The sequence below is a fragment of the Actinoplanes sp. L3-i22 genome, assembly GCF_019704555.1.
GTDB lineage: Bacteria > Actinomycetota > Actinomycetes > Mycobacteriales > Micromonosporaceae > Actinoplanes.
Map to the genome: position 1 here is coordinate 1,646,009 of NZ_AP024745.1, position 114,980 is coordinate 1,760,988.

General features: G+C 72.4%; 100 protein-coding genes (2 of these 100 running past the window's edge). 57 read left to right on the forward strand and 43 right to left on the reverse strand.

From position 1 onward, the window contains the following. The 5 genes in view from L3i22_RS07660 to L3i22_RS07680 are tightly spaced (at most 57 nt apart) and all read left to right on the forward strand, a layout consistent with a single transcriptional unit that may run on beyond the window. Positions 1–4,088, forward strand: partial view of a glycosyltransferase gene (locus tag L3i22_RS07660; RefSeq protein ID WP_221326278.1) — the 3' end only. 9,019 nt of this gene lie to the left of the window's left edge; only the last 4,088 of its 13,107 coding nucleotides appear in the window; its start codon lies beyond the left edge, outside the window; the stop codon is at positions 4,086–4,088. After that, positions 4,075–4,965, forward strand: a complete 891-nt coding sequence (locus L3i22_RS07665; protein ID WP_221326279.1) for a hypothetical protein — start codon at positions 4,075–4,077, stop codon at positions 4,963–4,965. The genes L3i22_RS07660 and L3i22_RS07665 overlap by 14 nt, the downstream gene beginning before the upstream one ends. Next, positions 4,962–6,029: a hypothetical protein gene (locus L3i22_RS07670; protein WP_221326280.1), complete on the forward strand. Its 1,068-nt coding sequence runs from the start codon at positions 4,962–4,964 to the stop codon at positions 6,027–6,029. The genes L3i22_RS07665 and L3i22_RS07670 overlap by 4 nt, the downstream gene beginning before the upstream one ends. Before the next feature lie 19 nt (positions 6,030–6,048). Then, entirely contained in the window at positions 6,049–6,576 is a 528-nt protein-coding gene (locus tag L3i22_RS07675; RefSeq protein ID WP_221326281.1) for a hypothetical protein, read from the forward strand. A gap of 57 nt (positions 6,577–6,633) precedes the next feature. Continuing rightward, on the forward strand, positions 6,634–7,518 hold the full coding sequence (locus tag L3i22_RS07680) for a hypothetical protein (RefSeq protein ID WP_221326282.1): 885 nt from the start codon (positions 6,634–6,636) through the stop codon (positions 7,516–7,518). 19 nt (positions 7,519–7,537) lie between these two features. On the opposite strand, the gene L3i22_RS07685 is transcribed toward L3i22_RS07680, so the two are convergent. Beyond that, complete coding sequence (locus tag L3i22_RS07685; RefSeq protein WP_221326283.1) at positions 7,538–7,891, reverse strand: hypothetical protein; 354 nt, start codon at positions 7,889–7,891, stop codon at positions 7,538–7,540. 14 nt (positions 7,892–7,905) lie between these two features. Continuing rightward, entirely contained in the window at positions 7,906–8,262 is a 357-nt protein-coding gene (locus tag L3i22_RS07690) for a hypothetical protein (protein WP_221326284.1), read from the reverse strand. 64 nt (positions 8,263–8,326) lie between these two features. Here L3i22_RS07690 and L3i22_RS07695 point away from each other — a divergent pair, with 64 nt between their 5' ends. Genes L3i22_RS07695 through L3i22_RS07705 form a run of 3 tightly spaced genes read left to right on the forward strand, consistent with a single transcriptional unit; the run spans position 8,327 to position 11,240 of the window. After that, complete coding sequence (locus tag L3i22_RS07695; RefSeq protein ID WP_221326285.1) at positions 8,327–9,364, forward strand: hypothetical protein; 1,038 nt, start codon at positions 8,327–8,329, stop codon at positions 9,362–9,364. Positions 9,365–9,408: 44 nt separating this feature from the next. Beyond that, positions 9,409–10,377: an SMI1/KNR4 family protein gene (locus tag L3i22_RS07700; RefSeq protein ID WP_221326286.1), complete on the forward strand. Its 969-nt coding sequence runs from the start codon at positions 9,409–9,411 to the stop codon at positions 10,375–10,377. After that, entirely contained in the window at positions 10,374–11,240 is an 867-nt protein-coding gene (locus L3i22_RS07705) for an SseB family protein (RefSeq protein WP_221326287.1), read from the forward strand. The genes L3i22_RS07700 and L3i22_RS07705 overlap by 4 nt, the downstream gene beginning before the upstream one ends. A 49-nt stretch (positions 11,241–11,289) precedes the next feature. Here the strand turns inward: L3i22_RS07705 and L3i22_RS07710 are convergent, their stop codons facing one another. Next, positions 11,290–12,126, reverse strand: coding sequence for a hypothetical protein (locus tag L3i22_RS07710; RefSeq protein WP_221326288.1), 837 nt, complete (start codon positions 12,124–12,126; stop codon positions 11,290–11,292). Between the two features lie 258 nt (positions 12,127–12,384). Between L3i22_RS07710 and L3i22_RS07715 the strand changes: the two genes are divergently transcribed. After that, on the forward strand, positions 12,385–13,635 hold the full coding sequence (locus L3i22_RS07715) for a S8 family serine peptidase (protein WP_221326289.1): 1,251 nt from the start codon (positions 12,385–12,387) through the stop codon (positions 13,633–13,635). 594 nt (positions 13,636–14,229) lie between these two features. On the opposite strand, the gene eccB is transcribed toward L3i22_RS07715, so the two are convergent. Both eccB and eccD read right to left on the reverse strand, forming a co-directional pair. After that, entirely contained in the window at positions 14,230–15,588 is a 1,359-nt protein-coding gene (eccB, locus tag L3i22_RS07720) for a type VII secretion protein EccB (RefSeq protein ID WP_221326290.1), read from the reverse strand. A gap of 7 nt (positions 15,589–15,595) precedes the next feature. Continuing rightward, the gene (gene eccD / locus L3i22_RS07725; RefSeq protein WP_221326291.1) at positions 15,596–16,999 is read right to left on the reverse strand and encodes a type VII secretion integral membrane protein EccD; all 1,404 of its coding nucleotides are present in this window, start codon (positions 16,997–16,999) and stop codon (positions 15,596–15,598) included. Positions 17,000–17,094: 95 nt separating this feature from the next. Here eccD and eccCa point away from each other — a divergent pair, with 95 nt between their 5' ends. Then, a complete protein-coding gene (gene eccCa, locus L3i22_RS07730) occupies positions 17,095–21,051 on the forward strand; it encodes a type VII secretion protein EccCa (protein WP_221326292.1) in 3,957 nt (1,318 codons plus the stop codon). A gap of 261 nt (positions 21,052–21,312) precedes the next feature. On the opposite strand, the gene L3i22_RS07735 is transcribed toward eccCa, so the two are convergent. The 5 genes from L3i22_RS07735 to L3i22_RS07755 all read right to left on the reverse strand — a co-directional run bounded on the left by L3i22_RS07735 (position 21,313) and on the right by L3i22_RS07755 (position 27,756). Further along, on the reverse strand, positions 21,313–22,455 hold the full coding sequence (locus L3i22_RS07735) for a hypothetical protein (protein WP_221326293.1): 1,143 nt from the start codon (positions 22,453–22,455) through the stop codon (positions 21,313–21,315). Then, positions 22,452–23,903 carry a type VII secretion protein EccE gene (locus L3i22_RS07740; RefSeq protein WP_221326294.1) on the reverse strand — a complete coding sequence of 484 codons (1,452 nt, stop codon included), beginning with the start codon at positions 23,901–23,903 and terminating at the stop codon, positions 22,452–22,454. Before L3i22_RS07740 ends, L3i22_RS07735 begins: the two co-directional genes overlap by 4 nt. A 37-nt stretch (positions 23,904–23,940) precedes the next feature. Next, positions 23,941–25,599, reverse strand: coding sequence for a right-handed parallel beta-helix repeat-containing protein (locus L3i22_RS07745; protein WP_221326295.1), 1,659 nt, complete (start codon positions 25,597–25,599; stop codon positions 23,941–23,943). Between the two features lie 12 nt (positions 25,600–25,611). Then, positions 25,612–26,997 carry a hypothetical protein gene (locus tag L3i22_RS07750; protein ID WP_221326296.1) on the reverse strand — a complete coding sequence of 462 codons (1,386 nt, stop codon included), beginning with the start codon at positions 26,995–26,997 and terminating at the stop codon, positions 25,612–25,614. A gap of 69 nt (positions 26,998–27,066) precedes the next feature. After that, positions 27,067–27,756, reverse strand: a complete 690-nt coding sequence (locus L3i22_RS07755; RefSeq protein ID WP_221326297.1) for a DUF4191 domain-containing protein — start codon at positions 27,754–27,756, stop codon at positions 27,067–27,069. Positions 27,757–27,932: 176 nt separating this feature from the next. Here L3i22_RS07755 and L3i22_RS07760 point away from each other — a divergent pair, with 176 nt between their 5' ends. The 3 genes from L3i22_RS07760 to L3i22_RS07770 all read left to right on the forward strand — a co-directional run bounded on the left by L3i22_RS07760 (position 27,933) and on the right by L3i22_RS07770 (position 32,406). After that, the gene (locus L3i22_RS07760) at positions 27,933–28,100 is read left to right on the forward strand and encodes a hypothetical protein (protein ID WP_221326298.1); all 168 of its coding nucleotides are present in this window, start codon (positions 27,933–27,935) and stop codon (positions 28,098–28,100) included. A 44-nt stretch (positions 28,101–28,144) separates the two neighbouring features. Next, positions 28,145–31,465 carry a helix-turn-helix transcriptional regulator gene (locus L3i22_RS54290; protein ID WP_304523456.1) on the forward strand — a complete coding sequence of 1,107 codons (3,321 nt, stop codon included), beginning with the start codon at positions 28,145–28,147 and terminating at the stop codon, positions 31,463–31,465. Positions 31,466–32,136: 671 nt separating this feature from the next. Next, on the forward strand, positions 32,137–32,406 hold the full coding sequence (locus tag L3i22_RS07770) for a hypothetical protein (RefSeq protein WP_221326300.1): 270 nt from the start codon (positions 32,137–32,139) through the stop codon (positions 32,404–32,406). Positions 32,407–32,666: 260 nt separating this feature from the next. Here the strand turns inward: L3i22_RS07770 and lipA are convergent, their stop codons facing one another. Next, positions 32,667–33,563, reverse strand: coding sequence for a lipoyl synthase (gene lipA / locus L3i22_RS07775; RefSeq protein WP_221329840.1), 897 nt, complete (start codon positions 33,561–33,563; stop codon positions 32,667–32,669). Positions 33,564–33,965: 402 nt separating this feature from the next. Between lipA and aspS the strand changes: the two genes are divergently transcribed. Continuing rightward, positions 33,966–35,213 (forward strand): aspartate--tRNA(Asn) ligase, encoded by a 1,248-nt coding sequence (gene aspS / locus L3i22_RS07780; protein WP_221326301.1) that lies wholly within the window; start codon positions 33,966–33,968, stop codon positions 35,211–35,213. 15 nt (positions 35,214–35,228) lie between these two features. Further along, positions 35,229–36,398 (forward strand): PQQ-binding-like beta-propeller repeat protein, encoded by a 1,170-nt coding sequence (locus tag L3i22_RS07785; protein WP_221326302.1) that lies wholly within the window; start codon positions 35,229–35,231, stop codon positions 36,396–36,398. On the opposite strand, the gene lipB is transcribed toward L3i22_RS07785, so the two are convergent. From lipB to lpdA, 5 genes are all read right to left on the reverse strand, one after another. Continuing rightward, positions 36,382–37,011, reverse strand: coding sequence for a lipoyl(octanoyl) transferase LipB (gene lipB, locus L3i22_RS07790; RefSeq protein ID WP_221326303.1), 630 nt, complete (start codon positions 37,009–37,011; stop codon positions 36,382–36,384). The two genes, L3i22_RS07785 and lipB, sit on opposite strands and share 17 nt — an antisense overlap. Positions 37,012–37,043: 32 nt before the next feature. Next, positions 37,044–38,945, reverse strand: a complete 1,902-nt coding sequence (locus tag L3i22_RS07795; protein WP_221326304.1) for a DUF2079 domain-containing protein — start codon at positions 38,943–38,945, stop codon at positions 37,044–37,046. A gap of 30 nt (positions 38,946–38,975) precedes the next feature. Next, positions 38,976–39,890: a TIGR01777 family oxidoreductase gene (locus tag L3i22_RS07800; protein ID WP_221326305.1), complete on the reverse strand. Its 915-nt coding sequence runs from the start codon at positions 39,888–39,890 to the stop codon at positions 38,976–38,978. Positions 39,891–39,980: 90 nt separating this feature from the next. Then, a complete protein-coding gene (gene sucB / locus L3i22_RS07805) occupies positions 39,981–41,738 on the reverse strand; it encodes a 2-oxoglutarate dehydrogenase, E2 component, dihydrolipoamide succinyltransferase (protein WP_221326306.1) in 1,758 nt (585 codons plus the stop codon). A 37-nt stretch (positions 41,739–41,775) separates the two neighbouring features. Then, positions 41,776–43,167, reverse strand: a complete 1,392-nt coding sequence (lpdA, locus tag L3i22_RS07810; protein ID WP_221326307.1) for a dihydrolipoyl dehydrogenase — start codon at positions 43,165–43,167, stop codon at positions 41,776–41,778. A gap of 163 nt (positions 43,168–43,330) precedes the next feature. Here lpdA and L3i22_RS07815 point away from each other — a divergent pair, with 163 nt between their 5' ends. After that, complete coding sequence (locus L3i22_RS07815; RefSeq protein ID WP_221326308.1) at positions 43,331–43,651, forward strand: hypothetical protein; 321 nt, start codon at positions 43,331–43,333, stop codon at positions 43,649–43,651. Positions 43,652–43,675: 24 nt separating this feature from the next. Here the strand turns inward: L3i22_RS07815 and L3i22_RS07820 are convergent, their stop codons facing one another. Then, the gene (locus L3i22_RS07820; protein WP_221326309.1) at positions 43,676–45,208 is read right to left on the reverse strand and encodes a leucyl aminopeptidase; all 1,533 of its coding nucleotides are present in this window, start codon (positions 45,206–45,208) and stop codon (positions 43,676–43,678) included. A gap of 119 nt (positions 45,209–45,327) precedes the next feature. Between L3i22_RS07820 and gcvT the strand changes: the two genes are divergently transcribed. Next, the gene (gene gcvT, locus L3i22_RS07825) at positions 45,328–46,419 is read left to right on the forward strand and encodes a glycine cleavage system aminomethyltransferase GcvT (protein WP_221326310.1); all 1,092 of its coding nucleotides are present in this window, start codon (positions 45,328–45,330) and stop codon (positions 46,417–46,419) included. 250 nt (positions 46,420–46,669) lie between these two features. On the opposite strand, the gene L3i22_RS07830 is transcribed toward gcvT, so the two are convergent. Beyond that, complete coding sequence (locus tag L3i22_RS07830) at positions 46,670–47,413, reverse strand: adenosylcobinamide-GDP ribazoletransferase (protein ID WP_221329841.1); 744 nt, start codon at positions 47,411–47,413, stop codon at positions 46,670–46,672. Further along, positions 47,413–49,455: a bifunctional adenosylcobinamide kinase/adenosylcobinamide-phosphate guanylyltransferase gene (locus L3i22_RS07835; RefSeq protein WP_255658030.1), complete on the reverse strand. Its 2,043-nt coding sequence runs from the start codon at positions 49,453–49,455 to the stop codon at positions 47,413–47,415. Before L3i22_RS07835 ends, L3i22_RS07830 begins: the two co-directional genes overlap by 1 nt. 82 nt (positions 49,456–49,537) lie before the next feature. On the opposite strand from L3i22_RS07835, the gene L3i22_RS07840 reads away from it, so the two are divergent. Next, entirely contained in the window at positions 49,538–49,735 is a 198-nt protein-coding gene (locus tag L3i22_RS07840) for a hypothetical protein (RefSeq protein WP_221326311.1), read from the forward strand. Position 49,736: 1 nt separating this feature from the next. Beyond that, the gene (locus L3i22_RS07845; protein ID WP_221326312.1) at positions 49,737–50,552 is read left to right on the forward strand and encodes a site-2 protease family protein; all 816 of its coding nucleotides are present in this window, start codon (positions 49,737–49,739) and stop codon (positions 50,550–50,552) included. Positions 50,553–50,613: 61 nt separating this feature from the next. Here the strand turns inward: L3i22_RS07845 and L3i22_RS07850 are convergent, their stop codons facing one another. Together L3i22_RS07850 and L3i22_RS07855 are read right to left on the reverse strand one after the other, a co-directional pair. Beyond that, positions 50,614–51,612 carry an aldo/keto reductase family protein gene (locus L3i22_RS07850; protein WP_221326313.1) on the reverse strand — a complete coding sequence of 333 codons (999 nt, stop codon included), beginning with the start codon at positions 51,610–51,612 and terminating at the stop codon, positions 50,614–50,616. A gap of 21 nt (positions 51,613–51,633) precedes the next feature. Further along, entirely contained in the window at positions 51,634–53,532 is a 1,899-nt protein-coding gene (locus tag L3i22_RS07855) for a tetratricopeptide repeat protein (RefSeq protein ID WP_221326314.1), read from the reverse strand. 178 nt (positions 53,533–53,710) lie between these two features. Here L3i22_RS07855 and L3i22_RS07860 point away from each other — a divergent pair, with 178 nt between their 5' ends. The 5 genes from L3i22_RS07860 (at position 53,711) to L3i22_RS07880 (ending at position 60,081) form a co-directional block, all read left to right on the forward strand. After that, positions 53,711–54,088 carry a pentapeptide repeat-containing protein gene (locus tag L3i22_RS07860; protein WP_221326315.1) on the forward strand — a complete coding sequence of 126 codons (378 nt, stop codon included), beginning with the start codon at positions 53,711–53,713 and terminating at the stop codon, positions 54,086–54,088. A gap of 1,632 nt (positions 54,089–55,720) precedes the next feature. Further along, on the forward strand, positions 55,721–56,107 hold the full coding sequence (locus L3i22_RS07865) for a hypothetical protein (RefSeq protein WP_221326316.1): 387 nt from the start codon (positions 55,721–55,723) through the stop codon (positions 56,105–56,107). A gap of 1,550 nt (positions 56,108–57,657) precedes the next feature. Then, the gene (locus tag L3i22_RS07870; RefSeq protein ID WP_255658031.1) at positions 57,658–58,332 is read left to right on the forward strand and encodes an ABC-2 family transporter protein; all 675 of its coding nucleotides are present in this window, start codon (positions 57,658–57,660) and stop codon (positions 58,330–58,332) included. Beyond that, entirely contained in the window at positions 58,325–59,125 is an 801-nt protein-coding gene (locus L3i22_RS07875) for an ABC transporter permease (RefSeq protein ID WP_221326317.1), read from the forward strand. Before L3i22_RS07870 ends, L3i22_RS07875 begins: the two co-directional genes overlap by 8 nt. Next, complete coding sequence (locus tag L3i22_RS07880; RefSeq protein ID WP_221326318.1) at positions 59,122–60,081, forward strand: ATP-binding cassette domain-containing protein; 960 nt, start codon at positions 59,122–59,124, stop codon at positions 60,079–60,081. The genes L3i22_RS07875 and L3i22_RS07880 overlap by 4 nt, the downstream gene beginning before the upstream one ends. Here L3i22_RS07880 and L3i22_RS07885 read toward each other — a convergent pair. After that, positions 60,065–60,622: a helix-turn-helix domain-containing protein gene (locus L3i22_RS07885; RefSeq protein WP_221326319.1), complete on the reverse strand. Its 558-nt coding sequence runs from the start codon at positions 60,620–60,622 to the stop codon at positions 60,065–60,067. The genes L3i22_RS07880 and L3i22_RS07885 overlap by 17 nt on opposite strands. Positions 60,623–60,691: 69 nt before the next feature. Here L3i22_RS07885 and L3i22_RS07890 point away from each other — a divergent pair, with 69 nt between their 5' ends. The 3 genes from L3i22_RS07890 to L3i22_RS07900 all read left to right on the forward strand — a co-directional run bounded on the left by L3i22_RS07890 (position 60,692) and on the right by L3i22_RS07900 (position 62,927). Then, positions 60,692–61,390 carry an AzlC family ABC transporter permease gene (locus tag L3i22_RS07890; RefSeq protein WP_221326320.1) on the forward strand — a complete coding sequence of 233 codons (699 nt, stop codon included), beginning with the start codon at positions 60,692–60,694 and terminating at the stop codon, positions 61,388–61,390. Beyond that, the gene (locus L3i22_RS07895; RefSeq protein ID WP_221326321.1) at positions 61,384–61,692 is read left to right on the forward strand and encodes an AzlD domain-containing protein; all 309 of its coding nucleotides are present in this window, start codon (positions 61,384–61,386) and stop codon (positions 61,690–61,692) included. Before L3i22_RS07890 ends, L3i22_RS07895 begins: the two co-directional genes overlap by 7 nt. A 62-nt stretch (positions 61,693–61,754) precedes the next feature. Beyond that, entirely contained in the window at positions 61,755–62,927 is a 1,173-nt protein-coding gene (locus L3i22_RS07900; RefSeq protein WP_221326322.1) for a hypothetical protein, read from the forward strand. A 613-nt stretch (positions 62,928–63,540) separates the two neighbouring features. Here L3i22_RS07900 and L3i22_RS07905 read toward each other — a convergent pair. The 3 genes from L3i22_RS07905 to nadA all read right to left on the reverse strand — a co-directional run bounded on the left by L3i22_RS07905 (position 63,541) and on the right by nadA (position 66,951). After that, positions 63,541–64,161: a DUF3043 domain-containing protein gene (locus L3i22_RS07905; protein ID WP_221326323.1), complete on the reverse strand. Its 621-nt coding sequence runs from the start codon at positions 64,159–64,161 to the stop codon at positions 63,541–63,543. 67 nt (positions 64,162–64,228) lie between these two features. Beyond that, positions 64,229–65,584: a UDP-N-acetylglucosamine 1-carboxyvinyltransferase gene (gene murA / locus L3i22_RS07910; RefSeq protein ID WP_221326324.1), complete on the reverse strand. Its 1,356-nt coding sequence runs from the start codon at positions 65,582–65,584 to the stop codon at positions 64,229–64,231. Between the two features lie 188 nt (positions 65,585–65,772). Next, on the reverse strand, positions 65,773–66,951 hold the full coding sequence (gene nadA, locus L3i22_RS07915; protein ID WP_221326325.1) for a quinolinate synthase NadA: 1,179 nt from the start codon (positions 66,949–66,951) through the stop codon (positions 65,773–65,775). A gap of 48 nt (positions 66,952–66,999) precedes the next feature. On the opposite strand from nadA, the gene L3i22_RS07920 reads away from it, so the two are divergent. The 4 genes from L3i22_RS07920 to L3i22_RS07935 all read left to right on the forward strand — a co-directional run bounded on the left by L3i22_RS07920 (position 67,000) and on the right by L3i22_RS07935 (position 70,171). Next, on the forward strand, positions 67,000–68,106 hold the full coding sequence (locus tag L3i22_RS07920) for a glycerate kinase (RefSeq protein ID WP_221326326.1): 1,107 nt from the start codon (positions 67,000–67,002) through the stop codon (positions 68,104–68,106). Positions 68,107–68,196: 90 nt separating this feature from the next. Beyond that, complete coding sequence (erpA, locus tag L3i22_RS07925) at positions 68,197–68,565, forward strand: iron-sulfur cluster insertion protein ErpA (protein WP_067704718.1); 369 nt, start codon at positions 68,197–68,199, stop codon at positions 68,563–68,565. A 110-nt stretch (positions 68,566–68,675) separates the two neighbouring features. Then, positions 68,676–69,653, forward strand: a complete 978-nt coding sequence (locus L3i22_RS07930; RefSeq protein ID WP_221326327.1) for a carbohydrate kinase family protein — start codon at positions 68,676–68,678, stop codon at positions 69,651–69,653. A 17-nt stretch (positions 69,654–69,670) separates the two neighbouring features. Further along, entirely contained in the window at positions 69,671–70,171 is a 501-nt protein-coding gene (locus L3i22_RS07935; protein WP_221326328.1) for an ATP-binding protein, read from the forward strand. Here the strand turns inward: L3i22_RS07935 and L3i22_RS07940 are convergent. After that, positions 70,168–70,377: a sulfurtransferase TusA family protein gene (locus L3i22_RS07940; RefSeq protein ID WP_221326329.1), complete on the reverse strand. Its 210-nt coding sequence runs from the start codon at positions 70,375–70,377 to the stop codon at positions 70,168–70,170. The genes L3i22_RS07935 and L3i22_RS07940 overlap by 4 nt on opposite strands. Continuing rightward, on the reverse strand, positions 70,374–71,510 hold the full coding sequence (locus tag L3i22_RS07945; RefSeq protein WP_221326330.1) for a cysteine desulfurase family protein: 1,137 nt from the start codon (positions 71,508–71,510) through the stop codon (positions 70,374–70,376). The genes L3i22_RS07940 and L3i22_RS07945 overlap by 4 nt, the downstream gene beginning before the upstream one ends. A gap of 169 nt (positions 71,511–71,679) precedes the next feature. Between L3i22_RS07945 and coxB the strand changes: the two genes are divergently transcribed. Together coxB and L3i22_RS07955 are read left to right on the forward strand one after the other, a co-directional pair. After that, entirely contained in the window at positions 71,680–72,609 is a 930-nt protein-coding gene (coxB, locus tag L3i22_RS07950; RefSeq protein WP_221326331.1) for a cytochrome c oxidase subunit II, read from the forward strand. Between the two features lie 9 nt (positions 72,610–72,618). Then, a complete protein-coding gene (locus L3i22_RS07955) occupies positions 72,619–73,044 on the forward strand; it encodes a cytochrome c oxidase subunit 4 (protein ID WP_221326332.1) in 426 nt (141 codons plus the stop codon). An 874-nt stretch (positions 73,045–73,918) separates the two neighbouring features. On the opposite strand, the gene L3i22_RS07960 is transcribed toward L3i22_RS07955, so the two are convergent. The 4 genes from L3i22_RS07960 to L3i22_RS07975 form a co-directional block, all read right to left on the reverse strand. Further along, a complete protein-coding gene (locus L3i22_RS07960) occupies positions 73,919–74,131 on the reverse strand; it encodes a hypothetical protein (protein ID WP_221326333.1) in 213 nt (70 codons plus the stop codon). Between the two features lie 304 nt (positions 74,132–74,435). Next, positions 74,436–75,494 (reverse strand): anthranilate phosphoribosyltransferase, encoded by a 1,059-nt coding sequence (gene trpD, locus L3i22_RS07965; protein ID WP_221326334.1) that lies wholly within the window; start codon positions 75,492–75,494, stop codon positions 74,436–74,438. Positions 75,495–75,530: 36 nt separating this feature from the next. Further along, positions 75,531–75,965: a hypothetical protein gene (locus L3i22_RS07970; RefSeq protein ID WP_221326335.1), complete on the reverse strand. Its 435-nt coding sequence runs from the start codon at positions 75,963–75,965 to the stop codon at positions 75,531–75,533. 49 nt (positions 75,966–76,014) lie between these two features. Further along, positions 76,015–77,043 carry a cytochrome c oxidase assembly protein gene (locus tag L3i22_RS07975; RefSeq protein WP_221329843.1) on the reverse strand — a complete coding sequence of 343 codons (1,029 nt, stop codon included), beginning with the start codon at positions 77,041–77,043 and terminating at the stop codon, positions 76,015–76,017. A 124-nt stretch (positions 77,044–77,167) separates the two neighbouring features. Here L3i22_RS07975 and L3i22_RS07980 point away from each other — a divergent pair, with 124 nt between their 5' ends. The 6 genes from L3i22_RS07980 to L3i22_RS08005 all read left to right on the forward strand — a co-directional run bounded on the left by L3i22_RS07980 (position 77,168) and on the right by L3i22_RS08005 (position 83,021). Continuing rightward, positions 77,168–77,764, forward strand: a complete 597-nt coding sequence (locus L3i22_RS07980) for a heme-copper oxidase subunit III (protein ID WP_221326336.1) — start codon at positions 77,168–77,170, stop codon at positions 77,762–77,764. 53 nt (positions 77,765–77,817) lie between these two features. After that, entirely contained in the window at positions 77,818–78,666 is an 849-nt protein-coding gene (locus L3i22_RS07985) for a c-type cytochrome (protein WP_221326337.1), read from the forward strand. Next, positions 78,663–79,763 (forward strand): ubiquinol-cytochrome c reductase iron-sulfur subunit, encoded by a 1,101-nt coding sequence (locus tag L3i22_RS07990; RefSeq protein WP_221326338.1) that lies wholly within the window; start codon positions 78,663–78,665, stop codon positions 79,761–79,763. The genes L3i22_RS07985 and L3i22_RS07990 overlap by 4 nt, the downstream gene beginning before the upstream one ends. Next, positions 79,760–81,361 carry a ubiquinol-cytochrome c reductase cytochrome b subunit gene (locus L3i22_RS07995; protein ID WP_221326339.1) on the forward strand — a complete coding sequence of 534 codons (1,602 nt, stop codon included), beginning with the start codon at positions 79,760–79,762 and terminating at the stop codon, positions 81,359–81,361. Before L3i22_RS07990 ends, L3i22_RS07995 begins: the two co-directional genes overlap by 4 nt. Positions 81,362–81,536: 175 nt before the next feature. Further along, positions 81,537–81,824 (forward strand): Lrp/AsnC family transcriptional regulator, encoded by a 288-nt coding sequence (locus L3i22_RS08000; RefSeq protein WP_221326340.1) that lies wholly within the window; start codon positions 81,537–81,539, stop codon positions 81,822–81,824. Between the two features lie 90 nt (positions 81,825–81,914). Further along, a complete protein-coding gene (locus L3i22_RS08005; protein ID WP_221326341.1) occupies positions 81,915–83,021 on the forward strand; it encodes a barstar family protein in 1,107 nt (368 codons plus the stop codon). On the opposite strand, the gene L3i22_RS08010 is transcribed toward L3i22_RS08005, so the two are convergent. The 4 genes from L3i22_RS08010 to L3i22_RS08025 all read right to left on the reverse strand — a co-directional run bounded on the left by L3i22_RS08010 (position 83,011) and on the right by L3i22_RS08025 (position 88,130). Beyond that, entirely contained in the window at positions 83,011–83,853 is an 843-nt protein-coding gene (locus L3i22_RS08010) for a sugar phosphate nucleotidyltransferase (protein WP_221326342.1), read from the reverse strand. The genes L3i22_RS08005 and L3i22_RS08010 overlap by 11 nt on opposite strands. Further along, positions 83,850–84,413 carry an NUDIX domain-containing protein gene (locus L3i22_RS08015; protein ID WP_221326343.1) on the reverse strand — a complete coding sequence of 188 codons (564 nt, stop codon included), beginning with the start codon at positions 84,411–84,413 and terminating at the stop codon, positions 83,850–83,852. The genes L3i22_RS08010 and L3i22_RS08015 overlap by 4 nt, the downstream gene beginning before the upstream one ends. A 32-nt stretch (positions 84,414–84,445) precedes the next feature. After that, the gene (locus L3i22_RS08020) at positions 84,446–86,236 is read right to left on the reverse strand and encodes a bifunctional (p)ppGpp synthetase/guanosine-3',5'-bis(diphosphate) 3'-pyrophosphohydrolase (RefSeq protein ID WP_221326344.1); all 1,791 of its coding nucleotides are present in this window, start codon (positions 86,234–86,236) and stop codon (positions 84,446–84,448) included. Between the two features lie 91 nt (positions 86,237–86,327). Further along, entirely contained in the window at positions 86,328–88,130 is a 1,803-nt protein-coding gene (locus L3i22_RS08025; protein WP_221326345.1) for a DEDD exonuclease domain-containing protein, read from the reverse strand. A 104-nt stretch (positions 88,131–88,234) separates the two neighbouring features. Here L3i22_RS08025 and L3i22_RS08030 point away from each other — a divergent pair, with 104 nt between their 5' ends. From L3i22_RS08030 to L3i22_RS08045, 4 genes are all read left to right on the forward strand, one after another. Next, the gene (locus L3i22_RS08030; RefSeq protein WP_221326346.1) at positions 88,235–89,617 is read left to right on the forward strand and encodes an NYN domain-containing protein; all 1,383 of its coding nucleotides are present in this window, start codon (positions 88,235–88,237) and stop codon (positions 89,615–89,617) included. A gap of 258 nt (positions 89,618–89,875) precedes the next feature. After that, positions 89,876–90,088 carry a hypothetical protein gene (locus L3i22_RS08035; RefSeq protein ID WP_221326347.1) on the forward strand — a complete coding sequence of 71 codons (213 nt, stop codon included), beginning with the start codon at positions 89,876–89,878 and terminating at the stop codon, positions 90,086–90,088. 28 nt (positions 90,089–90,116) lie between these two features. Then, positions 90,117–91,373: a M48 family metallopeptidase gene (locus tag L3i22_RS08040; RefSeq protein ID WP_221326348.1), complete on the forward strand. Its 1,257-nt coding sequence runs from the start codon at positions 90,117–90,119 to the stop codon at positions 91,371–91,373. Further along, a complete protein-coding gene (locus L3i22_RS08045; RefSeq protein ID WP_221326349.1) occupies positions 91,373–92,503 on the forward strand; it encodes a glycosyltransferase family 4 protein in 1,131 nt (376 codons plus the stop codon). Before L3i22_RS08040 ends, L3i22_RS08045 begins: the two co-directional genes overlap by 1 nt. 117 nt (positions 92,504–92,620) lie before the next feature. On the opposite strand, the gene L3i22_RS08050 is transcribed toward L3i22_RS08045, so the two are convergent. Further along, positions 92,621–93,133, reverse strand: a complete 513-nt coding sequence (locus tag L3i22_RS08050) for a DUF4240 domain-containing protein (RefSeq protein WP_221326350.1) — start codon at positions 93,131–93,133, stop codon at positions 92,621–92,623. A gap of 107 nt (positions 93,134–93,240) precedes the next feature. On the opposite strand from L3i22_RS08050, the gene L3i22_RS08055 reads away from it, so the two are divergent. Both L3i22_RS08055 and L3i22_RS53380 read left to right on the forward strand, forming a co-directional pair. Then, positions 93,241–95,184 (forward strand): ABC transporter ATP-binding protein, encoded by a 1,944-nt coding sequence (locus tag L3i22_RS08055; protein ID WP_221326351.1) that lies wholly within the window; start codon positions 93,241–93,243, stop codon positions 95,182–95,184. 20 nt (positions 95,185–95,204) lie between these two features. Then, entirely contained in the window at positions 95,205–95,762 is a 558-nt protein-coding gene (locus L3i22_RS53380) for a thioredoxin family protein (protein WP_255658034.1), read from the forward strand. A 1,817-nt stretch (positions 95,763–97,579) separates the two neighbouring features. On the opposite strand, the gene L3i22_RS08065 is transcribed toward L3i22_RS53380, so the two are convergent. After that, on the reverse strand, positions 97,580–98,815 hold the full coding sequence (locus tag L3i22_RS08065; protein WP_221326352.1) for an MFS transporter: 1,236 nt from the start codon (positions 98,813–98,815) through the stop codon (positions 97,580–97,582). A 67-nt stretch (positions 98,816–98,882) separates the two neighbouring features. Between L3i22_RS08065 and L3i22_RS08070 the strand changes: the two genes are divergently transcribed. Together L3i22_RS08070 and L3i22_RS08075 are read left to right on the forward strand one after the other, a co-directional pair. Further along, the gene (locus L3i22_RS08070; RefSeq protein ID WP_221326353.1) at positions 98,883–99,386 is read left to right on the forward strand and encodes a MarR family winged helix-turn-helix transcriptional regulator; all 504 of its coding nucleotides are present in this window, start codon (positions 98,883–98,885) and stop codon (positions 99,384–99,386) included. A gap of 7 nt (positions 99,387–99,393) precedes the next feature. Beyond that, complete coding sequence (locus L3i22_RS08075; protein ID WP_221326354.1) at positions 99,394–99,813, forward strand: DUF4395 domain-containing protein; 420 nt, start codon at positions 99,394–99,396, stop codon at positions 99,811–99,813. Here L3i22_RS08075 and L3i22_RS08080 read toward each other — a convergent pair. After that, complete coding sequence (locus L3i22_RS08080) at positions 99,810–100,478, reverse strand: response regulator (protein WP_221326355.1); 669 nt, start codon at positions 100,476–100,478, stop codon at positions 99,810–99,812. The genes L3i22_RS08075 and L3i22_RS08080 overlap by 4 nt on opposite strands. 7 nt (positions 100,479–100,485) lie before the next feature. Further along, positions 100,486–102,165: a GAF domain-containing sensor histidine kinase gene (locus tag L3i22_RS08085; protein ID WP_221326356.1), complete on the reverse strand. Its 1,680-nt coding sequence runs from the start codon at positions 102,163–102,165 to the stop codon at positions 100,486–100,488. A gap of 91 nt (positions 102,166–102,256) precedes the next feature. On the opposite strand from L3i22_RS08085, the gene L3i22_RS08090 reads away from it, so the two are divergent. The 6 genes from L3i22_RS08090 (at position 102,257) to L3i22_RS08115 (ending at position 107,919) form a co-directional block, all read left to right on the forward strand. Then, entirely contained in the window at positions 102,257–102,709 is a 453-nt protein-coding gene (locus tag L3i22_RS08090) for an SRPBCC family protein (protein ID WP_221326357.1), read from the forward strand. Between the two features lie 182 nt (positions 102,710–102,891). Beyond that, positions 102,892–104,133, forward strand: a complete 1,242-nt coding sequence (locus L3i22_RS08095) for a hypothetical protein (protein WP_221326358.1) — start codon at positions 102,892–102,894, stop codon at positions 104,131–104,133. 16 nt (positions 104,134–104,149) lie between these two features. Further along, complete coding sequence (locus tag L3i22_RS08100; protein ID WP_221326359.1) at positions 104,150–105,097, forward strand: ROK family glucokinase; 948 nt, start codon at positions 104,150–104,152, stop codon at positions 105,095–105,097. A 5-nt stretch (positions 105,098–105,102) separates the two neighbouring features. Then, positions 105,103–105,780, forward strand: coding sequence for an endonuclease/exonuclease/phosphatase family protein (locus L3i22_RS08105; RefSeq protein WP_221326360.1), 678 nt, complete (start codon positions 105,103–105,105; stop codon positions 105,778–105,780). A 25-nt stretch (positions 105,781–105,805) separates the two neighbouring features. Next, complete coding sequence (locus L3i22_RS08110) at positions 105,806–107,149, forward strand: NAD(P)/FAD-dependent oxidoreductase (protein ID WP_221326361.1); 1,344 nt, start codon at positions 105,806–105,808, stop codon at positions 107,147–107,149. Beyond that, entirely contained in the window at positions 107,146–107,919 is a 774-nt protein-coding gene (locus L3i22_RS08115; protein WP_221326362.1) for an alpha/beta hydrolase, read from the forward strand. Before L3i22_RS08110 ends, L3i22_RS08115 begins: the two co-directional genes overlap by 4 nt. Before the next feature lie 408 nt (positions 107,920–108,327). Here L3i22_RS08115 and L3i22_RS08120 read toward each other — a convergent pair whose 3' ends face one another. Both L3i22_RS08120 and L3i22_RS08125 read right to left on the reverse strand, forming a co-directional pair. Further along, positions 108,328–109,743 (reverse strand): trehalose-6-phosphate synthase, encoded by a 1,416-nt coding sequence (locus L3i22_RS08120; protein ID WP_221326363.1) that lies wholly within the window; start codon positions 109,741–109,743, stop codon positions 108,328–108,330. A gap of 83 nt (positions 109,744–109,826) precedes the next feature. Beyond that, a complete protein-coding gene (locus L3i22_RS08125; RefSeq protein WP_221326364.1) occupies positions 109,827–110,612 on the reverse strand; it encodes a DUF308 domain-containing protein in 786 nt (261 codons plus the stop codon). A gap of 142 nt (positions 110,613–110,754) precedes the next feature. Between L3i22_RS08125 and L3i22_RS08130 the strand changes: the two genes are divergently transcribed. After that, positions 110,755–111,435, forward strand: a complete 681-nt coding sequence (locus tag L3i22_RS08130; protein WP_221326365.1) for a 1-acyl-sn-glycerol-3-phosphate acyltransferase — start codon at positions 110,755–110,757, stop codon at positions 111,433–111,435. Positions 111,436–111,492: 57 nt separating this feature from the next. On the opposite strand, the gene L3i22_RS08135 is transcribed toward L3i22_RS08130, so the two are convergent. After that, positions 111,493–112,179, reverse strand: a complete 687-nt coding sequence (locus L3i22_RS08135; RefSeq protein WP_014441566.1) for a Crp/Fnr family transcriptional regulator — start codon at positions 112,177–112,179, stop codon at positions 111,493–111,495. A 254-nt stretch (positions 112,180–112,433) separates the two neighbouring features. Here L3i22_RS08135 and L3i22_RS08140 point away from each other — a divergent pair, with 254 nt between their 5' ends. Beyond that, the gene (locus L3i22_RS08140; RefSeq protein ID WP_255658036.1) at positions 112,434–113,270 is read left to right on the forward strand and encodes a phosphotransferase enzyme family protein; all 837 of its coding nucleotides are present in this window, start codon (positions 112,434–112,436) and stop codon (positions 113,268–113,270) included. A gap of 22 nt (positions 113,271–113,292) precedes the next feature. Then, positions 113,293–113,793, forward strand: coding sequence for a polyadenylate-specific 3'-exoribonuclease AS (locus L3i22_RS08145; protein ID WP_221326367.1), 501 nt, complete (start codon positions 113,293–113,295; stop codon positions 113,791–113,793). Positions 113,794–113,845: 52 nt separating this feature from the next. Here L3i22_RS08145 and L3i22_RS08150 read toward each other — a convergent pair whose 3' ends face one another. After that, positions 113,846–114,517 carry a TetR/AcrR family transcriptional regulator gene (locus L3i22_RS08150; protein ID WP_221326368.1) on the reverse strand — a complete coding sequence of 224 codons (672 nt, stop codon included), beginning with the start codon at positions 114,515–114,517 and terminating at the stop codon, positions 113,846–113,848. Positions 114,518–114,612: 95 nt separating this feature from the next. Between L3i22_RS08150 and L3i22_RS08155 the strand changes: the two genes are divergently transcribed. Then, positions 114,613–114,980 carry the 5' end (the start) of a DHA2 family efflux MFS transporter permease subunit gene (locus L3i22_RS08155; protein ID WP_221326369.1) on the forward strand. It continues 1,135 nt past the right edge of the window, so the window shows 368 of its 1,503 coding nt (coding positions 1–368); it begins with the start codon at positions 114,613–114,615; the stop codon falls past the right edge of the window.

Consider the following 114,980-nt stretch of genomic DNA (forward strand, 5'->3'; position numbering starts at 1 on the left):
TTGACGAGGGTGACTTCGCGCTGACCCGGACGGAGACCCCGGAGGGCATCCATGTCCGGGGTGTCACCGAGGTCTGGGGCGTCACCGACCACAAGGGCGGCCCGGACACCCGCGCCATGTCGATGCTGCTGGAGAACCTGCCGCCGGATGTCGACGTGCTGGTCGGCAACTCCCGGTTCGGTGGCGGCGCGGCCCGGATCCTGCAGCAGCACGTCTACCCGGATGCCAAGTACGTCCACGTGCTGCACACCTCGCCCGAGGTGCTGGACGCGGTCCGCGGCAACCCGGCCGAGGGCCGGGGGCACGCCGACACCGAGCGGGCCCTGATGGCCGGCGCCGACCTGGTCACCGGCATCGGCCCGCTGCTCGGCGACGAGGCGGCGCGGCTGGCCGGTTCCGGTCAGCCCGGCCACCCACCGGCGCACACCATCATCTCCGACATGCCCCGCGTGCCGGGCGATCCGCCGGTCCGCGGCGACCGGGACGGATACACGCTCTACGTGCAGGGCCGGGCCGGCGATCCGATCAAGGGGGTCGACTTCGCCGCCGGGGTGGTCCACGACCTGCGGGCGGAGGGCCACGACGTACGGCTCGTGGTGCGCGGCGCCAAGCCGAACGAGCTGGCCGGCATGACCGACCGCCTGTCCCGGATCGCCGGGCACCCGGTCGAGGTGCGGCCGTTCGTCAAGTCCGGCACGCCCGAGGGCCGGGCCGAGCTGCTCAACGACCTGCACAACTCGGACCTGGTGCTGATGCCGTCCATCCAGGACGGTTTCGGCCTGGTGGCCAGCGAGGCGGCGCGGGCCGGGATCCCGGTCATCGCGGGCGAGGGCACCGGCGCCGGCATGTTCTTCGGCGATTCCCGGTACGTTCCCACCGATCTGGGCGGCATCGCCACGGTCCGCGACCACAACACCGTCCAGTCGCTGCTCGACGCGGTCCACGCCGAGGTCGGCGACGCCGACCGGATCGCCCCCGAGCAGGTCGGCAAGGTCCTGCGCGGGGTCGACGCGGCTCGCCGGGACGCCTGGATGGAGCACGTGCGCACGGTGCTCGGCGACATCGATCACCAGCACGAGCGGGCCGCGGAGCTGCGCGATCACCTGCACGAGCGCTACGAGGTCGGCAGCGCCGCCCGTGGTGTGCTGCGGATCCTGCGCGGCGAGGCCGCCCCGGAGGCCCCGGTGGGCCGCACACTGCACGGCCCCGAGATCGCCAGGTCCGCGGTGGACGAGGCCGCGGCGCCGGTCCGGGTGGCTGCCGAGGGCACCACCCTTCCGGTACGGCCGCAGGACCCGCCCGTCGCCAGGCCGGACCCACCGCATCCGCCCTCGGACGGGCCGGACGGGCCACGGCACAACGCGAGCCCGATCGACCGCACCGGTTTCGTGCCGGACGGGCGACCCGAGGGCGTGCCCGACCTGACCCTGGGCGAGCTGCACACCGCGGCTCACGACGTGCTGCCGCAGGACTTCGCCGGCGACGGCGTGTCGTTCGTGGCCACCGACGGCCACCTGATGCACGTCACCCTGGGCGACGGCGGTGAGGTGCGGCATTTCCGGGCCGAGATCGGGTCCGGGATGCGCGATCTCGCCGAGACGACGGTACGGGCCGGCACCGCCGAGGACCCGCACATCGTCCGGGTCAACGACCGGGTGGCCGGCGATCAGCTGAGCCGGGTCTGGGTGCACGAGATCACCGAGACGCTGGCGATGCAGCACGCCGAGACCCGGCCGGAGCCGCACGGCATCGTGCGCCGGGCGATCGCGGCGCTCGGCCGGATCTTCGGCGGCGGCGACGCGGAGGCACCGGCCCGGCCGGCCGTGGATCCGCACGTGGCGGCGCGACTCAACGAGCGGGTGCATCTGCAGCGCCAGTTCGACCGGGCGGTGATGCGGCCGGAGGAGCAGTCCCGGCTGCGGCACGAGATCGTCGGGGTGGAGCGGGACCTGCGGTCGCTGGGCCATCCGGTCGACCCGGTGTTCGTGCATCGGCAGGCGGAGCTGCTGTCCCGGACCGGGGTCCTCGGCCGTCACCATGATCCGGCGCCGGACCACGGCGCGCGCGACCTCACCCCGCCGGACCGATCTCCCGCGGCCGGGCACGTCACCGACCGGCCCGCCGACCCGGCTCACCAGGCCGCCGAGACCGGTCCGCGGCCGGCGGAGGCCGGACACGACTTCGGACCGGCCCCGGAGCACGACCCCGGCCGGGACACGCACTGGAACGAGCGTCGCTGGGAGCAGGAGGGCCGCCGCCCGTCGTTCGACGAGCTCATCCCCGAGACCGACGCGGAGGCCGGCCGGTGGGAGGGCGCCATCCGGGACGAGGTCGCCCGGCACATCGAGGGCCGCGAGTTCGCCGGCCTGCGGGTGAAGTTCGACGACTGGGGCACGCCGATCAGCGCGTACCGCAACGAGGTGGTCGTCCGGCTGCGCGTGCATGACGCGGACGGCACCTCGGTCGGCACCGCGACCCGGCAGTTCATCCGGGACAGCGACGGCCGGCTGGTGGTCCGGCACGCCTCGCTGAAACTCAACGCCGAGATGCAGGGCCGCGGTTTCGCGTCCGAGTTCAACCGCTACATGGAGGGCTGGTACCGCGAGTCGGGCGTCAGCCACATCGAGGTGCGCGCGGTCAACCGGGGCGCCTACGTCTGGGCCCGGGCCGGCTTCGACTGGGCACCCAACAACGAGGGACGTAGCGCCGAGCCGATCCTCCACGAGCTGCAACGCGGCGTCCGGAGGATCGACGAGGGGCTGCGGCAGATCGGCGACGGCACCGCCGACCTCGGTGCGCTGGGCGCTCGTTTCGGGGGTCGCGGCCCGCACGAGATCGCGGACGCCATGCGACACGAGCGCGACGCCGGTCAGGCGATCCTGAACCGGGCCGCCGCGCACGCCTTCGGCACCGAGGGATATCCGACGCCGCACGACATCGCCATGGCCGGCGCCCGGGACCAGCACGGTCCGGACGCGATCTGGCTGGGCAAGGAGACGATGCTCGGGCAGGACTGGAACGGCGTCAAACCGATCACCGACGGGACCGTCCAGCACGCCCGCGGCGAGGCCGGAGTCGCTCCGGAGCCGATCCACCCGCCCGAACCCGGTGAGTTGTCGTCCCTGCACCTGGCGCAGGGCCTGCGCGACGCGCTGCGGGCCGACGGGGTGGCTCCCCGCAGCGCCGGTTTCCAGGCGCACCGGCTGCTGGGCGGTCACGACGTCGTGGTGACCTCGGACCACATGCTCGATCGGGCCCGTGCCGCCTGGAACCCGGACCGGTACGCCGGACCGTTCATGAACGAGCACGGCGAGATCAACCCGCAGCTGGTCAAGCACGAGTTCCCGAACGTGCACGCCTGGGTGCGGAGCCTCGGCGAGGAGACCGGGCAGGACGCCGCCTGGAGTCTGGTCGACCCGGAGCGGGCGCCGATCGGCGAGCAGCATCACCTGTCGGCGTACCCGGATGCCCCGGGCGACGCTCCGGGCCGGCCCACCGGATCGCACGGCTTCGTCCGGGACCCGGAGACGCCGGAGGCCGCCGAGCTCTATCTGCGCATGCGGGAGAGCGGCGAGGCGGTTCCCCGGATCGCCGAGAGCATCAATGTGGACCCACGGGTGGTCGAGGCGGCCCGGCAGCACCTTTTCGCCACCGAGCACGACGTGGAGTTCGGCCCGGACGAGGTCGGCCACGGGTACTTCACGCCGTACGCGTCGACGGCCGAGCAGGTGAGCGCGGCGATCCGCGGCGACATCAGCCCGGACGGCATCGCGAATCTCCGCCGGGTCATCGCGCACGAGTACGTCGAGAGCCGGCTGATGGAGATGGGCCTGCCGTACACCTCTCGCGACCCCGCGGCCTGGGACGACGGATATTATTTCGGCTACCTGGCCGAGCGGCCGGCTGCTCACGATCTCAGTCCGCTGGCGGGGACCGGACGCCCGCTCTTCGCCCACTGGAAGAGTTGGGGTCGGGAGGAGCCGGCGACCGTCCTGGCCGAGGACTTCTCCAACATCGACGACTTGGTCGGCGAGATAGCGGAAGCATGGCGACCGGAGATCGAGGCGTGGCGCGATGAAGGCAACTGAGGACGTCCGGGCCCGGGCTGAGCGGATCCGGTCGATCTCCTGGACGCAGTCGATGGATCACATCTACTCCCGGGTGCTGCTGATGCGGGAGTACCTGCGCCGGGCCGCCCTCGTGGTCGGTGACGAGCAGCCCGCGGGGTGGCCGTTCGCCGATCTCGCGGCGGTCGTCACGCCGGCGGTGCGCGCCGATCCGGTGCTGGTAGCGGAGGTCGCCCGGGTGGTGCGGGACGCCGGGCAGTTCACCCCGATCCCGGACACGTGTGTCGCGGCGCTGCACTGGGCGCGGCTGGCGGCGGATCGTGAGCTCCCGTGGCCGGATCCGTTCGAGCCGCTGTTGCTGATGTACGAGCGGGGCGGCGGGTTCACCTTCAACGACGCCGGGATGATCGAGGTCGACCTGGTCGGTGTCCCGCGCCGGAAACCGGTGGACTACCTGTCGGCCACCCCGATCGGATCGCTGGACGCGGCCTTCCTCGCCGAGGCGGACGCGGAGTTCGAGCGGAAGCTGCGGGCCAAGCGCGCGCCGGCGGCGCCGGCGGCTCCGGCGTTCACCCGGACCGACGGCCGTCTGGTGGTGGAGCTCCGCGGTGTTCTCGACCAGAGCGGTCTGGACACCGTCCGGTCCGTGCTGCGGCTGTCGCCCCGGGGGGACCTGGCGCGCGTGCGGGCCGCGGAGTTCGGCGACCGGGTGCTCGCGGACGGCGCCGGCGAGTTGACGTTCTGGCGCAACAGCGCCGAGCTGTGGAGCATCACCCTGGACTATCGGGCCGGGCTCGCGGAGTCCGAGCTGGCGGCGATCGACAGCGACATCGAGCGCGCGACCGCGGCGACCGGCCTCGCCGTGGTCTCCCAGCGCAGATTCACGCCGCAGTCATGACGGATTCGGCTCCCTTCGCGCGGACCCGGCGAGAGGCGCGGCTGTACCTCGATCTGATCCCGTGCGAGTGCGGGCATCTCGGTCTGGAGGCGCGGGGTGAGCCGGTGCGGCTCGAGGACGGCACACCCGGTCGCCGGTACGTCGGCCGGTGCGTGGGCTGTCAACGGGAGCGGGAGCACGTCTTCCGGATCCCGGAGATCTCCCAGGACGTGTCGACCCTGGACGAGGTGGTCTACGGACTCGGCGGCCGGACGTCGGAACTGCTGGACCCGGCGCAGTGGCTGTGGGCGGCACAGCGCTACGCCGCCGCCGTACCCCCGGATGCGGACCGCCTGCCGGAAGCGGATCGGGCTGCCTCGCGCGCCTGGTTGATGGCGGCCGTGGCCGCCGTCGGCGAGGTCGAGAAATTCGTGCCGGAGGACGCGGACGGCGTCCCGCCGACGGCGTTCTGGAACGCGGCCGGCCGGGCGTGGTACGACCGCGAGCCCTACGCCTTCCAGGTCGACCGGCTGGCCGACCTGCGGATGGGCTACGAGCGGCGGCTGCGGGCGATGCGGGACGAGGCGCCGGCGCGGATGAGTGGCGCGCGGGCCGCCCGGGTGGCCACCGAGAACCGGATGCGGCAGGAGTGGGCGGCCCACCATCACATCGACGACGAGGACTGGGTGGAAGGCGGCGCGTCCGGTGGGAACCGGCGGTCGCCGACCGCGGAGCAGCGGGCCGAGCTGACCGGGACGCTGCGCGCGGCCGCCGGTCAGGACCCGGAGACCGGGTTGCCGTTGGACGACCCGCTGGCCGGACTGGCCGCGTTCCGCCAGCTGATCGGTGCGATCGAGAGCCGCTGGGCGGGGGACGTGCCGCAGCGGGACCTGCGGATCGCGATGGCCCTCTCCGCCTACCAGGGCTGGCTGGCCGCGGACGGCATCTCCGACGACGTGTGGCGCGGCCCGCTCTGGAACGACCAGGTGTGGCAGGTCCCGAGCGACGCGGTCCCGCCGGCCGGCGGGATCTGGGCGATGGTCCGGGCCGCCCGGGCCGCGGTGGCCGGCGTCGACTCGTACTAGTCCGGCATATCATCGCTGCGTGCTACCGGTTGCCAGGACCCGCGACGAAGCCCATCTCTACATGGACCTGCACGGGTGCTCCCGATGTGGGAGCTCGGACATCGCCTGGGCCGAGTCCCTGGCCGACGTGGGCGGCGTGCCGGCCCGGCGGTATTCCGGTGCGTGCCGGCAGTGCGGTCTCGATCGTGAGTTCCTTTTCGAGCTTCCCGAGCGCCCGACCCCGCCGGCGCCGGGCCGGGCCGTGACGTTCGGCGCGGACGGGGATCGCTCCCGGCTGTTCGACGCGGGGCAGTGGATCGCGATCGCCGACATGACCGCGCTCGCCTCGGGGCTGGAGGACGTTCCGGAGTCGGAGGCCCGGGAGTCCCGCGCGATCGCTGTCGCCTGCTACGACGAGGCGCTCAAGTTCCTGCCGCCCGGCGCCGCCCGGTTGTCCGAGGAGGCGTTCTGGAGCGTGGCGGGCCGGGATTTCCGGCGGCGTTCCCCGGAGCGCTTCCGCCGGGACGACCTGGCCGCCCGGCGTGCCGAACTCATCGACCGGGGCTGATCGACTCGGCCCGGGCGCGCGGTCCGGGCGCCGCGGGCGGCCGGTAGGCTCTGCGTCATGGAGCTCTCGCCCGGTGTCGACGCGGTCTACTTCGGGCGGCTGCGGGCCGGGGACGAGGTCGTCGATCCGTCCTGGGTCCTGCGCCGGGTGACCGCCGACGGGCATGCCGTCGACGAGCTCCTCGGGCCGGACGCGGAGTGGCACCCGTCCGACATGCTGGTCCGCACCGAGCGGGGCGAGCTGCCCGGCACCCTGGAGCCGCTCGGCCCGGTGCTGCCGGGTGTCCTGGTGAAGGCGGCGCGGCTGCGGGTCCGGGCGGTGCGGCGGGCTCTGGAGCGCCAGCGGGCGGGTGAGTTCCCGCTGCGGCTGGCCGTGCCGGGGACCGGTTCCGCCTATCCGCGGCTCGACACCGAGGCCCGGGCCGAGACCGCGGCCTTTCTCACCGGTGCGCCGTCGGTCGAGGCCACGGGCGAGGGCGATTTCCGTACGGACGGAATGTGGGTGTGGCCCGCGTCGATCGCGCAGCAGGTGCTGATCTCGGGCGACCCGCCGGAGGACGAGTTCTTCTACCACGTCCGGGCGCGCGCCTTCCGGTTCCCGGCCGAGGTGGAGCCCGGCGTGCTCGAGCGGGCTCGGGCGTTGCTCGAGACGGCCGCGACCGGCACCCGGGCCGGGCGGGTGCGGGAGGCGAACGTGCCGGGTCAGGCGCCGCCGCCGACCCGGGAGGAGCGGCTGCGGGCGCTGAGCGCCTGGCACGCCGAGTGGGCGGCGAAACACGCCGCCGACACGCCGTTCCGCCCCGAGCGCCACCCCGGCGACTCGGATTACAGCGTGCACTACGTCGACGTCGAGGCATCTCCGGAGGCCGACCAGGAGTACACGATCCGGGCCCGCGAGATCATGGGCCTCGATCCGGAGACCGGCGAGCGCGTCGACCTCTGACCGCCGGGCCGCGGACCGCTCAGGCGGCGCGGCGCAGCATGTCGTCGGCGAGCTCCTTGGCGAGCCGGCTGAGCGAGCCGTCCGAATGGACCGGGCGGACCTCGATGCCCGGCGTGAGGCGCAGCGCCAGCTCGTCCAGCAGGTCGGCGATCGCCGCCGCGCGCTCGGCGGAGATCACCACGAGGTCCCGGTCGCCGAGGGCGGGCCGGTTGTCGATCGCGGTGCCAGCGGCGGCCGGCCGGAGGCGGGCGGCGGCCTCGTCCAGCGGGATCGGCCGGAACCGGTCCGGATCCCGCTCGGCGGCGGCGTAGGCCAGCCAGTGCCGGGCCGGGTCCAGCTCGGGCTGCGGCAGGGTGAGGTCGGGCGGTGTCACAGCGGCTCCTCAGCTCAGTATCCGGTGCCGCCGCGCAGGTGGCGGGCGATGGCCGCGGCCAACTCGCTCATCGAGCCGTCGCTCCGGACGGCGCCGGCGCCCTGGCCGGGCGCGAGCCGCAGGGACAGCTCGGCCAGCAGGGTGGCGATCACCCGCCCGCGGTTGCGGGAGAACGCGACCGCGTCGTCCGGGTCCTCCGGATCGAGACGCAACTCGGCCGTGCGGCCCGCCTCGATCATCGCGGCGAACTGGGCCGCGGCGGCGTCCAACGGGATCGGTGTGTGCCGCTGGGTGCCGTCCGGCTGCCGTCGGATGTCCGCCCACAGCATCAGGTGCTGGGCCGGATCGCGGTCTGCCGCAGGCTCGGTCACCAGGCGATCCTATCAATGTGAGCGGTGTCGACGAGGTTCGCGGCGGTGTGGCAGGGTTATCGGAATGACCGCCCCGCTCGCGCGTACCAGCCTGGAGGCACATCTCTTCATCGATCTCACGCCGTGTGAGTGCGGGGAGACGACGCTGTCCCGGTCCAGCGTGGTGATCACGCTGCCGGACGGGTCGCTGGGCAGCCGCTACACGGGTGTCTGCCCGTCCTGCGGCCGGTCCCGGGTGTTCGAGTTCCGCCTGCCGGTGCGGGAGCGGGAGCAGCCGCCGGACCGGGTGGTCTACGGCGGGCCGGAGCTGTCCGAGCTGCTCGACGCGGGGGAGTGGGTCGCGGTGGCGGCCCGGTACGCGGCGCTGGTCCCGGACGAGCCCGGCGAGCTGACCGGTGACGCGCGGCGGATCGCGCGGACCCGGCTGTCCGCGGCGATCGCGGCGGTGCTCGAGGCCGAGCGGTTCCTGGCCGACGAGTCGGACGAGATGCCGGACTCGGCGTTCTGGTCGGCGCGGGGCCGGGAGATGGTCACCGCCGATCGGGGCCGATTCCACCGTTACGCCCTGGCCGACCTGCGCGGCCGGTACGAGGACCGGTTCCGGGACACCGGGCCGCGGTCCGGTGAAGCCGTGAGCCAGGAAACGCCGGCGGACCGGGCGCATCGGCAGAGCCTGGCCCGCCTGCGTCAGGAGTGGGCGGAGCGGCACGGGATCACGGACCCGCACGACGATCGGCAGTCGACCGAGGCTCAGCGGCTGGAACTGCGGCGGGCCGAGTGGGAGCTGGCCGGCTACGACGTGGCGACCGGTGGGCCGCTGAAGATCGCGCAGAGCGCGCTGTCGGCGTACGACATGGTGGGCATCGCGATTCGCCGCCGGTTCCCCGCCGGGTCGGCCGAGCGGGACCGGCGGACCGCGGCGGCCGAGGAGGTCCGGGCGCGGTGGTCCGCCGAGACCGGGTTCGCGGTCTGGGGCGTCGACGACGAGGTGTACGCCATCCCGGCCGACGAGCTGCCCTCGGCGGAGTCGGCCTGGGCGATGGTCCGCGCCGCCCGCGCGGCCGCCGGCCAGGATCCGGTGACCGGCGACTTCGTCGGCTGACCAGCGATGGCCCGGGGTGTCGCGACGTCGGTAGAGTGGCCGGCGTGAGCGAGCGCATAGCCGGGGCCCGATACGCCTTCCGCGCCGCGTTTCCGGCGAGTCCGATGCTGCGGGTGCGATACCGGCACGGCGTGCCGGTCGACCCCTGGGGCTTTCCGGACTGGACGCCGTACGCGCGGATCCTCGTCGCCCTGCCCCCGGCGATCGCGGACCTGTCGGTCGAGGAGGCCCGGGTCGTCGACGTGCGCGCCGCCGACCGGGTGGCGCGGGGCTCCGGCGACCCGCTCTGGACCGGCACGGTGGGTACGCCGGTCGGCTGGACCTGGGCACATGCCGCGCAGACCCGGCACCTCGCGTTGGTCCCGGCCGAGCTGCACGCCAGCTTCCGGCACCTGGGCGGGGTCAGTGTCGGTGCGCGGTCGCTGGCCGGGCACGGTCTCACGGCGCCGGCCGGTGAGCCGCCGGGAATCCTGGTCGCCGACCGGCTCACCGAGGCGGCGCAGGACGCGGCCGACGAACGATTCGGGGTGCGCCTGCCGCCGCACTACCGCGACTTCCTGGGGCGTACGAACGGTGGCGCCCCGAGCGTGCCGGCGGTCCACCCGGGCCACGGGTTCGTGCTGGACCAGCCGCTGTTCGGCTTCCGCGAGGACCGGTCCCAGGACCTGGGCTATCTGAACGCGTTCTTCGGCGACCGGCTGACCGGCGACTGGCTGGCCATCGGCCTGGTCCAGGGCGGGCTGCTCGCGCTGCGGGTCCGCGGCGAGGGCGCCGGCACGGTCGGCTACCTGGACGACGACGACCCGCGCGACCGCGACCACTTCACCGCCGACGACGTGTGCGCCCGTCTCATGCACCGGCTGGCCGGCGACTTCGGGTCGTTCTGGCTGGCGCTCCGGGCCGTACCGTCCGATCTGGAGGATTTGGCGGAGAGCGCGGCCGCGCGAGCCGAGCCGGTGGAACCGGACGGCCTCGGCACTCTCCTGCCCGGATCGCATCGGAGGACTTCGTGAGCGAGCAACCGGCCGCGTGGACCCCGGCCAACGAGATCGAGCACGCGATGGCCCTGGCCGCCGTCGCCGACGAACGACACACGTACTTCCAGCTGGTGGCGGTCGCCGACCTGTACCTGCCGCAGCTCACCGGCGACCCGTCGGAGCGGCAGCGGTTCGTGACCGTGCACGCCTTCGACTACGTCTACCTGCCGGTGTTCACCTCGGTGGAGGCGCTGGCCCGGCAGTACGGGCAGGTGATCGACGGCTACACCGTGACCAACTACGCCGAGCTGCGGCGCAAGTGGCCGGACCCGGAGTGGCGGCTCGCGATCAACCCGGGCACGCCGATCGACGCGTACCTGCCGGTGGAGGTGCTGGCCGACGCCGCGGTCGGTGATGTGACCATCCCCACCCTGGACGAGATGGTCACCGAAGGCACCGCGGACGAGGCGATGGAGGCGGAGCTGCGGACCCTGCAGGCCGCGGGGGACTACCCGGACGAGGACCCGGTGGCCGCGCTGCACGCCGCGGCCGAGGCCGGTGACGTGTACGGCTTCATGGAGCGCCTGCTCGACGCCACCGTGCTGGTGCCCACCACCCGCACCGCCGCGATCGAGGAGCTGGCCGAGCCCGGGTTCCCGTGGCGGTACGCGCCGGAGCGGACCGTCGAAGTGTTCACCAGCCCCGAGTCCCTCGCTGCCAGTTACCCGGAGCCCACGCCGTACCTCGAAGCGAATTTCTCTCTGTTGGTCGCCTGCTGGCCCGAAGGCCATGCGATGTCGATCGACCCGGACGGCACCAACCCGATGGAGTTCGGTCCGGATCAGCTGCCCTGGCTGTTCAGCTTCAGCCCGGAGGATGCGTCCGACCCGGACCGGTGACGCCGATCAGGACTTCAGCGGGACGGACTGCTGCCCCGTGTCTCCGGCTTCAGCTCTTCGGCGACACCCGGTCGGAACCGGTGACCGTGCCGGGATCCGGCGCCTGCACCTCGACCTTCTCGCCGAACTTGCTCAGCTTGAAGCTGGCCACCAGGTGATAGGCGGTTCGCGGGTGCAGTGCCACATCGCCCGGGGACCCGCCGCCGGCCGGCTCGGCGTAGGTGAGAACGCACTCGACGTCGAGCTTCTTCAGCCAGCCGTCGCCGTCCAGCTCGGCGGTCAGAATCGGCGGGGACGTCTGATTGAAGTGATCGTCCAGTTTGGTGCCGAACGGTGGCGGACAGACGCTGCGGCCGGACATGCACTCCAGCCGGTACTTGTGGTCGCCGATCTTCGCCGCGTCGGCGGTGGCCACGTCGAGGTCGCCGAAGAACGGCAGCCAGGTGGTGATGTCGGCGACGTTCAGCTGGGGGTTGGAGAGCGGGTCACCCCAGTTCAGCACGGTCTTGCTCGGTTCGTACCAGGGGCGCTGGTCGGCCGCGACCAGGTCGGGCGAGGAGTAGTAGTCGGCGCCGGCGACGTGCAGCCGGCGGGCCGTGATGGTCGGGGTTTTCGCGCCGCTGCCGTTCATCTTCGTATACGTGGTGTCCCAGTTCGGCCCCGCGAACCGGACCAGGCTGGAGCCTTCCCACGCACCGAACGGCTCGCCGCCGCGCAGCGACGCGACGAACTCGACCCGGGCCGTGCCGGCCTTCTCCAACTTCGTGGTGACCTGGGAGAGCTCCTTGTAGGCGGCCCGGGGATCCGAGGACTCGGCGTTACGTGCCGTGTACCAGAGCAGGCCGGCAAGCACGACCGCGACGGCACCGAAGATCCATTTTCGCATCTGTCATTCCTGGCGTCGGTTTGAGCAAGGGCACCGACTTTAGTCGATGTGCCGGTCGCGTCGCCGTTCCGTCACTTGCCGTGGATCGGCCCGCACGTTCCGGGGACGGGCGGCAGAGCACCACAGGGTAACGCCCGGCGGGATCGACCGGCATATCATCGGCGGGTGCTACCGGTTGCCAGGACTCGTGACGAAAACCCGCTCGCCGTGGACCAGCCTGTCGGTCCGGTGCGGGTTCGCTTCGGGTTCAAAATCCGCTTGGGTACGGGCGGAGCCCGCCGGACGGCGTCCCTGGTGCTCGCCACCGCGCTGCTCGGCGTGGTGGCCCCGATCGGGGTCACGCCGGCCCTCGCCGCCGACTGCGTCACCGGCACCCAGGTCAGCGGGAACGCCTGGCCGCGCACGATGATGGCGGTCGACTCGGTCAGCCAGCTCGCCCGGGGCGGCGGGGTGAAGGTCGCGGTCCTGTCCAGCGGGGTCCAGGCCGACAACCGGCAGTTCGCCGGCCGGGTGCTGGCCGGCGGCGACGCCGTCGACACCCGCGGCACCGCGGACACCGACTGCCGGGGCAGCGGCACCCAGGTGGCCGGCGTGATCGCCGCGGAGCTGACCAACGACAGCCCGGCCGCCGGGCTGGCCAGCTGGGCCACGATCCTGCCGGTCCGGGTCCTGCCCGACGATCCGTCCGCGCAGGAGACGTTCGCCGAGCCGAAGGTGCTGGCCCGAGCGATCAGCTTCGCCGTGGACAAGGGCGCCGACGTGATCGTCGTGGCCGTCCCGGCCTACCAGGACAGCGATCAGCTCCGCGCGGCGGTCGACGCGGCGATCGCCAAGGACGTGCCGGTCATCGCGGCGGCCGGTGATCTCGGCTCGGCGCAGGACAAGAACCCGACGCCGTTCCCGGCCTCCTATCCGGACGTGATCGCCGTCGGCGCGATCGATGAGACCGGAAAGATCTACAGCAAATCCCAGCACGGGGCGTACGTCGATCTGGTCGCGCCCGGTGTCGCGGTGCCCACCCTGCAGGCCGACGGCCTGGTCGAGGCGGACGGGACCGGGCTGGCCGCGGGGTACGTCGGCGCGGCCGCCGCCCTGATCCGTGGCCGATACGGGCGCATGCCGGTCGCGAACGTCACCCGCCTCCTCGCCGTGTCGGCCAGCCCCACCGTGTCGGGCGACTCGTTCGGGGCCGGCGTGGTCAACCCGTACGGCGCGGTCACCGGTAAAGCCTCGGCCAAGCGGGAACGCGCGCTGCCCGCGCTGTCGGCCGCCCCGGCCGCCCGGGGCGACGCGGACAACCGTCGCCGGGCGACCGCCTTCATCGGCGCGACCCTGGCCGCCGTCGCCGTGGTCGCCGTGCTGATGATCACCGCCGCCATTCGCCGGAGCCGCCGCCAGCACTGGCGCCCGGCCATCGCCCCGCCGCTGCCGGAGTACGACGAGCCGGTGGAGCCCGGCCCCCCGGTGATGCTCCTCGACCAACCCGCCGACCCGGCCCGCCAGTCCTAGCCCCAACCGAGAACCACGACCCGCGCCCGCGCTCGCGACCCGCGCTCGCGACCCGCGCTCGCGACCCGCGCTCGCGACCCGCGCTCGCGACCCGCGCTCGCGACCCGCGCTCGCGACCCGCGCTCGCGACCCGCGCTCGCGACCCGCGCTCGCGACCCGCGCCCGCGCTCGCGACCCGCGCCCGCCTGTCGCGCCCCCTGCCGCGCCCCCTGCCGCGCCCGCGGCCTTGGCCGGACGTCAGGGGTCTCTGGGGTCCCTCACGCCAGCGTGGGCGGGAGGCGCTCAGCTGTGGGCGGGAAGCGTGCTGCTTGGGGGAAGCGTGCTGTTTGGGGGGAGGCGCGCTGCTTGGGGGAGGCGCGGCTGGGCTTGACCCGGCAGTCGGGTCGCGTGGGTTCTTTTAAACCGCAACCACCCACGGACATCGCCCTGTAGGGCCTCGCGTTCTGGGCGCCCCGCGCCCTGCGAGGCCCGGAAGGGTCCCCGCGGGAGCGACGATCTGTACCCCGGCGGACCGAGGCAAAAAAGATCTTGATCTGGGTTGAGAAGTACCGGAGAAGACCGGGCCCGCGGAGAAATCCACCGCGGGCCGGGACGTCAGTTCGTGCCGGCCACCGGCCTGATCGCCGCCGCCGGGTCGAGTGTGACCCCCGCTGGAATCGCGTTGACCAGCGCGGTAGGCACCTCGGTCGCCGAATCTGCGGCGTAGCCGAGGCGGCCGAGGGCGTCCGCGTCCGGCACCGCGTGGCGGACGCCGAGGTCGGTGATCACCTGGTAGCTGCCCGAGCCCGGAACCCGGACCAGGGCGAACTTCCCGGCCGGGACGCCGACCGCGTCGGCCAGGGCGCGACCGCCGGCGGCACCGGCGGTCGGGACGGCCGAGGAGAGACTGGCGGACGGGCCGCCGACCGTGATCGTCGGGGGCTTGCCCGCTGTCCGGGTGGTCGCGCAGGCGGTCGTGCCGGCGGCGACCGTGGCCAGCGTGGGCGGGGTTTCCGGGGGCTGGGCCTCGGTCGAGCCGGACGGCTTGAGCTGCGGGACGCTCGGGATGAACGTGGCCGGGACGTTGGTCGGCTCGGCCGGGAAGCTGGCGTTCAGCACCACCCGTTGCAGGGCGGTGATCGGCAGCAGGCCGTTGTCCAGGACCAGGTAGAACTGCTTGCTGCTGACGCCGACGTCGTTCGCCAGGACCTGGCCGTTGACGAAATTCTTGACCCGCTGGGACTGGGCGCCGCGGTTCTCCACCTGGACGGCGGCGATGTCGGTGCCGGCCGGCAGGGCGTTCATCCAGGCGGTGCTGACCGTGGTCGGGTCGACCGCGCCGAACAGGGCCGGCAGGGTGGTCTGGGAGTCCTGGATCTGGTGTTTGAGGCCGTGCCAGACCAGCTCGGTGTCGCCGGCGCCGTCGCTGACCAGCAGGCCGCGGTCGCCGAGGTCGGCGCCGGCCGGGCCGGCCGAGCCGATCAGCAGGGCGGCGGCCGGGTTCTCCCCCGGGACCAGGCACATCGACCAGGGCAGGCCGACCTGCTGGGTGGCCTCGGGCAGGGAGGACGGCGCGTTCGGGATGCCGATCGTGATGCCGCGCGGGACGCCGGCGAGCGCCTTGGCCGCGATCCGGTAGACGGTCGGGTTGGGGCGGCCGGCGGCGAGCTTGGCGGAGGTGAAGTTGAGCGCCGGGTTGAGCCGGCCGCGCAGGTAGACGAAGCTCGCGCCGGACTCCCGCTCGACCACCACCGAGCCGTCGGTCTTCCACTGGTCGGTGCCGACCTTGGTGAGGATGCCGTAGATGCCGAAACCGGCCCCGATCAGGATCGCGATCATCATGCCGCCGAACAGCGCGCCGATGCCGCGCCGCAGCGGGGACTGCGCCGGGTCGGTCTCGCGCATCACGAACGCGGAGATCACCCGCTGGTTCAGGAACTGGTACGACTGGAGCTGATCGCGACGGGAGGCCATGCCCGGGTCACCCGCCGATCGAGGAGAACAGCCCGCGGATGTCGTCGAAGACACCCAGCACGGCACACGCCAGCGGGATCAGCGCCATGATCGCGATGACGTCCAGGATGTCGGCGGCCCGGCCCAGGTAGGGCGAGGGCTGCCGCTGGCTGTAGATCACCGCGGCGGCCAGCGCGACCGCGCCCGCGAGCACCGCGCCGGCCAGCACCAGCAGGCCCGGGACCGTGCCGGTGGCGACCGCGCCGATGCCCAGGACGGCCAGCCCGGCGACGCCGGCGACCAGCAGCGGGCCGCGCTGCTGCGGCGTGGCCAGCAGCCGGGACCGCAGCAGCAGGGCGGTGACCGCCGCGATGATCAGCAGCACCGCCGCCGTGCCGGGGCCGGACCAGGCCAGGTAGAGGATCGCCACGATGCTGCTGAACGCGGCCGCGAGCAGCAGGCCGGAGAGCACCTCGTCGGCCCGGACCACGGCGGCGAACACGTCCGCCCGGCGCGGCATCGGCTTGTCCTTGAGGATCTCCTCGGCGCGGCTGGGCAGCTCCGGGAACGGCAGCCGGCCGATCCAGCTGGCCAGCACCGGGTAGCCGGGGAGCAGCCCGATCGCGGCGGTCAGCGCCACCGCGGCGCCGCCGCTGGCCGGCGCCCCGGCGAGGGTGAGCAGCGAGGCGAGCAGGCCGGTCAGCGCGATCGCGATGCCGGCCACGAAGAGCCGGGGCAGGCCGGCCACCGCGGCGTGGCCGAGCACGCTGAGCACCAGCAGCACCGCCGAGCCGAGCAGCAGCGCCGGGGCGCCGATGCCGAAGAAACGGGAGCCGGACTCGGCGATCAGCCAGGCGCCGCCGAGGAACGCGTAGGGCAGGCCGGTCGCGGCGACCACCGCCCCGGCGCCCGCGTCGGTGAACGCGCGGGAGAGCAGGATGCCGACCACGGCCAGGCCGACCGCGACGGCCAGCGCGACGAACGCCGAGCTCTGCCGGGACGGGCCGCCGACGGCCAGGGCGAAGAGGCCGACCAGCAGGGCCACGGCGAAGATCGTCAGGCCACCGCGGCGGGTCGCGGCGGCGCCCCAGGAGCGGCCGGCGCGGCGGGCGCCACTGGCGATCACCTCGACGACGTCGTCGTACGCCAGCTCGGGCCAGTCCTCCCGGGCCGGCTTCAGGTGCAGCAGCTCGCCGTCGCGCACGCCCTGCGCGGCCAGGTTGCGCCCGGCCTCGAGCGCGCTGCCGGTCGCCCGGCGCAGCACCCACCCGCCGTGCCTCTCGGCCGGCTCGCCCAGCGCACCCTCGGCGTGCCGCAACAGGTGCGGCAGGAGCTCCCCGACGAGCATGTTGTCCGGCAGGGCGATGTCCATCCGGCGGGTCGGCGCGGCGATCGTCACCCGGGCCAGACTCGGGCCACCCGGTGCGGTCACGCGGTCACCTCCAGCTGTGCCTTATGTGCCCCACAAACTAGCAGGCGGACTCCGGGTTGATTCGCCCCGGCGAATGGCTGGATAGGATGCCAGGCGTGACCGTCAGTATCGTCAAGCGCCCCCCACGCCGGCCCGCGCCGGTGATGCCTTCGGGTGAGGTCATGCTCGACCCGCCGCCGGAGGTTCCGCCCCCGGCCGGCAAGGGCTGGACCCGGATGCTGATGGTGCTGCCCATGGGCGCCGGCGCCGCGGCGATGGGCCTGATGATGGGCGCCCAGCGCGGCGGCCCGCTGACCTACGTCGCCGGCGGGATGTACGGGGTCTCCATCCTCGGCATGATCGCGATGATGGTCGGCCAGACCGGCGGCCCCGGCAAGAAAGAGATGATCGAGTCCCGCCGGCAGTACCTGCGCCACCTCTCCCAGCTGCGCGCCCAGCTGCGCAACACGATCCGCCAGCAGCGGGAGGCGCTCTACTACCGCAACCCCGACCCGGCCACCCTGTGGACCTTCGCGGACAGTGGCCGCCTGTGGGAGCGGCGCCGCAACGACGCCGACTTCACCGTGGTCCGGATCGCGGTCGGCGCGCAGGAGGTGGCGACCCGCCTGATCCCGCCGCAGACCAAGCCGGTCGACGAGCTGGAGCCGCTCTGCGCGATGGCGCTGCGCAAGTTCGTCAACACCTACTCGGTCGTGCCCGACCTGCCGGTCTCGGTCGCCCTGCGGGACTTCTCGCACATCTACGTGCGTGGCGCGGACGACGCGGTGCAGGGCTTCTGCCGTGCGCTGACCGCCCAGATCGCCACCTTCCACGCGCCCGACGACCTGCGCCTCGGCGTCTGTGTGCCGGACCACCAGCGCGTCCGGTGGGAGTGGGCGAAGTGGCTGCCGCACGCCCAGCACCCGGACAAGACCGACGCGGTCGGCCCGCTCCGGCTGGTCGCGCCGAGCGTGCCCGCGCTCGAGGCGATGCTCGACGACGTGCTGGTCAACCGGCCCCGGTTCGACCCGGGCGCGCCGCCGCCCGGCGGCCCGCACGTGGTCGTGATCATCGACGGCGGTTCGACGGCCGGCTCCGACCACCTGATGACCGAGGGCGGGGTGGCCGGCGTCACCATCCTCGACCTGTCGGTGCCGCCGCCGCGGCTGCTCGACGACAGCTCGGTGGTCCTGGAGATCGCCGCCGACGGGACCATCACCGGCACCACGATGGACGGTTCCACCGAGGTGGGCCAGGCCGACGTGCTCGGGCAGGCGGACATCGAGGTGCTGGCGCGTGAGCTGGCGCCGCTGCGGCTGTCCGCCGCGACCTACGGCGACCAGCCGGCGATCTCCCAGGACATGGGGCTGGCCGAGCTGCTGGAGGTGGACGATCCGTACCAGATCGAGCTGGCCGACCTCTGGGCGAACCGGCCGAACCGGGACCGGCTGCGCGTGCCGATCGGCATCGGTGTCGACGGCCGCCCGGTCGAGCTGGACCTGAAGGAGTCCGCGCAGGACGGCATGGGCCCGCACGGCCTGCTGATCGGCGCGACCGGTTCCGGCAAGTCGGAGCTGCTCCGCACCCTGGTGGTCGGGCTGGCGCTGACCCACGACCCGGAGATCCTGAACTTCGTGCTGGTCGACTACAAGGGTGGCGCGACGTTCGCGTCCCTGGACCGGTTGCCGCACACCGCCGCGATGATCACCAACCTGCAGGACGAGCAGTCGCTGGTCGACCGGATGCTCGGCGCCATCTCCGGCGAGCTGACCCGCCGGCAGGAGCTGCTGCGCAAGGCCGGCAACTACGCCTCGGCGCGGGACTACGAGCGGGCCCGCGCGGCCGGGGTGCCGCTGGCCCCGCTGCCCAGCCTGATCGTGATCGTCGACGAGTTCTCCGAGCTGCTGGCCGACCGGCCGGACTTCATCGACATGTTCGTCCAGATCGGCCGGGTCGGCCGGTCCCTCGGCATCCACCTGCTGCTGGCGTCGCAGAAGCTGGAGGAGGGGCGGCTGCGCGGGCTGGAGTCGCACCTGTCGTACCGGCTCGGCCTGCGCACCTTCTCGTCGATGGAGAGCCGGGCCGTCCTCGGCGTGCCGGACGCCTACGAGCTGCCGCACCACCCCGGCCACGGCTACCTGCGCGCCGGCACCGACGGCCTGGTGCGGCTCAAGGCGGCGTACGTGTCCGGCGCCGTCCGCCGCGAGGGCGTCATCGCCGCCGGCAACACCCGCGCCGGCAGCCCGATCCGCGAGTTCAGCACGTATTATTCGGCCCCCCTCCAGGAGGAGCGGCCGGAACCGGAGACCACCGGCCAGGAGGTCGAGGAGAAGGTTCAGGGCGACACCCTGATGGACGTGCTGGCCCGGCAGATGGAGGGCCGCGGCACGCCCGCGCACGAGGTGTGGCTGCCCCCGCTGGACAAGGCGCCCACGCTCGGCCAGATGCTCCCGCCGGTGATCTCGATGCCGGACCGCGGTCTGCAGGTGGACGCGGCGGAGCGGTTCGCCGGCCTGCACGCCCTGCTCGGCATCATCGACAAGCCGTTCGACCAGCGTCGCGATCCGATGTGGCTGGACCTGGCCGGCGCGGCCGGCAACCTGCTCGTGGTCGGCGGATCACAATCCGGAAAATCCAACCTCCTGCGTACGCTGGTGACCAGCCTCGCCCTCACCCACACGCCCCGTGAGGTGCAGTTCTACGGTCTCGACTTCGGTGGCGGCCCGCTCAGCGGCCTCACCGACCTGCCGCACGTCGGCGGCATGGCGACCCGCCGTGACGTGGACCGGGTGCGCCGGACGATCGCCGAGGTGTACGGCCTGATGCGGGGCCGGGAGGACCTGTTCGCCCAGCAGAACGTGGAGGGCATGGCGGCGTACCGGCGGGCCAAGCAGCAGGGCCGCTACGCGGAGGACCCGTTCGGCGACGTCTTCCTGATCATCGACGGCTGGTCGACGCTGCGCGCCGAGTTCGAGGACCTCGAGCCCACCGTCAACGAGCTGGCCAACCGCGGTCTCGGCTTCGGCGTCCACGTGATCGCCGCGACGAACCGGTGGATGGACGTCCGCCCGCAGATCCGCGACGTCTTCGGCACCCGCGTCGAGCTGCGGCTCGGCGAGCCCGCCGACTCGCTGATCAACCGGCGCGAGGCGGTCAACGTGCCGGACCAGTCGCCCGGCCACGGCCTCACCCCGGAGGGGCACCACTTCCTCGCCGCGCTGCCCCGGATCGACCGCGAGCAGCGCGCCGACGACCTCGCCGAGGCCGTCGCCGAGCTGGTCAAGCACGCCACCGAGCACTGGACCGGGCCGCCCGCGCCGCGGGTCCGCCTGCTGCCGGCCGAGCTGCCGTTCGACGCGCTGCCCGCGGGCAACGGCCCGGTCGTCCCGATCGGCATCGCCGAGTCCGACCTGCAGCCGGTCTTCCTCGACTTCGACGCCGAGCCGCACGCGCTGCTCTTCGGCGACATCGAGAGCGGCAAGAGCTCGTTCCTGCGCAGCCTGGCGAAGTCGATCGTGGCCGGCAACAGCCCGTCCGAGGCCCGGGTGCTCCTGGTCGACCTGCGGCGCAGCCTGCTCGGCATCATCCCGAAGGAGAACACCATCGGGTACGGCACGTCCCACCAGGTCACCGCGGATCTGATCAACCAGGTCGCGATGGCCATGCGGGAACGCCTCCCCGGCCCGGACGTCACCCCGGAGATGCTGAACAACCGCAGCTGGTGGAAGGGCCCCCAGCTGTACGTCCTGGTCGACGACTACGACCTGGTCGCCGCCGCCGCGCAGAACCCGCTGCTGCCCCTGCTGGAGTTCCTCCCGCAGGCCCGCGACATCGGCCTGCACCTGGTCATCACCCGCCGCATCGGCGGCGCCGCCCGCGCCATGTTCGATCCGGTCATCGGCCGGATCCGCGAGCTCGCCTCGCCGGGCATCATGATGTCCGGCCCGCGCGAGGAGGGCCCGCTCTTCGGCACGATCAAACCGCAGATCCTGCCGCCGGGCCGCGCCTGGATGATCACCCGCAAACACGGCGCCCGTCTGGTCCAGCTCGCCTGGACCCCACCGATCCGCTGATCACGATCGGTCAACCATAAGTTCACATTCTTCATTGCCCCGGTCCGCCGGGGTACAGATCGCCGCTCCCGCGGGGACCCTTCCGGTCCTCGCAGGGCGCGGGGCGCCCAAGAACGCGAGGCCCTACAGGGCGACGTCCGCGGGTGGGCACGGTTTAAAAGGACCCACGCGACCCGCTGCCCGGTCCAGCCCCAGCCGCGCCTCCCGGCCCCGGCGGGCTGTTCCAGGGGCGCCGTCGACCCGGCCGGAACCCCACCGAGCTCAGCGGCGGGGGAGACCGACGAACTGCTGCTCGGTCTGGGTCTGGGCGAGGAACAGATAGCGATCCGTCCCCTCCCCGATCAGGGCGAGCATGTCATCCGCCATGAACTGCAGGAACTGGCTGCTGTGCGGCCGCAATTTCAACGCCGACGCGGCCAGCGAGGCCTCGTCCCCACCGAGCCGCTGCAGCAGCGCCAGCTGGGACTCCTGGAGCGCGGCCAGCCCGGGCCGGTCCAGCTGCCGCAGGATGGTCAGCTGGGTGCGCCACGGACCGAGCGGCGGCGTGCTGGCCGGCCCGGTCATGCCCAGGTCGTAGACGGCCAGGGTGGGCATCTGCGCGCTGCCGGTCAGCGCCACCCCCTGGTCGCTGCTGTGCACGGTGAGCCGGTTGTACTGCCCGGTGGCGCGCTCGCCGAACCCGGCCCAGGCCCGTGGCTCGGTCGTCACCACGACCACCCGGGCGCCGAGCGCGAACGCCCGGAAGATCAGCAACTGGGCCGCCCACACCCCGCCGACCAGGGCGATCCGCACCGGCTCGGGCGCGAACAGGTGCAGCGGGACGGGTGCGTGCTGCCGGTCCCGGCCGAGCACCAGCCCGGCGCCGGCGGACGGCGCGACGGTCACCCGGCGCAGCGTCTTGCGGGAGATCGCGTGCCAGCCGATGTGCAGCGGCGACGTCTTCCCGGACGGGCCGGTGCGGGCGTCCTCGTCCTCGCCGGCCGGCCCGTCCGGCGGGTTCTCGTCCTCCGCCGCCTGGGCGGCCTGGGCGGCGGCCAGGGCCCGGCCCTGCGCCCCGGCCAGCGGCGCCGAGGTGAGCTGCGGCGCGGCCAGCCGGCGGCCGGTCGCGTCGCCGGCGCCCTGCTGGTCGGCCTGCTGCAGCGGCGCCACGCTCGGGATCGGCACGATCTGCGGGGCCGGCTGCGGTGCGACCGGCGCGATCGGGGCCGGCAGCGCCTGCATGTCCTGCGCCTGCGGCGGCGGGGGAAGTTGCTGGGCCTGCGGCGGGCGCACCTGGGCGCGGGCGACCGCGGGCGGCGGGAAGATCGGCGGCGGCGCGGGCAGCTTCGGTTGCTGCTGCTCCTCGCCGGTGGCGTCCTGCGACGGGTACGGACGCCAGGCGCCCTCCCGATCCGGCTGGGTCATCCCGCGCCACCTCCCGTCGGTGCCGTCGCGTAGGCGGCCGGCCCGTGTTCCCCGTCCAGCGGCTGCAGCTCCGCGCCGACCCGCCGGACCCCTTCGATCAGCACCCGGTCCAGCGCGTCCAGGTCGGCGTCCGGGCGGGTGGCGAGCCGGATGAAGGCCCGCACCGCCACGTCGTCCCCGTCGGCCGCCGCGTTCAGCACCAGCGCCACGTTGGTCTGCGCGGCGGGGGCGGTGGCCGCCCAGGCGAACAGCGAGCCGATCTCCCCGGCCGAGGTCGGCCAGGTCTTCAACCAGTACGTCCGGTGGACCAGGCGGGCCGACCGCCAGTGCGTCCACTCCTCGTCGACCTGGGAGCCCTCGGCGAGCGACCCGGACTCGACGTCACAGGAGCGGGCCAGCACCGCGAGCAGCTCCTCCGCGTCCAGCACCCGGCAGGCGATGCCGATCCGGCGGAGGCTGGTCGCCACCTTGCGGCCCAGGCCGGCCACCAGCGCGGCGGCGGCCTCCAGATCGGCGGTGTGGTCGTGCAGCGCCTCGGCGAGCACCCGGGCGTCGACCCGGACGCTGATCGTGGACTCCCGGTGCGCGGGGACCGGCTCCGGGCTGAGCGACTCGACCAGCTGACGGTAGGACGAGCCGGCCGGCGACGACGCGTGCACATCCGGGCTCGGCGCCGGCACGGTGTGCGTGACCAGCTCCAGGATCACGCCCGGCTGCTCGGTCGCGGCGAGCACGCTGACCAGCGCGTCCAGCGGGATCGGCGCGGCGTCGTGGTGCACCGGCGCGGTCGGGGTGAGCACGACGACGCTGAACCAGCCGGCCTCGTCCTTGGCGACGCCGGCGCGGGCGCCGTCCTGCGCGGTCATGTCCCGCACGGCCAGGCCGGGGGCGATCGTGCGGAGCGCGGCGAGCACCGGCCCGGAGCCGGTCTCCAGCGCCGCGGCCCGGCGCCGCGCGTGCGCGCGGGCCACCTGACGGTGCTCCAGCCACCAGCGGCCCCGCTGACGGGCGAAGACGACGACGATCAGGGCCAGCCCGACGACCCCGGTGATCACGCCCGGGAGCAGGCCCTGGACGGCGGCCGCGACGGTGGCCAGGACGGCCAGCTCGGCGACCACGATCTGGGTGAGGCTGACCGGCCCGATCTGGCCGCGGCGCGGGATCGCCCGGACCCCGGCGTCGGCGGCCGCGTCGGCCGGGCTGGGCGCGGCGACCGGCCGGGGCGGTGCTCCCGCGGGCTGCTGCGGCACGCCGGAGGTGGGCACCGGGACGCTGCCGCGGGCCTGGGTGCCGGTCCGGCGCAGCGGCGTGGCCGCGGCCGTGGCGTGCGCCTGCGGCGGCGCGCTCACCGGCGGGGGCGGCGGAAGCTGTGGAGCCGCCACGGGCGGTGCCGGTGGCGGCACGGCGGCGCCGTACGCCTGCCCCGGATAGCCGTCACCTGGATTCACCGCGTTGCCTCCCCCGATAGAGAGCCCATTCTATGCGTCAGCTGATGGTCGCGAGCAGGTCGTCGACGACCAGTGTGGTCAGGTCGTCCCGGCTGGGCATCCGGCCCAGCGAGCGCAGCCGTCCGGACTGCGCCTTGCGCATGCCTTCCAGCAGCTTGCGGGCCTCTCGCGCGTTACCGAAGTTGCGGTCCCGTTCGATCTGCGAGAAGTGCTCGAACAGCGCTTCCTCCAGGCCCGGCGCGAACGCGTAGTCGTCGTTCTTGGCGATCCGGGTGGCGATCATCACCAACTCGTCGGGCCCGTAGTTCTCGAACTCGAGGGTCTTGGCGAACCGGGAGGCGAGACCGGAGTTGGCGTCCAGGAAGTCGAGCATCTCCTGGGTGTAGCCGGCGACGATCACGGCGACCTGGTCGCGGTGGTCCTCCATGAGCTTGACCAGGGTGTCGATCGCCTCCTGGCCGAAGTCGGCGCTGGCGCCGCCGGCCCGGGACAGCGTGTACGCCTCGTCGATGAACAGCACGCCGCCCATCGCCTCCTCGAACACCGAGGTGGTCTTCTCCGCGGTGTGCCCGATGTACTGCCCGACCAGGTCGCGCCGGGACACCTCGCGGAACCGCCCGTTCGGCAGCACGGCGAGCGCCTTGAGCAGCTGGCCGTAGATGCGGGCCACGGTGGTCTTACCGGTACCCGGGGCGCCGGTGAAGATCAGGTGGTGGCTGGCCGCGCCGACCGACAGCCCGGCGCTGCGCCGCCACTCGTTCACCTGGATCTCGTCGATCAGGGCGCGGACCTCGTTCTTCACCCCGTCCAGGCCGATCATCTTGTCGAGCTCGCCGAGCAGCCGGTCGACCTCGACGGCGTCCTGCCCGGCGCCGGACTCGGTGATCCCGGCCCGCGGCGCCGCGCCGCCCTCGGAGAGCGACACGGTGACCTGGGCCCGCGGGTCGATGTCCACCTTGGGCTCGGCGGTGCCCTCGACCCGGCACTGCTCGACCGTCCCGGTGCAGCCGGCCCCGAACACGATGCCGGAGCCCGCGGTCTGGTGCACCCACGTCTCCCGGATCGTCGGGGAGCTGTTGTTGGCCACCACGATGCCCGCGTCGCCGGTGCCGGAGACGTCACAGCTCTCGATCACCGGGCGGCCGGACTGGTAGACGTAGATCCCGCGGTAGCCGCACTCGGCGACCGTGGTGTTCCGGATCGCCGGGTCGGCGCCCAGCCGGACGATGATGCCGTCGTCGTTCACCCCGCGGATCTCGCAGGAGTCGACCGTGCCGCCGGCGTCCGAGAAGACCATCCCGTTCTGCCCGCGCAGCACGCGCACCTCGGCGGCGTCCACCGTGGACATGTCGGTGGCCTGCAGGCCCGCGCCGTACCCGGCGGAGAGACGACACTTCCGGACGGTCAGCCGCGCGCTCGTCGCCGCGATCGCCGGATAGTCCCCGGAGGTCAGGTCCAGTCCCTCGACGGTCACCTCGCCGCTGAGCACGGCCAGCGCCGGCCCCTCGAGGCCGGCCGCGTCGACCACGACGGTGCCCTCCTCGCCGGTGCCCCGCAGGGTGAGGCGGCGCCCGGTCAGCTCGATCCGCTCCCGATAGGTCCCGGGAGCGATGGTGATGACCGCGCCGTCCGGCGCCACCTCGAGCGCGTCACGGATCGTCGGATAGGTGCCGGGGACCGCGAGGGTGCTGGCCACGGGAACTGCTCCTTATTGCGAGTACGTGCGGTCACGAAGGTTGCCGACGAGCTTCTTCACGTCGTCGGCCGCGGCGGCGGGGGCGGTCATCCGCACGACGATCTCCCGGTCCAGCAGACCCTCCGGAGTGGTCCGGAAGAAACCGACGTAGACCATGCCGTACTCCGGCTTGCCGTCGACCTGCGGGGTGTCGGCCCAGGAACGCAGCGAATTGCCGCTGATCCACCGTAGACCCCAGGCCTCCTCGCGCTGGCGCAGGGCGACCCGGGCGGCGTCGTCGCAGACCGCCGCGCAGGCGCGCACCGTGATGTCGCCGCCGGAGGTGAGCACGTCGCCCTGCCACGCGCCGCAGCGGTAGTGCACGGCGGCCGCGGCCTGCTCGGCCAGCGAGCACGTCCAGGCGGCCGGCATCCGGAAGTCGAAGCCCAGGCCGGCCAGGCCCTTCACGTCCTGCACGCCGGCGCCGGTCGCGTCGAACGACGGCCAGCCGCCCGGCCACGCCCCGCCCGGGTCCGGGGCCAGCCCGGGCCGGCCCGGCGCCGCGGCCGGGAGCAGGAGCTGGGCGTCCGTGTACTTGACCGGGGTGGTCCCGGTCGACGGCGCCGGGTCGTCGCCGAGCCCGGTGCCGAGCGCCGTGCCGCCGGCCGCGCCGATCAGCAGGGCGACCAGGGCGACGATCACGACCAGGAGGCGGTCCGGGCGCGGGCCCTTGCCGATCTCCCGGTACGCCGTGGGGGTGCCGGAGACCGGGACCGCGGAGATCGGGGTGCCGAAGGCGGGCAGCCCGGACATCGGGTTCGCGGAGACCGGGTAGCCGGAGACCGGCTGGGCCGACACCGGGTGCGTCGACACCGGGTGCGCCGAGACCGGGTGGGCGGAGACGGGATGTGCGGAGACCGGGTGCGCCGAGACCGGATGGGCCGAGACGGCCGACACCGGGGCGGCGATCGACTGCGGGACGGCCTGGAAGGGGACCGTCGGTGGTTCGACCGGGGCGGGCGGGGCGGACTCCGTACGTACCGAATCGGATCTTTGCCGAAGGCCCGCATCGCCGGCGGCGGACAGCGGAGCCGGCGCCGAGCCGACCGGGCGCAGCTGCTGACCGAGGACCGTGAAGATCTCCGCGGCGCCGCCGCTGCCCTCCTCGTCCACGCAGGCGACCCAGGGGCGCTCGCCGGCATGATCGGAGCCGGCCACCGGCAACCGATCAGTCTCGGACTGGCCGAGCGCCTCGGCGGCCGCCGTGAAGGCGCCCCGCCATCGATCGTCGGCCGACGCCAGCTCGTTGAGCTGGGCGACCGTGACCGGCCGCCCCTGCGGGTCGACGCCGGACCAGACGTCACCGACATCGCAGCTCGACAGCTGACGCTCCAGGCGGTAAGGCCCAGCGGTTGGCATCTCGTCTCCGTCTTCAGTTCGCGTCCCGATGGCGGGGGTGAGCCACCGGAGGGGGGTGGAAGCGCGAGCTTAGCGTGGGCGTTGCTGCCGGAACGCGCCCTTGCTCGGCCGCATGTTCTTCGGGATCGCGCCTTTCGGCATCTGCGGCCGGGCCATCAGCGCGCCCAGGCGCTTGTCCAGCGCGTTCACGTCCTTGCCGGTGAGGTTGCGGGGCAGCCGCAGCATCGTGCTGCGCAGCTTGCGGACCGGGAGCTGCCCCTCCTCGGAGCCGATCACGTAGTCGTAGAGCGGCGCGTTGCCGATCACCTTCGACAGGCGCTTGCGCTCCTGGCCGAGCAGGCCCTTGACCCGCTGCGGGTTGCCCTCGGCGAGCAGGATCACACCGGGCCGGCCGATCACCACGTGCACCATGTCGAACTGGGTGGTCGAGCTGGCCGCCGGGCGGACCCGCCAGTCACCGCGCATGTTCTCCATCAGCGAGGCGGCGGCGCCGGGCTGGCCCTCCGCCACGTTCATCATCGCGGTGTTCGAGCGCAGGTTCAGCACGATCAGCACGGCGAGCAGGGTGACCAGCACGCCGACCGGGATCCATAGCAGGCCCAGGTTCAGTGCCGCGACCACGGTCAGTGCGACCGGGATCAGCACCGCCGCGACGACCAGCGGCACGAACCACTTGTCCTGTTTCGCGGTGAAACTGAACACCTGGCCGATCTGCTTCAGGCGCTCGAAGAACGACACCTTCTCCTGGGGTTTTGCCATAGCCGGAAAGTGTAGTCAGCCTCAGGTACCTTACGGCGTCCCGGGCACCCGGGAACGCCTTCGTAAGGCAGTAGGGGCCGCCGATATCCGGCGGCGGCCCCATGCCGCCGGGCCGCCTTCGCGCGAAGAGTCGACGTCAGCGACGACGTTCGTCGACCCGTGAGGAGCGCGAAGAGATGTTTCCCGAGATCAATCTGAGGCTGGCCCAGCAGCGTGCCGAGGAGCTGCGGCGCGAGGCGGAGGCGTACCGGCGGGCCCGCGAGGCGGCCGGTGGGCGGCGGCGGTCGCACTGGTTCCGCCGGGCCCCGGCGTGCCCGCCGATCGTCGTCTCCCGCCCGGCATGATCGGCCCGGATTTTTTGTCGGACCCGCATGGCATGCTCGATTTCATGACGGGGCGCGGGCACAGCGAGGTCCTGGTCGGACGGAGCGCCGACCTGGCCACCCTGCACGACACGCTCCGCCGGGTCCGCGGGGGCGACCCGGCCGTGGTGCTGCTGGGCGGCGAGGCCGGCGTCGGCAAGACCCGCCTGGTCGAGGAGTTCACCCGGGCGCCGGTCGGCGAGCCGGTCCGGGTGCTCACCGGCCAGTGCCTGGAGCTGGGCGAGGAGGGCCTGCCCTTCGCGCCGTTCGCGGCGGCCCTGCGCGAGCTGGCCCGCGCCGAGGGGCCCGGGGTCTTCGAGGGGCGCGAGGCCGACTTCGCCCGGCTGCTGCCCGAGCTCGGCCCGCCCTCGGCGTTCGGCGAGGCCCACCGCGGCCTGCTCTTCGAGCTGGTCGGGGCGCTCTTCGCCCGGCTCGGCGCGGAGCGCCCGCTGGTCCTCGTCCTGGAGGACCTGCACTGGGCCGACCGGTCCACCCGCGATCTGATCGGCTTCCTGGTCCGCTCGTCCCGCGCCCCGCGGATGCTGCTGCTGGCCACCTACCGCACCGACGAGCTGCACCGCGGCCACCCGCTGCGCCCGTTCGTCGCCGAGCTCGAGCGGGTCCGCGGCGTGCAGCGGCTGGAGATCGACCGCCTCGACCGGGAGGGCACCGCCGAGCTGCTCGGCCACCTGCTCGGCGCCGAGCCCGAGCCGCAGACGGTGGATTCGGTGAGCCGCCGCGCCCAGGGCGTCCCGTTCTTCATCGAGCAGCTCGCCGCCACCGCCGACCCGGCCTGCGCCGACATCCCGGAGACCCTGCGCGACCTGCTGCTCTCCCGGGTCGACCTGCTGCCCGAGCCGGCCCAGCGGATGCTGCGGGTCGCCGCGGTCGGCGGCACCCAGCTCGGGCACGAGCTGATCGCCCGGGTGGCCGGCGTCGACGAGGTGACCCTGGAGTCGGCGCTGCGCGTGGTGGTCGCCGCCCGGCTGATCGTCCTCGGCCCGGAGGGGAGCTTCGAGTTCCGCCACGCCCTGGTCCGCGAGGCGGTCCACGACGACCTGCTGCCCGGCGAGCATGCCCGCCTGCACGCCCGCTACGCCGAGGCGATCGAGGCCGACCCGCGCCTGGTGCCGCCGGGCCGCGCGCACGCCGAGCTCGCCCACCACTGGCATGCCGCCAAAAACCATGCGAAAGCCCTGGTCACTGCGAAACTCGCGGCCGACGAGGCCTGCCGGCGATTTGCGTACGGGGAGAACGCGCGCCTCCTCGACCGCGTCCTCGAGCTGTGGGAGCAGGTGCCCGAGGCGGCCGAGCTGCTCGGCGCCAGTCATCTGGACCTGCTGGAGGAGACCGCGCTCGTCGCGATCGAGTCCGGCGAGATGCAGCGCGCCCTCAGCCTGACCCGGGCCGCCCTCGCCGACCTGGATGCCGAGGCCGAGCCGGTCCGCGCCGCCCGCCTGCTGGTCCGCCGGGCCAAGCTGGTCCGCAACGCCGGCAAGAGCGACGGCCTCACCGAGACCAAGGAGGCGTACCGGTTGCTGACCGGCGCCCCGGACAGCCCCGACCGCATCGAGCTCCTCGGCGACGTGGCCTACCTGTTCGCGAGCATGGACGGCGCCGAGGTCGAGCAGATCTGGGAACAGGTCCGCACCGCCGTCGACCAGCTCGGCGACGCCGCCCCGCAGGTCTACGCGGAGATCACCAAGGGTCAGGTCTGCACCGGCCGGATCCCGGCGCTGTCCGGCCTGCCGGTCCTGGCGGCCGCGGTCGCTCAAGCCCGCGCGTGCGGCGACGACCCGGCCCTGACCCGCGGCCTGGTCAACGTCTCCGACGTGCTGTTCGAGCTGGGCCGCTACGAGGAGTCCGCGGCCGCGGCCGCCGAGGGCGTGCCGCACGCGGCGCGCTACGGGGTCTCCCGCACGACCGGGGTGTATCTGCTGGCCAACCACGCCGAGGCGCTGATCGCCCTGGGCCGGTGGGACGAGGCCGACGCGCGCCTGGCCGAGGCCGCCCGGCACGACCCGCCCGGCCTGATGGCGCTGCCCTGGTTGCGGTTGCGGGCCCGGTTGCGGCTGGCCCGGGGTCATGCCCGGGCGGAGCATCTGCTGACCCGGGCGGTGGGGATGCTCGGCAAGCCGTATGTGCCGGGCGAGAAGAAGCTCTGGATGCTGGAGCTGCGGATCCTGGGGGCGCTCTCGGCGGGGGACATTCCGGGCGCGGTGGCGGCGGCGCGGGCGGCCCTGGCCGATCCGGTTCTGCTGGACCGGCCGCGCTATGCGTGGCAGCTCTTGACGGCCGCCGCCCGAGCCACCACAACCTTCCGCGCCGCGAACCCGCACCTCGAAGCCCTCGCTTCAGCGATCCCCGCCCAGCGCACTGCCTCCGCGGCACCCGACGCCCTGACCGCCTCGTGCGGCCCGGCCGCGCTCAACGGTCTGGCCGCGTCGGGCGCCCTGACCGCGGCGGGCGGTCTGGCTGCATCGGGCGGCTCGGCCGCGTCCAACGGCCCGGCCTCAGGAGGCGGCTTTGCCGCGCTCAGCGATCCGTCTTTGAGGCGCGCGCCTGCTGCGGCGGGTGTTGGTGTCGGCGAGCCCGCTGGTGTTGGTGCTGATGGCGCGCGGGCTGGCAGCGCTGGTGGTGGTGGCGGGCGGGCTGGCAGTGCTGATGGCGCGCGGGCTGCCGGTGCTGGGGTTGGTGGCGCGTGGGCCGGTGGTTCGGGTGCTGGTGGTTGGGTGGGGCTGGGGCGGGAGGTTTCCGCGGAGGTGGTGGCGCACCTCGTGGGGCGGATCCGGGGGATCGCCGAGCAGCTGCCGCGGCGGTACCCGGCTGAGCTGGCCGGCGCGGCCCAGGTCGAGGCCGAGTTGGACGGCGGTGCCGCCCGGTGGGACGCGGCGGTGGCCGCCTGGCGGGTCGACGGGCAGCCGTTCGAGCTGGCGTCGGCCCTGGTCCGGGCCGCCGAGGCGAACGCCGCCGACCGCCCGGTCGCGGCCGCGGCCCTGACCGAGGCGGCCACGATCGCCACGGCGCTGGGCGCGATCCCGCTGGTCGAGGCTGCGGAGACGCTGGCCCGCCGGTTGGGGATCCGCCCCGGCGTGGGGATCCGCCCCGGGGTGGGGATCGGCCCCACCTCGGCGATTAGCCCGGCCGGCGGCCTGCTGACCGCCCGGGAGCGCGAGGTGCTGCAACTGGTCGCCGAGGGCCAGAGCAACGGCCAGATCGCCCAGCGCCTGTTCATCTCCCCGAAGACCGCGAGCGTCCACGTCTCCCGGATCATCGCCAAGCTCGAGGTGACCAACCGCGTCGAGGCCGCCGCGGTCGCCCACCGCCTTGGCCTCCTCAACGCCTGACCTCAAGCGCCCCCGGCGGACTGATCTTTCCGCGCTCGGGAGCGTGCGATCCAAAGCGATCGCGTCGACGACTCGCCCGGCAAGCAGCGGGCCGGCCCACGCGGCGGGTGGAAGGCGGCGGGTCGGTCCGCGCGGCGGGTCGCGGGTCGCGGCGGCGCCCCCAGGAGCGGCCGCGCGCGGCGGGTGGCGGGCCGGTCCCGCGCGGCGGGCGGCAAGCAGCGGGCCGATCCGCGCGGCGGGTGGCAGGCGGCGGGTCGGTCCGCGCGGCGGGCGGCAAGCAGCGGGCCGATCCGCGCGGCGGGTGGAAGGCGGCGGGTCGGTCTGCGCGGCGGGTGGCGGGTCGCGGCGGGGCCCCAGGAGCAGCTGGCGCGGCGGGTGCGGGTCGGTCCGCGCGGCGGGCGGCAGACGGCAGGTGGCTGGCAGCGGGCCGATCCGCGTGGCTGCGGGGTGTCCGATTTGGGTGGCGGCGGTTTCTTAGTTGCCGGGTGGGTGTCCGCGGTTGCGGGGTGGTGGCAATTCGCCGGGCTCAGCGCTCGGACGTCTCCGAAGGGCGCCGGCGCGGGCGGATGAAGGCTAATCCCGCCTGGTGGGTGCCCGATATGGCTGGCCGACCCAACAGCCTAGGGAGCCGTCATGCACGACACGTTCCGTTTGTCCCTTGGGGGCCGGTGATGGACAGCGCCGTCGACGATGCTTACACGGTGGTCGAGGCGTTGTTCGGGCCGGAATCCGGAATACCGTGGTGGGCCTGGCTCGCGCCGATCATCTTGATCTTCGCGAGATTGATGTACCCGCTGATGTTCCCCGAGGCGGCCGCGGCCGAGGCGGAGACCGATCGGCGGCTTGCCGAGTTCCGCCGGGAGCGCGACGGCAAGGGCAAGGACAAGGACAAAGGCAAGGAGAAGGACAGCGGAAAGAAAGGCAAAAAGGGCAAGAAGTGATGGCCGGCTGAAGGCCCGCAACCACCCCAGGCAACGGATGACCTGAGGCGGTTGCGGGCCTTCACTGTCTCCGCCGAACGACTGACGCCGACCGCGACTCAAGAAACGCGGCTGGGCCGGAAATGCTGCGGCCCCGGTGGGTTGGACCGGGGCCGGGCACTAGCGGTGCGCAACAAAGAGCAGCAAGCGGTGCGCAACAAAGAGCAGCAAGCGGTGCGGCAACAAAAAGCGGCAACAAAGCAGTAGCAGGGGGAGCGGACTCAGCCCCGAGCGTCAAGCGCCTGCCGGTAGAGCCGACCCGCCCGGTAGGAGGACCGAACCAGCGGCCCACTCATCACCCCGGCGAAGCCGATCGCCTCGGCCTCCTCGCGGAGCTCGACGAACTCCTCCGGCTTCACCCAGCGCTCGACCGGGTGGTGCCGCGGCGTCGGCCGCAGGTACTGCGTGATGGTGATCAGCTCGCACCCGGCCGCGTGCAGGTCGCGCAGGGCGGCGGAGATCTCCGACCGCTCCTCGCCCATGCCGAGGATCAGGTTGCTCTTGGTGACCAGGTCGGCGGACCGGGCCTGGGTGATCACGTCGAGGGAGCGCTCGTAACGGAAACCGGGGCGGATCCGCTTGAAGATCCGCGGGACGGTCTCGACGTTGTGCGCGAGCACCTCGGGGGCGGCGCCGAAGACCTCGGCGAGCTGGGTGGGCTCGGCGTTGAAGTCCGGGATGAGCAGCTCGACGCCGCAGCCGGGCTGCAGCTTGTGGATCTGCCGGACGGTCTCGGCGTAGAGCCAGGCACCGCCGTCGGGCAGGTCGTCGCGGGCCACGCCGGTGACGGTGGCGTACTTCAGGCCCATGGTGGCGACGGACTCACCGACGCGACGGGGCTCGTCGGCGTCGAACTCGGCCGGCTTGCCGGTGTCGATCTGGCAGAAGTCGCAGCGCCGGGTGCACTGATCGCCACCGATGAGGAAGGTGGCCTCGCGGTCTTCCCAGCACTCGTAGATGTTGGGGCAGCCGGCTTCCTGGCAGACGGTGTGCAAGCCCTCTTTCTGGACCAGCCCGCGCATCTGGGTGTACTCAGGACCCATTTTCGCCTTGACCTTGATCCACGGCGGCTTCCGCTCGATCGGAGTCTCGGCGTTTCGCGCCTCGATGCGCAGCATGCGGCGGCCCTCGGGAGCAATAGTCACAACCCGAAGATACGCCCGCGGGGTCCGGCTGCGGCGGAGGGGCGACGAGGCTCACGTGACGTTCCGTGTGACCGCCGTCACGAATCTGAACCCGGAATGAAATGCAGCGCGGAAAACCGGTTGAACGGATGCCGAGGAGTGGATTAACGTCCCGGGCCAACGGCAGTGATGGGACCGAGTAGCGCTCCGATCCGCCGGCCGAGAGAGCCACCTGCAGCTGTGATGGTGGCCCGAGCGCCGGAGCGCGAAGACACCCCGGAGCCGAGCAGTGCAAGAGGCGCTCGCAAGAGCGTGAAGGTGCGGTGGTACCGCGAGGATCCCGCTCGCCCGCACCTCCCTGGGGCCGCGTTGCAGCATCCCGAGGAGGTAACCGCCGTGCAACGCATCCTCTCCACTGAACTGGCCGCTCATCCGTACGAAAAAGTGCTTGTCGAAGGCTGGGTCCATCGGGTCCGCCGACTGAAGTCGGTCACCTTCGTGATCATCCGCGACGCCGCGGGCCTGGCCCAGGTGGTCATGGCCGACGCCGGCGAGCTGACGGAGGAGTCGGTCGTCTCGGTCGTCGGCACCGTCACGCCGAACGAGCAGGCACCCGGCGGCGTGGAGCTGACCGGCCCGGAGATCCACGTGCACTCCGCAGTGGACGTACCGCTGCCGTTTGAACTGCATCGACCCGCGCTGACCGCGAGTCTGCCCACCCAGCTGGACCACGCCGCGCTTGCCCTGCGGCATCCGGCCCGCCGGGCCGCGTTGCGGATCTCCGCGGCCGCGACCGCGGGTTTCCGGGCGGCGCTGGAGGCGCGGCGGTTCGTCGAGATCCAGACCCCGAAGATCGTCGAGTCGGCGACCGAGTCCGGTGCGAACGTCTTCCAGCTCGACTACTTCGGCCGGCCGGCGTATCTGGCCCAGTCGCCGCAGTTCTTCAAGCAGATGATGGTCGGCGTCTTCGAGCGGGTCTACGAGGTCGGTCCGGTGTTCCGCGCGGAGAACAGTGACACCGCGCGACACCTGACGCAGTACACGTCGCTCGACGCGGAGATGGGCTTCATCGCCGACCACCGGGACGTGATGGCGGCCCTGACCGGGACGATCGCCGGGATGTTCGGCGCGGTCACCGAGCGGACCGGGTTCGCCGTGCCGGAGGTGCCCGCGGAGATCCCGGCGGTGCACTTCGCCGAGGCGCTGAAGATCGCCGGGGCGCCGGCCGACGAGCCGGACCTGGCGCCGGCGCACGAGCGGGCGCTGGGCGAGTGGGCGCGGCGGGAGCACGGTTCCGAGTTCGTCTTCGTGACCGGCTATCCGATGCGCAAACGGCCGTTCTACACCCACCCGGACCCGGCCGACCCGTCGTACTCGAACGGCTTTGACCTGCTCTTCCGGGGTTTGGAGATCGTCACGGGTGGTCAGCGTCTGCACCGGTACGAGGACTACGTCGCCGCGTTGAGCGCGTCCGGCGAACCGCTCGCGGCCTATGCCGGCTATCTGGACACGTTCCGGTACGGCATGCCCCCGCACGGTGGCTGGGCGATCGGCCTGGAGCGCCTGGTGGCCCGCCTGATCGGCGCCGCGAACGTCCGCGAGGTCACGGCGTTCCCGCGCGACCCGCACCGGGTGGCGCCGTAGCCGTAGTTTGTGCGGGTGCTGATCGACCTGGACGTGGTCCCCGCCACGGCGCCGCCCCGCGAGCGGCGGCGTCCGTGGTGGCGGCCGGTCGCGCTCGCCGTCGTGCCGCTGTTGCTGCTCGGCGGCGCGGCCGCGACCGCCCGGCCGATGGTGTTCCAGCAGGTCGCGGACACCGGCGGGCGTCCCGCGGCGGCCACGTTGCTCGACCCGCGGGCGCTCTACACCGTGCAGGACGCCCCCGGCGGTGACGGCGTGGAGGTCGCGGCCCGGCCGCTGGTCGCGGGCGGCCCGTCCTGGCGGGTCTGGGCGGCGCTGGCCACGAACGGCAGTGTGCGGCTGTCCCGGGCCGGAACGGCGCTGGTCGTGAGCGACGACCAGACCGTGAAGATCGTCGATGCGGCCACCGGGCGGGACCGCTGGGAACTGGACTCGGGCGCCGCGCTGATCCAGGGCGATCAGGTGGTGATCCGCGGCGACGGCGTCCTGAAGCTGGCCGATCTGGAGACCGGCCGGGTCCGGTGGTCGCAGCCCGGCGAGGCCCTGTCCGCGAAGCTGGACCCGAGCGGGCGCTACCTGTTCACGGTGACCGTCGTCGGCAGCCTGATCGCCCAGGTGCGGTCGGTCGCGGACGGGCGGTTGCTGGCCACCCACCCCCTGCCCGGGAAGGGGGTGAGCCTCGGCGAGTCACCGATCATCGGCGACCGGGTGTACCTGTTCGGCCTGTCCGACCTGACCGTGCTGCGGCTCGGCGACCTGACGCCGGTGTGGTCCGCCCCGGCCGACGTGCTGAGCCCGGCCAGCATCGTGGCCTGCGGAGATCTGGACTGCGTCAGCGGGGAGCAGGGCACCACCGCGCTCGACCCGGCCACCGGTGAGCCGCGCTGGACCGCGCCGAACTGGCTCGCCTACTCCGGTGGCATCGCCCGGCGGGTCGACGGGCACACCGTCGTGGCCGACCCGGCGACCGGGCGGGTGCTCCGGGATCTCGGCCGGGGCGAGGCCGTCGACGATCTGATGCTGCGCGCCGACCGGGACCGGACGCAGGTCACCGACCTGCGCACCGGTCACGTCTACGGCGCGTTGACCGGCGTGACGCCGTTCGGCTGCGTCGCGGCGGGCGACTTCCTGGCCTGCCGCAAGGACGGCGGCACCACCGTCTGGAAGGTTCCTAGAACAGCGTCGTGAGGTGCCGCTCGACGACCGGCATCACCTCGGCCACCGGCACCGGCCGGCCCAGCTCGGCGCTGAGCGAGGTCACCCCGGCGTCCCGGATCCCGCACGGCACGAACCGGTCGAAGTTCGCCAGGTCGCAGTCGGCGTTGATGGCGAAACCGTGCTGGGTCACGCCGCGGGCCACCCGCAGCCCGATCTGGGCGATCTTGCGGTCGAGGCCGCCGTCGGTGGCCCGGACCCAGGCGCCGCTGCGCCCCTCGACCCGCTCGGCGGTCACGCCGAACTCGGCGCAGACGTCGATCAGCATCTGTTCGGTGCGGCGGACGTAGGCCACCACGTCGACCGGGGCGGGCAGCTTGAGAATCGGGTAGCCGACCAGCTGGCCCGGCCCGTGCCAGGTGAGCTTGCCGCCGCGGTCGACCCGGACGACGGGCGTGCCGTCCCACGGCAGGTCGCCCGGCTCGGTGCGCTTGCCGGCGGTGAAGACGCTGGGGTGCTCCAGCAGCAGGATCGTGTCCGGCTGGGTGCCGTCGGCCACGGCCTCGTGCAGACGCTTCTGCTCGTCCCAGGCGTCGCGGTAATCGACCAGGCCGGGGCGCAGCACGGTGAGTACGGAGGAGGTCACGACGGCCAGCGTAACTCCGTACTCACCGGTACCTAACGGTCGACCGGGTCCGTCCCGCGACGGATACGCCACACCAGCACCCCGCCCACCTCCTCGGGCTCGCCGAGCAGGTCCCGCGCGGTCGCCTCGACCGCGGAACGGTTCAGCGTCTGGTGGTCCGAGCCGGTGATCTCCGGCGCGAGGAACACCGCGTCCAGCCCCCAGTACTGGAAGTCGGCGCGGGCCTGGGCGCGGTCCGCGTTGGTGAGCCGGGTGACGTAGCCGTACCAGGCGGCGCGCAGGAACAGCCAGTCGGTGGCCAGCGGTGGCGCACCGATCCGGCCGACGTCCTTCTTGCCGGCCTCACCGGTGGTCTGCGGGCCGAGGAAGTAGCCGTCCGGGATCCGGAACTGCTGACCGCCGCGGGCCATCGTGTACGCCTGCCAGCGCTGCCCGTCCGCGGTCACGTTCAGCGCGAACGGCAGCGCGGAGAGCGTCCCGCCGTCGGGCACGTACTGCTTCCACAGGCCGTCCGCGATGAACGCCGGCTCGGGGGCGCGGTGCTGGATCCGTACCGGAAGGGGCATGATCGGCAACAGACTGAGCGCGACGGCCGAGGCCAGCGTGCGGTTCAGCACCCCGCCGGCGCCGGTCGCGTCGCGGCGGCCGACCAGCTGGTCGACGAGCAGCGCGAGCAGGATGCCGAAGACGCCGACCACGCCGAGCGCGAAGCGGATCGGCAGCGCCGAGTTGAACAGCGGCAGGTGCACCAGGGCCGAGTAGGGGAGCGCGATGTCGAACTCGTGCTTGTCGATGTTGAGCCGCGGGCCGAGCGAGAGCAGGAAGAAGAAGATCCCGACCAGGCCGACCGCGCGCAGCGTGGCCCGGCGGCCCGGGTCGGACCGGCGCCAGAGCAGCCCGAACGCGACCACCATGAGCAGCACCAGGGGCAGGCCGAAGAACGACGTCTCCTCGGTCCGGTTCGGTGCCAGGTCGGCGTGCCAGCCGATGAAGCCGCCCAGCGAGCGGCTCGGGAACGACAGGTACGCCGCCGCGTCCTCGACGAAGTACCGCTGGTTGAAGCCGGTCCCGGAGAACGTCTGCGGCCCGGCGAAGTGCATGTACAGCGGGTACGCCAGCAGCACCCCGGCGACCACCGCGGTCACGCCGAGCGCGCGCAGCACGGTCGGCAGCGCCTCGGCCGCCTCCCGCCGCACCGGTCGCGCGACCGCCCAGACGATCAGGAAGACCCCGCAGGCCAGCGCGGTGTAGAAGAGCCCCTCGGCGGCGATCGAGAAGCCGACCGCGAGCAGCACCCCGAGCAGGACCCCGTTGCGCAGCCAGCGGCCCGGCTGGCGCAGCCGCAGCACCTGCCAGATCACCACCGGGGCGACCCAGCCGGCGGTCCAGTTCAGGTGCCCGTTCGCGTGCGAGATGAAGCCCGGGGCGAACCCGCAGAACAGCCCGGCGACCGCGGCCGCGAGCGCGCTGCCGACCAGCCAGCGGCGCAGGAACAGGTACCACGCGAAGGCGGAGCCGGCCAGGTTCAGCGTCAGCACGGTCACGAAGCTGACCTGCGGGCCGAACAGGTGCGTCACCGGCGTCATCAGCACCGTGTAGACGGTGATCGAGGTGTTCGCCGCGAGGTTGACGCCGAGCGGCGCGTTCAGCAGCGAGGTGAAGAACGGGTCCGCGCCCTGGGTGACGGTGTAGTACCCGTACCCCATCAGCCATTCGAAGAACGCCTGGTCACCGACGTTGTCGGCGAGCACGTGCGTGAACGGGTCGCGCCAGAGCCCACTCGTCACGTACACCGCGAAGGAGATCGCGATGATCGCGACGCACAGGTGCACCGGCCACTCACGTGGCTTGGCACCGGGCTTGGCACCGGGCTCGGTGGCGGGCTCGGAGGGGGGATCGGCGGACGCGGCGGGGGCGGGGGCGGCGACGGACATCACGCGCAGGTTAGCAGCGCCGCCTGTAGATCAGTGCGCGTTCGCGGGTTGCGATCGGAGCGCGGCCTCGAGAGCGGACGCGATGTCCGGGTACGTCCAGGAGAACCCGGCATTGCGCAGAACGCCGGGTATCACCCGCTGGCTCCGCTGCGCCTCGCCGGCCAGTTCGCCCAGCACCACATCGAGCACCGGGCCGGGCACGGTGAGCAGCGCCGGCCGGCGCAACTGGCGGGCCAGCTCCTTGGTGAACTCCAGGTTCGTGCACTGCGCCGCGGAGACCATGTTGACCGGGCCGGCCAGGTCCTCGCGCTCCAGCAGGAACTCGGCGGCGCCCAGCCAGTCGGCGAGCGCGATCCACGACATCCACTGCCGGCCGCCGCCGATCCGCGCGCCGCCACCCAGCTTGAACGCCGGCAGCAGCGGCTTGAGCAGCGAGCCCTGTCGATCGAGGACGGGTGCGGTGCGGAGCAGCACGACCCGGGTGCCGGCGTCCTCGGCCGGCCGGGCGGCGGCTTCCCAGACCCGGCAGAGGTCGGCCAGGAACGTGGTGCCGGCCGGGGCCTCCTCGCTGACCTCGTGGTCGCCGGTGTCGCCGTACCACCCGACCGCGGAGGACTGCAGCAGCGTGCGCGGCCGGTCGGCGGCCGGCAGCTTGGCGATGCCCTGCGCGAGCGTGCCGGTGGTGTCCAGCCGGCTGGCGCGCAGCACGTTCTTGTACCGCGCGGTCCAGCGCCGCCCGCCGACGTTCGCGCCGGACAGGTTGATCACCGTGTCCGCGCCGGCCAGCACGGCCGGGTCGAGCCGGCCCTGCGACGGGGTCCAACTCGCCTCGCCCACGCCGGGCGGGCGCCGGACGAGGCGGGTGATGTCATGGCCGCTCTGCCGCAACCGTTCGGCGAGCCGGGCACCCAGGAAGCCGGAGGCGCCGGCCATCACGATCCGCATGGTTCTGATTCTTTCCCGGAGATCGTTCAAACCAAAACAAAAAAGCCGGGGGTACGTACGACGTACGCACCCCCGGCCCTCAAACCGTGATCAGAGTCCCAGGTCGGGCTCGAAGTGCCCGCCCTCGAGACGCTCCTTCAGCGTGCCCAGGAAGCGGGCCGCGTCCGCGCCGTCCACGATCCGGTGGTCGTAGCTGAGCGCCAGGTAGACCATCGACCGCGGGACGATGATCTCGCCCAGCTCGGCGTCGTTCACGATCACCGGGCGCTTGACGACCGCGCCGAGACCGAGGATGCCGACCTGCGGCTGGTTGATGATCGGCGTGTCGAACAGCGCGCCCCGGCTGCCGGTGTTGGTCAGCGTGAACGTGCCGCCACCCAGCTCGTCCGGCCCGATCTTGTTGTTCCGGGTGCGCTCCGCGACGTCCGCGATCCGCTTGGCCAGACCGGCCAGGTTCAGGTCACCGGCGTCCTTGATGACCGGGACGACCAGGCCCTTCGGCGCGTCCACCGCGATGCCGAGGTGCTCGGAGCCGTGGTAGGTGACCGTGCCCGCCTCGACGTCGATCGAGGAGTTGACCACCGGGTGCTGCTGCAGCGCCTCGACCGTGGCCAACGCGAAGAACGGCAGGAAGGTGAGCTTCACGCCGTGCTTGGCCTGGAAGTCGGCCTTGGCCTTGTTCCGCAGCGTCGCGATCTTGGTGACGTCCACCTCGACCACCGTGGTGAGCTGCGCCGAGACCTGCAGCGACTCGACCATGCGGCGGGCGATGGTGGCCCGGATGCGGGTCAGCTTCTCGGTGCGGCCCCGCAGCGGGCTCGGCTCCGGCTTGGCGGCGGCCTTGGTGGCCGGCGCCTCGGCGGCGGGAGCGGCGGCCGGGGCGGGCGCGGCCTTGGCGGCAGCGGCCTTCTCGGCGGCGTCGAGCACGTCCTGCTTGCGGATCCGGCCTCCGACGCCGGTCCCGGACAGCGCGGACAGGTCCACACCCTTCTCCGCCGCCAGCTTGCGGACCAGCGGGGTCACGTAACCGGCGTCGCCGGCGCCGTTCGCCTTGACCGTCTCGGCGGCCGGCGCGGCCGGCTGCGTGGGAGCGGGCGCCGGCGCGGGCTTCGACTCGATGATCGGAGCCTCCACCTTCGGCTCGGGCTTCGGCTCCGGCTTGGGCTCGGGCTTCGGCTCGGCCTTCGGCTGCTGCGGCGCGGGAGCGGGCGCCGGGGCCGCGGCGGGCGCGGCCGACGCCGAGCCCACGACGGCCAGCACGCCGCCGACCTCCGCGGTCTCGTCCTCGCCGACCCGGATCTCCAGCAGCGTTCCGGCGACCGGCGACGGGATCTCGGTGTCCACCTTGTCGGTGGAGACCTCGACCAGCGGCTCGTCCACCTCGACGCTGTCCCCGACGGCCTTGAGCCAGCGGGTGACGGTGCCCTCGGTGACGCTCTCGCCGAGTGCCGGCAGCTTCACCTCGGTGCCCTCGGCCGCACCGGCGGCGGGCGCGGCCTGCGCCTGCGGCGCCGCGGGAGCCTCCTCCTCGACCGGCTTCCCGGCCGACGGCGTGGCCTCGGCCTCGACGGCGGCCGGCTCCGGCTCGGAAGCGGCCGGGGCGTCCTCGCCCTCGCCGGCGATGACGGCCAGCTCGCTGCCGACCTCCGCGGTCTCGTCCTCAGCGACCACGATCCGGGTGAGCACACCCGCGGCGGGCGACGGGATCTCCGTGTCGACCTTGTCGGTGGAGACCTCGAGCAGCGGCTCGTCGACCTCGACGCGCTCGCCCTCCTGCTTGAGCCAGCGCGTGACGGTGCCCTCGGTGACACTCTCGCCCAGCCGCGGCATGGTTACCGATGTCGGCATTTTTCCCCAAACTCCTTAACGCTTCGAAGCGATGAATTCAGCTGTGCGCGTGCAGCGGCTTGCCTGCGAGCGCCAGGAAAGCCTCGCCCAGCGCCTCGTTCTGCGTCGGGTGGGCGTGTACGAGCTGGGCGACGTCCTCCGGGAACGCCTCCCAGTTGTAGATCAGCTGAGCCTCGCCGACCTGCTCGCCCATGCGGGCGCCGACCATGTGGACGCCGACCACGGGGCCGTCCTCCACCCGGACCAGCTTGACGAAGCCGGTGGTCTTGAGGATCTGGCTCTTGCCGTTGCCGCCCAGGTTGTAGTTGTACGACGTGACCTTGTCCGCGCCGTACTTCTCCTTGGCCTTGGCCTCGGTCAGGCCCACCGACGCGACCTCGGGGTCGGAGTAGGTGACCCGCGGGATGCCGGCCTCGTCGATGACCGCCGGGTTCTTGCCGGCGATCTCCTCGGCCACGAAGATGCCCTGCGCGAAGCCGCGGTGCGCGAGCTGCAGGCCGGGCACGATGTCGCCGACGGCGTAGATGTTGCCGACCCCGGTGTGCAGGCGCTCGTTGGTGATCACGAAGCCCCGGTCCAGGGTGATGCCCTGCTGCTCGTACCCCAGGTTGGCGGTGGTCGGGCCACGGCCGACCGCGACCAGCAGGACCTCGGCCTCGAGGGTCTCGCCGCCGGCGATGGTGACCTTGACGCCGTCCGAGGTCTTCTCGACCTTCTCGAACGGCTTGCCGACCTTGAAGTTGATCTTCCGCTTCCGGAACGCGCGCTCGACCTGCTTCGAGACGTCCTCGTCCTCCGCGGCGACCAGCCGGGGCAGGGCCTCGATGATCGTCACGTCGGCGCCGAACGACTTCCAGACGCTGGCGAACTCGACGCCGATCACGCCGCCGCCCAGCACGATCGCCGAGGACGGGACCCGGTCCAGCTTCAGCGCGTGCTCGCTGGCCAGCACCCGGGTGCCGTCGACCTCCAGGCCGGGCAGCGAGCGCGAGTAGGAGCCGGTGGCCAGGATGACGTTGCGGCCGGTGTAGCGCTGCCCGTCGACCTCGACGGTGTCCTTGCTGACCAGCTTGCCGGCGCCGGCCACCACGGTGATGTTCTTGTTGTGGGTCAGCAGACCCTGCAGACCCTTGTACAGCCGGCCGACAACGCCGTCCTTGTACGTGTTGACCCCGGCCATGTCGATCCCGACCAGGTCGGCCTTGATGCCGAACTGCTCGCTCTCGCGGGTCTGGTCGGCGATCTCGGCCGCGTGCAGCAGCGCCTTGGTCGGGACGCAGCCGCGGTGCAGGCAGGTGCCGCCCAGCTCGGCCTTGTCGATCAGCGCTACGGAGAGGTCCAGTTCGGCGGCTCGCAGCGCGGCCGCGTACCCGCCACTGCCTGCCCCGAGAATGACGATGTCGAAGGTTCCGCCGTTCGGCTGGCTCACGTTGACTCCAGTAGTCGAGTCGTCGCCATGTGGGTCACACAATGGAAACGGTCACAGTCCCGTCTCGGACATCTTGTCACTTGAAGACCCGCTCAATGCAGCCAGGTGCCCCACAACACGTCGGCTCGTCGTACCCTTGCGGCATTCAGCGCGAGGAGGAGCAGTGGCTTGGTTTCGGCGTCGCCCCCGTACCGGAGGGCCCGGCGGACGACCGGTCAATCAGGCTGATCTGGAGCACCTGACGCAATTCTTCCGCTCCCGCCGGGGCGTGGAGGCGTTCGTGGAGCCGCGGACCACGGTGACCGAGACCACCGTGTTGCTTGTGGCACACGACGGTGAATGGACCCGCCGGCGAATTGAGTCGCCGGAGATCGCCCGCCGTTTCGCGATGCAGCTCTCGATGCCGATCTACGACGTCCGGCTGCTCGGTTATCCGCAGCGGATGCGCGATTACAACGCCCGGCAGAAGCGCCGCCCGGCCTGATTCCCGGGCGGCGGCACCCGCCTTTTAGAGCGTCTCGACCAGGTGCAGCAGGGTACGGATCGGCACGCCGGTCCCGCCCTTGGTCCAGTACCCGGTGGCCTCGCCGGAGTGGTAGCCCGGCCCGGCGATGTCGATGTGCGCCCACTCCACGCCCGGCTCGACGAACTCGCGCAGGAACACGCCGCCCTGCAGCATGTGCCCGGCCCGGTCCAGGTTCGCGTTCGTCTGGCAGATGTCGGCGATCTCCGACTCCATGCCCTTGCGCACGTCGTCCGGCAGCGGCATCGGCCAGGCCGGCTCGCCGACCACGTCGCCGGCCGCCTTGACCAGGCCGGTCGCCTCCTCCGAGCCCATCAGGCCGGCGACCCGCTTGCCCAGCGAGATCACCTGCCCGCCGGTCAGCGTGGACGCCTCGAACAGGTAGTCGGCGCCGTCCGCGCAGGCCCGGGCGATCGCGTCGCCGAGCACCATGCGGCCCTCGGCGTCGGTGTTGAACACCTCGACCCGCTTGCCGTTGAACATGGTGATCACGTCGCCCGGCCGGTAGGCCGACCCGGACGGCATGTTCTCCGCGATCGCCAGGTAGCCGGAGACGGCCACCCCGGGCTTGACCGCGGCGATCGCCAGCATGGTGGCGGCGATCGCGGCCGCGCCGGCCATGTCCGACTTCATCTCCCACATGCCGGCGGCCGGCTTGATGCTCACACCACCGGTGTCGAACGTGATGCCCTTGCCGACCAGCGCGACCCGCTTCGGCTCGGCCACCCCGGCCGGCGTGTAGGTCAGCTTGACCAGCCGCGGCGGCGCCTCGGAACCCTGGCCGACGGCCACGATGCCGCCGTAGCCACCCGCCTTCAGCTGGTCGAAGTCGAGCACCTCGACGGCCAGCCCGGCCTCGGTGGCGGCGGCCGCGACCAGGTCCGCGAACGGCGCCGGCTGCAGCAGGTTCGGGGCCATGTTGACCCAGTCCCGGGCCAGGCGCACCGAGCGCCCGACCACCTCGGCGCGGGCCAGCTCGGCCGCGGCCGCCTCGTCGGCGGCGTCCGGCACGTGCACCTGCAGCGCGGTCACCGGGTCGCGGCGGTTCTTCTGCGGCTTGGTCTTGTAGCCGGCGAACCGGTAGCCGCCGAGCAGCGCACCCTCCAGCACCGCGCGCAGCACCTTCGGCGCGTCGGCGTCGTCGGGCAGCGGCAGGGCCAGCGCGACGGTGGCGCTGCCGGCCAGCGAGCGGACCGCGGCGCCGGTGCCCCGGCGCAGCGTCTCCAGCTCGGGCGCCGAGCCGGACGGCTCGTCGCCGAGGCCCACCGCGATCACCAGCGGCGCGGCGATCGTGCCGAGGGTGGCCAGCTTGGTCACCTCACCCGGCGCCCCGGTCGCGCCGAGCAGGGCGAGCGTCGCGGTCAGCTTCCCGTCGAAGGCGGCGGCGATGCTCTCCGCGCCGGACGCCGGAAGCAGGGCGCCGTCCTGGTCGGGCTGGCTGTGCAGGCCGATGACGATGGCATCGACCGCCAATTCGGCCGGGTCGGTGTCGACCAGGCTGAGGCTGGGCTGGGTCACTCGGACTCTCCGCGACGTTCGGCCGGTTCCGCCGGTGGGCGGTGCTCCCGGCTGGTGGGAAACACTTGGTATTCCCCGCGACTCTAACCAGCCCCAAGGTCACCGGTAAGTTGAGTCTCATGTCTGCCGAGTACTTCCGCTCCCCGCTGCACGACCGCCACACCGCGCTGGGCGCGAAGCTCGCCCCCTTCAGCGGCTGGGAGATGCCGTTGGAGTACGCGGGTGGCGGTGTCCTCAAGGAGCACGCCGCGGTCCGCGAGTCGGCCGGTGTCTTCGACGTGTCCCACCTGGGCAAGGCCCGGGTCCTCGGGCCCGGCGCCGCCGACTTCGTGAACTCCTGCCTCACCAACGACCTGGGCCGGATCGCCCCCGGCAAGGCGCAGTACACGCTCTGCTGCGACGAGTCCGGTGGCGTGGTGGACGACCTGATCGCGTACCTCTACGGCCCCGACGACGTCTTCCTGATCCCGAACGCCGCGAACACCGCCGAGGTGGTCCGCCGGCTCGCCGCCGCGGCCCCGGCCGGCCTCACCGTCACCGACCTGCACCGCGACTTCGCGATCCTGGCCGTCCAGGGCCCGCGCTCGGCGGAGATCCTCGCCAAGCTCGGCCTGCCCACCGACCACGACTACATGTCCTTCACCGACGCCCAGCTCAGCGGCGCCCCGCTGGTCGTCTGCCGGACCGGCTACACCGGCGAGCACGGCTACGAGCTGGTCATCCCCTGGGAGGTCGCGACCACCGTCTGGGACGAGCTGATCGCCGCCGGGGTCCGCCCGTGCGGCCTCGGCGCCCGCGACACGCTGCGCACCGAGATGGGCTACCCGCTGCACGGCCAGGAGCTCTCGCTGGACATCAGCCCGGTCCAGGCCCGCTCCGGCTGGGCGGTCGGCTGGTCCAAGCCGGCGTTCTGGGGCCGCGACGCCCTCCTCGCCGAGAAGGCCGCCGGCCCGCGCCGTCAGCTGCGCGGCCTGGAGCTCACCGGCCGCGGCATCCCGCGCGGCCACATGGCGGTCCTCGCCGGCGACACGCCGATCGGCGAGACCACCAGCGGCACGTTCTCCCCGACGAAGAAGATCGGCATCGCGCTCGCCCTGATCGACACCGCGCCGGCCCTGCCCGACGGCACCCTCGTCGAGATCGACATCCGTGGCCGCCGCACCGAGGCCCGCCTGGTCAAGCCGCCGTTCGTCCAGCCGTCGGTCCGCTGAGAAAAGATCAACTTCAAGATCTTCATTGCCTCGGCTGCGGCCGATAACTGATCGTCGCTCCCGCGGGGACCCTTCCGGGCCTCGCAGGGCGCGGGGCGCCCAAAAACGCGAGGCCCTCCAGGGCGACGTCCGCGGGTGGTCGCGGTTTCAAAGAACCCACGCGACCCGGCCGCCTGGTCCAGGCCGGGCCGCGCCGCGCGGCGTCGGCCGGCGGGGCGGGGCTGACGACGTACCCAGGAATGGGTCTTTTTTATGTGAAAGTGAGGGTCAGGAGCGCAAGCGTGGTGGCCAGCTCGGCGCAGGCGCCGAGGACGTCACCGGTGATCCCGCCGAGCCGCCGCACACAGTGCCGGAGCAGCAGCAGAACACCCCCGAGCGCCACCACCACAGCCACCGGCCCGAGCCAGGGACGCCCGGCGATCACCGGCCCGCCCGCGCCTGCCACGAGCGCCGTGGCGATCAGCACGACCGGCGTCGGCACCGTCGAGGCGACCATCGCGCCCAGCCCCTCCGGCCGCGCCGACGGCACCCCGCGCCGGCAGGCCACCGAGATCGCCAGCCGCCCGGTCGCCCACGCGATCACGACCCCCCACCAGGGGATCACCGCGATCGAGGCGGCCTGGACCAGCACCACCACGGCCAGCGCGACCACCCCGAACGGCCCGATGTCCGGCTTCTTCATGATCGCCAGAGCGTCCGGGCCGGACCGGTAGGACCCGAGCGCGTCGACCGTGTCGGCCAGCCCGTCCAGATGCAGCCCCCGGGTGAACAGCGCCCCGGCGGCCACCGCCACCCCACCGGCCACCAGCCCGGGCGCGCCGAGCGCCCGCAGGCCCTCGCTCACCCCGGCGATCGCCAGCCCGAGCAGCGCCCCGACGAGCGGCGCGAGGCCCATCGCCACGGCCGCGGTCGGCCGGTCCACCCGGCCCCCACGCACCGGCAGCACGGTCAGCGTGGTGACCGCCAGCCGCAGGCCGTCGGCCACCCGCGCGATCACGGCCGGCCGGCCGGGCCGTCCAGGTCGTCCCGGCGCAGCACGGTGGTCGTGTCCCCGTCGTCGTCCCGGCGGAACGCGGCGGTCGCGTCCTCGTCGAGGGCGGCGCCCAGGTCCTCCCGGGAGAACACGGTGGTCGCGTCGTCGAGGCCCCCGGCAGCGGCCGGGTTGCCGAAACCGGCGGCCGGGGAGACCTGCTCGTCGAGGCCGTCGTCGGCGTCCTCGGGCCGGAGGCTGTCGAGCTCGTCGGCCAGGCCCGCGTCGCCGTGCTCGGCGAGCAGCGCCGGGTGCACCGGCAGCGCCGCGGCGAGCCCCAGCACGGTCCGCAGCAGCGGCAGCGCCGCCAGGGCGTTCGCGCCTTCGCCGAGGTCCAGCCCGAGCTCCAGGACCGGGGTCAGGCCCAGCACGTCCGCACCCTGCTTGACCAGCGCCGACGTCCCCGCCTCGGGCAGCAGGCACCAGTGCCGGGTCTGCCCGGCCAGGTCCCGCGCGACCAGCCCGGCGGCGATCCCCAGCGGCCCGTCCAGCAGCACCGGGATGCGCCGCGCGGCCGCGCCGAGCAGCAACCCGGTGGCGACGGCCAGGTCCAGGCCGCCGAGCTCGCGCAGGATGTCGTGGGCGCCGCGCGGTTCCTGCCGGATCCGGTGCAGAGCGTCCCGGACCGCGGCACAGCGGGTCATCCAGGCGTGGTCGTCGAACCGTCCGCCGGGCAGCAGCACCCGGGGGAGGGTCGCGGCCGGCTCGGCCCCGGTGGTCGCCGCGAGCACCGCGGTGGCCGCCGCTTCCACGCCGACCCCGATCCCGGCGAGCAGCAGCGCGTCCCGGCCGGCGTCGGCCGCCTCGTCGGCGAGCTGCCAGCCCTGCCGCAGCGCGGCCTCGACCGCGTGGTCGGCGGCGACCGGGCCGTCCTCCATCGCGCCGGAGGAGCCCACGCGCAGCACCGCGATGTCCGCGCCGGCCTGACCGGCGAGCCGGCCGAGCAGGCCGATGCCGAGCTCGGTCTCGGCAACCCGGCGCTCGACGTCGAGCGGGTCGGCGCCGGCCGCGGCGCCGCCGCCGTGCCGGCCGGCGATCACCACGACCCGGACCGACGACCACGGCTGCGGGGCGGTGGTGTCCTGGGTGGCGGCGGCGAACTCGACGGCCTCGGCGACCATGCCGAGCCCGGCGCCGGGCAGGTCGATCATGCCGAGCCGCTCCCGGGCGTCCGGGCCGGCGTCGCTGCTCGGCAGCGGCAGGTCCATGCCCGGCTGGATCCTGGTGAGCCCGGACGCGACCAGCGGCAGGCTCATGGTGGCGCCGCTGAACGCGTCGCTCACCGGGAGCACCGGCTCGGTGGTGGCCAGCGGGGCCACGACGGTCGCCTCGACCGGCGTCTCGATGAACGCCGGGTCGGCGGCCGGCGTGACGAAGGTCGCCGGGACCGGCGGCGGGGGCGGCGCGGGCGTGGCCGAGACGAGCGGCACGGGCCGGGGAGCCGGCGAAGGCTCGGCCGCGGCCGGCCGCTTCAGCCAGCTCGGCTGACCGGCCACCACCAGCACCACGCCGTCACTGGCCGCGGCGAGCGCCTGGTTCGTGGTCCCCAGCGCGTCGGTGAACGCGCGACCGACCGGCGTGACCGGCACCAGCGACAGGCCGACCTCGGGGCTGACCAGCACCACGCGCGCGGCGCACGCGTGTACCGCGGCGGCCAGCGCGGTCACGTCGGCCACGTCGTCGTTGGGCTGCCGGGCCGGGTCGAGCACCGCGGCCACCCAGCCGCCCAGGTCGTCGACGAGCAGCGTGTCGCCGGGCTTCGCCTCGGTCAGCAGCTCGGCGAGCCGGGCCGGGTCGGCCCCGGTCTCCTCGGTCGACCAGGACTGCGGCCGGCGCCGCTGATGCTCCTCGATCCGGGCCCGCCACTCCGGGTCGTCCTCACCGCCGATCGCGGTCGCCACATACCGCACCGCCGGCGCGTCGGCCACCAGCGATTCGGCGAACGCGGATTTGCCGGAGCGGATCCCACCGAGCACCAGGACCGTGTTCCACCGATCATCGGACATGCCCCGTACCTTAAAGCCGGGTCGCACACGCGCACGCCGTAGGGTGGAAGGCCACCGACGTACGACGTGAGGGGGCGGCTCAATGCCGTGGAGTTGGCGGTACGAGGACGTCGACGGTAAATCGGTCGACGGTCCGGCCGAGACGTTCAGCAGTCAGGCCGACGCCGAGTCCTGGATCGGCCAGGAGTGGCGTCAGTTGCAGGCCTCCGGGGTCAGCACGGTCACGCTGGTCGAGGACGACCGGGTCGACTATCAGATGAGCCTGCAGCCGGCGGAGTGACGTGACCTACGAACCGGTCTACACCCGTACGCCGCGGAACGCGTTCGTCCCGAGCCCGGTCTTCGTCGGCATCGTCGCGATCTTCGCGGTGAGCGGCTACCTGCTCTGGACGAAGTTCGGAAACGTGGGCGTCGACGCGTTCCTGTTCGTCGTCTCGGGCTGGCTGATCTCACTCTGCCTGCACGAGTACGCGCACGCCGTCGCGGCCTTCTTCTCCGGCGACCTGACCGTGGCCGAGCGGGGATATCTGCGGCTCAACCCGTTGAAGTACACCAGCCCGCTGCTGTCCATCGTGCTGCCGGTGGTCGTGGTGATCCTCGGCGGCATCGGCCTGCCCGGTGGCGCGGTCTGGATCGATCACCGGTACATCAACAGCAGGCTCAAGGACTCGCTGATCAGCGTGGCGGGGCCGCTCACCAACGTCATCCTGGCGGTGGTGGCGGCCGCGCCGTTCCTCCTCGGCCTGGGTCCGGACATCTTCGAGGCCGGTAGCAGCGCGTTCGCGGTCTCCGGTCACGTCGATTTCTGGCAGGCACTCTCGGTGGTCGCGTACCTGCAGATCACCGCGAGCGTGCTGAACCTGCTGCCGATCCCGGGCCTGGACGGGGGCAGCATCCTGCGGCCCTGGCTCAGCCCGGCGTACCGGCGGGCCTGGGACACGTTCGCCCCGTTCGGCTTCATGCTGCTGTTCGTGGCGCTCTGGACGACCAGCCTCGGGGCGTACTTCTCCGACCTGGTCAGCTGGCTCGCCGAGTCGCTCGGGCTGAACACCGGCCTGATCGCGGCAGGGCTCGACCTGATGCGCTTCTGGAATTGAGCGCCCGCGCGCGTCGTTGACGAGAGCTTCGACGCCCTCGTCAACGACGCGCGTAATCGTTCTACGGCCGCTTCGTGGGGCTGGTCGTGAGCGCCGGGTCCCGGGTGACGATCGGGTCGACGATCTCGTCGATCGCCTTCAGCAGCCCGTCGTCCAGCTTCACCCCGGACGCCTTGACGTTGTCCCGGACCTGCTCGGGCCGGGACGCGCCGATGATCGCCGCGGAGACGTTCGGGTTGCTCAGCACCCACGCGATCGCCAGCTGGCCCATGGTCAGCCCGGCCTCGTCGGCGAGCGGCCGCAGCCGGGCGACCGTGTTCAGCACGTCGTCGGTCATCCAGCGGGCGATGAAGTTGGCGCCGGACTTCTCGTCGGTGGCCCGGGACCCGGCCGGCGGCTGCTCGCCCGCCTTGTACTTGCCGGTCAGCACGCCCTGCGCCATCGGCGACCAGACGATCTGACCCAGGCCCAGCTCCTGCGACGCCGGCACCACCTCGGCCTCGATCACCCGCCACAGCATCGAGTACTGCGGCTGGCTGGACACCAGGCGGATCTTCAGCTCGTCGGCCAGCGTCTTCGCCGCGCGGATCTGCGCGGCGTCCCACTCGGACACGCCGATGTAGTGCGCCTTGCCCGAGCGCACCACGTCGGCGAACGCCTCCATGGTCTCCTCGAGCGGGGTGAAGTGGTCGTACCGATGGGCCTGGTAGACGTCGACGTAGTCGGTGCCCAGCCGGCGCAGCGACCCGTCGATCGAGGTCATGATGTGCTTGCGGGACAGGCCGCTGTCGTTCGCGCCCGGCCCGGTCCGCCAGTAGACCTTGGTGAGCACTTCCAGGCCGTCGCGGCGCTCGTCCTTCAGCGCCCGGCCCAGCACCTCCTCGGCCCGGGTGCCGGCGTAGACGTCGGCGGTGTCGAACGTGGTGATCCCGGACTCGAGGGCGGCGCGCACGCAGGCGAGCGCCGCGTCCTCCTCGACCTGGGACCCATGGGTGATCCAGTTGCCGTAGGCGATCTCACTGACCAGCAGGCCGGAACGGCCGAGATGACGGAACTCCATGCCTCGAACCCTATCGAAACACTAGAGAACCGGTCGCACGTCCGGCAGCAGTCGCCGGACCTCGTCGATCGCCTCCGCGCGCTCCACGTACCGGGTCTCCACCAGCGGCCGGCCCTGCCGGTCCAGCGCGCCCCAGCGGCCCGCCTCGTCGGCGATCAGGAACGCCGACGGGTGGATCACCACGGCCTTGTGCGCCGGCGTGATCACCTGCTGCCCGGTCCGGTCGATCACGCCGAAGCCGGCGCCGCCGTCGACCACCGCGAAGCCCTCGTCGCTGAAGCCGTCGATCGGCCCGCCGGTGCTCAGCACCGTGGACACCTGCCGCCACTTGGGCTGCACCACGATCCGTCCGTGCCGGTCGATCGCACCCCAGCCGCTGCGCCGGAAGAAGGCCAGGCCCCGCCGGAACGGCCGGACGTCCTCGAACCCGCCCGGCACGATCAGCCGGTTCTCCCGGTCGATCGCGAACCAGCCGCCCTCGGCGTCCCGGGTCACCCAGGCCAGCCCCTCGGAGAACCGGTCGGCGGCCAGATAGCCCGAGTCGGCGCCGATCAGCACCTCGCCGCCCGGCCCGATCAGCTCCCACGCCGGTGACTCCGGGCGCCGCACCCACGCGACCCCCTCGGAGAACGGCTGCGCCTGGGCGTACCGCGGCTCGACGGCCGCCGCGTACCCCCACAGCCCGGCGCCCTCGTCCGGCAGCAACAACGGCGCGGCCGGCAGGCTCAGCAGCTCCTCGCGGCGACGCGGGTAGGGACCCCAGCCGTCGTCCCCGGACCGCCGGGAGATCACGTCCAGGGCCAGCTCGATCCGCTCCACCAGCTCCGGATCGCCACCCTGGCACAGGTCCAGGGCCTGCTCGAAGTGGTTCACCGCCTCCAGGAAACGGCCCTGCTCGTACGCGGACCGCCCGGCCAGCTCCCGGATCTCGGCCCGCAGCCGGGCCGGCAGCTCCGCCGAGTCGGCCCGCGCGTAGAGCCGGTCGGCCTCGTCGAACTCGCCCCGCCACTGCAGGACGTGCGCGAGCCGTGCCTGCGCCACCGACACGGACCGCGCCTCGCCGGACGCCTCGGCGTGCCGCAGCGCCTCCCGGCCGTCGGCCAGCGCGTCGTCCAGCTCCCCGAGCACCCGCGAGACGACCGCGCGCAGGCTCAGCAGCCCGGCCCGGACGTTGTCCCGCTCGGCGAACTCCAGCCGGTCGGTCAGCCGGTCCGCGACGTCCCAGAGCCGCTCCGGCTCGTCGACCTGCTCCCGCAGCGTCGCGGGATCGAACATCCAGGGGTAGGCCGCCAGGATCTGCTCCGGGTCGGCGCGGCGGCGGTCCGCGGGCGCGCTCTGGTCCCGTCGCTGCCGGATCGGCGCGACGACCTCCTGCGGGTCAAGGTCCGCGCTTTCCTCGCGCTTTCCCCCGGATTCGCCGGTACGGCCGTAAGTACGTCCCCCAGCAGCCCCTGCAGCCGCGCCGGAGTCCGCACCCCGCACCGAGGTCGCGTCGGCGGCGTCCGGAGCCGCGTCGGAGCTCTCAGCCGCCCCGGCGCCCGTCCCAGCAGCACTCCCGGAAACCGGGGTCTCCGCGATCCCAGCGTCCTCGCGGGCCGGAGTTTCCGTGATCCCGGCGATCTCAGGGGCCGGAGTTTCCGCGTGGGCGTCGGCAGCCGGAGTTTCCCCGCTCGTGCCGGTATCGACCGGCGCGGACCCGTTGTCCGTTCCGTCGGCGATCGGCGCATCAACGATGGTCTCGACGACGGCGGACGTCTCGGTCGCGGTGTCGTCGGTGAGCGCGATGGCCGGCCCGGTCCCGCTGTGGTGGTGCGCAGCGGTCGACCCCGCTAGGGACGTGTCGTGGACGTCCCCGGACGCCGGCCCCGCACCAGCACTCACCGACCCGGCCGAGACGCCGCCGTCTCGCTGTTCCGCCACCACGGCACCATCGGCAGCCCCGGCCCCGAAGCCGTCCGCGGCGAGCCGCGGCCACATCGGAGCCCTCGGCCCGGCCGGTTCCGCACCCTCGACCTCGACGGCCCGGCCACTGACCGGCCCTCCGCTGATCGGCGCAGCACTGACGGGTGCAGCACTGGCAGGCATGGTGTCGAGAGGCGTGGCACTGACCGGAGCGGCGCCCGCGGGCATGCCACTGACCGGCGCGGCACTGACCGGCATCGCGCTGATCGGTGCGGCGCTGGCAGGCGCGGCGGCGACGGGCGTGCCACTGACGGGCGCGGCGCTGATCGGCATGGCGCTGATCGGCGCGGCGCTCACGGGCGCGGCGGCGACTGGCATGCCACTGACGGGTGTAGCCGCGATTGGCATGCCACTGACCGGCGCGGCGCTGACCGGCATGGCGCTGACCGGTGCGGCGCTCACCGGCATGGCGCTGATCGGCGCGGCGCTGATCGGCGTAGCGCTGACGGGCATGGCGCTGACGGGCATGGCGCTGACCGGCTGGTTCGTAAGCTCTTCGGCAGCCACCGGCTGATCCGCGGCCTCGGCTGCAACCGGGGCAGCGCCGATCAGGTCGGATTCGTCCGTCGACGGCTCGGCGGCTGCGACGTGCGCGCCGGCCAGGTGCGCGGCGTGCGGCTGCTCATGCCGCCCCGGCCGTTCCTCGACCCCGGCCCGCTCGTGCCGCCCATACCCAGCCTGAGCAGCGGCGATCCACTCCGGAATCTCGTTCGTGTAGGTGTCCTCGGCCCGAGCGTGGCCGTGCTGCGCCACCTCGGAGCCACCGTCCTCCGCAGACGCCTCAGCCGACCCCGCAAGATCAACCGCTGCCTCGCCGGCCGACTCCACAGCCGAACGTTCCCCGGTGCCGGAGGTCGGAGCGTCCTCCAGCGTGAGGCGCGCCTGGGTGATCTCGACGTCGTTCACGTCAGCGGCGGCATGCGCCACCGGCTCAGTGACCAGGTGGGTCAACGTGATCTCGGGCTGGTCCACCGCGGCGCCACGATCCGCCGCGTCAAGGGTCAGACGCGCCTGAGTGATCTCGACATCGCCGGCCCCCGCCCCGAGATCGACAATCTCCTGGGCAGGCGTGGCCTGGGCAGGCGTGGCCTGGGCAGGCGTGGCCTGGGCAGGCGTGGCCTGGGCAGGCGTGGCCTGGGCAGGCGTGGCAGCGCTCTCGATCGGCGCAGCCAGCGCGGCATCGACGGCGATCTGGTGGACAGACTCGTCCGCGGTACCGGCCGCCTCGGCAGCAGCCGCCGCAGCCGCTGCGGCGAGAGCCGCGGCCTCCCCGGCGAACCACCCGGCGGGCTTCACCGGTTCCACCTCGACAACCGGCTCCGGCGCGAGTGGCGACGTATCCGGCACGGGCGTCTCCGCACCGAGCCCACTCATCGACAGCAGCCACCCCAGCCCGCGAGGCTCCTCGGGCTCCGGCATGGCAACCGGCTGCGGCGAAGCAGGCCCACCACGGCCCGCCACGAGCGGCACACCCGTCGGCGGCGTGCCCTCCGCGGCGAACGGCACACCGGTGGTCGGCGCGCTCGCCTCCACAGCCGGTATCCCGACGCCCTGCGCCCCCGCGACCGGCCCGCCCGAGCTCGGGCCACCTGTCGCCGACGCACCCGCAGCAGACCCGCCCGCGCTCGGCCCGCCCGCAGCAGGCCCGCCCGTAACGGGGCTGCCCGCGCTCGGCCTGCCCGCACTCGGGCCGCCCGGAACGGAGCCGCCCGGGGCCGGGGAGCCCGCAACGGGGCCACCCGGAGCCGAGATTCCGCCGCCCGGGGCGAAGTTTCCGCCGGTCCCTGGCGCGGACGGCACACCGGCCCCCGGCATGTTCGGTCCGGCCCGGCGCGGGTCGATCGCCTGCGTGTGATCCTGCGGCGGGACCTGCACCCCACCGTGCCGCGGCTGAGCCGGACCGGGCGAGCCCAGGTCCACCCGCCGCATGTCCACCGCCTGAGTGCGCTCCTCCGGCAGGTAGGGCCGATCCGTTCCCGGCCCGTGCGTACCGGCCGCCCCGAGATCCGCCCGACGCGGATCGAACGGCCGGGTCGGCTCGTCCCCACCGGCTGGCGGCTGGTCCACCGGCCGGGCCAGCCCGGACTGCACCTGATGCCCGGCCCGCCGCGGATCCAACGGCCGGGTCCGCTCCTCGTACTCGTCCGTGAAGTTCGCCCCGCCCTGCGGCCCCATCTGGCGGAACTCGTCGGCCCGCCGCTCAGACATCTGCCCGGCGATCCCGGACACCGGAGCGACGCCGGGCACCGGCCCAGCCATCCCGGACACGGGCGCGACACCAGGCGCCGCGAGACCGGACACCGGCGCGGAAATCCCAGAAACCGGAGCCGAAGCAATCCCGGAGACCGGCGCGGAAGCCATGCCGGAAACCGGAGCCGAGGCGATCCCGGAAACCGGAGCCGAGGCAATCCCGGAGACCGGGGCCGAAGCCATGCCGGAGACCGGAGCTGACGCCATGCCGGAGACCGGGGCGGAAGCCATGCCGGAGACCGGAGCTGACGCCATGCCGGAGACCGGAGCCGAAGCACCCTGACCAGGCACCAAAGGAGCCTGCCCGGGGTGACCCTGCCCAGGCCGGACCGGCCCACCCGGATACATCGCCGCGGGAGCAACCGTCGGCTGCGGCGGCGTCATCCGAGTCGGCTGAGCCGCCGGCCGCGCCGGCGCCGGACTGTTCCGATCCTGCGGAACCGGCCGAAGATCAAACGGCGAGTCAGGACTACGCCCCGCCCGATTCGGGAACGCCTCCGAGGGAGCCGGCCGCGCACTCCCATAGGTCGGCCCACCAGGCGAAACCGGCCGAGGCCCAGCCCCGGGCCCAAAGCCCGGCCGAACCTGTGGCCCCTGCTGCTGCGGCCCACCATGCTGAGGCGCACCCTGCTGCGGCCCCCCGTGCTGAGGAGCGCCCTGAGGCCCACCCTGCTGCGGCCCGCCGTGCTGGGGAGCGCCCTGAGGCCCGCCCTGCTGCGGCCCGCCACGCTGGGGAAGGGGCCCACCCTGCTGAGGCGGACGCTGCTGCTCATGCTGCGGCGAAAACCCACCGAACCGCTGCTGCTGCTGTCCCGCAGCCGGATTCTGCCCAGGCGGAACACCAGGCCCCTGCTGCCCAGGCGGAACACCGGGACCCTGCGGCCCACCAGGGCCTTGCGGTCCACCGGGAACCTGAGCCCCACCCCGAGCCCCAGGCTGCTGCCCAGGCCCAAAACCACGCTGCCCAGCCGGCGAAACCGGCCGAGGCCCGCCCCCGTCCCGATTCCAGGGCTGCTGAGGCTGCTGCGGCTGCTGCGGCGCCCGCCCACCCCAGGACCCCTGCTCCGGCCCCCGAGCCGGCGAAACCGGCGCCGCCCCGGACGTCCGCCCAGGGTTGACCGGCACGGACGGAGCCGCCCCACGCCCGTAAACCGGCGCCTGCCGCTGCTGCTCCCCGTACGGCCGATTCCACGAGGGGTCGTTCTGGGAGTCCCGCGGCTCGCGCTGCGGCCCCCCGTACCTCTGCGGATCTTCTGCCGGAACCCGGCCGAAACCTTGCGCCGCGCCGCCTTCCGGCACCGAGCTCACCGGCGCGGTCCCGGACGACTGCCCGCGGGACGCCTCGTAGACCGGGGTGTGCACGGCCTTCCGGCGCCCGGGGTCGCCGGGATAGCGCTGACCGGGCAGCGGCTCCCATTCCCAGGTGACCTCGTACACCCACGCCGGCTCGTCGTCCCAGCCTTCTCCGCCCGGGCGGGAGCTCCAACCGTTCATCGGGCGATCCGGCCCGGCGATTGGCAACGCTCCGTCACGGCGAACTCCAGGGTGTCAAAAAATGCAGCCGTGGCCGGCCGGGGACCCGGGTAGAGTCGCCCGGCTCCACTGCAGGTGGTGGAAATGCGGGTTTGTGGAAAGGAGACTAGCGGCGTGGCCGCGAAGGACGCCAGCGTGCTCACGATCTCTCCGAACGGTCCGTTACGAGGCTCGGTTACTACTTTCGGTGCACTGATCCGGTCGGGTTTCCGGCGGTACACCACCTATCGTCAGGCCACCATAGCCGGAACGTTCACCAACATAGTCTTCGGCTACCTGCGCTGCTACGTGCTGCTGGCGGTGGCTTCGAGCACACTCGGCGGCCGCCCCGCGGGGTACGACACGCAGCAGCTCGCCACGTACGTCTGGTTGGGGCAAGGTTTACTCAGCGTAGTCATGCTGTGGGGCTGGGCGGAGCTCGCCGAACGCATCCGCACTGGCGACGTCGCCGCCGATCTGTTACGTCCGGTGCCCCCGCTGACCGCCTACCTGGCCGCTGACCTGGGCCGGGCCGGCCACGCGATGCTGACCAGGTTCGTCGCGCCGGTGGTGGTCGGCGCCCTGTGCTTCCCCCTGCGGGTGCCGACGCGCTGGCAGACGGTCCCGTTGTTCCTGGTGTCGGTGCTGCTCGCGGTGGTGGTCAGTTTCGGCTGCCGGTTCCTGGTGAACGCGACCGCGTACTGGCTGCACGACGCCCGCGGCCCGATCCTGATGTGGGTGCTGGGCGCCGGGGTGCTGGGTGGCCTCTACTTCCCGTTGCGGCTCTTGCCGCACTGGGCGGCGCTCACGTTGTGGCTGGCCACGCCGTTGCCGAGCATTCTGCAGACGCCGCTGGACGTGGCCGCCGAGCGGGACGGCCCGGGCCTGCAGGTGGGTCTGGTCGTCCTCCAGGCGGGCTGGGCGGTCGTGCTTCTGACACTGGCCTGGCTGGTGCAGCGGCGGGCCGAGCGCCGCCTGGTGGTGCAGGGTGGGTGAGCTCCGGGCCTACGCGGCGCTGGCCGCCGCCCAGGCGCGATCGGTCTACTCCTATCGCACGTCGTTCCTGATCGAGTTGTTCGGCAATGTCGGCGCCACCGTCTTCGACGTGCTCACGCTGCTGGTGCTGTTCCGCGCCACCGACCGGATCGGCGGCTTCGACCTGCCCGAGGCGTTGCTGATGACCAGCATCACGACGTCCGGGTTCGCGCTCGCCGACTTCGCGGTCGGCAACGTCGATCACCTCAAGACGTATGTGCGGTCCGGCACCCTGGACGCGGTGCTGGTCCGCCCGCTCGGCACGTTGCCCCAGTTGCTGTTGATGGACCTGCCGATCCGCAAGCTGCTGCGGGTGGTGTTCGGCTTCGGCGTGCTGGTCGTGGCGCTCGGCATGAACGACATCCACTGGACACCGGCCCGAGTGTTGTTGGTCACCCTGTCGCCGCTGTGCTGTGCGGTGTTCATGGGCTCGATCTTCGTGATCAGTGCGAGTCTCGCGTTCTGGTGGGTCGAGTCCGGCGAGATCGGCAGCGCGTTCACCTATGGCGGGCGGGATTTCGCGTCGTACCCGATCACGGTCTACGGGCCGGCGTTCCGCGCGCTGTTCGCGTACGCCCTCGGGTTTGCCTTCATCGGTTATCAGCCGGCGCTGACCCTGCTGGGCCGCGCCGATCCGCTCGGCCTGCCGGCCTGGTCCGGTTTCGCCGCACCCCTGGTCGCGGCGGTCGCCGTGGGCGTCGCCGCGACCGTCTGGCACGTCGGAATCCGGCAGTACAGGAGCACAGGCTCATGATCAAAACCAAAGACCTGCAAAAATCCTTCGACGTACGGGTGAAGAGCGGCCGTTTCCGCCGGGAGAAACGCGTCGTCGAGGCGGTCGCCGGAGTCTCGCTGGAGATCGCCGCGGGGGAGATGGTCGGCTACATCGGCCCGAACGGCGCCGGCAAGTCGACCACCCTGAAGATGCTGACCGGCGTGCTCACCCCGTCCGGTGGCGAGGTCGAGGTGTGCGGCCTGCGTCCGGTCCCGCAGCGCACCAGGCTGGCGCTGAGCATCGGCGTGGTCTTCGGTCAGCGCTCGCAGCTCTGGTGGGATCTGCCGCTGCACGAGTCGTTCGCCCTGCTCCGGCACATCTACCGGGTCCCGGCCGCGGAGCACCGCGACCGGCTGCGCCGCTGCCGCGACCTGCTCGACCTGGACGACTTCCTGGACACCCCGGTCCGGCAGCTGTCGCTGGGGCAGCGGATGCGCGGCGAGCTGACCGCGGCGCTGCTGCACGGCCCGCGGGTGCTGTTCCTGGACGAGCCGACGATCGGCCTCGACGTGGTCAGCAAGCAGGCGGTCCGCTCGTTCCTGGCCGAGCTCGGCGCGACCGGCGCCGTCACGCTCGTGCTGACCACCCACGATCTGGCCGACATCGAGCGGCTCTGCGAGCGCCTGGTGGTGATCGACCACGGGCGGGTGGTGCACGACGGGACGATCGACGCGCTGCACCTCCGCTACGGCTCCCGGCGCAGCCTGGTCGCCGACCTGTCGGCGCCGCTCCCGGACGGGTTCGAGCTGGCCGGCGCGACCCTGGTCGGCGTCGAGGCGGACCGGCACCGGGTGACCTTCGCCCTGGACGGCCTGACCGCCGGGGCGGCCGTCGCCGAGCTGGTCGCGGCGGTCTCGATCCGTGACCTGTCGGTCGTCGAGCCGGACATCGAGGACGTGGTGGCCAAGCTCTACGCGGCTACCGATGCTCCATGACCAGGACCGCCCACGAGGGTTCGAGCGCCTCGTACCGGTGCGGCACGTCCCCGGGGAACGTCACGTAGTCGCCCGGCCCGACCTCCACCGGCTCCTCGGTCGGCCCGGTCCGGATCCGTCCGGAGCCGACCACGATGTGCTCCACGCTGCCCGGGATGTGCGCCTCGGCCTCCCGGGCCTCGCCCGGTTCGAGCTCCATCAGATACAGATCCCGCCGTACGTGCGGTGAACCGGTCGCCAGCAGGGTCGCCACGAAGTCGGCCCGGTCCGCCCGCAGCCGGGTCGCGCCCTCGCCGGCCCGGATCACCCGGACCCGGGTCGGCTCCGGCTCGACGAGCCGGCTGAACGGCACGCCCAGCGCCACCCCGAGCGCCCACAGCGTCTCGATGCTCGGGTTCCCGGCACCCGACTCCAGCTGCGACAACGTCGATTTGGCCAGCCCGGCGCGGCGGGCCAGCTCGGCCAGCGAGATGCCGGCGCGGTCCCGTTCGCGGCGCAGGGCGGCGGCGATCACGGCGAGCGGCGGCGCCGGTTGATCCATGGTCGTTCGCTCCATCGGTCGGTTTGTTCGGTTTGACGAACGCTTCGCCATCGTTCAGCATGACGAACTATGGGTACGGTATATCGAACGCCCCCGCCCGCGACGCGAACCCGCCCCCGCGACGTGGCCGCGCTGGCCGCCGCGACGCTGGCGACCGGCGCCTCGTTCGGGGCCATCGCCATCGCGTACGGACTGCCGCCCTGGGTCCCGTCCCTGATGTCGATCGTGGTCTTCGCCGGCGGCGCCCAGTTCCTCGCCGCCGGCCTGTTCGCCGCGGGCAACCCGTTCGCCGCGGTCCTGGCCGGTCTCCTGCTGAACGCCCGGCACCTCCCGTTCGGCCTGGCGGTCGCGGACACCCTGGGCCCGCGCCTGCGGGACCGCCTGATCGGCAGCCACCTGATGACCGACGAGGTGGTCGCGTTCACCCTGGCCGAGGAGACCCCGGCCGCCCGCCGCCGGGTCTACTGGCTGGTCGCGATCGCCCTGGTGATCTCCTGGAACGTGGGCACGGCGCTGGGCGTCCTGCTCGGCGGCGTGGTCGGCGACCCGAACACGTTCGGCCTGGACGCGGCGTTCCCGGCGGCCCTGATCGCCCTGATCCTGCCGTCGATGCGGGACCGCGACACCCGCCGCGTCGCGCTGGTCGGCGCCGCGGCCGCGGTGCTGCTGACCCCGGTCCTCCCGGCCGGCCTCCCGGTCCTGGCCGCGCTGCTGGGCCTGGTCGTCCTGATCCGCCCGCGGGCCCGCGCCGAGGAGCCGTCATGTTGATCGCCGCGATCGTCGCCCTGGGCGTCGGCACCTACGCCATGCGCCTGACCGGTGTCCTGCTCCGCGACCGGCTGGAGCTCTCGCCGACCGTCCAGCGCCTGCTCCCGATGGCCGCCGCCGCGCTGCTGGCCGCCCTGGCCGGGACCGCCGCGCTGATGGCCGGCACCGCGTTCGCCGGCGTCGCCCGGCCCGCCGGGGTGGCCGTCGGTGTCCTCCTGGCCTGGCGCAAGGCCCCGTTCGTCGTGGTCGTGGTGGCCGCCGCGGCCACCGCCGCGCTGCTGCGGCTGGCCGGCGTGCCGTAATTCGCTTCCGCCCCGGCGCCGGCCGCCGTTAGTCTGGCCGGCTGCCCATCGGAAGGTTGTCCATGACAACTGGCGAGATCCGCGTCCCCGACGTCTGGGACCTCACGTGGCCGGACCTCGATCCGGCCGGCCGCCCCGGCTTCGACCCCGCCGCCGTCCCCGCCCTGGTCCGCGCGCTGCCACCGGCCGCCGAGATCCCGTCGCCCGGCACCGAGTGGCAGCTGGTCAGCATCTGGTACACCCGGATGACCGCGGCCCTGATGGACCGCCTGGGCAGGTGGGCGGCCGGCTGGCGCTGCTCCGGCATCGCGATGGAGGAGGAGGGCAACGGGCCCGTCCCGATCTGGCGGGGGATCGACCCGGTTCTGTCAGCCACCCCGGACGAGACCCTGGATCGCCTGGCCGCGGCCGTGGTCACCTGGCACGAGCTGCTGGTCGAGCTGGCCACCGACGCCCGGGGCCGGTTCGCCACGTCGGCGCCGGCGACGACCGACAGCACCGGTGAGCCGCCGGCCTGGCGGGTGGTCACCGGGCGCGGCCGGATCCTCAAGTACACCGGGGACCGGCTCTACCGTCAGGTGCCGCATCCAGGCGGGCTGACCTGGGCAGACGTCGATCCGGCGAACCGGTCGTTCGACCCGGCGACGGTCCCCGCGACGGTGGCCGACCGGCTCGCCGAGTTCCCGCCGCCGCCGAAGGAGGCCGACTGGCGGCTGCGGGACCTGTGGCTGGAACGGATCAGCCGGGGGCTGGCCGACCGGTACGGCATCTGGGCGGTCGGCTGGCGCTGGTCGGTGGGGGAGGGCGACCTGGACGGCGGCCCGGTCGCCAACTGGTGCTGCTTCTCGCACTCGGTCACCACCGCCGAGGCGACCGCGGCCCTGATCGTCGCGTCCCTGGTCGAGTGGCACGACTGGCTGGTCGAGCTGGCCGGCCGCTTCGACCGGTTCCTCCCGTTGCCACCCGGCGACCTGGACGGCTGGGAGTACGCGGTCGCCCACCTGGTCACCGCGGTCGGCGACCGCACCCAGTACGACTCGGCCTGGTACAGCTGCGTCGGCACGGTGCTCGACTGGTTCCTGGAAGCGGCCGGCATCGGCGATCCGGCCCGGCGGGAAGAGCTGCGCGAGCACGCGGTCGGCGGCCGCTTCGAGAGCTGGCGGGAGCCGCGCCGGGCGGTCGTGGAGTCGGTCGCCGCGGACCTGTCCGCCCGGGTGGCCGATGAGCACGCCTGACCACCTGGCCGTCTGGCTGCGGGTCCGCGAGCGCGTGCCCTGGCGCGACGTCGTCCCGCGCCCGGCGACTCCGGTGCGGGCCGTCCGCGACGGCTTCCTGGCCTTCGCCGAGTCGACCGCGGCGCGCGGCCCGGCCCGGTTGACCCGCCTGCTGGCCGCGCACCGCGAGGTGCTGGCGGCCGCCGCGACCGGCGCGGAGCTCACCGCGGGGCGGTTGTCCGGCTGGAACGGGATCCTCCGGGGCATCCCGGCGCCCGGGTTCCGCCCGGCGGCGGCCTACGCCAAGGGCGGCCGGGAACGCTACGGTCTGGAGCCCGGCACCGAGGACCGCTTCGCGGCCTGTCTCGCCGAGGCCGCCGACCGGGAGATCCCGGTGACGGCGCGGGCGGCCCGCGCCTACCTGGACGTCAACTTCTTCCATCCGTACGACGACGGCAACGCCCGCCTGGCCGCGCTGACCCTGCGGTTCGTGCTGCTGCGCGGGGAGGTCGAGCTCGACGAGGTCGCGCCGATCGTCACCACGATCCGGCGCGCCGACGACGAGCACGGCGCCGCGGACCTGGCCCGCCTGGTGCACGGGATGGCCGCGGCCACCCGGCGCCGGTGGGACCGGTCAGATCTTCGCGCCGAGGTCGACCTTCGGCTTCGGGACCCGCATCCGGCGGAAGGTCAGCGCGCGCATCACGCCGTACAGGTAGAGCCCGCCCATCCGCTGGTCCGAGCTCGGGAAGCGGGTCTTCACGGTCTTCTTGATCCGCTGGGTGATGAAGATGCTGTCGACGATCACGGCGAGGGCGAGCAGCGCCCACAGCAGGTTGCTGGCCAACCGGACCGCATCGCTCCGCACCAGCGAGCCGACCATCACGATCACCGCGCCGGCGATGAAGAACGAGCCGACCGTGCGCCGCGAGTCGACGATGTCGCGGACCAGTGAGCGCTCCGGGCCGCGGTCGCGGGCCAGCAGGTACCGCTCGTCGCCGTTGCGCATGCCCGCGGAGGCCTCGGCGCGCTCGGTCCGCTGCCGCTCGCGCATCTGCTTCATGGCTTCTTTGCGGTCGGCCGGCGCCGCCTCGACCCGGCGGCCCTGCGGGGCGCGCTTCGGCGTGACCACGCCGAGCTCTTTCTTGCTGGGCGTGTAGTTCTTGCGGCGGTTGTCGGCCGACGCCTCGTCAGTTACCGAGGCGGTGGCGTCTTCGACGAGGTCGGCAGCCTTACGGCGAAACAGCGGGGACACGTCACGAGCGTAGCCAAACGGCGCGGTGTGAGACACACCGCGCCGTTGATCGAGACGAAATCGCAGCTCAGGGACGCTCGACGTGCGCGCCCAGGGCGGCCAGCTTCTGCTCGAAGTCCTCGTAGCCCCGCTTGATCAGGTTCACGCCGTAGACCCGCGAGGTGCCCTCGGCGGCCAGCGCCGCGATCAGGTGCGCGAAGCCGGCCCGCAGGTCCGGGATGACCAGGTCGGCCGCGTGCAGCTTGGACGGGCCGGCGATCACCGCGGAGTGCATGAAGTTGCGGCGGCCGAAGCGGCACGGGGTGCCGCCGAGGCAGTCCCGGTACACCTGGATCGTCGCGCCCATCGAGTTGAGCGCCTCGGTGTAGCCGAGCCGCTGCTCGTACACCGTCTCGTGCACGATCGAGATGCCGCGGGCCTGGGTCAGGGCGACCACCAGGGGCTGCTGCCAGTCGGTCATGAAACCGGGGTGCACGTCCGTCTCCAGGGCGACGGCCTTGAGCTCGGTGCCCGGGTGCCAGAACTTGATGCCACCCTCGGCGCCGGCCACGCCCGGCCGGGCCACCCGGTCGTCGGTGATCTTCAGCTCGCCACCGATGTTCCGGTAGACGTTCAGGAACGTCATCATGTCGGCCTGCCGGGCGCCGATCACCTCGATCTCGCCACGGGTGGCGAGCGCGGCGGCGGCCCAGCTGGCGGCCTCGATCCGGTCCGGGATCGGCTTGTGCTCGTAGCCGTAGAGCTTCGGCACGCCCTGGATCTCGATCATCCGGTCGGTGTGCACCGTGATGATCGCGCCCATCTTCTGCAGGATGCAGATCAGGTCGATGATCTCCGGCTCGATCGCGGCGTTGCGCAGCTCGGTGACGCCCTCCGCGCGGACCGCGGTGAGCAGCACCTGCTCGGTCGCGCCGACGCTCGGGTACGGCAGCTCCAGCTTGGCGCCGTGCAGCCCGTTCGGGGCGCTCAGGTGCATGCCCTCGGGCGTCTTGTCGACGACCGCGCCGAACTCGCGCAGCGCCCGGATGTGGAAGTCGATCGGACGCGGGCCGATGTGGCAGCCGCCCAGGTCCGGGATGAACGCGTGCCCGAGCCGGTGCAGCAGCGGGCCGCAGAGCAGGATCGGGATCCGGCTCGAGCCGGCGTGCACGTTGATCTCGTCGGTGCTGGCGCTCTCCACGTTCGTGGGGTCCATCACCAGCTCGCCGTCCTCGGCGCCGTCACTCACCTTGACGCCGTGCAGGCCGAGCAGGCCGCGGACGACCTCGACGTCGCGGATCCGCGGCACGTCGTAGAGGCGGCTCGGCGTCTCGCCCAGCAGGGCGGCGACCATTGCCTTGGAGACCAGGTTCTTGGCGCCACGGACCCGGATCTGTCCCTGCAGCGGCGTACCGCCGTGCACGATCAGGACATCGTCGGTCAACGTAACCTCCAGCCGGTGGGCGTGTGTGCACGCCCGGTGATCGAGGGGGCATTACTCGGGTGGGGGTACCCGATCCTGCAACCGGGGAAGCATAGCGCTGAGTGACAAGTACGCCAGTCGAAGCGCGGCGCGGAACGAAAGTAGCCGGGTAATCACCCTCCGAGGTGAAATCTCCCGACTACTGAGCGTTACGGCAACGCGAGCATCTGATCGAGCGCGACCCGGGCCTCGCGGGCGGTTTTCTCGTCCACCGTGATCACGTTCGGCACTCGGCCGGCGACCAGTTCCTCCAGCGTCCAGACCAGGTGGGGGAGGTCGATCCGGTTCATCGTCGAGCAGTAGCAGACCGTCCGGTCGAGGAACATGATCTGCTTGTCCGGGTGGGCCAGGGCCATCCGGCGCACCAGGTTCAGCTCGGTGCCGACGGCCCAGGCCGAGCCGGCCGGCGCGGCGTCGAGCGCCTTGATGATGTACTCGGTCGAGCCCACGTAGTCGGCGGCCCGGACCACGTCGTGCTTGCACTCCGGGTGGACCAGCACGTTCACGCCCGGGACCCGCTCGCGCACGTCGCGCACGCTGTCGATGGTGAACCGGCCGTGCACCGAGCAGTGCCCGCGCCACAGGATCATCTTGGCGCCGCGCAGCTGCTCGTCGGTCAGGCCACCGTGCGGCTTGTGCGGGTCGTAGAGGACGCAGTCGTCCAGGTCGAAGCCCATCTCCAGCACCGCGGTGTTGCGGCCCAGGTGCTGGTCGGGCAGGAAGAAGACCTTGGAGCCCTGCTCGAACGACCAGTCCAGCGCGCGCTTGGCGTTCGACGAGGTGCAGACCACGCCGTCGTTGCGGCCGACGAAGCCCTTGATGTCGGCCGACGAGTTCATGTAGGTCACCGGGACGATGTCGCCCGCGATGCCCAGGTCCTGGAAGTGCTCCCAGGCGGTCTCCACCTGGCCGAGCACCGCCATGTCGGCCATCGAGCAGCCGGCCGCCAGGTCGGGCAGGAGCACCCGCTGCTCGGGCTTGGTCAGGATGTCCGCGCTCTCGGCCATGAAGTGCACGCCGCAGAAGACGATGAACTCCGCGTCCGGCCGGGCCGCCGCCTGCTGGGCCAGCCTGAACGAGTCGCCGGTGACATCGGCGAACTGGATCACCTCGTCGCGCTGGTAGTGGTGCCCGAGCACGAACACCCGGTCGCCGAGCGCGGCCTTCGCCGCCGTCGCGCGGGCGACCAGGTCGGGGTCGCTGGGGGCGGGCAGATCACCGGGGCAGTCGACGCCCCGCTCGCTCGCCGGGTCGGTGCCTTTGCCGAGAAGCAGCAGCGCGACAGGGGTGTTTCCAGGTTCGGTCCAGGTCGCCGTCACGAGATTCATCGTTGCACAGGGGCGGATAAGGCGGCTGTGGGCTGCCACACTCCTGGGGTGCGCGTACTGATCTGTCCGGACAAGTTCGCCGGCACCCTTTCCGCCCCCGAAGTCGCCCAGGCCGTCGCCGACGGGTGGTCCGTCCCCTCCGACGAGCTGGTGCTGCGCCCGATCGCCGACGGCGGCCCGGGCTTCGTCGAGGTCCTCGCGACCGCGCTGCCCGGCCGCCGGATCCCGGTCACCACCGTCGATCCACTGGGGCGGCCGGCCCGCGGCGAGATCCTGCACGCCGGCGGGATCGCCTATGTCGAGAGCGCCCAGGCCTGCGGCCTGCACCTGCTGACGACCGAAGAACGAAACCCCAACACCACCACGTCGTACGGCCTGGGCCTGCTGCTCGCCGCGGCGGTCGAGACCGGCGCCACCCAGGTGGTCGTCGGGCTGGGCGGCTCGGCGGTCAACGACGCCGGCGCCGGCATGCTCGCCGCGCTCGGCGCCGCCCCGATCGACGCCGCGGGGTACGCGCTGCCCTACGGCGGCGCCCCGCTGATCGCCGCCGCGGCGCTCGGTGGCGTCCCGCAGCTGCGCCAGGTCGCCCTGGTCGCGGCGACCGACGTGGACAATCCGCTGACCGGCCTGCACGGCGCCAGTAACGTCTTCGGCCCGCAGAAGGGCGCGACCCGGGAGGACGTGCTGCGGCTCGACGCTGCCCTGGAGCACTTCTCCGCCGTACTGGAGAAGGCATTTGATCTTGAAGGTCTGGCCGCTCGGCCCGGAGCCGGCGCGGCCGGTGGGCTCGGCGCCGCGCTGATCGCCCTCGGCGCCCGGGTCACCTCCGGGATCGGCCTGGTCAGCAACCTGATCGGGCTGGACCGGGAGCTGGACGCGGCGGACCTGGTGATCACCGGCGAGGGCAGCTTCGACCACCAGTCGCTGCGCGGCAAGGTGGTGGCCGGGATCGCGGCCGGCGCGCGCGACCGCGGCCTGCCGTGCGTGGTGCTGGCCGGGCGCAACGAGACCGGGCACCGGGAGGCCTCGGCGGCCGGCGTGACCGAGACGCACACCCTGGTCGAACATTTCGGTTCCACCGAGCAGGCGATGACCGAACCGGCTCGCGGCCTGCGGGAACTGGCCGAACGTCTGTCCCGGCAATGGAGTAGGTGATCTGCAACCCGCCGAGATTGGGAATCTCTCGGAATGGGGTTAGCGTTGCCTGGTACGGCACATGACCGCACCTGGCAGGGAGATACCTACGTGACCACTGAAGCGCACACCGAGTCGACCGAGGCGACTGCCCCGACCGGCATCAACCTCACCGACGTCGCCGCGGTGAAGGTCAAGGCCCTGATCGAGCAGGAAGGGCGCGACGACCTGCGCCTGCGTATCGCCGTACAGCCCGGTGGCTGCTCCGGCCTGCGCTACCAGCTCTTCTTCGACGAGCGTTCGCTCGACGGCGACGTCGTGAGCGACTTCGACGGCGTCGAGGTCGTGGTGGACCGGATGTCCTCGCCCTACCTGGCCGGCGCCACCATCGACTTCGCCGACCGGATCGACGCGCAGGGCTTCACGATCGACAACCCGAACGCGCAGAACTCCTGCGCCTGTGGTGACTCGTTCCACTGAGTCAGCGATTTCCGGATAGGCCGTCCCGTTCACGGGGCGGCCTGTTCCATGTAACCGCCCGGTAGGCTCTAGCCGTAACGACCCCTGATCCCCGACACCTGAGGGCCGCCATGAAGATCGCCGTCACCGGCTCGATCGCCACCGATCACCTGATGCACTTCCCGGGCCGGTTCGCTGACCAGCTCATCGCCGACCAGTTGCACAAGGTGTCGCTGTCGTTCCTCGTCGACGACCTGGTCGTGCGCCGTGGCGGCATCGCCCCCAACATCGCGTTCGGGATGGGCAAGCTGGGCCTGCGGCCGATCCTGGTGGGCGCGGTCGGCGCCGACTTCGCGGACTACCGGTCCTGGCTCGAGCGGCACGGGGTGGACTGTGACTCGGTGCACGTCAGCGAGGTGGCGCACACCGCCCGGTTCGTCTGCACCACCGACGACGACCTGAACCAGATCGCCTCGTTCTACGCCGGCGCGATGTCCGAGGCCCGCAACATCGAGCTGGCCCCGGTCTTCGACCGCGCGGGCGGCCTCGACCTGGTGCTGATCAGCGCCAACGACCCGGCCGCGATGCTGCGCCACTCGGCGGAGTGCCGGGCCCGCGGCTACAAGTTCGCCGCCGACCCCTCGCAGCAGCTGGCCCGGGTCGACGGGTCGGACGTGCTGGGCCTGATCCGCGGCGCCGAGTTCCTGCTCTGCAACGAGTACGAGCGCTCCCTGCTCGAGTCCAAGTCCGGCCTCAGCTCCGACCAGGTGCTGGACGAGGTCAAGATCCGGGTCACCACGCTCGGCAAGGACGGCGTGGAGATCACCGGCAAGGGGATCGAGCGGATCCACGTCCCGGTCGTCCCGGACGTGCTCGGCGAGGACCCGACCGGCGTCGGCGACGGCTTCCGGGCCGGCTTCTTCTCCGGCCTCTCCTGGGGTCTGGGCCTGGAGCGGGCCGCCCAGGTCGGCTCGCTGGTCGCCGCCCTGGTGCTGGAGACCGTCGGCACCCAGGAGTACGACATCAAGCCCACCGACTTCATCAAGCGGTTCACCGCGGCGTACGGCGACGAGGCCGCTGCCGAGATCACCCCGCACCTGCCGGCCTGAGGGTAGAAACTCCGAACATGGTTCTAGCGGTTTTCGCCGGCCTCCCCGGGGTCGGCAAGAGCACCCTGGCCGGCGCCGTCGCGACACAGTTGCCGGCCGCGGTGCTCGCCGTCGACGTCGTCGACTTCACCCTGCAGCGCTACGCCGTCCACGAGACCCGGCCCGGGTACGCCGCGTACGGCGTGGTCGCCGCCCTGGCCGAGGAGCAGCTCAAGATCGGCCACCACGTGATCATCGACGCGGTGAACCCGGTCAAGGCCGCCCGTGACCTCTGGGTCGACCTGGCCGAGCGGATGGCGGTGCCGCTGCGCGTGGTCGAGGTCGTCTGCGGCGACGACACCGAGCACCGGCGCCGGGTCGAGGCGCGCTTCGAGTCCCGTGACCACGACGGCGTGCCGGACTGGGTGCGGGTCCTGGAGCGCCAGTCCGAGTACGAGCCGTACCTGGGCCCGCGCCTGGTCGTCGACACGTTCCTGGCCAAGGACCCGGTCCCGCAGGTGGTCGGTTATTTGAGCTAGCTGATCCTGCGCACGTCGAACGAGTGGCCGTGGCCGCCGACGAACTCCTGGCCCTTCATCCGGCACCAGGCGGGGATGTCGTTGGCCGCGGCCGGATCGTCCGCCAGCACCCGGACGATCTCGCCGACCGCCACCCCCGGCATCGCCCGGGCCAGCTTGATGATCGGCAGCGGGCACTTCTGCCCCAGGCAGTCCAGCGTGATCACATCCCGGCCTCGTTCCGGATCTCCGCGACCAGCCCGGGCAGCACCGCCAGGAAGCGCTCGACGTCCGCCCCGGTGACCCCGCGGTGCAGCGACACCCGCACGTTGCCGTGGCTGAGCACGCCCATCGCCTCCAGCACGTGACTCGGGCGCAGCGTCGACGACGTGCACGAGGAGCCGGACGAGACCGCGAACCCGTGCCGGTCCAGCGCGTGCAGCAGCGCCTCCCCGTCCACGTAGAGACAGCTGAACGTGACCAGGTGGGGGAGCCGGTCGACCGGGTCGCCGACGATCTCCACGTCCGGCACGGTGGCCGCGACGCGCTCCCGGATGCGGTCGACGAGCGCGCTGAGGCGGACCCCCTCGGCCTCGGCCTCGGCGGTGACCGCCCGCAGGCTCGCCGCGGCGGCCACGATCGCCGGCAGATCCGCCGAGCCGCCCGGCCGGGGGCGATAAAGATCATCCTGCGGGGACGGTGAGATCCATCGCACCCCTTTGCGGACCACCAGGACCCCGACGCCGGGCGGCCCGCCCCACTTGTGCGCGCTCGCGCTCAGCAGCGACCAGCCCGGCGGCACCGGGACCCGGCCGGCCGACTGGGCGGCGTCCACGAACAGCGGCACCCCGTACTCCGCGCAGTAGTCCGCCGCGGCGGCGACCGGCTGGATCGTGCCCACCTCGTGACTGGCGCTGATCAGGCTGGCCAGGGCCACCCCGGGCGCGGCGACGGCGGCCGACCAGGCGGCCAGGTCGAGCCGGCCCAGACGGTCCACACCCACCTCACGGGCCTCAGCCGTACCGGCGGCGTGCAGCACTCCAGAGTGCTCGATCGCCGAGTGGACCAGGACCCGGCCGGCCCGTTTGCGCCCGGCCAGCCCGCCGAGCACCGCGGCCTGCGCCGCGGCGGTGCCGGACGGCCAGAAGGAGAGCTCGTCGGTCCGTACCCCGAAGATCTCCGCCACCGCCGCGGCGGCCGCCTCCTGCAGCTGCTGGGCCCGCCGGCCCGCCGCGTAGAGCCGGGCCGGATCGGCCCAGCCGTCGGCGAGCGCGGCCAGCAGCGCCTCCCGGGCCACCGGGTGCGGCGGGGCGGCGCTGGCCGCGTCCAGGTAGACGGCCGGATCGCCTGTGTAATCCACAGAGGGAACGGTATCGTCCGGTTGACTGATGTTTCTTCGAAGGGCTTGGCGTGCGCCCCCGGTGGCGGGCCACCCGTTCCTGGTCGAGTAGTGTGCGACCGTCGGTGAGCCTTGCCGCCTGGTGTCTGGTTTCGGCCACGCGGCGGCGCTGCTAAGGAGGCAGAAGCAGGTGGGCGCAAGGAGTTCGGCCACACGGCCGCGGGCGATTGGCCGGGCGGCCGGGCTGGGTCTCGGCGGTGTGCTGCTGCTGGCACTGCTCGCCGGTTGCTCGGTTGAGGACGTCGGGAGCAAGTTCGGCCACTTCGGATGGCCGGGCCCGGGTGTGAGCCTTCAGGCGCACAAGATGTACGACCTGTGGATCGCCTCGGTGATCGCCGCACTGGTCGTCGGCATCGGTGTCTGGGGTCTGATCTTCTGGTGCGTGATCCGGTATCGCAAGCGCGGCGAAGAGCTGCCCGTGCAGACCCGGTTCAACATGCCCATGGAGGTCCTGTACACGGTCACGCCGGTACTGATCGTCGCGGTTCTCTTCTATTACACGGCGATCGTGCAGACCGACGTGGACAAGCTGTCGAAGAACCCGGACCAGATCGTCGAGATCAAGGCCTTCAAGTGGAACTGGCAGTTCAACTACCGGGACGGCATCGGTAAGGACGCGAACACGGTCGCTTCCACGATCGGCTCGTCCGACGTCATCCCGATCCTGGTGGTGCCGACCCACGAGAAGATCCGGTTCGAGGAGACCAGCGCCGACGTCATCCATTCGTTCTGGGTGCCGGAGCTGCTGTTCAAGCGGGACGTCATGCCGGGCAATGTGCGCAACGTCTTCGAGGTGACCCTCGACAAGGAGGGCCGCTACGTCGGCCGGTGCGCGGAGCTGTGCGGGACGTACCACGCGTTCATGAACTTCGAGATGGTCGCGACCACGAAGGACAACTTCGACAAGTTCCTCGCGGCGAAGAAGGCCGGCAAGTCGACGCAGGACGCGCTGACCCTGATCGGCGAGAACCCGTACGCGACGAAGACCCAGCCGTTCGACACCCGCCGGGGTACGCACAGCTGGAACCAGGGCGGCTCGAACGTCGCCGCGGGGAAGTAGGGACCTGAGATGCGTACCGAATACAAGATCTTCCTGGGCGTCTCGGCGTTCCTCTTCGGCGCGGCGGCCGTCTACGGCCTCTACACCCACGGCCAGCAGCACCAGACCGAGTGGGTCGGCACGATCGCGCTGATCCTCTCCGGCCTGCTCTGCGGGATGTGCGGCGGGTTCTTCGCGTTCGTCGCCCGTCGCATCGACCTCCGCCCGGAGGACCGTGAGGACGGCGAGATCGCCGAGGGCGCCGGCGAGCTGGGCTTCTTCAGCCCCGGTTCGTACTGGCCGTTCGGCATCGCGCTCTCCGCCGCGATCGCCGGCCTGGGCCTGGTCTTCTGGATGTGGTGGCTGATCGGCCTCGGCCTGCTCGCGGTGATCTTCACGTCCTGCGCGATGCTCTTCGAGTACTACTCGGGGACTCGCCAGCCGGCGGAGCACTGACCAGCGGTTTCGCACTCAGAAGCCCGCATCTCCGCCAGGAGGTGCGGGCTTCCGCGTTTCCGCCGCCGTCGTCGTTCGAGACCCATCAAGATCAAATTCTTCATTGCCTATGCTGCGGCCGATAACTGATCGTCGCTCCCGCGGGGACCCTTCCGGTCTTTGCTGGCCGCTGGCGCGTCCAAAGCGCAAAGCCCTCCAGGGCGACGTCCGCGGGTGGTTGCGGTTTCAAAGAACCCACGCGGGCCGCTCGCCGAGTCAAGCCCCAGCCGCGCCTGCCGCCCCGCCTGCCGCGCCTCCCGCCTCGGCTGCCGCGCCTGCCGCCCCGCCTGCCGCGCCTCCCGCCTCGGCTGCCGCGCCTGCCGCCCCGCCTGCCGCGCCTCCCGCCTCGGCTGCCGCGCCTGCCGCCCCGCCTGCCGCGCCTCCCGCCTCGCCTCCTGCGCCTCCCGCCTCGCCTCCTGCGCCTCCCGCCTCGGCTGCCGCGCCTCCCGCCTCGGCTGCCGCCTCCCGCCCCCGGTTACTCCCCAGGCGCGGCCTCCGACGCCCGGAACAGCCCCTCGCCGGCGACCGCGACCGTTGCTGGGCGCGGGGCCGCGTGAGCAGGGCAGCGCAGGTCGCATGGGCTCGGCTCGGCAGCGTGGGTCGCATGGGCCCGGCCCGGGCAGCGCGGGTCGCGGTTTCGGCTGGGTGTCAGGGGTGCTTCGGGTGGTCCGAGGCACCGCTGAGGGGCAGCCGAAGACACGTGGGTGCGGGCCGGGGCGCCCGGGAGGCCTGGGTGCGTGCCAGGGAGCCCGGGGCGTGGGTGCGGGCCGGGGCTCCCGGGTGCCTGGGCGCGGGCCAGGGCGCCCGGGACCTGGGTGCGGGCCGGGGCCGGGAGTCAGGCGGCGGCGGTGCGCTGCTGAGGGGCGATGCGGCGGGGCCCCTTGGGCTCCATCCACAGGTGCACGACGATCGGGGCCACGACCTCGGCGGCGCCGCAGCGGGTACACACCAGCTCGGGGCAGTCGTCGTCGTGTCCGTCCTCGCAGGGCGGCGTCTCGAAGAGCATGTCGCCGTCGCAGATGACGCAACGCAGTTCGCGCTCGTGCACGGGCTTCTCCTTCGTTCGGAAGGTGGGATTACCCGAATGTCCTTCAGACGCTGTCACGTCCACCGCGCGATGCCGAGCATCGCCGACGGCGTGTTGCGGTCTTTTTCAGGATTTTTCAGCACGTAGTGCCCACGAGATCCCCCAACCCAGTCCCGGATGTATATACCCGCCCCGAAACCACCCACCGCCCGGTCCCCGGCACACACGGCTGTTCTCGGGGCTCGGGGCAGCCGTCAGCGCCGGTCGAGGCCGACGGGCGGCGGCGTTTATCGGGGCGGGGCCGGGGTCGTACCGAAGAATGGGGTTATTCGGCGGTTTTGGCGGCCTGGGCCGCCGCGACCCAGCGCTCCAGCAGCTTCGTCGTGGCCCCCGAGTCGACGGCCTCCGCGGCGCGGGCGATGCCGGTCCGCAGGGTCTCGCGGAAGTCGCCGGGGAAGCCGCCCCGGGCCGCGAACGCCGCCGCCGCGTTGAGCAGCACCGCGTCCCGGACCGGACCGGGCTCACCGGCGAAGACCCGGCGGGCCACGTCGGCGTTGAAGGCGACGTCCCCACCGCGCAGGTCGGCCGGCGCGCTGCGCGGGAGACCCACCTCGACCGCGTCGATGAGCAACTCCTCGACCTTGCCGTCGCGGGCCAGCCAGACCCGGGTGGGCGCCGCGGTGGTGAACTCGTCGAGGCCGTCCTCACCGCGCATGACCAGCGCGGAGTCGCCACGCCGGGCGAAGACCGCGGCCATCACCGGAGCCATCCGCGGGTCGAAGCAGCCGACCGCGGCCGCGGTCGGCCGGGCCGGGTTGGTGAGCGGGCCGAGCACGTTGAAGAACGTGGGGATGCCCAGCTCCCGACGGGTGACCGCGGCGTGCCGCATGCCCGGGTGGTAGCGGGCCGCGAAGCAGAAGCCGATGCCGGCCTCGCGGACCGTCGCGGCCACCCCGGCCGGACCCAGGTCCAGCGGGATCCCGAAGTGCTCGAGCAGGTCGGCGGTGCCCGTGGTGGACGACGCCGACCGGTTGCCGTGCTTGACCACGGTCACCCCGGCGGAGGCCGTGACGATCGCCGCCATGGTGGAGATGTTCACCGTGTTGGCCCGGTCGCCGCCGGTGCCGACCACGTCGACCGCGGTGGTCCGGACCTCCTCCGGCAGCTCCACCAGGGTGGCGTTGGCGAGCATCGCCTCGACCAGCCCGGCCAGCTCGGCCGGCGTCTCGCCCTTGGCGCGCAGCGCCACCGCGAACCCGGCGATCTGGGCCGGCGTGGTGTTGCCCGCCATGATCTCGCCCATCGCCCAGGCCGTGTCCGCGGTCGCGAGCTCCTCGCCGCGCAGCAGGGACATCGTCAGGTTCGGCCAGGTGCGTGCACCCATGGCGGGGGCCTCCGTCGGGGGGTGTGGGAGCAGTCGTCAGGTGCGGGGCAGGGCGCCCAGCGGCACCGCGCCGTCGCGGCGGGCGCGGAGCAGTCCGGCGACCGTCTGACCGGTGGTGACCGGGTCGAGCGGGGCCAGCAGGGTCGCGTCGACCTGCGAATACGCCGCGAGCCAGCGATCGGCGGCCCGGGCGATCACGACGCAGGTGGGCGGCGGATCCTGGTACTCGTCCTTGGTCTGCCGGGCGATGCCGAGCCCGCCGGCGGGGGTCGCCTCACCGTCGAGCACCATCAGGTCGATCTCGTAGTCGTCGAGCAGTCGCCGGCACTCCTCCCAGGAGGAGGCGTCGGTGAACTCGACGGACAGGTCGATCGCCGGACGCGTGCCGATGGCGAGCCGGATCCGGTCGCGCACCGCGGCGTCGTCGCTGTATAGCAGAACCGTGAACTGAGTAGTGGTGGTGTCGCTCAACTTTGTGCCCCACTTCACCTCGAAGGTCCCGCCGATCGTACCGAATCTGTTATCCGGCGTCGGGGTCCGGTCGGGTGGGGTTCGCCGAGCTTGTGATCTTGGCCGCCGAAGGACCCGTCGAAGCGCCTGCCGAAGGACCCGCCGCAGCACCCGCCGCGGAACCGGCCTCCGCTGCCGCCGCCGCGGCTTCCTCCAGCTCGGCGCGGTCGAGGGCCCGGTCGATCCGGCGAGCCTCCCGTTCCGACTGGCGGATCCACTGCATCACCAGGATGCCGAGCATCGTGACGCTGACGACCTCCCCGCCGGCCCAGAGGATGCCGCCCGCGGTGATCTGGTCGCTGTGCGGATCCAGCCAGCTCAGGTGCAGGTTCGGGTACCAGTCGCCGCCGAGCAGCTCCGGCATCTGCATGATCGTCAGCCCGAGCACGGTGTGGAACGGCACCGACAGGACCATCAGCAGCGCGCGCCCCGGGTACGGCCAGCGGTTCTGCAGCGGGTCCAGGCCCAGCAGCGGCCAGAAGAAGAGACATCCGGTGACCATGAAGTGGAGGTGCACGAACTCGTGCAGCCAGGCGTGCTCGAGGGTCTGCCGGTACAGCCCGGTGAAGTAGAGGATGAACGGGTTCGCGATGAACAGTCCGAACGCGACCAGCGGGAACGTCAGCACCTTCACGTACCGGCTGTGCACCACCGCGAGCAGCGCCCGGCGCGGCCGGCCGTGCATGACCCGCAGGGCCAGCGTGGTCGGCGCGCCCAGCGCCAGGAAGATCGGGCCGATCATGGTCAGCACCATGTGCTGGACCATGTGCACCGAGATCAGGGTGGTGTCGTACGCCTCGATCCCGGTCACCGAGACCAGCGCGATCGAGCCGAGTCCACCGCCGACGAACGCCACGATCCGCCCGGCCGGCCAGTGGTCGCCCCGCTGTCGCAGGCGCTGCACCCCGTACAGGTAGAGCGCCGCCGAGACCAGCAGGCCCACCGCGACCAGGCTCACCAGATGGAAGTGGCTGAAGATGGCCGACGCGCTGAACGGCGGAAGTTCAGTATCCCCGCCGGCGTCCGCAAGCGAGGCCATTTCGACTGACTGCACCACTCGAAGCTAGACCTACCCCCTGCTCACCGAATATTCCGGGCTGCCCACAGTGCCGGTTTAGGGACCCCGCCTGACCTTGGGCCCACCGCGGGGGAATAATGAGCCCGTGACAGCGGCAGCCATCGACAAGAGCCGGATCCATTCGCTGACCAGACCCAACATGGTCAGCGTCGGGACCATCGTGTGGCTCTCCAGCGAGCTCATGTTCTTCGCAGCCTTGTTCGCCATGTACTTCTCCATTCGTGCAGCGGCGCCAGGCATGTGGGCGGAGCACACCAAAGAGCTCAACGTCCCCTACGCCACGACGTTCACCGTGATCCTGGTCCTGTCGTCGATCACCTGTCAGTTGGGCGTCTTCGCGGCGGAGAAGGGGGACGTGTTCGCGCTGAGGCGCTGGTTCACGGTCACCTTCGTGATGGGCCTGATCTTCGTGTTGGGGCAGGCGAACGAGTACCGCAATCTGGTCCACGAGGGCGTCAAGCTCAACGGTGACGGGTATGGCTCGATGTTCTACCTGACCACCGGGTTCCACGGTCTGCACGTGACCGGCGGCCTCATCGCCTTCATCGTCTACATGATCCGTACGACCATGGGGCGCTTCACTCCGGCGCAGGCCACCTCCGCGATCGTCGTGTCCTACTACTGGCACTTCGTCGACGTGGTCTGGATCGCGCTGTACGCCATGATCTATTGGCTCAAGTAAGCGCCCGCCGCAATCCGCTGAGCTTCAGGTTCAAACCAGAGGGACATAAGCCCATGACTTCTGACACCCCCGCCAGCAGGCGTGCCCGGGTGTTCTCCCGGCGCCGCGGCGCGCCCAGCCGGGCACGCCGGCGGATCGGCGCGGCGGTGCGAATGCTCGCGGCGCTGGCGCTGGCCGGCGGCATCTACACCGCCTTCGCACCCGGCGCGTTCGCCGAGGACAACACCCCGCTCTCCACCGCCGCGCAGCAGGGCAAGCAGCTCTTCGATCAGAGCTGCATCACCTGCCACGGGCGGGACGGGCAGGGTGTGCAGGACCGTGGTCCCAGCCTGATCGGCGTCGGTTCCGCCTCGGTCGAGTTCCAGGTCGGCACCGGCCGGATGCCGATGACCCGCCAGGAAGCTCAGGCCGAGCAGAAGAAGCCGCAGTTCACTCCGGATGAGACCAAGCAGATCGCGCAGTACATCCAGGAGATCGGCGGCGGTCCGGAGGTTCCGGCCGGCGACCTGTCGGAGAACCTGAAGACGAACCCCGAGGCCCTGGCCCGCGGCGGCGAGCTCTTCCGGGTCAACTGCACCTCGTGCCACAGCTTCACCGGTGCCGGCGGCGCGTTGTCGTCCGGGAAGTTCGCTCCGGCCCTGCACGACGCCACGGCCGAGCAGATCTACGCGGCGATGCTGACCGGTCCGCAGAACATGCCGGTCTTCGGTGACAACCAGCTCTCGCCGGACGAGAAGCGCGAGATCATCACCTACATCACGCAGCAGCTTCAGGAGAACAAGGACCCGGGCGGCATCTTCAACCTGGGTGGGTACGGTCCGGCGACCGAGGGCCTGGCGATCTTCCTGGTCGGCATCACCATCCTGGTCTTCACGTCGCTCTGGATTGCGGGGAAGTCATGACGACGATGCACCACGGCGAGACCGGCTCCCCGGTCGACGTGCACGATCCGAAGCTGACGCGCTTCGACATCGTGAAGGAGGGCCTGCGGCGCGACGACATCGAGATCGTCACGTACGAGTCGCAGTTCCAGGGCGCGAACTCGAAGGCCGAGAAGCGGGTCGTCCGCAACATCAGCCTGCTGTTCCTGATCTCGGGCCTGTTCGGGCTGGCCTTCGTGGTCTTCTACATCGTCTGGCCCTGGAAGTTCGCGATGGGCGAGACGCGGAGTGACTACTACACCCCGATCCTCGGCATCAGCCTGGGCATCTCGCTGTTCTCGCTCGGCATCGCGATCCTCGCCTGGGCGAAGAAGCTGCTGCCGCACGAGCTCTCCATCCAGCAGCGGCACGGCGACCCGTCCAGCGACGAGGAACGGCTGATCACCGGCCAGACCATGATGTACGTCGCGGACGAGCTCGGGGTGCAGCGTCGCCCGCTGCTCAAGGGCGCGATCGGCCTCGGCCTGGCCCCGCTGGGCCTGGCCGCGGCGGCCCCGCTGGTCGGCGGCCTGATCCAGAACCCGCACCGGGACGCCCAGCCGATGATGTACCACACCGGCTACGACCCGGTGGCGAACGGCGACAAGCTGGTCCGGCTGTCCCGCGAGGACGGCACGCCGATCCGCCCCGAGGACGTCAGCGCCGGCGGTCAGATGACCGTCTACCCGGGCATCCCGGGCGGCGCGACCAACAAGTACGCCGACTCGCCGACCCTGCTGATCCACCTGCGGGCCGACGACGCGGCGACGGCGCTGGCCGCTGCCGAGTCGGACAAGAACGGGCGCAACAAGGGTTCGATGTGGGGCAACTACGTCGCCTACTCGAAGATCTGCACCCACGCCGGCTGCCCGGCCAGCCTGTACGAGCAGCAGACCAACCGGCTGCTCTGCCCGTGCCACCAGTCGCAGTTCCTGATCACCAACAACGCGCAGCCGATCTTCGGCCCGGCCACCCGGCGTCTGCCGATGTTGCCGCTGTCGGTGGACGACGAAGGTTTCTTTGTGGCAACGTCTGACTTCAAGGACACTGTCGGACCCGACTTCTGGGAGCGGCCGTGAAACGCCGAAAGCTTGATCCAGCCGAGGCTGTAACCAACTTCGCCAAGGGCGCCGACGACCGGTTCCAGGCCGCCACGCCGCTCCGGGGGCTGCTCAACAAGGTCTTCCCGGACCACTGGTCGTTCCTGCTGGGCGAGATCGCGCTGTTCTCGTTCATCGTGCTGCTGCTCAGTGGTGTGTTCCTGACCCTCTTCTTCGATCCGTCGATGCAGGAGGTCGTGTACGACGGGTCGTACCTGGGTCTGCGCGGCACCGAGATGTCGGCCGCCTACGCGTCGTCGCTGCACCTCTCGTTCGAGGTGCGCGGTGGTCTGTTCATGCGGCAGATGCACCACTGGGCGGCGCTGCTGTTCATGGCGTCGATCGTGGTGCACATGGCCCGGGTGTTCTTCACCGGCGCGTTCCGCAAGCCGCGTGAGATCAACTGGGTGATCGGCGTCCTGCTGTTCCTGCTCGGGTTCTTCGCCGGCTTCACCGGTTACTCGCTGCCGGACGACGGCCTGTCCGGCACCGGTCTCCGCATCGCCTCCGCGATCATGCTGTCGCTGCCGGTCATCGGCACCTGGCTGTCCGCCGCGATCTTCGGCGGGGAGTACCCCGGCGAGCTGATCATCGGCCGCTTCTACATCGCGCACGTGCTGCTCATCCCGGGCATCCTGCTCGCGCTGATCAGCGTCCACCTGGGCATCGTGTTCAAGCAGAAGCACACCCAGTGGCCCGGCCCGATGCGGACCAACGAGAACGTGGTCGGCGAGCGGATGTTCCCGCGGTACGCGATGAAGCAGGGCGGCTTCTTCATGGCGGTCTTCGGCGTCGTCGCGCTGATGGCGGGCCTGTTCCAGATCAACCCGATCTGGCTGTTCGGGCCGTACCGTGCCGCCGAGGTCTCCTCGGCGTCCCAGCCCGACTGGTACGTCATGTTCATGGACGGCCTGGTCCGGCTCATGCCGAACTGGCAGATCTACTTCGGTCCGTACAGCCTGCCGCCGCTGTTCTGGCCGGCCGTGGTCGGCCTCGGCGCGCTGTTCACGCTGCCGATGGCGTACCCGTGGCTGGAGGCGCGCAAGCTCAAGGACACGCGTTCGCACCACCTGCTGCAGCGTCCCCGGGACAACCCGGAGCGCGTCGGCATCGGCATGATGGCCCTGTCGTTCTTCCTCGTCGCGACCCTCTCCGGGGGCAACGACGTGATCGCCGACAAGTTCCACATCAGCCTGAACGCGATGACCTGGGCCGGGCGTATCGGTCTGCTGATCCTGCCGCCGCTGGCGTACTTCGTCTCGGTCCGGATCTGCCTCGGTCTGCAGCAGCACGACCGCCAGGTGCTGGCCCACGGCGTGGAGACCGGCATCATCAAGCGGCTGCCGAACGGCGCGTTCGTCGAGATCCACCAGCCGCTCGGCCCGGTCGACGACCACGGCCACCCGATCCCGCTGGAGTACGCCGGCTGGGTCGTGCCGAAGAAGATGAACAAGCTCGGTGCCCTGGCGCCGGCCGTGAAGGGCTTCTTCTATCCGGTCGAGAAGCCGGCCGAGGCTCCGGTCTCGCCGGCCCCGGTCACCGGCAGCAAGCGCGAAGAGATCACCTCGAAGCGCTGAGCTCCACTCGACACCGGCCCGTCAGCTTCCGCTGGCGGGCCGGTTCGTTTGCCGGGGCCGATCCCGGCCCGGATAGCAGCGGGCCGGTTCGTTTGCCGGAGGTGATCCCGGGGCGGATAGCATGGGCTGGTCATTCGGCCTCATGGGTGAGGCCTCATGGGTGAGGAGACCTCAGGTGAACACCGCGATCGTCCACATCGACTGCGCCACCGACTCGATTCCCGAGGTCGCCGAGGCGTTGGCCGCCCTCGACGGGGTCAGCGAGGTGTATTCGGTGGCCGGCAACGTCGACCTGATCGCGATCGTCCGCGTTCCCCGGTTCGACGACATCGCCGAGGTCATCGCCGGCCGCATCTCCAAGACGCCCGGCGTGCTCAACACCGAGTCGCACATCGCGTTCCGCGCCTACTCCAAGCACGACCTGGACGACGCGTTCGCGATCGGCCTCCCCGACGCCGACTGACAACGAGCAAACCCGCAAACCCCTGATTTGGTACGCCGTGGGCACGGTAACCGGCCCGCGGATCTTGAGCGCGCCGACTAGCGTGACCGGGTGACCGATATCGATCCCCCACTGCGCTGGGTGCTGCTGGACTGGAACACCGGCGACGAGGAGCGGATCGTCGGCTCCTGTGCCGAGATCGACGGGCTCTTCGTGGACCCGCCCGAGGTCCCGCTGGAACGGATCGTGTTGCGCGACTGCGTGCCGGCCGAGGGGCTGCGGGCGGCGCTGGCCGGGCTCGGCACCGAACGCGCCCACCTCGGCACGATCCTGATCGAGGCGGACGACGACCCGGACATCGACTACGTCGACAACCTCTACGACGTCACCGTGCTGGCCGCCGAGGGCGCCGATGTGGTGCTCCAGGGCCGGATCCAGGAGGAGCGCGCCTACTGGCCCGCGGAGGAACCGCCCGACGACGAGGGCTTCCGGTTGAGCGACGCCGGTGAACGGGCGCTGGGCACCGCCCGTACCGTCGAAGGTCTTTATCGCGAGCGGCCGGAACTGTTGCCGCCCGCCGCGACCCTGGTCGGGTTGCTCCCGGAGCCCTGGTTCCGGGCCGCGCTCGCCGACGGCGGCGACGTGGAGGTGCGGGCGAGTGTGCGGGCGCGCGGCGCGGGCGGCACCGACCTCTCGACGCTCACCCACGGTCTCCGCGGCCGGGTGGTCGCGGTGCGGGACTCCGCGGCCGGCCCCGGGCTGCTCGACGTGGAGCTGGACGACGGGCTGTGGGACCCGATCCCGGCGTCCGCGAAACCACTGTGGGACGCCTGGCTGGTGGCACCGCCCGCCGAGCCGGACACGTGGACCGGGCTGAGCCCGTGGATGCGGCACGAATGGCTGCGGCTGGCGCTGGCCCACGCCCACCTGCGCGGCCCGGACCGGCCGGCCGGCGGGACGTACCACCTGGACGGCCGGTACGTGACCGACATGAACGCCTTCTTCTGCGCGATCGGTGAGGCGGTGAACGGGCCCGGCGGCTACTTCGGCTGGGTCTGGGACGCGCTGCGCGACTGCCTGGGTGGTGGCTGGGGCGCGGAGACGCCGTTCCGGCTGGTGTGGAGCCACGTCGAGGTGGCCCGCGAGCACCTCGGCGACGAGACGGTCGACGAGCTGGTGGCGGAGATGGCCAGACACCAGGTCGAGGTCACACGCTGACGGTGAGGCCGCTCGGGGCGCGGATCGCGTCGGTGAGGGACTCGCCGGCCTCGACCGTCGCGCCCGGCCACACCACGCAGCGGGTGACGGTGCCGGCGACCCGGGCGCCGGCGCCGACCACCGAGTCCACCGCGCGGCCGGTGACCTCGGCGGACGGGTCGAGCAGGTTCGCGCCGGCGGCGTGCAGGTTCGCCTCCAGGTAGAGCTGCGGGGTGCCGGTGTCCAGGTAGAGGCCCTCGTAGCCGATCAGTTCGAGCGCGTTCGCGGCCTCGGCGGGGCGCCACACCGTACGTACCAAATCCTGGTTTTGATCTTCGAGGTCTTTGACGAAGTGCCAGGGGAGCAGCGAGAAGCCGGCGAAGCGGTGGCCGCTGAAGCCGCCGGACTCGCCGGGGCGGCACGGCTTGGTCAGCAGCCGGACCGTGTCGCCGGACCAGCCGGCCAGCAGCGCCTCGATGTCCTTGCCGGGCTCGCGGAACGGATCGGTCAGGTAGGCGTCGGCGTTGCCGACCAGCACGCCGCGGCCGTCGATCCAGCCCTTCAGCCGGGCGACGCCGCCGGACGTGCCGAGCGGGCCGTCCAGCTCGACCGAGAGGTGCGCGCGGCCGGTGGCGTGCGTGACGACCTGGTCGGCCAGGTACGCGGCGTTCACGCCGACCTGATCGGGACCGGTCAGGCCGAGGCCGGCCAGGCGGCGCAGGGCGTGGTCGAGCAGCGGCAGGTTGCCGACCGGGCAGAGCGCTTTCGGCACCGACGCGGTGAGCGGGCGCAGCCGCTGCCCCTCGCCGGCGGCCAGCACGACGCCGCAGATCGCGGCGACCGGAGCCGTCACTGGGGGACCTCGCGCGACGGCGCGACGCTGGCCGAGGGCACGGACGGCGGGAGCTGGCCGGCCCGCGGGCCGATCCCGTACGTCCCGAGCAGGCGCTCGGTGGGCCAGGTCAGCTTCGGCAGGTCGTCGACCGGGAACCAGCGGGCCTCCAGGACCTCGCCACCGTCCACCACCAGCGGCGTGCTGGACGCCGGCACCCAGCCGAACCAGACCGTGTCGACGATCCCGCCGTTCGGATGCACGATCGCGTTCGGATTGCCGGGGCGCAGGTCGCCCGGTTCGATCCGGACGCCGGACTCCTCGTGCAGCTCCCGGGCGGCGCCGACGGAGGGCAGCTCACCCCGCTTGAGCAGGCCGGCCGGCAGGCCCCAGCCCCGGCCCGGCGGCTGGCGCAGCAGCAGGATCCGGCCCGGCTCGGACGACTCCGAGTCGCGGACCACCGCGACCGCACCGACCAGGAACTTCGGCGAGACCGCCCGGGCGATGTGGCGGCGCACCGGCAGCGGCAGCCCGTAGAAAACTTGGTACGCGAGGCCGCGCAACTGCCGAGAGATGTTCACGCGGGTAAGGCTAGCCCGGGATTCTGAACAACTCAGTCCGGGTGGTCGACCATCGCGATGAGCTGCTCGACCACGTTGTCCGGCTCGACGGTGCGCTCGCAGACCGCGACCAGCAGCGTCTCCAGGTCGGGGTAGCCCATGTCCTCCGCCAGGCGGCGCAGCGGCACCTCGCTGGCCAGGCCGCGGTCGTGCTTGCGGAGGGTCAGGCCGATCGTCGCGCGGCCCAGGCGCACCTTGTCGGCGATGCTGATGCCGGGCTCGTTCCGCTCGTCGAAGTAGCGGTTGATCTGCATCTGCGCCTGGCTCGACTTGACGAAGCCGAGCCACTCCCGGCGCGGGCCGCGCGGTGCGCTGGTCTCCGCCTCGACCTGGCCGTCGTTCTCCGAGAAGATCTCGACGACGTCGCCGTCACGCAGCGGGGAGCTGAGGGGGGCGAGACGCCCGTTGATGGTCGAGGCGAGACACTGGTCGCCCTTCGAGGGGCCCAGTTCGTATGCCAGGTCGACCGGGGTGGAGCCGCTGGGCAGTTCGTACGCGTTGCCGTGGGCGAAGACCGTGATCTGGCCCTCGGAGAGGTCACATCGGAGCGAGTCGAGGAACTGGGCCGCGTCGGTGGTGTCCTGTTGCCAGTCGAGCACCCGTTTCAGCCAGGTCAGCTGGTCGGCGCCGGACGGCTCGTCGGACACCTTCGGATATCGGTAACTGGTGGCGACGCCGTACTCCGAGTACCGGTGCATGGTCTGGGTGCGGATCAGCACCTCGACCAGGCGGCCCTCCGGGCCCACCACGGTGGTGTGCAGCGAGCGGTACAGATTGTTCTTCGGTGAGGCGATGAAATCCTTGAACCGGCCGGCGACCGGGCGCCAGCGGCCGTGGATCGCGCCGAGCGCGGCGTAACAGTCGGTCTCCGGCCCGTCCACCACGACCGCGATCCGGGGCAGGTCGAGCGGCACGGTGTGGCCGCCGGCGACGGTGTCCTTCCAGATCGAGTAGTAGTGCCGGGGACGCGCGGTGACCTCGGCGTCGACCCGGGAGCGGCGCAGCGCGACGCGCGCCTTGGTGGAGACGTCGGCCAGGTATTCGTCCCAGCCGGGGCGGTTCTTCACGTGCTCGTCGATCCGGGCGAACGAGTCCGGCTCGAGGTGGAACAGGACCACGTCGTCGAGGTCGCGCTTGAGCGCCTGGATGCCGAGCCGGTCGCAGAGCGGAACCAGCACGTCCAGCGTCGCGTTCGCGATCCGGGCGCGGGAGGCGGGGGAGCGGGCGTCCAGCGTGCGCATGTTGTGCAGCCGGTCGGCCAGCTTGATCACCAGCACCCGGACGTCCTTGCCGGCGGCGACGATCATCTTGCGGATCGTCTCGCCCTCGGCGGCCTTGCCGTAGAACGCCTTGTCGAACTTGGTCACGCCGTCGACCAGGTGGGTCACCTCGGCGCCGAAGTCGCCCTCGAGCGCCTCCAGCGTGTAGCTGGTGTCCTCCACCGTGTCGTGCAGCAGCGAGGCGACCAGGGTCGTGGTGTCCATGCCCAGCTCGGCGCAGATCTGCGCGACGGCGAGCGGATGCGTGATGTACGGATCACCCGACTTGCGGAACTGGCCGCGGTGCATGCTCTCGGCGATCGCGTAGCTGCGGCGGAGCAGGGCCACATCGGCCGACGGGTGGATGTTGCGATGGGTCTTGGCCAGGGTCGTGACCGGATCGTCGTCGTTGCCCGGGAAGCTCAACAGCGAACGGAGTCGCTGGGTGAAGCTGAGCGGGCTCGGGGACGTGGCGGCCGGCAAGGCACGACCGAGAGCGGCGCCGTGGCCGGCGTCGACGTCCACCCGGACACCCCCTCACCGATCGTCCACACTTCTCTACGAAGCATGGCACGTGGACTCGGGATGGCTGAATCACCACAAGTCCGCGCGTGCCTTACAGCCTAAGCGAGCGGGCGTCATCCGAACGGTCAGTTACCGATAGGCGAACGGTCGAGTCTTGGGCTGATGCGGCCGATTCAGCCCTGCTTAGCAGCGCGGCGAAACGCGCCGCGCCACGAGCCGGTGACACCCAGTCGCCGGAGGTTTCCACCAAGCGGGTGTCCACCCGCTCCAGCCACGCCAGGATCCGCTCGGTCTCCTCGGGCGTCGCCGACGCCACCGGGCCCGGTCCGGGAAGGACCGTCTCGGCGGTCAGGCGCGCCGCGTCCAGGGTGGGCCGCGGGTGCGCGCGCGGCGGCGAGGTGGCCGCGGCGGCCAGCCGGCCGTGCCGGACCACCACGATCTCCCAGCCGCCCTTGTCGTCCCGCCGGGCGGCGACGATCTCCGGCAGGCGGGTCAGCGCGTTCAGCCGCTGCATCCGGATCAGCGCGCGGAGCAGGGCGATCAGGCGGGACCGGACGGTGGCGGCCTCCTCGTACCGCTGCTTGTCGCTCAGCGTGTCGATCCGGGCCAGGATCGCCTCGATCACCGGGCCCGGGTCGCCCGAGGTGGCGGTCCGGAACGGGAGGGCGGCGCGCAGGTCGTACTCCGCCGGGGAGATCTCGTGCTCGCACGGCGCGGGGCAGCGGCCCAGCTCGGCCAGCGCGCACGCCGGGGTGCGGGTGCGCAGCGAGAGCTTGTGGTTGCACTGTCGCAACGGCACCGCGTCGTAGACCCCGGCGGCGGCCAGCTCGGCGGTGCGCCGCGAGGTGAACGGGCCCAGATAGGTCGCACCGTCCTCGGCGAACCGCCGGACCACCGACAACCTCGGGAAGGCCTCCGCGGTGAGCTTCAGCCAGACCATCCGCTCGGGATATTTGGACCGCCGATTGTACGGCGGTGCATGCGCGGCGATCAGGCGCAACTCCCGGACCTCGGCCTCCAGCGAGTGGGCGCACTCCACCGCCTCCACCCGCACCGCCGCGGTCAGCATCTCGGAGGAGATCCGCGAGCGCTTCTCGGCGGCGGTGAAATAGCTCTTCACCCGGGTCGAGATGTCGTTGGACTTGCCGACGTAGAGCGGCCGGTCGTCGGCGGCCCGGAAGATGTAGACCCCGGGCACCCGCGGCAGGTTGTCGGCCAGGTGCCGCCGGCTGCGCTGGGCCGGGGTGATCGTCTTGGCGAACTCGATCGCGTCGCCCAGCGTGTGCACCCGGAAGCTGCCCAGCCGCTCGATCAGCCCGTGCAGCACGTCGACGGTCGCCTTCGCGTCGTCCAGGGCGCGGTGGTTCGGCTCGACCGTGGAACGGAAGAACTGGGCCAGCGTGCCGAGCTTGCGGTTGGGCACCTCGTCACGGGTCAGCGCGCGCCGGGCCAGGGCCGCGGTGTCCAGCACCCGGGGCGACGGCCACGGATAGCCGTGCGCGGCGCAGGCCGCCTTGAGGAAACCGACGTCGTACGGCGCGTTGTGGGCGACCAGGACCGCGCCGCGCAGGAACTCCAGCAGGCCCGGCAGCACCGCCTCGATCGCCGGCGCCGGGCGCAGCATCGCCTCGGTGATGCCGGTCAGGACGGTGATGAACGGCGGCAGCGGCACCCCCGGGTTGACCAGGGTGCCGAACTCGCCGAGGAGTTCACCCGAACGCACCTTGACCGCGCCGATCTCGGTGATCCCGCCACCGTCCGGAGCGCCGCCGGTGGTCTCCAGGTCGAGCACGACGAACGTGGTGTCCGCCAGGGACAGCGCGGCCGGATCGACCGAACCGTCGGCGGACAGCAGCGTGTCCAGAGTGCCCTGCACATAAGCCGGTTGTGCCACGGCGGGCAACACTAGAGCGGGGGTACGACATAAACCGAGCCGCCCGGGAAAAGATCACTTGCCTCAGCAAGCGTTTTACCGGGCCACGGTGTGAGAATGGGTGGATGTCCGCGCCGCTGGAGCCCGATGACCGCCCCGTAGAGGAGGCGGCGGTCGAGGCTGCGGATGTCACCCTTTCGGCTTCCCCCGAGCCGGTCCTCCCGGAACCCGTCCGTCAGCGGATCATGGTGCTGGCCGCCGCGGCGCTGCCCGGCCTGCCCGGCGACGAGATCCCGGTCGTGCTGCGCCGGGTGGCCCGCTTCGCGCCGAACCGCCGGGCCCGCCTCGGCGGCCGGGAGATCGCCGCCCAGCTCACCGCCGACCCGCTGTTCCGGCAGCGGATCGGCGCCCGGATCGTGACCGAGGCCGGTGACCTCGGCGCCGCCGTGACCAGCGGCGTCGCCCCGGCCGCCGCCGACCCGGTGGAGGTCGCCGCGCTGGCCTACCTGGCCCGGCCGGAGGGCTGGCGCGAGCTGATCGACGCGGCCGGCGACGTGGTCCGGGCCGACGCGGACAGCGCCGCCCTGGCCGACCGGATCCGGACTGCCGAGCAGCGCGCCACCCGCGCCGACCACGACCGGACTGTGGCCCGGGTCGAGGCCGACAAGCTCCGCGACGAGCTGGCCCGGGTCCGCGAGGAGCTCGGCCAGCTGCGCGAGGAGGCCCGCACCACGGCGAAGGCGCTGCGCGAGGCGCAGGCCGCGCAGAAACGCGCGGCCGACCTGCTGGCCACCGAGAAGGGGCGCGCGTCGCGCATCGCGCAGGAACACGAGGCGGAGGTACGCCGGATGAAGTCCCGCCTCACCGACGCCGAGACCGCCGCGGCCACCGGCAAGCAGGCCGCCAAGGACTCCCGCGCGGTCGACGACGCCCGGCTCTGGCTGCTGCTCGAGACGATCGGGCAGGCCGCCACCGGGCTGCGCCGCGAGCTCGCCCTGGAGCCGAGCGACAAGCTGCCCGCCGACTTCGTCGCCGACGCCGCGGCCGACCGCCCCGGCGCGCCCGAGCGGTCCCGCGCCCGCGCCCAGGACACCGACGACCCCGGCCGCCTCGACCAGCTGCTCGCCCTGCCCCGCGCGCACCTGGTCGTCGACGGGTACAACGTGACCAAGCGCGGCTTCGCCGACATGTCCCTGGAGCAGCAGCGCAAGCGCCTGATCACCGGGCTGGGCGGGATCGCCGCGCAGACCGGGGACGAGGTCACCGTGGTCTTCGACGGGGCCGAGCGGGTGCACGGGCTGCCGCCGGCGCCGCGCGGGGTGCGGGTGCTCTTCTCCCGCAAGGGGATGACCGCCGACGAGCTGATCCGGCAGCTGGTCCGGGCCGAGCCGCCGGGGCGCCCGCTGGTCGTGGTCTCGTCGGACCGCGAGGTGGCGGACGGGGTGCGCCGGCACGGCGCCTACCCGATGGGCGCCGACTCGCTCCTGCGCCGCCTCGCCCGCTCCTGACCCGCCCCGCCCCGCGCCGCGCCGCCCCGCGCGGCCCCGCCTCTCCTCGCGCGGGCCCGCCTCGCGCGGCCCCGCCCCGCCCCGCGCTGCGCCGCCTCGCGCTGCGCCGCCTCGCGCGGCCCCGCCCCGCGCTGCGCCGCCCCGCGCGCATCTGCTGGGGCACGCGCGCGGAAACTGTCGTACCCCTCGCATAGCGTGACGGTTACCTGAGGTGACCGGCTCGTTGCACGGGGCGGCCCTCCTGGTTGAGGAGGGGTAATGATCATCGATTGTGGTCGTTGCGTCGAGCGGACCGACGAGTGCACCGGGTGCCTGGTCAGCCTGCTCGCCGACACGCCGGACGGGATCGCCGACCTGACTCCCGGCGAGCTGCGGGCGATCGAGACGTTCGAGCTGGCCGGTTTCGAGGTGGAGCTGCTGGAGACGCCGGAGCCACCGGTGATCGTCCCGATGCGCCGCCACGTGGCGTGATCATGAGGAGCCCCTAGGATCTTCTGTCATGACTCCCCGGTTGTGGGCCCTCGTCACGTTCGGGGTGCTCCTAGTGGCGCTGGTGGTCTTCGCCGCGCTCACCGTCCCGTGGCATCGCGCGCCCGCGCCCCGTGCCGATCAGGTGGCCGCGCTCGGCCAGTTCCCGTCCGAGCAGGTGGCCCGGGCCCGGCAGTTCCGCGCCGAGCTGCGCCCCGGCACGTACGCAAGCATGATCTTGGGGTTGATCGTGGCCCTGGTCCTCGGCCTGACGCCGGTCGGCGCGCGGCTGGTCGAGCTGGCCGGCCGGCCGTTCGGTGACCACTGGCTGGCCCGCGCGGTGCTCGGCGGCCTGCTCGTGGTGCTGGTCGGCGAGGTGCTCACGCTGCCGTTCGCGGCCTGGCGGCACACCGTCGTGGTGCGCTACGGGATCTCCACCCAGTCCTGGGGCGGGTGGGGCGCCGACCTGCTGAAGTCGCTGGTCGTCTCGGTGGTCCTGGGTGGCCTCGCGCTGGCCGGCTTCTTCGCCGTCACGCACTTCGCGCCGCGCTGGTGGTGGGCGTTCGGCGCGGCCGGCGCCGCCGGGCTGGTGCTGCTGCTCTCGTTCGTGCTCCCGGTGGTGGTCGAGCCGATCTTCAACAAGTTCACCCCGATGGCCGACGGCCCGCTGCGCACCGAGCTGATCGCGCTGGCCGACCGCGACGGCGTGCCGGTCAAGGACGTGCTGGTCGCCGACGCGTCCCGGCGCACCCGGGCGGTCAACGCGTACGTGTCCGGCCTGGGCCCGACCCGGCGGATCGTGGTCTACGACACCCTGCTCACCGAGGCCACGCCGGACGAGGTGGTCTCGGTCGCCGCGCACGAGCTGGGCCACGCCAAGGACGGCGACGTGCTGACCGGCACGATCCTCGGCGCGCTCGGCGCGGCGCTCGCGGTCGTCGCGATCTACCTGCTCGGCGCGTGGTCCGGGCTGCTCCGGCTGGCCGGGGTGACGTCGATCGGCGAGCCCCGGGCGATCGGCCTGCTCCTCGCCGTGGCCGCGCTCGCCGGGCTGGCCGCCGGGCCGGGGCAGGCGTTCGTCTCCCGGCACATCGAGGCCCGCGCCGACCGGCACGCCCTCGACCTGACCGGCGACCCGCAGACCTTCGAGGCGATGCAGCGCCGCCTCGGCACGGTCAACCTGTCCGATCCTGATCCGCCGACCTGGGAGTTCCTGATGTTCGCCTCGCACCCGTCCACCGTGCAGCGGATGGCCGCCGCCCGGGCGTACGCACGGGGCGAGCGCTGATGGCCCGCACCCTGCTGGTCACCAACGACTTCCCGCCCCGGCCCGGCGGCATCCAGCAGTTCGTGCACAACCTGGCGGTGCGCCAGCCGGCCGGCTCGGTGGTGGTCTACTCGTCGACCTGGAAGGGCGCGGCCGCGTTCGACGCCGAGCAGCCGTTCGAGGTGGTCCGGGAGGACACCGGGATGCTGCTGCCGACGCCCGGGGTGGCCCGGCGGGCCGCGGAGCTCGCCCGGTCGCACGGCTGCGACAGCGTCCTGTTCGGCGCGGCCGCCCCGCTCGGGCTGCTCGCCCACGGCCTGCGGCGCCAGGCCGGGATCACCCGCGCGGTCGGGATCACCCACGGGCACGAGATCGGCTGGGCGGCGCTGCCCGGCGCCCGGGGCCTGCTGCGGCGGATCGCCCGGGGCAACGACGTGATCACGTACCTGGGGGAGTTCCAGCGCACCCGCCTCGACAAGGCCCTGCACGGGCTGACCGAGCTGCGGCGGCTCGCCCCCGGGGTCGACGTGGACACGTTCCACCCCGGGGTGGACGGCTCCGCGGTCCGGGTCCGGCACGGGCTGGCCGGTCGGCCGGTCGTCGTGTGCGTGTCCCGGCTGGTCCCGCGCAAGGGGCAGGACATGCTGATCCGCGCGCTGCCGGAGATCCGCCGCCGGGTTCCGGGCGCAGCGTTGCTGCTGGTCAGCGGTGGGCCGTACCGGAAGACCCTGGCGCGGCTGGCCCGCGAGCAGGACGTCGAGGCGGACGTCGTGTTCACCGGGTCGGTGCCGTGGGCGGAGCTGCCGGAGCACTACGCGGCCGGGGACGTCTACGCGATGCCGTGCCGGACCCGGGCCGGGGGGCTGGACGTCGAGGGCCTTGGGATCGTCTACCTGGAGGCGTCGGCGACCGGGCTGCCGGTCGTCGGCGGCGATTCCGGCGGTGCGCCGGACGCGGTCCGGGAGGGGGAGACGGGGTACGTCGTGGGCGGGGCGGACGTTTCCGCGATCACTGACCGGATCGTGGGGTTGCTGTCCGATCCTGATCAGGCTCGAGCGATGGGTAAGGCGGGGCGGGCCTGGGTGGAGCGGGAGTGGCGCTGGGAGACTCAGGCGGCCCGCCTCACCGCACTCCTCACCCCGCCAGCCTGACCCGCCCTGCCCTGCCCCGCGCCCGCCCGCCACGCTCGGCGCCGCGCACCCCACACCCCGCACCCCGCGCTCGGCGCCGCCCGTCGTGGCCGTCGCGCGGGCCGGTGGTGCGGCTGGTCAGCGGCTCCAGCCGGCCGGGTTGCTCGAGCTCTCCCGGCTGATCCCCGAGCTGGTCTCCGGCCAGGTGCCGAAGCGCTTCTCGTGGAGGTTGGCGAAGAAGTAGCACATCGCCTCGCAGTCGGCATCCGTCACCGCAATCCCCGGATCGCCGGAGACCGCCTCGTAATAGGCCCGGCCGAGCGCGACGATCTGCCCCCGCGCGTAGAGGAACCCGTCGTCGGACCCGTCGGTCACCTCGTGGATGTCCTCCCGGTCGATGTCGTAGAGCTTGCGCTCCAGAACCCGGTCCAGGTCGGTCAGCTCCTGCGCGGAGAGATCCGCGCTGACCAGGGCGAGCTGCTCCAGAAAGCGGTCCAGCCAGGCGTCGATGGCGTAGCGGTCGGCGCCGGGCGGCGGGGCGAGCAACTCCTGGCGCAGACGGTTCGGCTCGTCGCCGAGCGCGGCCCAGGCTGACTCGACGAGGCCCCAGAAGCGCGCCTCGTCGGCCGCGGCCGGAAGGATCGTGGTCATGGCGGCACGCTAACAGCGGGGTACGACATGAATGAGCGGGAAACGTCGTGGACAGCGGTCACCCGGGCGGCGTAGGAACGGAAGGACCCCCGGACCGGAGGCCGCTGATGCCGGACGCCAGCCCCGCCCGCCCCGCCGACGCCGACGACAATCATGACGATCTGGACACAGCGACCGCCCTGGACAGCGGGGACGACGGTGAGCTGGACCTGCCCTACTGGCTGACCAGCACCCAGGAGGCGGCGAACACCGGCTTCCTGCGGATGCTCCGGCGCCTGCCGAGCCTGCTCGGAGCCGCCTGGCTGCTCGCCTGGCGGGCCAACCCACGACTCGCCGCGGCCGTGCTCACCCTGCAGGTGGCGGGCGGTGCGGTCAGCGCCGTCGGGCTGATCAGCGTGGTCGGCGTGTTCGACGGGCTGCTGCGGGCCGGCCCGACGCCGGAGCGCGTACGTGCCGCCGTACCGTCGCTGATTCTTTTGATTGTCGCCCTTGCCGTTAAAGGGCTGCTGGCGAGCGCGGCGACGGCGGCGCACGGCCGTCTGTCGCCGACCGTCTACGAGGCCGCCGAGAACCGTCTCCTCGACCTCACCACCCGCGTCGACCTGGCCACCTTCGACGATCCGGAGTGGCGGGACGCGATGGAGCGGGCCCGCGACCGCGGCATCCACGCGGCCCAGTCGGTGGTCGACTTCGGCATCCAGGTGCTCACCAACCTGATCGGGCTGATCGCCGCGGCCGGGGTGCTCACGGTGCTGCACCCGGTGCTGTTGCCGCTGCTGGTCCTGGCGGTGGTGCCGACCGGCTGGGCGGCGGTGCGGGCGGCCCGGTCCGGCTATCGCAGCCGGCTGGAGTTCATCGCCGTCTGGCGACGGCATCGGATGCTGGCCGAGCTTCTCGCCGCCCGCGAGCCCGCGGGAGAATTAAGAGCTTTCACGGTACGGCGTTTTCTGCTCACCGAGGCGTCCCGGTTGCTCCGGCTCGCCACCGTGGCGGAGATCGGCGTGGCGACCCGGGCGGTCCGGACGAACCTGGCCGGGCAGGCGCTGAGCGGGCTGCTCACCGGCCTGGCCTACGTGACGTTGTGCTGGCTGCTCTGGACCGGCCGGATGGCGCTCGCGGCCGGCGGCGCGGCCGCCTACGCGATCAACATCGGTATCGGGCAGCTGCGTGAGCTGGCCTTCTCCGCGAACCGGGTGTACGAGTACGGCCTGTACTTCGCCGACTTCCAGGGCTTCTGCGAGCTCTCCGAGGCGCGCGCCGAGCCGGCCCCGGAGGAGACCGCCCCAGCGTCGTTCACCGAGATCCGGGTCGACGGGGTGACGTTCCGCTACCCGGACGCCGAACGCCCGGCCGTCGACGGGGTCAGCCTCACCCTGCGCCGCGGCGAGATCATCGCGCTGGTCGGCGAGAACGGCTCGGGCAAGTCCACGCTCGCCGCGGTCCTCGCCGGGCTGTACCGGCCGGAGCAGGGCACGATCACCTGGGACGGGGTGGACGTGAGCGGCTTCCGGCCGGAGACCGTCCGGGAACGGGTCGCGGTGGTGATGCAGGAGCCCACCCGGTGGCCGCTCTCGGCCCGCGCCAACATCGCGATCGGCCGCCACGACCGGCCCGCCTCGCTGGCCCAGGTGCAGGCGTCGGCGCGGGCCGGGGACGCGCACGACTTCGTGATGGAACTGCCACGGACGTACGAGACGCTGCTGTCCCGCCACTTCACCGACGGCGCCGACCTCTCCGGCGGGCAGTGGCAGCGCCTCGCGGTGAGCCGCGCCTTCCACCGCGACGCGCCGCTGCTGATCTGCGACGAGCCGACCGCGAACCTGGACGCCCGGGCGGAGCACGAGGTCTACCGGCGGCTGCGGGATCTGGCGGCGGGGCGCACGGTGGTGCTGATCACGCACCGGATGGCCAGTGTGCGCGAGGCCGACCGGATCTATGTGCTCGATCACGGGTCGGTGGTGGAGGAAGGGGATCACGAGGAGTTGATGGGGGTGGGCGGGTTGTACGCGCAGTTGTTCACACTGCAGGCCAGTGCCTATCAATCGGCCTGATCGGGTGTCATGGTTGTCCCATGGATCCGGTGGGGATAGTGGCGGTCGGTGTGGTCGTGGTGGCGGGTGCGGGACTGGGCCTCTGGCGGCGTCGCACGGACGGCCGCCTGCGCCCGGCCGGGGCGGCGGGTCAGACCAGCCAGTGCAGTTCCGTCGGTGCGGTGCGGCGCGGCAGCTCCGCCGGCGTGGTGGTGCAGGGCACGGTGCCGGTGGGGCCGGGGTCGGAGCAGACTGGCGTCGTGAGTGATGTGGTGGAGAGCGAGCGCCTTGATCCGGTGCTGTTGGAGCGGCTCGGGGTCGAGCCGGGTCGGGTCACGATGTTGCAGTTCTCGTCGGCGTTCTGTGCGCCCTGCCGGGCGGTGCGCCGGGTCAGCGCCGAGGTTGCCGTGCTGCTCCCGGAGGTCCGGCACGTCGAGGTCGACGCGGAGAGCCATCTGGACGAGGTGCGGGCGCTGAACATCTGGCGTACCCCGACGTTGCTGATCCTGGACGCCGGCGGGCGGGTGACCCGGCGCGCCACCGGTGTCCCGACCAAGCCGCACCTGATCGCCGCCCTCGCCGAACTCCTGCCCGCCTGACTCGCTTGCCGGGTTGACGGTCTGCCTGACCTGCGCGTCGGCCTGTTTGACTCGCGCACCCGCTTGGGCTGACTGCTTGATCCGCGCCCCCGCTTGGCTGGTTGCTTGACCCGCGCATCGGCTTGACCCGCGCATCCGCTTGACCCGCGCATCGGCTTGACCCGCGCATCCGCTTGACCTGCGCGCCCGCCCGCCTGGCTCGCGCATCTGCCTGCTGACCTGTCCGCCTGGCCCATGTGTCTGCCTGATCCGGCCGCGCTCTTGCCTGCCGATTGGCCCGGCCTACGCGCCTGACCTACCGCTCGGCGCTGACAGCCTGCGCATACACGAAATTTTGTCGCCGTGGAGGTTATCCACACCAGCGGTCTGTCCACAGGCGGCGGGCATGATCTTGGCGATCGGGGCCATGATTTGCTGCGTGGAGGTGGCCCCCCTGGAGGGCGGGTTTTTGTGGTTGGCCAAGAACCTAGGCGACCGAGATCAACTGGTTGCGGTTTGTGGTGGTTGGGCAGGCTTGCCACGCGGCGTGGCGGTTGGTTGCGGCGGTTGACGCCGGTTGCGGTGGCGAATGGCTGAGGTTGTCGAAAATTCGCGGGGTGGGTCAATGTCGCGGCATTTTCCGGCGGTGTCGATTGGTTCCATAAACGGAGCTCCTGAATTCGCGATATTTGGTAGAGGATGGCATGATCGACTACTGACATGCGGTCGCTGATGCGCGGGATAATTGTCGTATGAGGCAGCTATCATTGTTCAGTCGGAGCGAGATCAGTGGGATGCGGGACCGGACTGCTTCCCGCAATTATTCGGCGGCTCGTGATGAGTTTCGTCGTGAGCACGAAAGGCATCGGGAGTGGGGTCTGAAGCGTCGGCACGCCGAGCGCTTACGCCAGATTCGTGAGCGGGCCGCCGCCAGCCCAGCTCCGGACGCCCGCCCGGCCGGGGGCACCGGCTTGGTCGAGAATGTCGGCTCGGGGCATGCCGCGAGTCTTGTCGAGGATGCTGGCTCTCGGCAGGCAGCGAGTCTTGTCGAGGACGCTGGCTCCGGGGAGACCGCGAGTCCCGCCGAGGGCATCAACTCCGGGCGGAACACCAGCCCTGGGCAGGACATTGATGCCGAGCAGAACATCGATCCTGCGCGGAGTGCCGGTCCCGCGCAGGACATCGCTCCTGCGCAGAGCACCGGGCCCGTGCAGAACATCGCTCCTGCGCGGAATGCCGGGCCTGTGCAGAATGCCGGTTCTGTTGAGGGCGCCAACTCGGCAGCGCAGCGCTCCCGGGCGGGGTGCGAGTCCGGGCGGGTCACGAGTTCCGGCCATGCGCCAACCCGGGACCGGATGCCCGAACGGGACAGGGGCTCCAAGCCGGATGTGGCTGTTTCGGATGTGGCTGTTCCGGTCGCGGGTGTTGGCCGATCGGTGTGGGTATTCGCCCGTCGATCTTGGCGCGAATGGGTTGGACGAAATTTATCCCGTAGGGCCGGATGGGGCGACTCAAATTCTATTGAGCCCGACTGGGGATAATGGCTTCGCGGAGGGCGGTTGAATTCTGGAAACGGCTGACCTGAAAGAGCGAAATGCCATCGATTTCGTCCCGGTTCCGGCTCTGCTGACTGTCCGCGGGGCCTCGATGGACCACCGCGGCCCGGCCCGAGTGGGCCCGGCCCGAGTGGGCCCGGCCCGAGTGGGCCCGGCCCGAGTGGGCCAGGCCCGAGTGGGCCAGGCCCAGGGTCGGCCAGGCCCGAGTCGCCCGGCCCGGCCTGAGTGGGGTGGGGCGGGGCTCTGCGACTGGCATCGCCGCGGGCCCCGCCCCCGTCCGGCTCAGGCCGGGGTGGGCTCCTCGACCCGGGCTGCCGAGGGCTCGGCTGCCGAGGGCTCGGGTGTGGCCCGGGTCAGGTTTCGGGAACTGGGGATCAGCAGCTGGGAGGCGGCCGAGAGGAACAGGACAGCGGCGCAGGCCGTCAGGACCTGGTTCATGCCGAAGCGGGCCGAGAGCGGGCCGGCCAGCGCGTTCCCGAGGGGCATGGCCAGGAACGATGTCAGGTAGTCCCAGGACGAGACGCGCCCGAGGACGGCCTGCGGCACCCGGTCCTGGATCGCGGTCTCCCAGGCGACGGCGAAGAACATCAGGCCGCCGTAGCCGATGATCGCGCCGGCCAGGACCGCCGTGAGCATGCCGGGCCAGACGTAGGACAGCGCCCAGAACGGCATCAGCAGCAGCGTCAGCCAGCCGGCCCGGAGCAGGCGGCGAGGCCGGAAGCGCAGGGCCAGCGCCGAGCCGGCCAGGCCGCCCAGGCCCTCGGCGGCCGAGATCCAGCCGACCGCGTGGGCGCCGCCGAGCCGCTCCACCGCGATGAACTGCACGAGCACCAGGATCATGCCGTTGGCGATGTGGTAGATCGTCGCGCCGAACAGGCCGCCGAGCAGCCAATTCCGGCTACGGATCTCCTGCCATCCGGTGGCCAGCTCGTGGAGCATCGGGGAGCGGGGGCCACGTTCCGCCCGTACCCGGAGAAAGGCGGCAGCGACCCCGGACAGGAGAAAGCTGACCGCGTCGACGGCGAAGCCGGCCGGAGCGCCGAAGGCGGCGACGGTGAGGCCGCCGAGCGCCGGGCCGGCGATGCCGCTGGCGGTCTGCAGGATGCTCAGGGTCGCGTTCGCCCGCTGGAGCTGCGCCGCCGGGACGAGCAGGGGCTTGAGCGCGCTCATCGCCGGGGTGAAGAACGCGCCGGCCCCGGCCGAGACGACGGTGAGCGCGCAGAGCAGCGGCAGGTGGTAGCCGCCGCCGGCGAACATCACCGCGATGCCGGCCGTGGCGACCAGCCGGACCAGGTCGGAGACGACCATGACGTGCCGCGGCTGGAGCCGGTCGGCCCAGACGCCGCCGAACAGCGTGCCGGCCAGCATGGTGAGGATCGAGGATGCCATGACCAGGCCCAGGTCGTTCGGCCCGCCGCCGTGTGTGTACACCGCGACGGTGAGCGCGACGGTTTGGAAGCCGCCGCCCAGCCAGGACAGGGTCTGGCCGGTGGCGAGGAGGCGGAAGTCGCGTGTCATGCCGTTAAAGTAGTTCAGCGTCTAACTATCAGGCAACTAATAATCAGAAACGTGGCAGAATCCAGGGATGGAAGACGGTGTGGATCAGCACGTGGCCCGGTGGGCGTCGTTCTGGAAGGATGAGCCGAAGTTCGCGCCCGAGGTCGAGGGCGCCCTGGTGCGGATGAAGCACATCCTGCGCTGGGTCGAGCGGTCCGACGCGGCGGCGTTCGCGCGCAACGACGAGGACTTCACGCTGCAGGACTACAAGACCCTGCACGTGCTGATGATCCAGCCGTGGCCGACCGAGGCGACCCCGGCGCAGCTGGCCGAGGCGGCGAACGTGACCCGCGCGGCGATGACCAGCCGGCTCGACCGGCTGGAGTCGGCCGGCCTGGTGACCCGGACGATCGACGCCCAGGACCGGCGGCGGGTGCTGATCCGGCCCACGCCGGCCGGGCGGGACAAATGGAGCGGATACATCTTCCAGGGCATGGCGCGCGATCAGGAGGCGCTGAAGGTCCTGTCGCTGGACGAGTTGGAGCAGCTCAACGGGCTCCTGCGCAAAGTCCTACATTCCCTGGGGGAATAATGGGTCCATGGAACTCGATCCGCGCGGCCAGCGCTTCGCCGCGGCCGTAACCAGCGTTGTCATCGCGCTCGTGCTGATCGCCGGCTCCGGCTGGCTGGCCCTGGCGCAGGCGGCGGTCTTCGCGATCACCGCGTACCGTCCGAAATTGGGGCCTTACGGCCTTGTTTATCGACTTTTGTGGAAGCCGAGCGGAAGAACCGAGCCGGCTGCCCCCGTGCGCTTCGCGCAGCTGGTCGGCTTCGTGTTCCTGAGCACCTCCGCGGGGGGATACCTGGCGGGCGCGGAGACGCTCGGCTTGATCGCCGCGGCGTTCGGGCTGCTCGCGGCGTTCCTCAATGCGGCTTTCGGGTTGTGCCTGGGCTGCGAGGCCTATCTGGGGATTCGTAGGCTGACAGGCAGAAACGCCGAAAGTGTCGGGAATGTCTAGAACTTCGGAGCGTCCGGAGCTTCCAGCAGTCCCAGCCGAAGCGCGGTCATGAGCGCCTGCGCCCGGTTCGCCGCACCCAGCTTCTCGTACAGCTTCGAGATGTGGGTCTTCGCCGTCGACTCGGAGACGAACAGCTGCTTGGCGATGCCGGCGACGCTCATGCCGTCGGCGAGCAGCCGCAGCACCTGACCCTCACGCGGGGACAGTTGCGGGCCGGACGGGGCGAGCCGGCGCTTCATCGCCTCGGCGAGGTCGGCGGCGGTGAACGCGCTGGGCGCCGACGCGGCGTGCCGGGCGGCCGCCACGACCTCGTCCGCGGGTGCCGTCTTCGGTACGAACGCGCTGGCCCCGGCCTCGAGAGCACCGAAGAGCTGGTCGTCGCCGGCATACATGGTCAGGACCACGATGCCCATGTTCGAGTTGTTCTTCCGGAGGGCACGGGTGGCCTCCAGGCCGCTGCCGTCGGGCAGCCGCAGATCCATGATCACGACATCCGGCTGGAGCGCGCCCGCCTGGCGGACCGCCTCCGCGGCCGTCGCAGCCTCGCCGACGACCTCGAACTGACGGTCGCGCTCGAATGCGTGTCGCAGCCCCTTACGGATCAAGTCGTGATCGTCGACAAGGAGGACCTTGGTGCGCGTCGTCGGCGCAGGACTGGTCGACATGCTCGGGTTACTCCCCTTCTGGAGCGGAAACGCTATCCCGCACGCTATCGCGCCGAGGCGGGGTTCCGAGCACTACGGCGACGGTTGTCCCGCTGGGGTGTCTTGGGGTGATCTTGAGACGCCCCCGGATGCGTTCGGCCCGCTCGGCCATGATGGTCAGACCGTACCGGCCATCCGGTCGATTGTCGGCAAAACCCTTGCCATCATCAGAAACTTCGATTTCGGCGTACGGCGGATCCACCGTGCACGTCACCCACAGGTTGGACGCGCCGGCGTGCTTGCGGGCGTTGGTGATCGCCTCCTGGGCGATCCGCAGCAACTCGGCCTCGGTCGCGGCCGGCAGCCGCGCCGTCGACTCGTCGAACGTGAAGTGCACGCGCAGCCCGGCGCTGGTGCCCAGGGTCCGCGCGTACTCCGCGATCGCCGCGGCCAGCCCGCCGTTGCGGTCCACCTCCGAGCGCAGCTCGAACAGGCTCAGCCGCAGCTCGGTGATCACCCGGGTCACCTCGCCGCGCAGCGCGCGCAGCTCCTCGGCGGTCTCCTCGGCGCCCTCCGGCAGCGTCGCCTGGGCGTTGTCGATGCCGTAGCCGACCATCACCAGCTCCTGGGCGACCCCGTCGTGGATCTCCCGGGCCAGGCGCTGCCGCTCCTCGTTGGTGGCCAGCGAGCGGACGTCGTCGAAGAGCAGCGCCGCCTCCAGCCGCAGCGCGGCCGGGTCGGTCACCTCGGTCACGCCCAGCACCACCGCGGACGGGTAGGCGCCCGAGGCGTCCGTCTCCAGGATCACCAGGCCGATCGTGCGCACCCCGGCGACCAGAGGTATCACCAGCGAGGACACCTCGCCGCCGCGGTGCGTACGGGCCTGCGACCGGCTCGCCACGTGCGGCTGCTGGGTGGCCCAGGCGTCGGCGATCGCCGAGTCCGCGTCCAGCGTCGTCTCCCAGTCGACCCGCTCGGCGCCGGTCTGGGCGAGCACGACCAGCCGGCCGCCGCCGCTCGCCGACAGCACCGCGGCGCGATGCCCGGGCGCGACCGCGCGCAGCTCCTCCAGCAGGTGCTCGGAGATGCCGCCCGGGTCCAGGGTCGCCCCCGGCAGCGAGCGGGCCACGCTGCGCAGCTGGGTGAGCAGGCGGGTGGCCTCCGCGTACGGCTGCGGGGTCGGCTCGGCCGGCTGCAGGAACTGCCGCATCGCCTCGGCCGCGAACGTCACGATCGCGCCCAGCACCAGCCACTGCCCGCCGGCCGCCAGGTAGCCCGGATTGGCCAGCACGGCCCGCGGGTCGGTCAGCGCGCCGCCGACCACCAGCGCGACCGCGGCCACCCCGAGCAGCGCGGCGCCCTCGGTCGGCTTGCGCCGCAGCGCGGCGGTGAGCAGCGGCACCGCCAGGTACGGCAGGATCGCCTCGGCGCGGAAGCCGGCGGCCGCGCCCTCGGCCGCGGACGCGATCGAGCCGGCCGCCAGACCGGTCACGATCACCTCGGCGAACCGGCCGGCCGGGGCCAGCACGGGGTGCCGGCGGGCGATGAAGGCGGGCAGCGCGGCGACCGCGAGCAGGGCGATCCAGCCCAGCTGGCGGGCGTCCCCGGTGGCGATCACGGTGAGCACGGCGACCAGCGCGAGCATGATCACGCGCGCCGCGGCTTCGAGCGGGCGGATGCGCGTGGATCCGCTGGTTAGGGCTGGCACGTCACGGATGGTAGCGGGGATGGCGGGAAACGGCCCGTCGGCGACGGGGCGGTCGTGAGCTTTGTCGTACGCAGCGGGTAGCCTCCGGTGCATGGCGGACACCTCGACCCAGTCGATCCAGGTCGCTGCCCCCCTGGCTCGGGTGGCCGCGGTCATCTGTGATTTCCCGAGCTATCCGGAGTGGGCCGAGGCGATCAAACAGGCCACGGTCGTCGAGGAGTATGAGGACGGCTACGCCGCCCAGGTCGCCTTCCGGATCGACGCCGCGGTGATGGCCGACGAGTACACGTTGGAGTATGCGTACGCCGACGACCTCTCCCGGATCGAGTGGCACCTGGTCGCGCCGTCCAAGACGCAGAAGTCCCAGGAGGGCTCCTACGACCTGGTGGAGAACGCGGACGGCAGCACGACCGTGACGTACACGCTGGCCGTGGACCTGGCGATCGGGATGCTCGGGATGTTCCGCCGCAAAGCCGAGAAAATGATCATGGATACGGCGCTGAAAGAGCTCAAGCGCCGCGTCGAGAGCCTGCCCGCGAGCTGACCGCGCCGCGCGGAAGGACGATCCGTTCGCCGTTGCCGGCCTCGCACGCGCAGGATGGAGCCGTTGTCGGCCCGGTGCGCGCAGGATTGAGCTGTTGTCGGTCCGGTGCGCGCAGGATTGAGCTGTTGTCGGTCCTGCGCGGGCAGGATTGAGCTGTTCGCGCGACGTTGAGGGGAGCGGTCATGGCCGGATCAGCACGCGAGGAAGCCGAGCGCCTGGTGGCGTCGATCCTCGCCAGGGCCGCTTCGGCCGGCGTGGGTGCCGCGGCGCGCGGTTTCCGCGACGCCGCAACTTCCTCCGGTACGGATCGGTCCACCTCCCGTGCCGCCGGCTCCTCGCCCGCGTCGACCGCCGCGACCGTGGTCGGGGACGCCGTCGACGGCTTCTTCGGCCTGCTCAACGACGTCGCCAAGGGCCAGCCGGGCGGCTCGCGCACGGCGCCCCGGGGCTGGGCGACCGGCAGCCCGGAGTGCTGTGTCTGCCCGGTCTGCCGAGCCATCGCGGCGACCCGCGACCCCAGCCCGGAGACCGTCTTCAAGGTCGCGACCGGGGCCGGCGACATCGCCACCGGCGCGGCCAGCGTGCTGCGCGGCCTGTCGACGCTGGCCGGCTCGGTGCTGAGCAACCCGCGCCCGGCCCGGAAATCACCCGGCGGGGGAGCGGCCCGGCACGCGCCGAGCCCCGACCAGGCCTGGTCCACGGCCACCCGGTCGACCCGTCCCGCACCACGCCCGGCCGAGCCCACGCCGGCCACCCCCGCGCCTGCCACCCCCGCGTCGGCCATGCCCGGCTCGACCACCCCGGCCCAGGCCACCCCCGGCGCGGCGGGCTCGGCCGGCCCCGGCAGCCCCGCCTCGGAGACCGACCCGTGGGCGGCCGCGACGGCGGAGAGCGCCCGCGAGGCGGACGCGGCCCGAGCCCGCGCCCGAGCCGCCGAGCGAGCCGTGGCCCGCGCGGTGGCCGACGCCCGCCGCACCACCGGCCGCATCCCGGCCCCGGGCGAGGCTGACCCGGCGGAGCGGAAGCCCGGCACGGGCGAGGCCGAGACGGCGGCGCCGAAACTCGGCACGGGCGAGGCTGAGACGGCGGAGCGGAAGCCCGGCACGGGCGAGGCCGAGACGGCGAAGCGGAAGCCCGGCACGGGCGGGACCGGCACGGCGAAGCGGAATTCCGCCACGGGCGGGGCTGACGCCGTACCGAAGCAGGGTGAAGCGCAAGCCACGGCGGACCCGGCGGCGGACCGGCCGAAGGCCGCTGGTGGGCGGCGGAAGACCGGCGGGGACGTCTGGTCCGTGGTCACCGCGGAGGCCGCCGCAGACGCCGTGGACCGGCGACGTAGCGTGGATCATGAGCGGGGCGCCGAGGTGCCCGAGGATGGTGGCGCAGGCCCGGGCGACGACGCCCGCGACGGCGACGCGGTGTGAAGAGGGGACGGGCAGCGTGACGCTGACCATCGGAATCGACGTCGGCGGCACCAAGGTGGCCGGCGGTGTGGTCGACGAGCACGGCAATGTGCTGGCGTCGACCCGCCGGCCGACGCCGGCGGAGGACCCGGCCGGGACCCGGGACACGATCGCCGAGGTGGCCGCCGAGCTGGCGGCGCAGTACCCGGACGCCACCGCGGTCGGGATCGGTGCCGCCGCCTGGATCGACGCCGCCGGTTCGACCGTGCTGTTCGCGCCGAACCTGGCCTGGCGCGACGAGCCGCTGCGGGACTACGTCTCGAAGGCGGTCGGCCTGCCGACCGTGCTGGAGAACGACGCGAACGTCGCCGCCTGGGCCGAGTTCCGGTACGGCGTCGCCAAGCACGCCACCGACTCGATGGTGATGATCACCGTGGGCACCGGCATCGGCGGCGGCATCGTGCTGAACGGCAAGCTCTGGCGCGGCGCCCACGGCATCGCCGGTGAGCTCGGGCACATCCAGTCGGTGCCGGACGGGCACCCGTGCGGCTGCGGCCGGCTGGGCTGCCTGGAGCAGTACGCGAGCGGCAACGCCCTGGTCCGGTTCGCCCGGGCCGGCGCGCGGCAGGAGCCGGAGCGCGCCGCGAAGCTGCTGGAGCTGGCCGGCGGCGACGCGCTGGCGATCAGCGGCCGGCAGATCACCGAGGCGGCCCGCGGCGGCGACGGTGTCGCGATGGACGCGTTCGCCCAGGTCGGTTACTGGCTCGGGGTGGCCCTGGCGGACCTCGCGCAGAGCCTCGACCCGGAGATCCTGGTGATCGGCGGCGGCGTGGTCGACGCCGGCCCGCTGCTGATGGGCCCGGCCGAGCGGACCTACCGGGACCAACTCGCCCAGCGTGACCGGTTCCCGGTCGCCGAGGTCCACGCGGCCCAGATGGGCAACGTCGCGGGCGTGGTCGGCGCGGCCGACCTGGCACGGCGGTAACGGTGATGTCCGGGGTTCCGCTCCGCGTGCTCAGCTGGAACGTGCACGGCTTGAAGGACGACCGCGCCGAGCTGGTCGGCCTGGTCCGTGAGCTGGCCCCGGACGTCCTGATCATGCAGGAGGCGCCGCGCCGGTTCCGCTGGCGGCACAAGAGCGCCGCGCTGGCCAACGAGTGCGGCCTGGTGGTGGCCGCCGGCGGGCTGCCCGCGCTGGGCAACCTGCTGCTGGTCAACCTGCGGGTGGCGGTCGGCGACACGTGGAACGTGCGCTATCCGCTGACCCCGGGCCGGCATCTGCGCGGCGCGTTCTTCGCCCAGGGCCGGGTGCGCGGCGCGTCGTTCACCGTCTCCGGCTCGCACCTGGCCACCGATCCGGCCGAGCGGCCGACCCAGGCCGCGCACTGGAAGGCCGAGCTGATCCGGGTCGACGGCCCGGTGATCGTGGCCGCCGACCTGAACGAGGGGCCGGGCGGCGGCGCCTGGCGCACCGTCGAGGACGGGCTGACCACCACGAAGGACGACGAGCCGACGTTCCCGGCGGCGGCGCCCAGCCGGCGCATCGACGGCGTTTTCGTCAGCCCGGACATCACCATCGAGCGGTACGAGATCATCGCGACGGATCGGGCACGAGCCGCGAGTGATCATTTACCGGTCCTCGTGGACCTTTCACTCCCTTCCGGCTGAGCCCCGCGTCTGGCAGGATCGCCGGGTGCACGACTCCCCGGACCCGGGCGAGCGCCGCGACGCCGTGTGCGTCGTGGGCGCCGGCGCCAGCGGCCTGACCGCCGTCAAGAACCTGCTCGAGCTGGGCTTCCAGGTCGACTGCTACGAGCGGGAGACCGCCGTCGGCGGCGCCTGGAACTGGCGGCACGACCGCAGCCCGGTCTATGCCGGCACCCACCTGATCTCGTCGCGGCCGCTCACCGAGTTCCCCGACTTCCCGATGCCGGACACCTGGCCGGACTATCCGCACCACAGCCAGGTGCTGACCTACCTGGAGCGCTACGCGTCGCACTTCCGGCTGGGCGAGCACATCTGGTTCGGCACCGAGGTGGTCTCCGCGGTGCCGACCGACGACGGCGGGTGGGAGGTGACCACCCGGTCGACCGGTGGCGGCGCGTCCCGCACGTCGCGGTACGCCGCGCTGATCGTCGCGAACGGGCACAACTGGGACCCGCGCAAGCCGGCCATCCCGGGGGAGTTCCGTGGGCGGGTGATGCACTCGTCGGCGTACAAGGACCCGGCCGTGCTCCGTGGCCGCAAGGTCCTCGTGGTCGGCGGCGGCAACACCGGCTGCGACATCGCCGTCGAGGCGGCCCAGCAGGCGTCCCAGGTCTGGCACTCGACCCGGCGCGGCTATTGGTACGCCCCGAAGTACATCCTCGGCCGCCCCGCCGACCAGGTGAACGACGCGCTGCTCAAGTGGCGGCTGCCGCTGCGCCTGCGCCAGTGGCTGTACCGCCGCACGGTCCGGCTCACCACCGGGGATCTGACCCGGTTCGGGCTGCCGGCGCCGGATCACCAGCCGTACGAGAGCCACCCGATCGTCAACAGCCAGCTGCCGTACTACCTGGGCCACGGCCGGATCACCCCGGTGCCGGACGTGACCGCGTTCGACGGCGCCGCGGTCGAGCTCTCCGACGGCCGGCGGGTCGAGCCCGACCTGGTGATCACCGCGACCGGCTACCGCCCGCGCTTCGAGTTCCTGGCGCCCGAGCTGCTCGACGCCGACGAGTCCGGCCGCCCCGACCTGCACCTGCACACGTTCGCCCGGAAGCACCCGACGCTCGCGGTGATCGGCCTGGTCCAGCCGGACGCCGGGGTGTTCCCGCTGGCCCACTGGCAGAGCGTGGCGACCGCCCGCTGGCTGCGGCTGCGCCTGTCCGACCCGGCGAAGGCCGCCGCGGTCCAGCAGAAGGAGTCGGCCAAGCCGCTCGCGTCGTGGTCGAAGCGCCGGGTGGTCAAGACCGAGCGGCACTGGTTCGAGGTCGACCACCTCGACTACCTGCGCTCCCTCGAGAGCCTTCTCAACGAGATGGAGTCGGCGTCGTGACCGGTTTCGACCTGCTCCGTTTCGACGACTGGACCAAGCCGGTGCCACCCGCCGAGCGCGACGTCGCCGCCCTGCTCCCGGACGACGACGAGGGCCGCCCGCCGGTCCTGTTCGTCCCCGGTCTCGGCCACGCCGCCTGGGCGTTCGCCGAGCACTGGCTCCCGCACACGGCCGGTCGCGGTTTCCCGGCGCACGCGCTCAGCCCGCGCCCCGGCGGCGACCTGCGCGCCCAGGTGCACGACGTGGTCCAGACCGCGGCGTCCCTGCCGCGCCAGGCGGTGCTGATCGGCCACGGCGTCGGCGCCCAGGTGGTGGCGCGGGCGCTCGGCCGTTACCCGGCCCGCGCGGCGGTGCTGGTCGCCCCGGTGCTGGACGGCCGGTCCGCGCTCGGCTCGGCGCTGCTGGCCAACCCGGCCGGCACGATCCCGGCGCTCTTCGGCGGGCGCCTCCGCATCTCCGCGCGGCAGCTGTTCAATTCCGGACTCCCGGCCGAGCAGACCGCGGAATATCTGAGCCGCCTCGACCCGAAGCCGCGCGCCGAACTGCTCCGCCGCGCGGTGCCGCCCCGCCCGGTCGGCGACCCGCCGGTCCTGGTCGTCGGCAGCCCGGACGACCGCGTGGTGGCCCGCAAGGCCCTCGACCGCGCGGCCGCCGCCTACGCCGGCGCGCCGCTGATGTTCCCCGGCATGGGCCACGACCTGATGCTCGAGGAGAGCTGGGCGGAGCCCATCGACGCGATCCTGGACTGGCTCACCAAACAGGTCAAATAACTTATTTCTTGCCTCGGCTGCGGCCAATAACTGATCGTCGCTCCCGCGGGGACCCTTCCGGGCTTCGCAGGGCGCTGGCGCGCCCTGAACGCGAAGCCCTCCAGGGCGACGTCCGCGGTTGGTTGCGCAAAACCCCAAACCCCGCGCAAGCGTCGCGCGGGGCCGGCCAGGCGGCGCGGCTCACGCCCCGGCTGGTCCTGAGGGCTGTCTCCGGCCCGGTGAAGCAGCCCTCAGCGCCAGCCGAGGCCGGGCGACGCGGCCGCAGCCCGGTGGTCGGCGGACGTCGCGGCTCGTACCGGCGGCGGCTGGCGCTCGGCGGACGTCGCGGCTGGTGGCGGCGGGGCGGCTGGCGCTCGGCGGACGTCGCGGCTGGTGGCGGCTGGTGGGCGGGGCGGCTGGTGCCCGGGGTCAGGCGCGGCCGATGAAGCGGCGCGCCAACCGGCCCGTGTGATCCAACTCGGTCAGATACGCCCGGGCCCAGGCCAGGATGTCGTGCTCCGCGAGGTGCCGCCGCATCGCCGTCATCCGGGCCGCGAGATCCTCCGGAGAGGCCTCCAACGCCCGCATCAGAGTCTGTTTCAGATCATCCACGTCGTGCGGGTTGACCAGGAACGCCCCGGACAGCTCGTCGGCCGCCCCGGCGAACTCGCTGAGGACCAGCGCCCCCGCCCCGTCCTCACGCGCCGCCACGAACTCCTTGGCGACCAGGTTCATCCCGTCCCGCAGCGGCGTCACCACCATCACGTCCGCGGTCTGGTAGAGCGCGGCCAGCTCCGACCGGCTGAACGGCTGGTTCAGGTAGTGGATGGCCGGCTCACCGACCCGCCCGTACTCCCCGTTGATCCGGCCGACCTCGCCCTCGATCCGGTCCCGCAGGTCCCGGTAGCTCTCGACCCGTTCCCGGCTGGGCACCGCCACCTGGACCAGCACGGTGTCCCGGACCTTCACGTGCCCGTCGCGCAGCAGCTCCCGGTACGCCGTCAACCGGTGCTCGATCCCCTTGGTGTAGTCCAGCCGGTCCACGCTGACCAGCACCCGCTTCGACTCGCCCAGGTCGTGATGCAGCTGCTTGACCTGGGCGACCACGTCCGGCCGGGTGGCCAGGGTGCGCATCTCGGCGACGTCGATGGAGACCGGGAACGCCCCGGTCCGCACGGTCCGGCCGTCGATCGTGATCGCGTCGTCGGTGGCGTCCGCGCCGAGCAGCTTCTGGGCGAGCTGGGCGAGGTTGTGCGCGGCCTGTTCGCGCTGGAAGCCGACCAGGTCGGCGCCGAGCATCCCGCGCAGCAGCTCGATCCGGCGGGGGAGCTGCATGAACAGCTCGGGCGGCGGGAACGGCACGTGCATGAAGAACCCGATCAGCAGGTCCGGCCGCAGCTCCCGGAGCATCCGCGGGACCAGCTGCAGGTGATAGTCCTGCACCCAGACGGCGGCGTGCTTGCCGGCCACCTCGGCGGCCGCCTCGGCGAAGCGCTGGTTGACCGACCGGTACGTCTCCCACCACTCCCGCTGGAACACCGGCTGCTGCACCGCGTCGTGGTAGAGCGGCCACAGTGTCGAGTTCGCGAAGCCCTCGTAGTACCCCGCCTGCTCGGCGGCGGAGAGCGTGACCGGCCGCAGGCGCACGCTGCCGATGTCGGTCACCCGGGCGAGGCCGGTCTCCCCGTCCCAGCCGACCCAGGTGGCCGGGGTCTGCTGGAGGATCGCGTGCAGCGCCCCGCTGAGCCCGCCGGGGCTCCGGCGCCATTCGCAGGCGCCGTCCCGGGCGGCGCTGTCATCGAGGGGAAGTCGGTTGGCGACGACGACGAGCGAACTCTGACGCATCACCGTAGGTTACCGTGAAGCCACTCACGTGTGTCGATGCGCCGGGTGAGACAAAGAGAACCTGACCGATTCGGACCAGGTCCTCAGACCACCGCCCCGTCGTCGAACTCGTCGTCGTCATCGCCGGTCCGCAACCGCCACACCAGGGTGACCGCCCCGCCGACGATCGCCGCGAAGCCGAACACCATCACGAAGAAGCTGTCGATCGGGATCAGCGTCGGGAACAGGAACAGCACGAAGCCGAGGATCACGCCGAGGGTGCCGGCCACCGCGTACTTCGAGATGTGCGGCAGGGGTGGGGGCGGGGGCGGCACGTACCGCTCGTCCTCCTCGGCCACGTCCGGGAAGCCGAACGGGTCGAGGACCGGGTAGAACACCGGCTCCGGCGGGGGATCGGTGCGCCGCCGGTTGACCGGGCGCCCGTCCTCGCCGACCGGGCGGCCCTTGGTGTCCGAGGTGGTGCCCTCGGACTCCGGCCAGGGCGCGGCCTCGGTGTCGACGGTGGTGTGGAACCCGGCGATGATTTTGTCCCACTCGGCGTCCACCTCGGCCTGTGGCCGGGGCTCCGGCACCGGCTCGGCGGGTGGGGTCGGCGGCGCGCCGCCGGTCACCTGCTGCAGGTGCTCCTTGGCGGTCGCCAGGTGGGTGCGATCGACGTAGAGCCGGTCGATCGGCCGCGCCGGAAGAGTCGTGGCCCGCAGGATCGGGTTCAGATCCGCGGTGGGTTGCAGGTAGGCCGCTATCCCCCCGGCCGCCAGCACGTCGAGCATGTGTTCACCGACGCGAGGGTCCACGTCGCCCGCGACCGCATAGTCTGTCGCGTCGAGTCCGTTGTCCCGCCGCCCGCGACGGGCGCCGCCCGCTGTCACCGATGCACACCCTCCCCGCCGAACCGTGCCTTGAATGGTGACACGGCAGGCGCCTGTTACGGGAGTGCGTTGTGCGTGCCGCCCCCGCTTCGTACCCTTCTTGCGCCCCGGGACGCCGGCGGCATCCGCTGAAAGGACGGCAGTGTTCTACTGGCTGCTCAAGTTGGTGGTCCTCGGACCCGTGCTGAGACTTGTCTTCCGCCCCAAGGTCGAAGGCCTGGAGAATGTTCCCGATTCCGGGCCGGTGATCCTGGCCTGCAACCATCTCTCGTTCTCGGACTCGATCTTCACCCCATTGGTGATGAAGCGGAAAGTGACCTTCGTCGCCAAAGCTGAATACTTCACCGGCCGGGGGATCAAGGGGTGGCTCTCGCGGATGTTCTTCGTCGGCGCGGGGACCATCCCGGTGGACCGTTCGGGTGGGGAAGCCGCCCAGGCGGCGCTGGACACCCTCCTGCGGGTGCTCGGGGAGGGGAACATCGCCGGCATCTATCCGGAGGGCACCCGTTCGCCTGACGGCCGGCTCTACCGCGGCAAGACCGGGGTGGCCCGGCTGGCCCTGGAGAGCGGCGCCGTGGTCGTGCCGGTGGCCCTGCTGAACACCGACGAGATCCAGCCCACCGGCACGCTGATCCCGGCGGTCAAGCGGGTCCGGATGCGGATCGGCAAGCCGCTCGACTTCTCCCGCTACGCGGCCACGCGCGGGGACCGGTTCGTCGAGCGGGCGATCACCGACGAGATCATGTTCGAGCTGATGGCGCTCTCCGGCCGCGAATACGTCGACGTCTACGCGGCCAAGCTCAAAGAGCCTCAACCCGCTTGACGGTACGGCCGTAGGAACGCTCCTACGGCCGTACCCCAAGCAGGTTTTGATCGTGAATCAGTTCATCCCGGCACGGCGTTTGAGCGCCTGCACGTCGGTGACCACGATGCGGCGGCCCTCGGTGCGCAGCCAGCCGCGGTTGGCGAACGAGCCGATCGCCTGGTTGACGCTCTGCCGTGAGCCGCCGGCCATCTCGGCGAGCTGACTCTGGTTCAGCTCGATCGTGATCATCGGCGCCTGGCTCTCGCCGGAGAGGCGGACCAGTGTCTTGGCCACCCGGCCCGGCAGGTCGAGGAAGACGTGGTCGGCGTTCTGTTCGGTGAGGCGGCGGATCAGCCCCCCGACCGACCGCATCACCGCGTCCAGGATCCGCGGGTTGGAGTGCACCAGGTCCATGAAGGCGGCCCGGGACAGCGACAGTGCCTGCGAGTCCTCGATCGCCTCGGCGGAGGCGCTGCGGGTCGACGCGTCGAGCAGCGACACCTCGCCCAGCACGTCCGGTGGTCGGACCACGGTGAGCACGGCGCGCTCACCGGTCGGCGCGGTGCGGAAGACCGCGACCGCGCCCCGTTTCATGATGATCAGAGAGTCCCCTGGGTCATGTTCGACGAAGAGGATCTGTCCCTTCCGATAGTGACGCGGAACCGCCGTGGCGATGACCCGCTGTCGCACATCCGGCTCCAGCCCGGCGAACATCTCCACGCCGGTTAGCGCGTCGCCGGAATCCGGCAGGCGATGGTCCACGACGTTATCCCTCCCCCGATTGGGGACCGCGTCGACCCGGCCGGCGCCGGCCCCACGACGCGAACGATCACTCTTAGCACACAGCGCGCTCCGAACGCCATTTCTACACCGGACATCGAAGCTCGCCACGTACGATCATGTCCCTTCGGTTGCTTTCTGTAAACACCCCATCGCCTTCTGTGATTGTCGCCCTGACTGTCCGTCGGATTTGAGTGGTGTGCCGAGATAATCCCGCGGTGCCGGAAGATGAGATTGTGCGAACCGTGCTTCGGGATCAGTGGCACCTCGCCCCGTCGGAGATCACCGCGCTGCCGGCGGCGGTGATGTCCCGGGGCTGGGAGATCACCGCGGGCAGCGATCGTTACGTGGCCCGGATGGTGGAGAGTGCCGCGCGGCTGCCGGTCGAGGCCGGGCTGGCCGCCGCGGAGCACCTGCGGGGCGTCCGGATCGAGGCCGGCCAGCCGGTGCGGACCCTGGCCGGCGCGCTCACCGCCGAGACCCCGCACGGGGCGCTCGCGGTGCTGCGCCGTCCGCCAGGGCGTCACCTGGACGGTGCGGACCCGATCGACCAGCAGTGGTGGGGGGAGCGCCTCGGGGCCGTGCACCGGGCTCTGGAGGGCTTCCGGCACCCGGGTCTGCGCCCGTGGCAGCCGGTCGACCCGGAGGCGCCGTACCTGGACGCCGAACCGTGGCTCCGGGACGCGGTCGCCGGGGCGGTCGCCGCGGCGGTCCGGCTCACCGTCACCGACCGGCTGACGTACGGCGTCCTGCACGGCGACCCGTCCCCGGACGCGTTCGTGCTGGACGCCGCGACCGGGCGGGCCGGCCTGATGCACTGCGGCGCCTGCGGGACCGGGCCGCTGGTCTACGACGTGGCCGCGGCGGTGCTCTACGCCGGCGGCCCGGACCTGGCCGCCGAGTTCCTGGACGGCTACCGCGCGGCCGGCCCGGTCGCGGGCGACGAACTGGACGTCGCGCTGCCGGTCCTGCTGCGGCTGCGCTGGGCGGTGCTGGCCGACCGGTCGGCGCGCTGGGGCTGCGAGGAGGGCCTGTCGCTGGCGCGGGAGGCCCTGGAGTCCATGCCCGGATGACGATGGGCAAGGATGTACCCCGATGGTCTACCGCTATTTCTACGACTGTGAGTTCATCGAGGACGGCCGCCTGGTCGACCTGGTCTCGATCGGTGTCGTCGACGAGTTCGGCCGCGAGTTCTACGCGGTCAGCACGGAGTTCGACGACAGCCGCGCCGTGCCCTGGGTCCGCCGGAACGTGCTGGACAAACTCCCGTCCCCGGCCGACAAGGCCTGGCGCAGCCGCGAGCGGATCCGCGACGACCTGTACGAATTCCTGATCGAGCCGCTCCGGGGCCGGGGTGAGCAGATGGAGCTCTGGGCCTGGTACGCGGCGTACGACCACGTCGCCCTGGCTCAGCTGTGGGGCGCGATGCCGGCCCTGCCGCGGGAGATCCCGCGGTTCACCAAGGACCTGCGCCAGCGCTGGGACGACCTCGGGAAACCGGCCCTGCCGGAGATGGCCGGCCGGCACGACGCGCTGGTCGACGCCCGGCACAACCTGGCCCGCTGGGAAGTGATGCAGCAGGCGCCGAAGCCCTGACCCGGCGGCTTTCCAGCGCTGCTTTTTCCGGAGCGCTGCCGGGCCTCGGTTTCTAGTTCTTGTGGCGCTGCCGGGCCTCGATCGGGGGAACGCAGTCGTCCACGATCGCTTCGACGTCGGCCTGGGTGATCGCCGGGCCGAGATCGCCGTTCGCCGGATCGGCCCGCAGCCCGTCGATGATCAACCCCAGGAACCGGCGGAAGATCGCCGGCCGGTCGGGCGGGGTGTGCCGGGCCAGGTCGGTGACGGTCGCCATGATGATCGGCAGATCGTTGATCCCGACGTCGGACCGGAGTGACCCCTCCGCGTGGGCGCGGTCGAACAGGTCCTGGATCAGCGGCACCAGATGCTCGCCGACCTTGGCGAAGTGGTGCTTGTCGATGCCGATGCAGAGCGCCGCGTCGCGCAGCCCACGGTCGACCGCGTGCATCTCGATCGAGCGGCGCAGCATCATGGTCAGCCCGTCCCAGCCGGTCGGGAGGGCCAGCGCGTCCTCGGCGAGCGAGACCAGATCCTCCAGCCGGTCCGCGAAGAGCGCCTCGACCAGCGCCTCCTTGGTGGGGAACCGCCGGTAGACGGTGCCGACCCCGACGCCGGCGTGATGCGCGACATCGTCCAGCGTCGCGGCGAACCCGCGGCTCGCGAACACGTCGTGCGCGGCGAGCAGGATGCGCTCCCGGTTGCGCTGAGCATCGCGCCGCAGTGGGCGGGCCGTCTCGGTCATGTGTCCAAGCCTACAACTAAGTGGAGGTTATTCCTCAACTTCTGCTGCTAGCCTGCCGAAGTGGAGGACGAACCTCAACTTCTCGAAAGGCCACGATGAGCACCCTTACTGATCGACCCGATGCAGCTGGACGTGAGGCGCCCGTCGCCACCACGCCCGACGCCGGCCGCTGGTGGGCGCTGGTGGTGCTCGCCCTGGCGCAGCTGATGGTGGTACTGGACGCCACCATCGTGAACATCGCCCTGCCGCGAGCCCAGCTCGACCTCGGGTTCTCCGACTCGGCCCGCCAGTGGGTGGTGACCGGTTACGCGCTGGCCTTCGGCAGCCTGCTGCTGCTCGGCGGGCGGCTCTCCGACCTGTTCGGCCGCAAGCGGATGTTCATCATCGGCCTGATCGGCTTCGCCCTGGCCTCCGCGCTCGGCGGCGCCGCCACCGGCACCGAGATGCTGATCATCGCCCGTGG

What these genes read in the sequence shown, in the direction of transcription:
- L3i22_RS07665 (WP_221326279.1), top strand. Translation starts at nt 4,075, where the DNA reads ATGAAGGCAACTGAGGACGTCCGGGCCCGGGCTGAGCGGATCCGGTCG.
- L3i22_RS07670 (WP_221326280.1), top strand. Translation starts at nt 4,962, where the DNA reads ATGACGGATTCGGCTCCCTTCGCGCGGACCCGGCGAGAGGCGCGGCTG.
- L3i22_RS07680 (WP_221326282.1), top strand. Translation starts at nt 6,634, where the DNA reads ATGGAGCTCTCGCCCGGTGTCGACGCGGTCTACTTCGGGCGGCTGCGG.
- L3i22_RS07695 (WP_221326285.1), top strand. Translation starts at nt 8,327, where the DNA reads ATGACCGCCCCGCTCGCGCGTACCAGCCTGGAGGCACATCTCTTCATC.
- L3i22_RS07710 (WP_221326288.1), bottom strand. Translation starts at nt 12,126, where the DNA reads ATGCGAAAATGGATCTTCGGTGCCGTCGCGGTCGTGCTTGCCGGCCTG.
- eccB (WP_221326290.1), bottom strand. Translation starts at nt 15,588, where the DNA reads ATGGCCTCCCGTCGCGATCAGCTCCAGTCGTACCAGTTCCTGAACCAG.
- L3i22_RS07735 (WP_221326293.1), bottom strand. Translation starts at nt 22,455, where the DNA reads ATGACCCAGCCGGATCGGGAGGGCGCCTGGCGTCCGTACCCGTCGCAG.
- L3i22_RS07750 (WP_221326296.1), bottom strand. Translation starts at nt 26,997, where the DNA reads ATGCCAACCGCTGGGCCTTACCGCCTGGAGCGTCAGCTGTCGAGCTGC.
- L3i22_RS07755 (WP_221326297.1), bottom strand. Translation starts at nt 27,756, where the DNA reads ATGGCAAAACCCCAGGAGAAGGTGTCGTTCTTCGAGCGCCTGAAGCAG.
- L3i22_RS07760 (WP_221326298.1), top strand. Translation starts at nt 27,933, where the DNA reads ATGTTTCCCGAGATCAATCTGAGGCTGGCCCAGCAGCGTGCCGAGGAG.
- L3i22_RS54290 (WP_304523456.1), top strand. Translation starts at nt 28,145, where the DNA reads ATGACGGGGCGCGGGCACAGCGAGGTCCTGGTCGGACGGAGCGCCGAC.
- L3i22_RS07770 (WP_221326300.1), top strand. Translation starts at nt 32,137, where the DNA reads ATGGACAGCGCCGTCGACGATGCTTACACGGTGGTCGAGGCGTTGTTC.
- lipA (WP_221329840.1), bottom strand. Translation starts at nt 33,563, where the DNA reads ATGCTGCGCATCGAGGCGCGAAACGCCGAGACTCCGATCGAGCGGAAG.
- L3i22_RS07795 (WP_221326304.1), bottom strand. Translation starts at nt 38,945, where the DNA reads ATGTCCGTCGCCGCCCCCGCCCCCGCCGCGTCCGCCGATCCCCCCTCC.
- L3i22_RS07800 (WP_221326305.1), bottom strand. Translation starts at nt 39,890, where the DNA reads ATGCGGATCGTGATGGCCGGCGCCTCCGGCTTCCTGGGTGCCCGGCTC.
- sucB (WP_221326306.1), bottom strand. Translation starts at nt 41,738, where the DNA reads ATGCCGACATCGGTAACCATGCCGCGGCTGGGCGAGAGTGTCACCGAG.
- gcvT (WP_221326310.1), top strand. Translation starts at nt 45,328, where the DNA reads ATGTCTGCCGAGTACTTCCGCTCCCCGCTGCACGACCGCCACACCGCG.
- L3i22_RS07835 (WP_255658030.1), bottom strand. Translation starts at nt 49,455, where the DNA reads ATGTCCGATGATCGGTGGAACACGGTCCTGGTGCTCGGTGGGATCCGC.
- L3i22_RS07840 (WP_221326311.1), top strand. Translation starts at nt 49,538, where the DNA reads ATGCCGTGGAGTTGGCGGTACGAGGACGTCGACGGTAAATCGGTCGAC.
- L3i22_RS07850 (WP_221326313.1), bottom strand. Translation starts at nt 51,612, where the DNA reads ATGGAGTTCCGTCATCTCGGCCGTTCCGGCCTGCTGGTCAGTGAGATC.
- L3i22_RS07880 (WP_221326318.1), top strand. Translation starts at nt 59,122, where the DNA reads ATGATCAAAACCAAAGACCTGCAAAAATCCTTCGACGTACGGGTGAAG.
- L3i22_RS07885 (WP_221326319.1), bottom strand. Translation starts at nt 60,622, where the DNA reads ATGGATCAACCGGCGCCGCCGCTCGCCGTGATCGCCGCCGCCCTGCGC.
- L3i22_RS07890 (WP_221326320.1), top strand. Translation starts at nt 60,692, where the DNA reads ATGGGTACGGTATATCGAACGCCCCCGCCCGCGACGCGAACCCGCCCC.
- L3i22_RS07895 (WP_221326321.1), top strand. Translation starts at nt 61,384, where the DNA reads ATGTTGATCGCCGCGATCGTCGCCCTGGGCGTCGGCACCTACGCCATG.
- L3i22_RS07900 (WP_221326322.1), top strand. Translation starts at nt 61,755, where the DNA reads ATGACAACTGGCGAGATCCGCGTCCCCGACGTCTGGGACCTCACGTGG.
- nadA (WP_221326325.1), bottom strand. Translation starts at nt 66,951, where the DNA reads ATGAATCTCGTGACGGCGACCTGGACCGAACCTGGAAACACCCCTGTC.
- L3i22_RS07930 (WP_221326327.1), top strand. Translation starts at nt 68,676, where the DNA reads ATGAAGATCGCCGTCACCGGCTCGATCGCCACCGATCACCTGATGCAC.
- L3i22_RS07935 (WP_221326328.1), top strand. Translation starts at nt 69,671, where the DNA reads ATGGTTCTAGCGGTTTTCGCCGGCCTCCCCGGGGTCGGCAAGAGCACC.
- L3i22_RS07955 (WP_221326332.1), top strand. Translation starts at nt 72,619, where the DNA reads ATGCGTACCGAATACAAGATCTTCCTGGGCGTCTCGGCGTTCCTCTTC.
- trpD (WP_221326334.1), bottom strand. Translation starts at nt 75,494, where the DNA reads ATGGGTGCACGCACCTGGCCGAACCTGACGATGTCCCTGCTGCGCGGC.
- L3i22_RS07975 (WP_221329843.1), bottom strand. Translation starts at nt 77,043, where the DNA reads ATGGCCTCGCTTGCGGACGCCGGCGGGGATACTGAACTTCCGCCGTTC.
- L3i22_RS07985 (WP_221326337.1), top strand. Translation starts at nt 77,818, where the DNA reads ATGACTTCTGACACCCCCGCCAGCAGGCGTGCCCGGGTGTTCTCCCGG.
- L3i22_RS07990 (WP_221326338.1), top strand. Translation starts at nt 78,663, where the DNA reads ATGACGACGATGCACCACGGCGAGACCGGCTCCCCGGTCGACGTGCAC.
- L3i22_RS08030 (WP_221326346.1), top strand. Translation starts at nt 88,235, where the DNA reads ATGTCCGCGCCGCTGGAGCCCGATGACCGCCCCGTAGAGGAGGCGGCG.
- L3i22_RS08035 (WP_221326347.1), top strand. Translation starts at nt 89,876, where the DNA reads ATGATCATCGATTGTGGTCGTTGCGTCGAGCGGACCGACGAGTGCACC.
- L3i22_RS08040 (WP_221326348.1), top strand. Translation starts at nt 90,117, where the DNA reads ATGACTCCCCGGTTGTGGGCCCTCGTCACGTTCGGGGTGCTCCTAGTG.
- L3i22_RS08045 (WP_221326349.1), top strand. Translation starts at nt 91,373, where the DNA reads ATGGCCCGCACCCTGCTGGTCACCAACGACTTCCCGCCCCGGCCCGGC.
- L3i22_RS08050 (WP_221326350.1), bottom strand. Translation starts at nt 93,133, where the DNA reads ATGACCACGATCCTTCCGGCCGCGGCCGACGAGGCGCGCTTCTGGGGC.
- L3i22_RS08055 (WP_221326351.1), top strand. Translation starts at nt 93,241, where the DNA reads ATGCCGGACGCCAGCCCCGCCCGCCCCGCCGACGCCGACGACAATCAT.
- L3i22_RS53380 (WP_255658034.1), top strand. Translation starts at nt 95,205, where the DNA reads ATGGATCCGGTGGGGATAGTGGCGGTCGGTGTGGTCGTGGTGGCGGGT.
- L3i22_RS08065 (WP_221326352.1), bottom strand. Translation starts at nt 98,815, where the DNA reads ATGACACGCGACTTCCGCCTCCTCGCCACCGGCCAGACCCTGTCCTGG.
- L3i22_RS08070 (WP_221326353.1), top strand. Translation starts at nt 98,883, where the DNA reads ATGGAAGACGGTGTGGATCAGCACGTGGCCCGGTGGGCGTCGTTCTGG.
- L3i22_RS08075 (WP_221326354.1), top strand. Translation starts at nt 99,394, where the DNA reads ATGGAACTCGATCCGCGCGGCCAGCGCTTCGCCGCGGCCGTAACCAGC.
- L3i22_RS08080 (WP_221326355.1), bottom strand. Translation starts at nt 100,478, where the DNA reads ATGTCGACCAGTCCTGCGCCGACGACGCGCACCAAGGTCCTCCTTGTC.
- L3i22_RS08090 (WP_221326357.1), top strand. Translation starts at nt 102,257, where the DNA reads ATGGCGGACACCTCGACCCAGTCGATCCAGGTCGCTGCCCCCCTGGCT.
- L3i22_RS08095 (WP_221326358.1), top strand. Translation starts at nt 102,892, where the DNA reads ATGGCCGGATCAGCACGCGAGGAAGCCGAGCGCCTGGTGGCGTCGATC.
- L3i22_RS08105 (WP_221326360.1), top strand. Translation starts at nt 105,103, where the DNA reads ATGTCCGGGGTTCCGCTCCGCGTGCTCAGCTGGAACGTGCACGGCTTG.
- L3i22_RS08120 (WP_221326363.1), bottom strand. Translation starts at nt 109,743, where the DNA reads ATGCGTCAGAGTTCGCTCGTCGTCGTCGCCAACCGACTTCCCCTCGAT.
- L3i22_RS08145 (WP_221326367.1), top strand. Translation starts at nt 113,293, where the DNA reads ATGGTCTACCGCTATTTCTACGACTGTGAGTTCATCGAGGACGGCCGC.
- L3i22_RS08150 (WP_221326368.1), bottom strand. Translation starts at nt 114,517, where the DNA reads ATGACCGAGACGGCCCGCCCACTGCGGCGCGATGCTCAGCGCAACCGG.